The following is a 115,343-nucleotide window of genomic DNA, read 5'->3' as shown; positions in this document are numbered from 1 at the left end:
ACGGCATTGCCTCGTAGACGACTACGGGCCGGGGACGGCCCAAAGGCCCTCCCCGGCCCGAGCCGGTGCTGCGTTTTACGTCAGCGGACGTGGTCCACGTCGACGAGGTCGACACGGACGCCGCGGCCGCCGATGGCGCCCACGACGGTGCGCAGGGCACGCGCGGTGCGGCCGTTGCGGCCGATCACCTTACCGAGGTCGTCGGGGTGGACCCGGACCTCGAGAACGCGCCCGCGGCGCAGGTTGCGCGAGGCGACCTGCACATCGTCCGGGTTGTCGACGATGCCCTTCACGAGGTGCTCGAGAGCGTCCTCGAGCATGCTCAGGCCTCGGTCGACGCGGACTCGGCGGCAGCCTCGTCCTTCTTCTCAGCCTTCTTCTTCTGGGTGATGGCCTCACCCTTGCCCTCGTCGTCGCCGCCAAGGGCGTCGAACAGCGGGCGGGCGGCCTTCGGCTCGGCGACGAGCAGCGGAGCCGGGGCGGGAAGGCCCTTGAACTTCTGCCAGTCGCCGGTCAGCTTGAGGATGGCGAGCACGGGCTCGGTCGGCTGCGCGCCGACACCCAGCCAGTACTGCGCGCGGTCGGTGTCGACCTCGATGCGCGAGGGGTTCTGCACCGGGTGGTACAGGCCGATCTCCTCGATGGCCCGGCCGTCACGGCGGGTACGGGAGTCGGCGACGACGATGCGGTAGTGAGGCGAACGGATCTTGCCCAGACGCTTCAGCTTGATCTTGACTGCCACGGAAGTGGTGTCTCCTGGTCTTGACGTGGTTGGGCACGGCGAATTGCCGCGTGGGGTTGCGGTACCCGAGTGCCCGATGGACGCGTCAGCCGGAGGAGAGAGGGGTCCTGGTCGGCTGTCGAGTACAGCCGCCCATTCTGCCACACCCGGACGGGGGCCTCGAACCGGGCGGCCGGCACCCGCCACCGGCACGACCTGCCCGCCGGACGGGTGAAGCCGTCGGGGGGCGCCACCGCGCAACCCGGCACCCACGAGATGCCGCTGCGCTCCCTGGCACCACCCCGGCGGCCACGCGTGCCCGCCGCTGCGGCTGTCGCCTGCTCAGCCCGCTGCCGCGCCGACCACCTCCGGGATGCGGAACGGCTTCCCGCACCCTCCGCACACGATCGGCGCCTGGGCGAGGACCGAGGGGACGACGCGGACATTGCGCCCGCAGTCGCAGACGGCCTTCACCCGCACGCCCCCTCCGGAGGAGCCGTGCCTGGCCGCCGGGCCGCGGAAGCTGCGGCTCGTGTCCTCGGCGGTCGCGGCGGAGTGCGCCTTGAGGGCGCGCTGCAGCCGTTCGATCGTCGGGCGGTAGCGGCGCTTGGCCTCGGGATTGAGCGTGACCAGCGAGAAGCCGCTGCTGGGATGCGGCTCCTCGGGGTGGTCCAGGCCCAGCTCCTCGGCGATCGCCAGGAATCTGCGGTTGTGGTACCGGCCGGCGCGCGAGGTGTCGCGGACACCTCGGGCGGCGGCGATGCCGTGGACTGCCTCGTGAAGCAGTCGTTCGAAGGAGAGCTCGTGCCCGCAGGCGGACGACGACTCTCCGATCAGGGACTCTGGCGCGGCAAGATCGGGCAGCTCGGAGTGGTGCCGCTGAATGTCGGCCCACGCCCCTGCCAGCTCTGCGGCGAGAACAGGTGGTGTCGTGCTCACGTAATGACAACGAGCCTGGGTGCCTCTGTGTTCCTATTCCGGGGCATCCCAAATAATTTGCACGTACCCGTCAGTTGGCACTGATGCGTCCTGACGAGGGCGGGTGCGCTGATCTGCGGAGAAGCCTCACAGCTCCTACCAAGGCGGTACGTAGGGATACGTACGATCCGGCCCGTAGACGGTGTCCACCGTCCGGGGCACCTGGGGCCGCCGCGCGCGCAAGTGGTGTTTCGGTCCTTCTCGCCGCGGAATGCCCGGGCCCGGTGGGAGCGGGGCCACGACGGCGACGTTACCCGGTGCCCCGGCGGCCGCGGGCACCGACCCGCACTCCGCGACCGGACGCCTTCCATGTGCCGTGCGCGAGGCGGGCCCGGACGGCCCCGCGGACGGACCCGCCCCGGGGAGAGAAGCCGGAGAGCCGGGAGGGGCGGGAGAGCTGCGGGTGGGAAGCGGGCCGACGCCGTTCGCCGGGTAGGACGCACGGGCCGCGCGGCCCGGTTCCCCGCCGCCGCGGCGGCCGCCCGCGGGGCGTGCGACCTGGGCGGGGACACCCTCGCGCACGGGTACGGCAGCCGGCGCGGACCTTGGCCGGAACCACTCCCTCCTCCCGGCTGGCGCGGCCGGCGGCCCGTTCGCCCCCGGTCGCGTGCGCGGCGGCCACCGGCTGTCATCGCCGTACGGCGCGTTCAGGCCATCCGCCCGCACCGGCCCGCCCCCGCAAGCGGCCGCCCTCCGGCGTCTCCGGCGGCCGGCCGCCGCCGCGCGGGACGGCCGCGGGACCCGGCCGGGCCGCTGCTCGCGCGGGGCCCGCGGTCCAGGTCCCGGCACCGGCACGGGGGGTCGCGGGCCCGGCCGCGACCCCCCGGCGCCCTCCTCGTGACGCGGCGGTACGGCCCCAGGTTGCCGGGATGTGAAATCTCGCGGCGTACGCCCCTGGCGCGCAAGCCGGGCTCCGTAACCCCTGGACGTCACGACGAGCGCGGAGTTTCCTGGCATACGGGGGGAGTGCCGACGCACTGCACGGGGGCGGATGAACGGGGCACGGAGACAACTCTCGGCGGATTGGGGCGCTTTCGATGACACCTACGCTCGTGCGGCATCACCTACCTCACCCCGGGGCGGCGCCCCGGGTGGATCCGTGGGCACGCGCACGTGACTGGGCGGAAATCCAGGAGCGGATGCTCGTTCCGCTGTACGAAGCCGTCTACGAGCGGCTCGAAGTCGGCTCCTCGACCAGGCTGTTGGGGCTCGGCTGCGGATCGGGGCTCGCCCTGCTGATGGCGGCGTCACGGGGCGCCGAGGTCACGGGGGTCGAGTCCGCCGCGCGCGAGCGGCTGGCCCTGGCGCGCGAGCGGTTACTGCCCGAGGCGTGGGGCACGCGCCCGGGCGGCCGTGCCCGGCTGGTGGCCGGGGGCCCGGCGGACGTCACGGACCCGGGGAGGGCCCGCTACAACCTGGTGACCGCGTTCGAGCCGATCGGATGCGTGAGCGGGGACGCCGAGGCCCTCGACAGCTCGCTCGCGGCGGCGACCCGGCTCGTCGGGCACGGGGTTCCCGTGGTCCTCGCGGGCTGGGGACCCCCTGAGCGCTGCGCCACGTCGGCCGTGCTGCGGGCCGCGACGAAGCCGGACGACGAACCGCTGCGCGGGGAGTCCGGACCGCGCACCGCGCTGCGGGACGACCTGGAGGAGGCCGCGAGGCGAGCCGGTCTGCGGCCCGACGGATCGGGGCGCGTCGCGTGCCCCTTCGGGTACGCCGACATGGACAACGCCGTACGGGGACTGCTGTCGACCGGTCTCTTCGATCCGGCCGCAGCGGCGACGGACCCCGTCCAGGTCGACAAGGAACTGCGGGAGGCGCTGAATCCGTACGAGCGGCGCGACGGGACGGTCTGGATGCCGAACGTGTTCCGCTACCTGATCGCCCGTACGGCCTGAGGCACGGGCCGCTTCCAGGGCCCGTGCCCGCCCGCCCCTTCGACACGCCTCCGGGGCCGGACTCCGCCGTGCGGGAGTCCGGCCCCGGAGGGAGGAGAAGGTGAGCGGAGGAAGGCGCGTGCCGCGGTCCGGGGACCGTCAGCCCATGAACTTCTTGAACTCGTCCGGGAGTTCGAAGTCCTGCGGCTGCTGGCCGCCCGGCAGCCCGAAGGCGCCGCCGGCCTGGCCCGCCGCCTCGCGGCGCGCCGCGGCCTCCTCCTCCTGCTGCTTGCGCTTCATGGGGTTGCCGGAGCGCTGCTTGCCCTTGGCCTGCTTCGGCTGCTTCTTGGTCCGGCCGGGACCGCCGCCCATGCCCGGCATCCCGGGCATCCCCGGCATCCCGCCGCCCTGGGCCATGCGGGACATCATCTTGCGGGCCTCGAAGAAGCGCTCGACCAGGCCCTTGACCGCGCTGACCTCGACACCGGAGCCCTTGGCGATACGGGCGCGCCGCGAACCGTTGATGATCGTCGGGTCCTGGCGCTCGACCGGGGTCATCGACTTGATGATGGCGGCCGTGCGGTCGACGTCACGCTCGTCGAGGTTGTTGATCTGGTCCTTGATCTGGCCCATGCCCGGAAGCATGCCGAGCAGCTTGGAGATGGAGCCCATCTTCCTGACCTGCTCCATCTGGGCCAGGAAGTCGTCGAGCGTGAAGTCCTGGCCCTTCTTGGAGGCCAGCTTCTCGGCCATCTTCTCGGCCTCTTGCTGCGAGAAGGTCTGCTCGGCCTTCTCGATCAGCGTCAGCATGTCGCCCATGCCGAGGATGCGGGACGCCATGCGGTCCGGGTGGAACGCGTCGAAGTCGTCCAGCTTCTCGCCGTTGGAGGCGAACATGATCTGGCGGCCGGTCACGTGCGCGACGGACAGGGCCGCGCCGCCGCGGGCGTCGCCGTCGAGCTTGGACAGGACCACGCCGTCGAAGCCGACGCCGTCGCGGAACGCCTCGGCGGTGTTGACCGCGTCCTGGCCGACCATCGCGTCGACGACGAAGAGGATCTCGTCCGGCGAGACCGCGTCACGGATGTCGGCGGCCTGCTGCATCAGTTCCTGGTCGATACCGAGCCGGCCGGCGGTGTCGACGATGACGACGTCGTACTGCTTCTGCTTCGCGTACTCGATCGAGTCCTTGGCGACCTGGACCGGGTCCCCGACACCGTTGCCGGGCTGGGGGGCGTAGACGCCCACACCCGCGCGCTCGGCGACGACGCTCAGCTGGTTCACGGCGTTGGGCCGCTGGAGGTCGCAGGCGACCAGCAGCGGGGCGTGGCCCTGGCCCTGGAGCCACTTGCCGAGCTTTCCGGCGAGCGTGGTCTTACCGGCGCCCTGGAGACCCGCGAGCATGATCACCGTCGGCGGCTGCTTGGCGAAGCGCAGCCGGCGGGTCTCGCCGCCGAGGATGCCGACGAGCTCCTCGTTGACGATCTTGATGACCTGCTGGGCGGGGTTGAGCGCGTGCGACACCTCGGACCCGAGGGCCCGCTCCTTGACCTGCTTGATGAAGGCCCGAACCACCGGCAGCGCGACATCCGCTTCCAGCAGGGCGATACGGATCTCGCGCGCGGTGGCGTCGATGTCCGCCTCGGACAGGCGCCCCTTGCCGCGGAGGTTCTTGAATGTCGCTGCGAGGCGATCGGAGAGAGTGTCGAACACGGCGGTCGCGAATCCTCAAGTCGGGGGAAGGCGGGCAGGTCGCCCTCCAGGGTATCCGGCCGCGCCCGGAAGGGTATCCACCCTGTTCCCACAGAGCCGGACGACCGCTCCCTGCCGTCCCCTCCTCCCGCGGCCCGGAGCCGGACGCGGAGGGGCGGCGGGGGCCGCGGCCTGGAGCCGGCCGGGCTCCCGGAACGCGCCCGCGCGGACGCCGTGCGTTCACGCCGGTCCCGCCCGGGAACGCCCCCGCGCGGACGCCGCCCGGAACCCGGCACCTGCGGCGGAGGGCCGGGCCGGCGGTCGCGGGCCGCGCGCTCAGCGCCGCAGCGTCTCCTCCAGCGCGCGGGCCACGGAGACGGCCTGCTCCCCCGGCAGCGGCGCACCCTCGGGGTCCGTGACGTAGAACGCGTCGACCGCGTTGGCACCCAGCGTGGAGACGTGCGCGCTGCGCACCCGTACGCGCGCGTCCTCCAGCGCGCGCCCGATCCGGTGCAGCAGCCCGGGGGCGTCGTGGGCCCGCACCTCGATGACCGTGGCGAGCCTGGATCCGGCGGAGGCCACCGTCACCCGGGCCGGCGGCGCGACGATGCCCCGCCTGCGCGGATAGGCGGCGTCCCGTTCGGCGAGCCGGCCCGCGATGTCGAGGGAGCCGTCCAGCGCGCGTACGAGATCGGCGCGCAGCCGGGCGGCCTGGGGCAGCGACCCGTACTCCGCGGCCACCCGCCAGTCGAGCAGGAGGACCGGGCCGCGGACGGCGTCGGGCAGGCCGTCCAGGGCCCGCAGTTCCGCCGTGCGCACGGTGAGCCGGTGCATCGCGAGGACTCCCGCGACCGCGGGCAGGACCCCCTCCTGGTCCGGCACCGCGATGAGCAGTTCGACGCCGAGGGGCTCCGGGTCGCCGGACGGCTCCTCGTCGGAGGGCGGTTCGGTCTGGGCGCGCAGCGCGAGCACGGGACCGCCGGTGCGTACGGCCTCGATCGCGAGCCGTTCCTGCTCGGCGGTGGGCGCCGCGGCCTCGGGCTCCTCCGGCGCGTCCCCGGCGAGGACGGCGGAGACCCGCTTGACGAGGTCGGCTACGAGGGAGCCGCGCCACGAGGACCACGCGGCGGGGCCGGTGGCCAGCGCGTCCGCCTCGGTGAGCGCGTGCAGCAGTTCCAGCGTCCCCTGCGAGCCGACGGCCTCGGCGACCGAGCGCACGGTGGCCGGGTCCTCCAGATCGCGCCGGGTCGCCGTCTCGACGAGCAGCAGGTGATGGCGTACGAGCGTGGCGAGCACGGCCACGTCCGCGCGGTCGAAGCCGATCCGGGCCGCCACGTCCCGGGCGATGATCTCGCCGGCCACGGAGTGGTCGCCCGGCCAGCCCTTGCCGATGTCGTGCAGCAGGGCCGCGACCAGGAGGAGGTCGGGGCGGTGCACGCGGCGGGTGAAGTCGGAGGCGCGGACTGCCGTCTCGATGAGGTGGCGGTCGACGGTCCAGATGTGCACGGCGTTGCGCTGCGGGCGGCAGCGGACGCGCTCCCAGTCGGGCAGCAGCCGGGTGATCAGCCCCTCCGCCTCCAGCGCCTCCCAGACGTCGACGGTCGACGGGCCGGAACCGAGGAGGGTGACGAGCTGCTCGCGGGCCTCGGCCGGCCAGGGGGTGGGCAGCGGCCGGACCGCGGCCGCCATGCGGCGCACGGCGTGCAGCGACAGCGGCAGCCCCGCCTGGGCCGCCGCGGCGGCGGCGCGCAGCGGCAGTACGGGATCGCGCTCGGGGCGGGCCGCGCGGGCGAGCCCGACCTCGCCGTCCTGCTCGACGACGCCCTCGGCCAGCGGGGAGCGCTCGGCGGTCGGTTTGCCGCCGCCCAGCATGGCGCGCAGCCGCGGCCGTACGGCACGCGACCGCAGCACGCGGCCCACCTCGCGCCACGTGACATCACTGGCGTACGAGACGACGCGGGCCGACTCGTACACCTGGCGCAGCAGGGTGTCGGCGTCCAGCAGGCCGAGTTCGGCGGCGACCTGGTCCTGCTCCTGGAGGGAGAGGCGGTCGGTGGCGCGGCCGGTGGCGAGGTGCAGGGCGTCCCGGACGTCGAGGAGGCGTCTGCGCGCGTCGGCGAGGCCCTCGCGCGGGGCGTCGGCCAGCCAGGAGGCGGCGACGGCGCGCAGCGCGGTGGCGTCCCTGAGTCCGCCGCGCGCCTCCTTCAGGTCGGGTTCGAGGAGGTACTGGAGCTCGCCCTGCCGTTCGGCGCGCTCGGCGCACAGCTCCTGGAGTTCGGGGAGGCGCTTGGGCGCCTGGTTGCGCCAGTCCGCGAGGACGGCCGTACGCAGTCCCGCGGTGAGGCCGAGGTCGCCCGCGACATGGCGGGCGTCGAGCAGGCCGAGCTGGACCTTGAGGTCCTCGCCGGCCGTCCTGCGGGCCTCGGCGGGCGTGCGGACGGAGTGGTCGAGGGCCAGGCCGAGGTCCCAGACCGGGTACCAGACGCGGTCGGCGAGCGAGGCCACCGCGCCGGGGTCGGCGCTGCCGTCGTGCAGGAGCAGCAGGTCGAGGTCGCTGCGCGGGGAGAGTTCGCCGCGGCCGTAGCCGCCGACGGCGACGAGCGAGACGCCGCGCAGTGCCCCGGCGCCCGCGTCGAAGAGGCCGGACAGCCAGTCGTCGGTCAGTCCGGCGAGGGCGGCACGGCGCGGCGGCCCGGACCGCGCCCCCTCCTGGAGGAGGCGCAGCCGGGCCGCCGCGTAGCCGCTGGGTCCCGAGTCCTCTGCTTCGGCACGCACATCCGTACTCGTCACCCAGTGGCTCCTGTTCGGTTGCTGACTACAGCGCGTCGGGGCCGCGCTCGCCGGTCCGGACCCGGACCGCCGTCTCGACCGGGACGGACCAGACCTTGCCGTCCCCGATCTTGCCGGTCCGGGCGGCCTTCACGATCACGTCGAGCAGCTGCTCGGCGTCGTCGTCCTCGACCAGTACCTCTATGCGGATCTTCGGGACCAGGTCGACCGTGTACTCGGCGCCGCGGTAGACCTCGGTGTGTCCCCGCTGCCGACCGTAGCCGCTGGCCTCGGTCACCGTCAGACCGTGGACCCCGAAGGCCTGCAGGGCCTCCTTGATCTCGTCGAGCCGGTGGGGCTTCACGACGGCGGTGATGAGCTTCATGCGTCCACCTTCTTCGTCTTCGCGTCCACGACCGGGGCCGGAACGGTGGTCCGGGCCGCGCCGCCGCCGGCGCCGCTGAAGTCGTATGCGGTCTCGGCGTGCTCCGCCTGGTCGATGCCCGCGATCTCGTCGTCCTCGGAGACCCGCATGCCGATCGTCCTGTCGATCAGGAAGGCGAGGACCGCGGAGGCGACCAGGGAGTAGGCGAGGACGGCGAAGACGCCGGCGCACTGCTTCCAGAACTGGTCGAGGCCGCCGCCGTAGAAGAGGCCCGCCACGTCGGACTGGCCGCCGCCGGTGGCGAAGAAGCCGATGAGCAGGGAGCCCGCGACACCGCCGACCAGGTGGACGCCGACCACGTCGAGCGAGTCGTCGTAGCCGAACTTGTACTTCAGGCCCACGGCCATGGCGCACAGGAGGCCGGCGATGGCACCGACCGCGATCGCGCCGAGCGGGGACACGGCACCACCGGACGGGGTGATCGCGACCAGTCCGGCGACCGCGCCGGAGGCGGCGCCGAGGGTGGTGAACGCGCCGTGCCGGATCTTCTCGTAGGCGAGCCAGGCCAGCATGGCGGCGGCGGTGGCGACCTGCGTGTTGACGAACATCAGCGCGCCGACGCCGTCGTCGTTGCCGAGCCAGGAGCCGGCGTTGAACCCGAACCAGCCGAACCACAGCAGACCGGCGCCGAGCATGACCAGCGGCAGGCTGTGCGGGCGCATCGGGTCCTTCTTGAAGCCGACGCGCTTGCCGATCACGAGGATCACACCGAGCGCCGCAGCACCCGCGTTGATGTGGACCGCCGTACCGCCGGCGAAGTCGATGACTCCGAGCTCGAAGGCCCAGCCGCCGGCGCCCCACACCCAGTGCGCGACCGGGAAGTAGACGACCGTGGCCCACAGGGCGACGAACAGCGCCCAGGCCGAGAACTTGACGCGGTCCGCGACCGCGCCGCTGATCAGGGCCGGCGTGATGATCGCGAACATCAGCTGGAAGACGGCGAAGACGTAGACGGGGATGGTGTAGCCGTCCCACAGTTCCGTCAGGCCGATCCCGCTCAGGCCGACATAGTCCGAGGACCAGCCGATGACGCTGCCCGAGTCGGTGCCGAAGGCGAGCGAGAAGCCATAGAGCACCCAGAGGATGGTGACGATCCCCATGCTGATGAAGCTCATCATGAGCATGTTCAGGGTGCTCTTGACCCGGACCATGCCTCCGTAGAAGAAGGCGAGACCGGGGGTCATGATCAGCACCAGGGCGGAGCAGATGAGCATGAATCCGGTGTTGGCGGCAGACAGCGTGGGAGCGTCTGCGGCAAGCGTGATGGCTGGTGCCATCGGCGTCTCCTCGTCGTTGGTACGGCCCCGTGCGGGCGAAGCCATGAGCGGTTGTGAGGGGTGGGCCGGTTATGCGCCAGAGATTGGCGCAGCGCCGTTTCGACCGGCGCCCCTCGATGTTTCGCCGCAGTGACGAAGAGGCCTCGCGTGTTACGCCTCGATGAACTGCCGGATACCGGTTGCGGCGATCGGTGTCGTGCCGCAGCCTTCGGCGGTTTTCAGCGCGTCCATCATGGGGCGGACCACGACAAATCGCCGCCCGACGCGCTCATGTCCTGCCGGAACGGACACACGCGGGGCATGGAACCGGCCACGGCCGTCCGTCCGATGACCTGGCATGGGGGAGCCGAGTCGGGCTGTCGAGGACGGGGGCCGCGGCCGGGGTGAGGGGGTCAGACCGCCTCGGCGGTCTCCGGCAGGTCGACGGCGAGCTGCGCGGTGAGGTCGACGACGGCGGCGAGATCACCGAAATCGCGTACGGCCGTGTCGACGGTCTTTCGGATACGAGTGTTGACCCGTTCGGAGCGCACCTTCTTGGCGATCGTGAGGGCCTTGCGCACGAGGACCGCGCTCTGCTCCGGCTCCCGCCTCAGCAGGTGCACCGTGCCCATGCCGACGAGGTTGAGCGCGTACGACCGCTGGTGCTCCTTGTCCTTCTCGAAGAGGTCCACGGCCTGCTGCATCACCGGTTCGGCCAGCGAGGCGTACGTGGGGCTGCGGCCGGCGACATAGGCGAGGTCGCGGAAGGAGTGGGAGTTCTCGCCGTGCAGCTCGGCCTCGGAGAAGAAGCGGATCCAGTCGGGCTCGGGCTCGTCGAACTCGACGGCGTCCTCGAAGGTGTCCTCCGCCATCCGGACGGCCCGCTTGCACTTGCCCGGCTGCCCCATGTTCGCGTAGGCGCGGGCCTCCATCGCATACAGCATGGACTGGGTGCGCGGGCTCGCGCAGTCGCGGCTCCCGTACTGCGCGAGGTGGATGAGTTCGAGCGCGTCGTCCGGCCGTCCCAGATGGATCATCTGACGGCTCATGCTGGAGAGGATGTACGAGCCGAGCGGCTTGTCCGCGGCCTCCTTGGCGGCGTGGAGGGCGAGGACGAAGTACTTCTGGGCGGTGGGCTGGAGCCCGATGTCGTAGCTCATCCAGCCCGCCAGCTCGGCCAGTTCGGCGGCGACCTTGAACAGCCGCCTCGTGGTGGACTCCGACTGGGGCTCCTGGAGCAGGTCGGTGACCTCGTGCAGCTGGCCGACGACCGCCTTGCGGCGCAGGCCCCCGCCGCACTGGGCGTCCCACTGGCGGAACATGACGGTGGTGGACTCCAGCAGGTCCAGCTCCGGCTGCGAGAGCCGGCCGGGGCGGCGGGAGGCGGCCGCCGTCTCGGGCTCGTCCCTGGGCGCGGTGGGGCCCGGCACCAGCCAGCGCTGCATGGGCTCGATGAGCGTGGGCCCGGCGGAGAGCGCCAGCGACGTGCCGAGGAAGCCCCGCCGGGCCAGCATGAGGTCGCTGCGCGAGAACTCGCTGATCAGGGCGACGGTCTGCGGGCCGGTCCAGGGCAGGTCGACACCCGACACGGACGGTGACTGGTGCGCGGCCCGCAGCCCGAGGTCCTCGACGGCGACGACACAGCCGAAGCGCTCGGAGAACAGCTCGGACAGGATGCGCGGGATCGGCTCGCGCGGATTCTCCCCGTCCAGCCAGCGGCGCACACGCGAGGTGTCCGTCGAGATGTGGTTGGCACCCAACTGACGGGCCCTGCGGTTCACTTGCCGAGCCAGCTCGCCCTTGGACCAGCCACTGCGCACGAACCACGAGCCGAGCAGCTCATTGGGGCGCTTCTCAGCGTTCGTCCCGCCTCCGCCGTTGCCGCCCACTGGAACGCCCCCATCCCTGAACCCACTTGTGCGCTGTGTGCGCCAAGCCCTACCAGAATGCCCCTGCACGCGGCCGCCGTCCGCCTGTTCTCACCCATCGAACGAGAAGGCGGGTTGCCCCCGGCATACCCACGAGTGCATGCGTTCCCAGGACCTGTGCACACACGGTAATCCTACGATCACTGCTCCAGCCATGGCGATCCCGGAAACGCCACCATTCGCCACCCCTTCGAATGAACTCCCGTCGACCCGTTCGCGATTCACTTGACACATGACGGCCAGGGGCGGGCGGAGCGATGCACTTCGGGGCGCGCGAGGCCGGGCTCACCACCCGCGGCACAACCAGGCGCCGCACGGACCGCGGCACGCGGGGAACAGAGAGTCACGTTCTGATTCCGTTGCGTAACCACCGGGGCACCGGACCCGTTGGAGGGGGCATGGACTTCACCATCGGCGGCATCCGCGAAATCCGTTCCGGCTCGCGCCGCCGCGGCCGCTCCTCGGAGTGCACCGCCGTCGCCGAGTTCACCGGACTGTGGGGCTGGGACGTGGTGCCCGGCGCCCGGGCGGCCTCGGGGACCTGCTCCTGCGGCCGGAGCGACTGCCCCGCTCCCGGCGCGCACCCGCTGGACTTCGCCCCCGTCGTCCCGGCCGGCGCCACGCTCGACGAGGCGACCGGCGCGTGGAGCCGCTTCCCGGGCGCGGCGGTGATGCTCCCGGTGGGCGGCGCGTTCGACGTGATCGAGGTCGCCGAGTCCGCCGGACGCCGCGCCCTGGTCCGGCTGGAGCGCATGGGCCTGCCGCTGGGTCCCGTCTCCGTCACCCCCGACGGCCGCGCGCACTTCTTCGTCGCCCCCGGTGCCGCCTCGCAACTGCCCGAGCTGCTCTACCGCATGGGCTGGGACGACGCCTCGCTCGACCTGCGCGCGCTGGGCCCCGGAACCCACATCACGGCGCCGCCCTCCGACCGCGGCGGCCTCGGGCCGGTCCGCTGGCTCCGCTCCCCCGCGCTCGACTCGGCCACCAGGCCGCCCGCGGCACGACTGCTGCTGGGGACGCTGGCCTACGTGGCGCACCGCTCGCGCGTCTGAGCCGCGGGACAGCGGCGCGTCCGAGCCGCGGGACGGCGGTACCGCTCGCGCGTCCGAGCCGCCGCCGGACGGCCGCACGCGCAGAGGCGTCCGACGGCGCCCCGCAGGGAGGCCGGGACGCGCGCACCGGCCGGACGGCCCACGAAGAAGGGCCCCACACCGTATGCACCATGGTGTGGGGCCCTCCTCGCAGCCCTTGCGTCCTCGCGGGTGCGGGTGTCACTCGCCGATAAGGGCATCCACGAACGCTTCCGGCTCGAAGGGCGCCAGGTCGTCCGCGCCCTCGCCCAGGCCGACCAGCTTGACGGGTACGCCCAGCTCGCGCTGGACCGCGATGACGATGCCGCCCTTGGCCGTGCCGTCGAGCTTGGTCAGCACGATGCCGGTGATGTCGACGACCTCGGCGAACACGCGCGCCTGGACCAGGCCGTTCTGGCCGGTGGTGGCGTCCAGGACGAGCAGCACCTCGTCGAGCGGGGCGTGCTTCTCGACGACCCGCTTGACCTTGCCCAGTTCGTCCATGAGCCCGGTCTTGGTGTGCAGCCGGCCCGCGGTGTCGATCAGGACGACGTCGGCGCCCTCCTGGATGCCCTCCTTGACCGCGTCGAACGCGATCGAGGCGGGGTCGCCGCCCTCGGGGCCCCGTACGGTACGGGCGCCCACGCGCTCGCCCCAGGTCTGCAACTGGTCCGCGGCGGCGGCACGGAAGGTGTCGGCCGCGCCGAGCAGGACGTGCTTGCCGTCGGCGACCAGCACCCGGGCGAGCTTGCCGGTGGTGGTGGTCTTGCCGGTGCCGTTGACTCCGACGACCATCACGATGCCCGGGGTGTCCAGCGGGGACTCGGTGTGCACGGTGCGGTCGAAGTCGGGCACGAGCAGGGTGAGGAGTTCCTCGCGCAGCAGGGTGCGCAGCTCCTCCGGCGTGCGGGTGCCGAGCACCCGTACGCGCTCGCGCAGCCGTTCGACCAGTTCCTGGGTGGGCTGCACGCCGACGTCGGCGGTGAGGAGCGTGTCCTCGATCTCCTCCCAGGTGTCCTCGTCGAGGTGCTCGCGCGACAGGAGCGTGAGCAGCCCCTTGCCGAGCGCGTTCTGCGAGCGGGAGAGCCGGGTGCGCAGGCGTACCAGACGGCCGGCGGTCGGCTCCGGGATCTCGACCTCGGGTGCGGCCGGCGGCTCCTCGACGACGACCGGGGCGGTCGCCGAGGCGTCCGGGAGATCCACCTCCTCTATCGTGCGGCGCGTTTCGTCGCGCGGCGTCTCGGCCTCGTCGCCGACGTGCGGCTCGGCCGGCGGAGCCGTGATGTCGGGGGCGGCGGGGGGCGGCGGGGGCAGCTGCTTGCGCCTGCGGCTGCCGATGACGAGCCCGCCGAGCGCGCCGATGACGACCACGGCGATGACTACAGCAAGGATGACGATTTCCATAACGGCACCAGTATGCGCGACCTCCCACCCGGTCGTTCGTCGGCTGCGCGGGCCGTGCGGCGCGGCGCGTCCGGGGCCCCGGGTCGTACCCCGCCGCACCCTCCGGCCCCTGCGGCGACACGCGCGTGGGACGCCGCCGGCGACACCCGCTGGCCCGCGCGGCGGCACGGCGCGCCCCCGCGGACCACGCCGGTCCCCCCACTCCGGGGACCCGCGCCACTCCGGCGCACGGCCCCGTGCCCGGACCCGGCACCCGTCACCGCCGGGGTGCACCCGGGACTCCGGGCACGGCTCCCTGTCCGGACGCAGGACGCCACCCCCGCGGCCGAGGTGCGCCCGGGACTCCGCGCACGACCACTGCCCGGACCCGCAGGACCCGTCACCCCTCGCCGCCGGAGGGCACCCGGGACTCCGCGCACCGACCGGCGCGGGGACGGACCGGGACCCGGCACGCGAACCGGCGCCGGCGCCGCCCGCGCGCCCCGGCCGTCCGGCTCCCCGCGCCGGAGCCCCCGCCCGCCGCCCGGCCCCGCACCCGGAGCGCGCCGCCTCCCCGCCCACCGGGGTGTCCGGGACCCCGGGGCGGCCGGGGCGTCCACCGCTCTGGCCGTCTGACGATCCGTCAGCTACCGTCCCCCCTCACGGCACCCCGCCCGCCAGGTGAAGGGGGACTCTCCCATGCCCGTAACGGTCGTACGCTTCAATCTCGTCGAGCCCGACGCCACGCCCGCCTCGCTCAGCGCCCGCTACAAGGCGGCGCTGGAGATGGCCGCGTACGCGGACGACCGCGGGATGTCCACCGTGCAGACGGAGGAGCACCACGGCGTCGCCAACAACTGGCTGCCCTCGCCGTTCGCCTTCGCGGGCGCGGTCTTCGGCGCCACCCGTCGCATCGCGGTCACGGTCTCGGCGATCATCGGTCCGCTGCACGATCCGCTGCGGCTGGCCGAGGACGTGGCCGTACTCGACCTGCTCAGCGGCGGCCGGCTCGTCACCGTCGCCGGCATCGGCTACCGCCCCGAGGAGTACGCGCTCTTCGACGTGTCCTGGCAGCGCCGGGGCCGGCTGCAGGACGAACTCCTGGAGACCCTGCTGAAGGCGTGGACCGGCGAGGAGTTCGAGTACCGCGGGCGCACGGTCCGCGTCACCCCGCGGCCCTTCTCCGACCCGCACCCGCTGCTGCTCGTCGGCGGCTCCTCGAAGGCGGCGGCCAGGCGCGCGGCCCGGCTGGGCCTGCCGTTCTTCCCGAGCGCGCACCTGCCGGAGCTGGAGGCGTACTACAAGGAGCGGCTCGTCGAGTACGGCACGGAAGGCTGGACCATGATGCCCGCGGCGGTCACCCCGCTGCTGCACCTCGCCGAGGACCCGGACCGCGCCTGGGCCGAGCACGGGAGGCACTTCCTGCACGAGGCGCGGACGTACGCGTCCTGGCAGTCCTCCGACATCCGCTCGGCGGTGCGGTCGGCGGCCACGACGGTCGAGGAGCTGCGTGCCGAGGGCGTCTACCGCGTCGTCACCCCGGACGAGTGCCTGTCCCAGGGGCTCGACAACTACGTGCTGCATCCCCTGTCGGGCGGGATGCCGCTGGACGAGGGGTGGCGCAGCATGCACCTGTTCTGCGAGAACGTACTGCCCCGGCTCAAGAACCTGTAGGACCTGTGGGACCTGCGGGTCCGATCGGGACAGGCGCGAGGACCGCTGGGACCGGCAGGACCGTCGGGGGTCCGCACGGTCGCCGGGGCCGCGGGCCGGCCGGGGCAGTCGTCCCACGCGTACGGGGAGAAGGGCAGCGGGGACTTGGCCCTCCTCCCCGGGTCTCGGGGCGCCGTGGGGTTCGCGCGGCCCCCACGGCCCGACGGGCGGTCAGCCCATCTCCTCCAGCGTCTTGCCCTTGGTCTCCTTCACGAACTTCAGCACGAAGGGGATGGAGAGCGCGGCGAAGAACGTGTAGATCACGTAGGTCGCGGAGAGGTTCCAGTCGGCCAGCGAGGGGAAGCTCGCGGTGATGGCCCAGTTGGCGATCCACTGCGCGGAGGCGGCGACACCGAGCGCGGCGGCGCGGATCCGGTTCGGGAACATCTCACCGAGGAAGACCCAGACCACGACACCCCAGGACAGGGCGAAGAAGAGCACGAAGATGTGGGCGGCGACCAGGGCGACCCAGCCCTGAGTGGCCGGCAGCTTGCCGTCGACGAGGTCGAAGGAGAACGCCCAGGCCTCCAGGCCGAGACCGATGACCATGCCCACGGAGCCGATGAGGGCGAGGGGCTTACGGCCGACGCGGTCCACGAAGATCATGGCGATCACGGTGCCGACGATGTTGATGATCGACGTGGTGAACGAGTAGAAGAACGAGTCCGTCGGGTCGACGCCCACCGACTGCCACAGCGTCGAGGAGTAGTAGAACGCGACGTTGATGCCGACGAACTGCTGGAAGACCGAGAGGCCGATACCGATCCAGACGATCGGCTTGAAGAGGAAGCTGCCGCCGAGGAGGTCCTTGAACGTCGACTTGTGCTCGCGCTTCATCGCGTGCTCGATCTCGGCGACGCGGGCGTCGAGGTCGATCTTGTCGCCCTCGACCTCCTTGAGGACCTCACGCGCCCGGTCCCTGCGGCCGACCTCCAGCAGGAAGCGGGGCGACTCGGGGATGGCGAAGGAGAGCAGGCCGTACAGGACGGCCGGGATGACCATGACGCCGAGCATGACCTGCCAGGCCTCCAGGCCCATCACCTCGCCGCGCTGGTCGCCGTCCGCGGCGTTGAGGATGCCCCAGTTGACGAGCTGCGAGATGGCGATGCCGACGACGATCGCGGCCTGCTGGAAGGAGCCGAGCCGTCCGCGGTACGCGGCCGGGGAGACCTCGGCGATGTAGGCGGGGCCGATGACGGAGGCCATGCCGATGGCGAAGCCGCCGACGACCCGCCAGAAGGCCAGGTCGTACAGGGCGAACGGCAGCGCGGACCCGATGGCGCTGACGATGAACAGCACCGAGGAGATCTGCATGCAGCGGATGCGTCCGATGCGGTCGGCTATCCGGCCCGCGGTGGCCGCGCCGATCGCACAGCCGATCAGGGCGATCGCGATGACCTGCGCGAGGGCCGCCGAGCCGATGTCGTACCGGTCCCGGATGGCCTCGACGGCACCGTTGATGACGGCGCTGTCGTACCCGAACAGGAAGCCGCCCATCGCGGCCGCCGCCGCGATGAAGATGACATGCCCGAGATGCTCGGGATGAGCCCCGCGGGCTCCTGAGTTGGGGACCTGCGATGTGGTCACGTGTGAACTCCTCGGGCCACCGGCCTCGCTGCCGGGAGTGGGGGGGCGAGCCCTCCGGACGGTGTCTCCAGTGGCGCACACGATCACGCCACCCACCACCTGAAGGTAAATGGAACGTCGCAGAGGATATGTCTTCAACTATCGAAGTCAAAACCGCGTACCTGCCGCTTCTACCCCGAGAAGTAGCAAGTATGTGTTCAAGTTTTGAAGACTCTTGAAGAAGTGGAAACGGCTACCGCAGCCGCTGGCTGATGACCTTGGACACGCCGTCGCCCTGCATGGACACGCCGTACAGCGCGTCGGCGACCTCCATCGTGCGCTTCTGGTGCGTGATCACGATCAGCTGCGAGACCTCCTGCAGCTCCTGCATGATGCGGATCAGCCGCTGCAGGTTGGTGTCGTCGAGAGCCGCCTCGACCTCGTCCATGACGTAGAACGGGCTGGGCCGCGCCTTGAAGATCGACACCAGCATCGCGACGGCGGTCAGCGAGCGTTCGCCGCCCGACAGCAGGCTGAGCCGCTTGACCTTCTTGCCCGGCGGCCGGGCCTCCACGTCCACGCCGGTGGTCAGCATGTTGTCCGGGTCGGTCAGGATCAGCCGCCCCTCCCCACCCGGGAAGAGCCTGCTGAAGACGCCCTCGAACTCCCGGGCCGTGTCGCGGAACGCCTCCGTGAAGACCTGCTCCACCCGCACGTCGACCTCCTTCACGACCTGAAGGAGGTCGATCCGGGTCTTCTTCAGGTCCTCCAACTGCTCACTGAGGAACTTGTGGCGCTCCTCCAGCGCGGCGAACTCCTCCAGAGCGAGCGGATTCACCTTTCCGAGCTGCTGATACGCCCGTTCGGCGGACTTGAGACGCTTCTCCTGCTCGGCACGGTGGAAGCGCCGGGGCTGGTTGCGCGGGTGCTCCGGGTCGTCCGGCAGCTCCTCGCCCTCCGCCGGCAGCGAGGGCGGGACCGGCTGGTCGGGCCCGAAGTCCGCGACGAGCGCCGCCGGCTCCACGCCCAGCTCCTCCAGCGCCCTGGACTCCAGCTGCTCGATCCGCATCCGCTTCTCGGCACCCAGCACCTCGCCGCGGTGCACCGAGTCGGTCAGCTTGTCGAGCTCCCCCTTGAGGTCACGGCCCTCGTTGCGGGCGGTGACGAGATCCCGCTCCCGCAGCGCCTTGGCGTCGTCCGCGGCCGTGCGCTCCAGGTCGGCCCGCCCCAGCGACACCTCCACGTGCGCCAGCAGCTGCCGGGCGCCGGACGCGACGGCACCGGCGACGGCCGCCTCGTGCCGCAGCCGTGCCCTGCGGCGCTCGGCACGCTCGCGCGCCTCGCGTTCGGCCCGCGCCGCCCGGTCGAGCGAGTCGGCCCGGCCCGCCAGCCCCTTGACCCGCTCCTCGTGCGTACGCACCTGGAGCCTGGCCTCCATCTCGGTCTGCCGGGCGTTGGCACCGTCCGCCGCGAGCCGGTCCCGTACCGATGTGTCGGGCTCCTCCTCCACCGGCATCTCCTCGGCGACGGCGAGCCGCTCGGCCAGCTCCTCCGCCTCCTGCACGGCCCGGTCGAGGGCCTCCTGCGCACGGGTGGCCGCCGCGGTTCCGCGCTCGGCCTCCCCCGCGGCGCCCCGGGCCTGCCCGGCCAGCCGTCCGAGCTGCTGCGCCACCCCGGACCGCTCGCGATCGACGGCACGCCTGCGGTCCGCCAACTCCTCCACCTGGGCGGCGCGTTCGGCGCGCTGCCCCTCGGCGATGCGCTGCGCCTCGGCCAACTGCTCGCACAGTGTGTCGAGTTCCTCCAGCTGGGCCGCCGCCTCGTCCACGGACGCCTGCACTTCGAGCAGACTCGGCGCGCCCGCGGAACCGCCCTGCGCGAAGTGCGCGCCCAGCAGGTCCCCCTCGGCGGTCACGGCGGTCGACCCGGGCCGCGCGTACACGAGATCCTCGGCGTCCTCCAGGGTGCCGACCACGACGACACCGCGCAGCAGACGGCGTACCGCGGGCATCAGTTCCGCGGGCCCGCGGACCAGGTCGGCGGCGTACAGCGGGCCCCCGGTCCCCTCGGCCGCGGACGTGCCTCCGACCGGGTCCCCGGGGGCGTCCGGTTCCGCGGGACCGGCGAGCAGGAGTGCCGCGCGTCCGCCGTCCTGCTTGCGCAGCATGCGGATGGCCTCGGCCGCCGAGGCGGGCGTCGTGACCGCGACGGCGTCGGCCGCGGCGCCGAAGGCCGCCGCCACCGCCACCTCGTGGCCGGGCGAGACGGTGAGCAGCTCGGCCGCCGGGCCCAGCAGCCCGGTCAGCCGGTCCTTCGCCGCGAGCAGCACGCCCGTGCCGTCCTTGCGGCGCAACCCCATGGCCAGCGCCTCGTGGCGGGCCCGGGTGGCGGCGCGCCTGCGTTCGGCGGCGGTCGCCGCCTCCCTGGCTGCGGTGAGGGCGGCGTCCGCGTCGGCGAGGGCGCGCCGGGCCGCCTCGTGCCGCGAGGTCAGCTCCTCGTCGCCCGCGTCGAGGCCGTCGACCTCGGCCTTGAGCTGCTCGTACTCCTCCTGGGCCGCGACCGCGCGGTCCCGTGCGCCGTCGCGGGCGGCGGCCAGCCGGTCGATCTCCGCCTGGGCGGAGGCGGCACGCGAACGGGCCGCGTTGACCTGGCCGTTCAGTCGCGCGAGCCCTTCGCGCCGGTCGGCGATCGCACGGGCGACGTCCTTGAGGCGCCGCTCCTCCGTGGCCAGTTCGCGCTCCAGGTCGGCCCGGTGCTCGACCGTGTCCTCCAGGGCCCGCCGCGCGGCCTCCAGGGCGGCTTCGAGTTCGGCCTCCTGCTCACGGACACGGGCGGCCTCGCGCTCCATGTCCTCGGGGTCGCGTCCGCGCCGCTCCTCCGGGGGCTGCGCGGTGGCGCTCTTGACCCGGGCGTCCGCGAGGGACACCGTTCCGCGTACCCGCTCGGCCAGTTGGGACAGTTCGTACCAGCTCTGCCGGGCCTGCTGGAGGCGCGGGCTGAGGCGCCGCACCTCGTCCTCCAGGAGCGCCTCCCGCTGGAGCGCCTTGCGCAGCTCGGTCTCGGCGGCCTCCTTGCGCTCCTTGAGCGCGGCCTCGTCGGCGACCTCGGCCCGGAGCGCGCCCCGCAGCCGCACGAGGTCGTCGGCGAGCAGGCGCAGCCGGGCGTCCCGGAGGTCGGCCTGGATGACCGCGGCGCGCCGGGCCACGGCGGCCTGCCTGCCGAGGGGCTTCAACTGGCGCCGCAGTTCGTCGGTGAGGTCCTGCACGCGCGCGAGGTTGGCCTGCATCGCGTCGAGCTTCCGCAGCGCCTTCTCCTTGCGCTTGCGGTGCTTGAGGACGCCCGCCGCCTCCTCGATGAACGCGCGGCGGCCCATCGGATCGGCGTGCAGTACGGAGTCGAGCCGGCCCTGCCCGACGATGACGTGCATCTCGCGGCCGATGCCGGAGTCGGAGAGGAGGTCCTGGATGTCGAGCAGCCGGCAGGTGTCGCCGTTGATCTGGTACTCGCTGCCGCCGTTGCGGAACATGATCCGCGTGATGGTGACCTCGGCGTACTCGATGGGCAGCGCGCCGTCGGAGTTGTCGATGGTCAGGGACACCTCGGCGCGGCCGAGCGGGGGCCGCCCGGTGGTGCCGGCGAAGATGACGTCCTCCATCTTGCCGCCGCGCAGCGACTTGGCGCCCTGCTCGCCCATGACCCAGCTGAGCGCGTCCACGACGTTGGACTTGCCGGAGCCGTTCGGGCCCACGACGCACGTGATGCCGGGCTCGAACCGCAGCGTGGTCGCCGAGGCGAACGATTTGAACCCGCGCAGGGTCAGGGCCTTGAGGTGCACGCAGCCGGACTCTACCTTCCGGGTCGGTCTCACTCCATGAACGCGCGGTTTCGCACATGAACGTGCAGGGCACATCAGACGTTGAAGGCAGTGGAGGAGAAGGCGCCGGGGGGCAAGAAAGAAGGGACGCCGAAGCGTCCCCTGCAACTCTGGTTCAAGCGGTTGACACGGGCAGCCCGGTCACTGGCGGTGCAGTCGCGATGCAGTGATCAGGTGAGCGCAGGCTCCGCCTGGGGTACGTCGATGCTCTCGAGAAGCGAGTCGCGAGAAGCGGCAGCCGCGAGCGCGTCGTTCTCGGCCTGGATCCGTCCGAGCTCGGATTCCAGATCCTGGACGCGCTGCTGGAGCCGTCGCATCTCGGCGATGAGTCGCGGGTCGGAACCGCCGACGTAACCGAGAAGCGCCTTTGCCATGATGGATGGTCCTCCACACTGAGTGACCGACCGAAGCGGTGTGGGTCGTGAGGGAATCGCACCCGCGATGCTTGGCACTGTGCAGGTCTCGCTGCCGCTCTTGCATGCCAAACAGCTAAGGTGCGCGGGGCTTTCAGCGTCTCACCAAAAAGTTTGACGGTCAACACGATCACACCCCGTATTGGGGGCGACCCGGAGCGCGCGGCCTGAGAACGGGCGGCGCGGATTCTCTTTCGGGGCCCTGGGGGTGTGGAGATCATCCTTACTCGCCGGAGCCTGCCACGACAAGCGGTTATTGGCAACCACCAGGCACTTTCCCCCGGGGACAGGCGCGCGGCACGGGCCTCACGCCCCCGGTCGGGCACCCGGGCGCCGCTCCCGGCCATGACCCTCATCTGATCGCGAAGCCCTCGTAACCACCGCGGGGCGTGTCCCACATCTCAGTGACTCCGTCGACCCGGCCCGGCGTGTCGTCCCCCTGGAGCCAGTCGAGCAGAGCCCGGCAGCCGGCTCCGGGGCCCTCCGCGACCACCTGGACCCGTCCGTCCTCCAAATTGAGAGCAAAACCACTAAGGCCACCGATCTCCAGGGCCCTGGCCCGGGTGAACCAGCGGAAACCCACACCTTGGACGCGTCCACGCACCCAGACGACCAGGCGTACATCCTCGTTCATAGGGGAACGCTAAAGGGCCAATTGCTCCCGGGGCACTTCCTCCTCTTGCGTCATGGGGTACCGTCCCCACCCAATGAGCCTCACTCGTTCGGGTGAGGCACGTTGACCGCGAGGATGAGGAAGGCCGGGAGATGGGACGCCACCGACGCTCCGCCGCCGGACGCGCCGTCACAGGCCGCGCCACCGGGGTCACACAGACCTACGACGAGTACGACAGCACCGCGAACGGCTACGCGGCGCCCGACGCCCGTGGTTACGGGGACGACTACGCGACCGCCGGCGGCTACGCCACGGCCGGCCTCTACGACTCCCCTGGCGGGATCCACGAGAGGACGGGCGAGCTCTACTCGACGAGCGACGCCTATCTCTTCGCGTCTGACCCGGCCGCCCACGCCACCACGGGTTACGAGCCCGGCGGCGGCCCGCGCGGCCACCGTCGCCGCAAGAAGGGCGCGACCCCCGTACGCACCGGCCTGCTGGGAGTCTCGGCGGCCGTGGCGATGGGCGCGGTCGCGGTCGCCTCCGGCGTACTGCCGGGCAGCGACAGCTACTCCATCGGCGGCAACGGGGACAAGGTGCAGGCCGCCGACACCCCGAGCGACGTGGAGACCCAGGGCGGCACGACCGGCGCCGCCGAGGACCGCGCGGCCCCCGGGACCAGTCGCGACCTGGAGCGCGCGCCGTCGGCCTCGCCGTCGGCGTCGGCGCCCGCGAAGACGACTCCCGAGAAGACCGCCGAGAAGCCTTCGGCCAAGCCGTCGACCAAGGCTCCGACGCAGTCGCGGACGAAGGCTCCCAAGGCGCCCGCGACCAAGGCCCCCGAGACGACTCCGTCGAAGGAGGCGTCCACGGGGACGGGTTCCACGGCGGAGGCCGCGGTGCTGTCGCTGGTCAACGACGAGCGGGCCAAGGCCGGCTGCAGCCCGGTGACCGCGTCCAGCACGCTGGCCGCGCTGGCCCAGACCTTCAGCGAGGACATGGCCGCGCGGAGCTTCTTCGACCACACGGACCCGGACGGGGCCTCCCCGTGGGACCGCGCCGAGAAGGTCGGCATCGCCAACCTGGGCGGCGAGAACATCGCGCGCGGCCAGGCCGACGCCGCCGCCGTGATGGAGGCCTGGATGAACAGCCCCGGCCACCGCGCGAACATCCTGAACTGCGACTTCAAGACCCTGGGAGTCGGCGCGCACTTCGGTGCGGGCGGTCCCTGGTGGACGCAGGACTTCGGCTACTGAGCCGACCTCCGACCAGAGGGCCAGGTGCCCTCGCAGACCGTGTCCGGGCCGTCGTGCGTGGTGTCCTCATCCGTGAGGACGCCACCACGGCGGCCCGGCTCCGTCTCCCGGCCGGCCGCGGCCGGCGTGGGGCGGTCCGGGTGGCTCAGACCGCCACGGCGACGCGGCCCCGCAGGAAGACCCGGGTCGTCTCGGCGACGCGGCGCCCGAGGTGCTCGGCGGTCGCGATGTCGGCCTTGTGGACGCTCCCGGGACCCTCGTCCACGTTGGTCTGGGCGGCGGCGCCGGCGAAGACCCCGAGACGGTTGAGGTCGTTCTCCGAGCCGGCGCTGCTGTTCCAGCCCGGGTGCAGCCCGAGGTTGACCCAGTTCATCCCGTGCTGTCCGGCGAGGATCTGGAAGTACTGCAGCGTGTGCAGCTTGTCGCCGCTCTTGGAACCCGAGTTGGTGAACCCGGCGGCGATCTTGTCCTGCCAGTCCTGGCCGTACCAGCGCTTGGAGGACGCCTCGGCGAACACGTGGAAGGCGCCCGAGGCCGTCCCCATGTGGGTGGGCGAACCGAAGACGATGGCGTCCGAGGCGTCGAGCAGCGCCCACTGCTCCTCGGTGATCCCGTCGACCTTGATCAGGTGCACCTCGGCACCGGCCTCCAGCGCGCCGGTGCGCACGGCCTCGGCGACGACGGCGGTGTGGCCGTTGCCGGAGTGGTAGGCGATGGAGACAACAGGGGTCGTCACGATGAGTGGCTCCTCATGAGCGGAACGGAGTGGCGAGTGCACGCTACCGCCCGCCGACGGCCGCAACGGGTAAGCGCTGCGCTCCAGTTGGCGCAGCCCAGGAGAACGCGCACCCGCCGGCACAGCGCTGTGCGCGAGTACGCTCTGCGTATGGACCTCACGGATCAGCGGGACCTCGCGTACGACGTCTTCTCCAAGGCGTGTCCTTCCCGGGGCACGCTGGAGCACGTCACGGGACGCTGGGGCGCGCTCACCCTGGGGGCGCTCCACGAGGGCTCGCTGCGCTTCAACGAGCTGCGCCGGCGGGTCGACGGTGTGAGCGAGAAGATGCTGTCCCAGACGCTGCACGCGCTGGAGCGCGACGGCCTGGTGCTCCGGGAGGCGCAGCCGACGAACCCGCCGCGGGTGGACTACGAGCTGACGCCGCTGGGCCACCGGGTCGCGGAGCGGCTGCTCGCCCTCATCCACTGCCTGGAGGGCAGCATGGACGACGTGCTCCGGGCGCGCGAGCGCTACGACACGACGCGCGGCGGCCGCTGACAGCGCGGGCAGAAGTAGCTGGACCGGTTCATCCACGGCCTGCGGCGCATCGGGGTGCCGCACCGCCGGCAGGGCTCGCCCTCACGGCCGTACGCGTCGAGCGACCGGTCGAAGTATCCCGACTCGCCGTTCACGTTGACGTAGAGGCTGTCGAAGCTGGTGCCGCCGACGGCGAGGGCCGCGTTCATCACGTCCCGTACGTGGCCCAGGAGTTCGGCCGTGCGCGGGCGGGTGAAGCCGGTGGTGGGGCGCTCGTAGTGCAGCCGCGCGCGCCAGAGTGCCTCGTCCGCGTAGATGTTGCCGACCCCGCTGATCAACGACTGGTCGAGCAGGGCGCGTTTGACGGTCGTGCGCCGCCGCCGCAGCGCCTCGTGGAACGCGGCGTCGTCGAACAGGGGATCCAGGGGGTCCCGGGCGATGTGGGCGATGACGTCGGGCAGTCCGTCGGGCGTGGTGCCGTGCAGCGAGAGCCCTCCGAAGGTGCGCTGGTCGACGAAGCGCAGCTCGGTGCCGAGGTCGTCGTCGAACCCGATCCGGATGCGCAGGTGCTTCTCGTCGGGCGCGTCCTGCGGCTGGACCAGGAGCTGTCCGCTCATGCCCAGGTGGGCGAGGACTGCGCTGCGGTTGTCGGCGAGGGGCAGCCAGAGGTACTTGCCGCGACGCTGGACGAGTCCGATCCGGTGTTCCCTGAGACGGGCTCCGAAGTCCTCGGCGCCCGCGATGTGCCGCCGTACCGCGCGCGGATGCAGCACCTGGACGTCGGCGACGACGCGTCCGGCGACCCAGCGCTCCAGTCCCCGCCGTACGACCTCGACCTCGGGCAGTTCGGGCACGGTTCTCTCCTTCACCGGCACGGGGCCGGACACTCCCGCCGGCACGCGGCCGGCCACTCGCGCGCCCCCGGGGGCGCGCCCGCAGCGTATCCCCGGGGCGCGGCACACGTTCGCCCGCCCCCGGGGACCGGGGACGGGCGAACGGCTGCTGCGTCGTGACGGCCGGGGCCGTCGGCGGTGCGGTCAGGCGGAAGCCGCGTCGGGCGCCGGGGAAGGGGCCTCGACGGCCTCTTCCGGAGCGACCACCGGCACCTCTGCCTCGGCGGCCGCCTTCGCCGCCTCGGCACGCGCGTCGGCGTCGGCGCGGATGGCGAGCCACGCGGACTCCGCGGCCTGCTGCTCCGCCTCCTTCTTGCTGCGGCCGGTGCCGGTGCCGTACGAGACGCCTCCGACGCGGGCAGCAGCTGTGAAGGTCTTCTCGTGGTCCGGGCCGGTCTCGGTGACCAGGTACTCGGGAACTCCGAGCCCTTCGGTCGCCGTGAGCTCCTGAAGACTGGTCTTCCAGTCCAGGCCCGCACCGAGGTTGGATGACTTCTCGATCAGTGGGTCGAAGAGCCGGTGGACGAGTTCGCCCGCCGCGTCCAGACCCTGGTCGAGATAGACGGCGCCGATCACCGCTTCAAGGGTGTCGGCGAGGATGGACGCCTTGTCCCGGCCGCCCGTGCCCTCTTCGCCCCGGCCGAGCCGGATGAAGGAGCCGAGGTCGAGCCCGCGGCCCACCTCCGCCAGCGCACGAGAGTTGACCACCGCGGCCCGCAGTTTGGCCAGTTGGCCTTCCGGCAGGTCGGGGTGGGTGCGATACAGCGTGTCCGTGACCACGAGGCCGAGGACGGAGTCCCCGAGGAACTCCAGACGCTCGTTGGTCGGCAGACCGCCGTTCTCGTACGCGTACGAACGGTGGGTCAGCGCACGCACCAGAAGGGCGGACTCGAGCTTGTACCCGAGCCGCCCTTCCAGAAGCGTGTGGGACGAGGCTGTGCTGTCCGCCTTTTTCTTGGCGTTGACGTCCGCCTTGGCGTCGTCCGCCTTCTTGGGGCTAGACACAGTGCCTCTCACCAGCCGCTCAGACCTCGAGGACCTGGCGCTTGTTGTAGGTGCCGCAGGCCGGGCACGCGATGTGCTGCAGCTTGGGCTCGTGGCAGCGCTCGCACGCAACCAGGGTGGGGACCGCAGCCTTCCACTGCGACCGGCGGTGGCGCGTGTTGCTGCGCGACATCTTCCGCTTCGGAACAGCCACGGCTACTTCTCCTGCTTCTCGTCGGCGTGCGCTGATCGAAGCGCGCCGCCGCCCATATCGTCCTTCTCGCCATCTTCGAGTGAACCGGCGAGTCCCTGCAGTGCCGCCCAACGGATGTCGACGGCTTCGTGGTGGTGGTCCGGGTCGTCCGCGAGCCGGGCTCCGCATTCGGAGCACAGGCCGGGGCAGTCGTCCTGGCACACCGGCTGCATCGGAAGTGCGAGCACCACCGCATCACGCAGCACGGGTTCGAGGTCGAACAAGCCGTCCTCGATGAAGAGCCTGTCCTCGTCCTCTTCGGATCCCTCGGCGTCGTCGGCCGGCTCCGCTTTGACACGGCCCCGGTCGTCGGCCTCAGGGTACGAGAACATCTCCTGGAAGTCCGCGTCGAGCTCCTGCTCGAGCGGCTCCAGACACCTTACGCACTCCCCCTTGACCCGTGCACGGGCGGTGCCTGTGACAAGCACCCCTTCCATGACCGACTCCAGGCGGAGTTCGAGCACCACCGGATCGCCCTGCGGCACTCCGATGACCCCTTGGATACCGAGATCCTCGGGAGCGTCGATCTCACGGGTCAGGCGCTGCAGCGCACCAGGACGCCGTCCCAGCTCGTGTGTGTCGAACACGAGTGGGTCGCGGTGGTCGAGGCGGGCGTTCAGAGCCGTTCCTGCTTTCGTTCGTGAAGATTCGGGGGCCACTGCCCTCCGGTGTTTCCCGGGCAGCGGCGATCGCGGACGTACGCGCGACCGAAGAGCCAGGATACTGGACCTTTCGCTCTCGACCCAATCGGTGTGCGCCCGGGGCCCCGGGGACGGGCGCGCGCCCGGGTTCAGCGCCCGCCGTGCTCCTGCTCGTACTGCCTGAGCTGCTCCGCGCTGATCATGCTCGTGTCGAAGAGGCTGGTCTCGTCGAGGGAGTGCGCGCCCTGCTGCTGGGTGTAGCCCTGCTGGTCCTGAGCGGGCGCGTAGCCGGTCTGCTGAGCGTCCGCGTCGTAGCCCTGCTGCGGGTAGGCGGCGTACGGGTCGGCCTGCTGGGGATAGCCGTACGCGTCCTGCTGGGCGTACTGCTGCTGGTAGCCGTAGGGGTCGGGCTGCTGCTGGTACCCGTACGCGTCCTGCTGCGGGTACTGCTGCTGGGCGGGGATCACCGGGGCCGGGCGCCGCGCCGGCTGGGCGGGCTGGTCGGAGAGGTCGGCGAGGCCGTCCAGGTACTCCGCGTCGGTGGTGTGCGGCGCGACGGCGCCGTCCTCGCCGAACGTGAGGTCGCCGAGGTCGTCGCTGGCGATCCGCCCGTGCAGCTTCTGACGGCCGCGCCCGACGGCCTCCAGGGTCTTGGCGAGGACCGCCTCGAAGGCGCCGAGCTTGACGTCGACGTACTCGTCGGCGCTGCGGCGCAGGGTCTCCGGGTCGTGGCTGCGCTCGGGGGCGTCCTCGTCCTCGTACCCCTGCTCGTCGGTGCCGGGGCCGGTGCCGAGGAGCTTCTCGCGGCCGCGGCCGACGGAACCGAGGGTCTTGGTGAGGACGACCTCGAAGTTGGCGAGCTTGGAGTCGACGTAGTCGTCGGCCTCCGCGCGGACCTCCTCGGCCTCCTGGCGGGCCTCGGAGAGGATGCGCTCGGCCTCGTTCTGCGAGCGGCGGGCGACCTCGGTGTCGGAGATCAGCGAGCCGCGCTCGGCGTGCGCGGACTCGATGATCCGCTCGGCCTCAAGGCGGGCCTGCTCGACCATGTGCTCGCGGCCGCCGATGAGCTCCTGGGCCTGTGCGAGGGAGCCGGGCAGCGCCTGGCGGACCTCTTCGAGCAGGGAGAGGAGCTCGGCGCGGTTGACCACGCACGAGGCCGACATGGGCATGGAACGGGCGCTGCCGACCGCCGAGACGATCTCATCGAGCTTCTTCTGCACGTCCACCGTGTGCTCGCCACTCTCTACAGCTGTGTTGGAGACGGACGGGTCGACTGTACGACCACAGCCGCCCCGCCCGACACCTGGTGACGCACTGTCAGGCCCCGAGGGGTCCGTCAGTCCCGCCGGAGGCGCTCCCTGAGCGCCTCCAGGACCAACGGCGGAACCAGGTGGGAGACGTCTCCGCCCCAGGTCGCGACCTCCTTGACCAGCGAGGAGGACAGGAAGCTGTAGGTCGGGTTGGTCGGCACGAAGAGGGTCTCGACGCCGGACAGCCCGTTGTTCATCTGGGCCATCTGGAGCTCGTAGTCGAAGTCGCTGACAGCGCGCAGGCCCTTGACGATCGCGGGGATGTCGCGTTCCTTGCAGAAGTCGACGAGCAGGCCGTGGAAGGCCTCGACCTCGACGTTCCCGAACTCCGCGGTGACCTGGCGGATCAGGTCGATCCGCTCCTCGATCTCGAAGAGCCCCTTCTTGGACTGGTTGATCATCACGGCGACGTGCACGACGTCGTAGAGCTTGGAGGCTCGGGCGATGATGTCGAGATGTCCGTTGGTGATCGGGTCGAATGACCCGGGACAGACGGCGCGGCGCAACTGAGGTCCCTCGCTCTCCGGTCCGGTCATCGTGCGTCTTCGCACGTAGAGGCGGCGTGACCGTACCAAAACGTTCCCTCGCCGTAGCGACGGGAGCGCAGTGCCTCGAAGCCGTCGGGCCACCGGAATTCGCCACCTCTTGTACTGCGTTCAACGGTGACGAGTGCTCCGCCGGTGAGCCAGCCCCCCGCACGGAGTGTGAGGAGTATCTCGCGAAGATCGTCGTCCGTGACGGCGTACGGCGGGTCCAGGAAGGCGAGGTCGTACGGCTCGTCGGGGGTGCCCGCGCGGACGATCTGTTCCGCTTTGCCGGATCTGACCTCGGCGCCCGGCAGCCCCAGGGTCCGCACGTTGTCCCGGACGGTACGGGCCGCGCGGGCGTCCGCCTCGACCAGCAGGGTGTGGCCGGCGCCGCGGCTCAGCGCCTCCAGGCCCACGGCGCCCGACCCGGCGTACAGATCGAGGACGCGCTCCCCGTCCAGCGGGCCGCCGAGCAGGGACTGCCAGGTGGAGAAGAGCCCTTCGCGCGCCCGGTCGGAGGTGGGCCGGGTGCCGTTGCCCGGCGGGACGGCCAGGCGGCGTCCGCCGGCCCGGCCGGCGATCACGCGGGTCATCTCTGTCCTTGTCCGTGTACAGGTGGGTGTGACAGGTCCAGTCTGTCAGCCCTCTCCCGGTCGGCGCTCGTCGTGGCGGGGCTCACCCCTTGTCCAGGTACTGCTCGCGCTCCTCGTCCAGCAGGGCGTCCAGCGCCGTGCGCAGTCCGGGCAGCGAGGTGAGGCCGGGGTCGGCGGCGACGAGCGCGGTCGCCTCCTCGCGGGCCTCGGCGATGATCTCCTCGTCGTCGATGACGGCGAGCATCCGCAGCGAGGTGCGGGCCCCCGACTGGGCCTGGCCGAGGACGTCGCCCTCGCGCCGCTGTTCGAGGTCGATGCGGGAGAGCTCGAAGCCGTCGAGGGTCGAGGCCACCGCGGTCAGCCGCCCGCGGGCCGGGCTCGCCTCCGGCATGTCGCTGACCAGCAGGCACAGCCCGGCCGCCGAGCCCCGGCCGACCCGGCCGCGCAGCTGGTGGAGCTGGGAGACGCCGAACCGGTCGGCGTCCATGATCACCATGGCTGTGGCGTTGGGCACGTTCACCCCGACCTCGATGACCGTCGTCGCGACCAGGACGTCCGTCTCGCCCGCGGCGAAGCGCCGCATCACGGCGTCCTTGTCGTCGGGGGGCATGCGGCCGTGCAGGATCTCGATCCGGAGGCCCTGGAGCGGTCCCGCGGCGAGTTCGCCCGCGACGTCGAGGACCGCGAGGGGCGGGCGCCTGTCCGCCTCGTCCTCGGCCGCGGCCTTCTTCCTGGCCTTCCTGGGGTCGTCCTCCTCGTCGCCGATGCGGGGGCAGACGACGTACGCCTGGTGTCCCTTGGAGACCTCCTCGCGCACGCGCTCCCACGCGCGCGCCAGGAAGTGGGGCTTGTCGGCGGCCGGGACGACGTGGGTCGCGATGGGCGATCGGCCCGCGGGGAGCTGGTCCAGGACGGATGTCTCCAGGTCGCCGAAGACGGTCATCGCGACGGTGCGCGGGATCGGTGTGGCGGTCATCACCAGGAGGTGCGGGGGCTGCTTGCCCTTGCCGCGCAGGGCGTCGCGCTGTTCGACGCCGAAGCGGTGCTGCTCGTCGACGACGACCAGGCCCAGGTCGTGGAACTGCACCTTGTCCTCGATCAGCGCGTGCGTCCCGATGACGACGCCCGCCTCGCCGGTGACCAGGTCGAGCAGGGCACGACGGCGGCCGGCCGCCCCCATCGACCCGGTCAGCAGCACGACCTTGGTGGACTCCTCGGCCCCGCCGAGCATGCCGCCCTCGGCCAGCCCCCCCATCATCTCGGTGATGGACCGGTGGTGCTGCTGGGCGAGCACCTCGGTGGGCGCGAGCATGGCGGCCTGGCCGCCCGCGTCCACCACGGCGAGCATGGCGCGCAGCGCGACCATGGTCTTTCCCGAGCCGACCTCGCCCTGGAGCAGCCGGTGCATCGGATGGTCGGTGGCGAGGTCGCCGAAGATCTCTCCGGAGACCTTGAGCTGTCCGTCGGTGAGGGTGAAGGGGAGCTTGGCGTCGAAGGCGGTGAGCAGGCCGTCCGGCGAGGGCCGGCGGGGCACGGCCGGGAGCTGCGCGTCGGCGTGCCGGCGGCGGGCCAGCGCGACCTGGAGGACGAAGGCCTCGTCCCACTTGAGCCGGGAGCGGGCGTCCTCGATGTCCGCCTTGGTGTGCGGGCGGTGGATCTTGAGCAGGGCCTCGGGGAGGGTGACCAGGCCCCGGCCCGAGCGGAGGGAGTCGGGCAGCGGGTCGAGTGCGTCGTGCGCGCTGGGCAGCACGGTCTGCACCGCCTTGGCGATCTTCCAGGACTCCAGCTTGGCGGTGGCGGGGTAGAGCGGGATCAGGGCGCCCGCCCAGGTGTCCACCGTCTCGGTCGCGTCCTCGCCGCGCAGCAGCTCGTACGCCGGGTGCGCCAGTTGGAGGCGTCTGTTGAAGACGGAGACCTTGCCGGCGAACAAGGCGCGGGTGCCCGGCAGCAGCTCCTTGTGGGGCTTGTGCACTCCGTTGCCGAAGAAGACCAGCTTGAGTTGGCCGCTGCCGTCCGTGATCGTCACCTCGAGGCGCTGGCCCTTGCCCCGGGGTGCTTTGGACGAGGCGAAGGTGAGCAGGCGGGCGTCGGCCACCTGGGCGACCACCGTGGCGTGCTCGTCCATGGGCAGGTCGGCGAGATGGGTGAGCCGGCCCCGCTCCTCGTACCTGCGGGGATAGTGGTGCAGCAGGTCTCCGACGGTGTGCAGGCCGAGGTGCTCGGCCATCACCTTCGCGGTGGCTGGTCCGAGTACCGACTTCAGCGGTTGCTTCAGTGGTTGTTTCGGTGGTTCTTCGAGCGCGGGCACGGGATCCATTGCACACCACGGCGCTGACAATGCCGTATACGTCCGGGAAATCCGCTGGTCAGGCGGGTCGTTCGCGGCCTAGGATGGCGCGCCCGGCCCGCTTCGCGGTCACCCTTGTGCGGGACCGCCCTACCCCGCGCCGTCGCCCGTCCCCCCACCGGCGCTGCGACGATGGATTCCCAGACCTCACAGTCATCTCAGGCACCCCAGTCACCTCATACGTTCCAGGTCGACCTGCGCGGCCTCGTGGACCTGCTCTCCCACCACCTCTACTCCAGTCCCAAGGTCTATCTGCGCGAACTGCTGCAGAACGCGGTGGACGCCGTCACGGCCCTCCGCGCCGAGCAGCCCGAAGCACCCGCGCTGGTGCGGCTTTTCGCGCAGGACGGGACCCTGCGCGTGGAGGACTCCGGGATCGGGCTGACCGAGGCCGACGTGCACTCCCTCCTGGCCACCATCGGCCGCAGCTCCAAGCGGGGCGACGCGCTGGAGTCGGCGCGCTCCGACTTCCTCGGCCAGTTCGGCATCGGCCTGCTCGCCTGCTTCGTCGTCGCCGAGCGCATCCGGGTCGTCAGCCGCAGCGCCCGCACGCCCGACGCCCCGCCCGTGGAGTGGACGGCGACCGACGACGGCTCGTACACCGTCCGTACGCTGCCGCACGAGGCACGCGCCGAACCGGGCACCACCGTGCACCTGGTGGCCCGGCCCGGCGCCGCCGACTGGCTCGCGGAGGACCGGGTGCTCGCGCTGGCCCGCGAGTTCGGCTCACTGCTGCCCTACGACGTACGGGTGGGCGACGAGGCGGTCACGGACCTGCCGGCGCCCTGGAACCGGCCGTACCCGGGTCCCGCCGCCCGCAGGGTGGCCCTGGCCCGGCACTGCGCCGGGCTGTTCGGCTTCGAACCGCTGGACTCGATCGACCTGGACGTGCCGCTGGCGGGGATCCGCGGGGTGGCGTACGTGCTGCCCTCCGCGGTCAGCCCGGCGCAGCGCGCGGGCCACCGTGTGCACCTGAAGGGCATGCTGCTCACCGAGCGGGCCGACCAACTCCTGCCCGACTGGGCGTTCTTCGTCCGCTGCGTGCTGGACACGGACAGCCTGCGGCCCACCGCGTCCAGGGAGTCCCTGTACGAGGACGAGACCCTGGCCGCGGTACGGGAGGCGCTCGGCGAGCGGATCAGGTCCTGGCTGACCGGACTCGCGGCGGGCGACCCGGAGCGGCTCGCGGCGTTCCTCTCGGTGCACCACCTGGGCGTGAAGTCCCTGGCCCGGCACGACTCCGCGATGCTGCGCACGATGCTGCCGTGGCTGCCCTTCGAGACGACCGACGGACGGCTGTCCCTGGAGGAGTTCGCCCGGCGGCATCCCGTCGTGCACTTCACGCGGACCGTCGAGGAGTACCGCCAGGTCGCCCCGATCGCCTCCGCGCAGGGCGTCGGCGTCGTCAACGGCGGCTACACGTACGACAGCGAACTGGTCGAGGCACTGCCCTCGGTGCGTCCCGGGACGGTCGTCGCGGAGCTGGACGCCGACACCGTGACCGCGCACCTCGACGCGGTGGACCCGGCGCAGGAGCTGGCCCTGTCGGCGTTCCTGGGGGCCGCGCGGGCGAAACTCGACCCGCTGGGGTGCGACGTCGTGCTGCGCGCCTTCCACCCGCTCTCCGTGCCCGCGCTCCACCTGGACGACCGGGCGGCCCGCCACGAACAGGCGCGTGCCGAGGCCGAGGAGCAGGCCGACGACCTGTGGGCGGGCATCCTGGGCTCGCTGCGCGGCAGCGCCCCGCGCGCGCGTCTCGTGCTCAACCACCTCAACCCGCTGGTACGCCGCATCAGTTCGCTCGGCGACCCGGAGCTGATCGGGACGGCGACGGAGTCGCTCTACGGGCAGGCGCTGCTGATGGCGCAGCGCCCGTTGCGGCCCGCCGACTCGGCGCTCCTCAACCGGGCTTTCATCGGCCTCCTGGAATGGGCCACCCACAGCGACTCCCCGGAGGAGGGCCGCCGATGAGCGGGATCAAGGACTTCGACACCCTGCGCCGGGCGATGCAGGAGAACTACGAGCAGCCGGAGGGCCCCGCCCGCAACGCGCGGGCCGAGCACCTGCTCACCGAGGCCGAGGGGCTCAACATCCCGCTCGCCGTCATCGAGGCGCTCGGACACCAGCTGAAGGTCTACAACTACAGCTCCGAGAAGGACCGGATGTTCGTGCCCTTCGCGCGCCTGCTGCGCATGTGGGACGAACGGCCGTCGGACTTCGACGAGTACGAGATCCACTCCCTGCACTGGGTCTTCAAGTGGGTGTCCGCGGGGATGCTCGGCCAGCCGCACATACCGCTCGCCTCCATCGAGAAGTGGCTCGGCGAGATGGAGCACCGGTACCGGCTCGCCGGGCACTCCGAACGGGCCGTGCGCAGCGCCGAGTTCAGCGTGGCCCGGCATGTCGGTGACCTGCCGCGGGCCGAACGGGCGTACACCGCGTGGCTGGCCGCCGACCGGGACAGCATGGCCGACTGCCACGCCTGCGAACTGCACGACCACGGCTCGTGGCAGGCGGAGCGCGGCGAGGACGCCGAGGCCCTGGAGCTGTGGCGGCCCGTCCTGGAGGGCGAGCACGTGTGCGCCCACGAACCGCACGCGGTCCTCGCCTCCTCGCTGGTGCCCCTGCTGCGCCTCGGTCGTCCGGACGAGGCCCGGGCCCACCATCTGCGCGGCTTCCGGCTCGTGCGCCCCATGGAGAGCATGCGCGGGGCGTACGCGGACCACGTGGAGTTCTGCGCGCTCACCGGCAACGAGGCGCGCGCCCTGGAGCTGCTGGCGGAGCGGCCCGCGTACTTCACGGACACCGGTGAGCCGCGCAGCCGGATGGACTTCCTGGCCGTGGTCGCCCTCCTCATGGACCGGCTGGTCTCGCTGGGCCTCGGCCGGCAGACCGTGCCGGGACCGGCGGGACGCACCTGGACCGCCGGTGAGCTGGCCGTGCACGCGCGCGCGGAGGCACTCGCGGCGGCCGGGCGCTTCGACGAGCGCAACGGCACGGCACATGTGAGCGACCGGGTCCGGAGGCGCATGGACCGCTCCCCGCTGGTCGAGCGGCTGCCGCTGGGCGTCCGCTCGGCGGGCACCGCCGCCTCCCGGGCGCCCCGGACGCCCGTGCCGGACAGCGCGCCCGCCGACGGGCCCGGGCTGCCCGCGCTGCTCGCCGAGGCCCGCCGGTTGTCGGACACCCTGCACCCGGACTCGGTCGCCGCCTGGGCCGCGGTCGAGCGGGCGCTCGGGGACGAGGAGCCCTCCCCCCGCGACCACGCGGAGATGACCGACCACCGGGCGATGGGCCTCGGCCCCGAGGGCGTCGACCTCTTCGCCCGCGCCGGCCGGCTGTACGCGGAGGCCGGCGACCCGGGCGAGGCCCTGGCCGCACACGCGCGCGGCGCCTACGCGCAGGCGCTTGCGGGCCGCTCCGACGAGGCGCTGGCCGCGGTCGCGGAGCCGTACGAGCAGGTGCTCACGCTCTTCGCGGAGGACGGCACCGGTGTGCCGCAGGCGGCCTCCGTGCTGATGGCACGGGCGCGCATCCTGCTCCAGCGGGTGCACGAGGCCGCCGAGGAGGACGGCGGCCGGACCGCGGAAGAGGCGTACGGGGCTGCCGTCACGGCCGCGCACGAGCTGCTGGCCCTCGCGGGTCCGGAGGCCGGGAACGGCGTCCTGGCCGCCGCGCGCGCCGCGGAGGCGCAGGCGATGCTCGGGGAGCTGGCCGCGCACACCGGGGACGCGGAGAAGGCAGCCGAGCTGCTCGCGCGGGCCTCGGAGGCGTTCGTGGACGCCGGGCTGCCGTGGTTCGCCGTGGAGTACGAGGCGAGGCTGGCCGCGCTCGCGCGCCACCTCGACGACCCCGGGACCGCCGAGCGGGCCGCCCGTGCGGCGCTGGAGCACGGCGCCCCGTTCCTGGAGGCCGTCGGGCAGGCTCAGCTGCACCTCCAACTGGCCGAGGTACTGGGCGACTCCGGACGGTACGGTCCCGCCGCGGACCACGCCCTGGAGGCCGCGCACTGGGCCGACGAGGGCGGAGAGGGCTCCACGCTGGGCGCCTGGGCGCGGCACCAGCTCGGCGGGTTCCTGCTGAGGCAGGGCCGCTGGGCCGAGGCCGCGGAGATCCTGGAGTCGGCGCTGCCCGAACTGGACGCGGGCACGCACGGCGACGGCGCGATCGTGCAGACCCTGTGGTGGCTCGGCGACTGCCTCACCGAGCTGGGCGAGCACCGCGAGGCGGCCGAGCGCTGGCTCAAGGCCGCCGACACAGCACGGCACTGGCCCGAGCAGCGCGACCACGCGATGCTGGCGCACCTGGCCGCCGAGGCGCTCGGCCACGCGGGACTGCTCCCTCAGGCCGAGCAGGCCTACCGGCGCGCCGGTGACCTGTGGCGGACCCTCGGCAACGCGCACGGGCTGATCCGCGCCCTGCGGGCCGGCGCCTGGCTCGCCGTCCGCGACGAGGGGTCGGGGCTCGACAGGGCCCGGGCGCTCATGAACGAGGCGGTCGAGGCGTGCGGCGGGGCCGCGCCGGGGGACGGGGAGGGAAACGGGGAGGAGCGTGCGCGGCTGGCGCACGAACTCGCCCGGACGCACTGGCAGTTCGCCGACCTGCTCACCAGGTCCGCGCACGACACCGCCGAAGCCGCCTTGAGCCGCGCCCTGTTCGAGGAGGCGCTCACCCAAGTCGGCTCGGCCGTCGAGGGCTTCACCTCCCTGGGCGAGGAGGCGCTGCACAGCCGTACGGGGGCGCGACTCACCGCGGGGCTGCTGGAGGCCGACCTGGAGCGCCCCGCCCGGGCGGCGGAGCACGCGCGTGCCGTGCTGGACGCGTACGCCGGGGCGGACGGGAGCGACGAGACGGTCGCGGCCCGCCGCACCGAGGCCGAACGGCTGCTGCGGGCGACCGAGGGAGCGGCGGGCCGCGACTAGCCCCGCACGCGCCCCCGCACGGCGACCGGGCAGCCGACGGCGGGCAGCCCGACGGACCGGCGGAGGCCGAGGAACCGGCCGGCCCGGGCGGACCGGCGGAAGCCAAGGACCCGGCCGGCCCGGGCGGACCGGCGGAGGCCGGGACACCGGCGGGAGCCGGGAGGCACGGCCGCCGGGGAGTCGGCGGACCGACGGAGGCCGGAGAACCGGCCGGCCCGGGCGGACCGGCGGAAGCCAAGGACCCGGCCGGCCCGGGCGGACCGGCGGAAGCCGGGACACCGGCGGGAGCCGGGAGGCACGGCCGCCGGGGAGTCGGCGGACCGACGGAGGAATGGCCGGCGGGGGCGGGGGCAGGAGGCACGGCGGCCGGGGCCGTCGGGCCACGGCAGCCTCCCGGCTCCCGGCTCCCGGCTCCCGGCTCCCGGCTCCCGGCTCCCGGCTCCCGGGACAGCGAACGCCTCCGCCCGCACCGGGCGACGCTCCCCGCCCGGCCGGGGCGGCGGGTGCCGCGGGCCCCCGCTACTCGACGCCGATGAGGAGCAGGGCGCTCTGGCGCCCGCCCCGGTACACGACCGTGTCGACGGCGAGGTACGACTCCCGGACCCGCGCCTCCAGGTGGGCCGCGATCGTGGCGGGGGCCGCGTCCCCGAGCACGAGCGTGACCATCTCACCGCCCGCCGCGAGCATCCGGTTCAGGATCAGGTCGGCCGTGGCCGTGACGTCGTCGCCGATGACGGCCACGTCGCCGTCTATCAGCCCGAGGACGTCACCGGCCTGGCAGATGCCCGCCATGGTCCACGACTGCCGCTCCGCGACGACGACTTCGGCGTACCGCGTGGCTCCCGCGGCCGAGGTCATCGAGACGACGTCCTCGTCGAACCGCCGCCCTGGTTCGTGCACGGCGAGCGCGGCGATCCCCTGCACCGCGGAACGCGTCGGGATCAGCGCCACCCTGACGCCCTCGGTGCGGGCCTGCTCGGCCGCTGCCGCCGCCGTGTGCCGCAGATCCGCGTCGTTGGGCAGCAGCACGACCTCCCGGGCGTGCGCCCGCCTGACCGCCTCGACCAGCTCACCGCTCGCGGGCGGCTCGCCGGGGCGCGCGAGGACCGTGGTCGCCCCGGCCTCCGCGTAGAGCCCCGCCAGACCCTCGCCCGGCACGACGGCCACGATCGCGCGCTGGATCCGCTCCCGGACCGGCCGCCCCGCCGCGGCGGCCGTGTGCGCGTCGCCGAGTCCGAAGTGGGTGATCCGGATGCGGTGCGGGCGTCCCGCCTCGACACCGGCCTCGACGGCCGCGCCCGCGTCGTCGACGTGCACGTGGATGTTCCACAGGCCGTCGCCGCCGACCACGACGAGAGAGTCGCCGAGCGCGTCGAGGCGGGCCCGCAGCCGGTCCACGGCCGCGTCCTGCGCCTCCAGGAGGTAGATCACCTCGAAGGCGGGCCCCTCCGGCACGGGCGTCCCGTCGGAGCACTCCTCCACCGCGCCCGCGGGACCGGCCGGCTCCGGGGAGTCGTCGCGCGCGCCCGCGGGTGTCCCGACCCGGCCGGCGCGGACCTGCCGGGCGAGCACGGGTACGCCCGCCGAGGCCGGTGCCTCCCCGGTGAACGTCTCCACCAGCGCGGCCAGGACGGCCACGAGCCCCCGGCCGCCGGCGTCGACCACACCGGCCCGCTCCAGGACCGCGAGCTGCCCCGGGGTCGCCGCGAGGGCCGTACGGGCGCCCTCGTACGCGGCCCGTGCGACCGTCCCGCAGTCCCCGCCCGCGGCGGACGCCGCGTCGGCGGCCGCGGAGGCGACCGTGAGGACAGTGCCCTCCACGGGGTGCGCGACGGCCCGCCGGGCCGCGTCGGCGGCGTGGCGGAACGCGAGCCCGAGACCCGGTCCGTCGGTGTGCGCGGTGTCGCCGTCGGCCGCCAGGACCTGGGCCATGCCCCTCAGGAGCTGCGCGAGGATCGTGCCGGAGTTGCCGCGGGCCCCGATGAGCGCGCCGTGCGCCATGGCCCGCACGGCGTCGGCGAGCGTCGGCCGCCCTCCCGGGGCACCGGGCCCGCCGGGCTCCGGAGGCCCGGACGCAGCGGGTCCGCCCGGTACGGACGGCCCGCCGGGGAGCCGCGGGTCCCCCGCCACTGCCGCGTGCGCCGCGAAGACCGCCTCGACCGCGGCGGCCGCCGACTCGACGGTCAGGTAGAGGTTGGTGCCGGTGTCCCCGTCGGCCACGGGATAGACATTGATCGCGTCGATCTCCTCGCGGGCCCGGCCGAGGGCCTCCAGCGCGAGACCGCACCAGGCGCGTACCGCGGATGCGTCCAATGTCTGCGGCACCTGCGGCACCTGCGCCTCCTTGAGCAGCCGAACGTCCGACGCAGCGTAGACCCCGGGCGGGTGTCCGCAGGAGGAGGCCTCGGGGAGGCAACCGGTCGGAACATGGTAGTTTCGTTGCACGGACGCAGTCGTTGTATGCTGCTCCGGTTGCCCGATCCCATCGGGCCTTCCTCCTGGCACCGCCACTCAGATCCTAGATCCTGATCCCGGCATGCCGGGATCATCCGTAAGAGCATCTGAAGTCTTTGGAGTGACCCGTGGCTGCCAACTGCGACGTCTGCGGCAAGGGGCCGGGCTTCGGCAACAGCATCTCGCATTCCCACCGCCGTACGCCCCGTCGCTGGAACCCGAACATCCAGCGCGTCCGTACCGTGGTCGGCGGGACGCCGAAGCGCGTGAACGCTTGCACCTCGTGCATCAAGGCCGGCAAGGTCTCGCGCTGACGATCTGCCAGCGCGCGGCCACTGCTGGTTCGCTGCTTTGAGCCGGTCCACCTCGGTGGGCCGGCTTTCTGCTGTGCCCGGGACGCACCGGTCCGTCCGCGGACCCACGCGCACTCCCCCGTGCGCCCCCGGCACGCACCGGAGGCCGTGACCACCGCTCGGCTCCCGGGTTCGGAGCACCCGGCTCCGGGCGCCCGCCGCGTCCCGGGATTCGCCGCTCCCGGCGCTCAGGACCGGAAGCGCCACCCGTGGTCCACCGGTCCGATGCCGCCCCCGAGCGCGAACCCGGCGGCGATCGCCCCGGTGACGTACTCCTTCGCGGCCGCCGCCGCCTCCGGCACCGGGCGGCCCTTCGCCAGTTCCGACGCCAGCGCCGAGGCGAGGGTGCAGCCCGTGCCGTGCGTGTGCCGGTTGTCGTGGCGCGGCGACCTCAGCCAGAACTCCGCCGACCCGTCCGTCAGCAGGTCGACGGCGTCCCCCGCCAGATGGCCGCCCTTGATCAGCGCCCAGGCCGGCCCGTAGGACAGCACGGCCCCGGCCGCGCGCCGCATCCCGTCCTCCGACTCGACCCGTACGCCTGTGAGCTGCGCCACCTCGTCGAGGTTCGGCGTCGCCACCGTCGCGACGGGCAGCAGTCGCTTCCGTACGGAGTCCAGGGCGGAGGCGGCGAGCAGCGGGTCCCCGTGCTTGGAGACGCCGACCGGGTCGACCACGCAGGGCACGTCCGTGCCCGCGATCAGCTCGGCCACCGCCTCGACGAGTTCGGCGGAGGCGAGCATGCCGGTCTTGACCGCGTCGACACCGATGTCGTCGACGACGCTGCGGTACTGGGCGCGCACCGCGTCCACCGGCAGTTCCCAGGCCCCCTGCACACCCAGTGAGTTCTGCGCGGTGACGGCGGTGAGCACGCTCATGCCGTGCGCGCCGAGCGCGAGCATCGTCTTGAGGTCCGCCTGGACTCCGGCGCCGCCGCCGGAGTCGGAGCCCGCGACCGTCAGCACCCGGGGAGGCGCGGCGCTCATGACTCGATGTCCGCGAAGTGGTCCCAGCCGCCCTTGCTGGTCCACGGCGCCCCGTCCACGGTGACCTGCGGCAGCGCCGACGGGTTGAGCACCTCGCCGATCACCTTCCACCGGGCGGGCAGCTTCACGTCGGGCGGGAACGTCGCGACGATCGCGTGGTCCTCGCCGCCGGTCAGCACCCACTGGATGGGGTCGACTCCGACGGCCTGCCCGATGTCGTTCATCTGGGTGGGGATGTCGACGGCCCCGGAGCGCACGTCGATGCGCACCTTGCTGGCCTCGGCGATGTGCCCGAGGTCGGCGATCAGTCCGTCGCTGACGTCCGTCATCGAGGTCGCGCCGAGACCGGCCGCCGCGGGGCCCGCGTGGTACGGCGGCTCCGGGCGCCGGTGCGCCTCGACGAAGGCGCGCGGCGAGCGGAAGCCGCGGGAGAGCACCGCGTGCCCGGCGGCGGACCAGCCGAGCCAGCCCGTCACGGCCACCACGTCACCGGGGCGGGCCCCGGCCCGCGTCACCGGCTCGTGGTTGCGCAGGTCACCCAGCGCGGTGATCGCCACGGTGATCGTGTCGCCGCGTACGACGTCGCCGCCGACCACGGCCGCGCCGGCGACCTGGCACTCGTCGCGCAGGCCGTCCATCAGCTCGGAGGGCCAGGTGGCGGGCAGTTCGGCCGGGACGACCAGCCCGAGCAGCAGCGCCGTCGGCACGGCGCCCATCGCGGCGATGTCCGCGAGGTTCTGCGCGGCAGCCTTGCGCCCGACGTCGTACGCCGTGGACCAGTCGCGGCGGAAGTGCCGCCCCTCCAGGAGGATGTCGGTGCTCGCCACGACCCTGCGGTCGGGGGCGGCCACCACGGCGGCGTCGTCGCCCGGTCCGACGCGGACCGCCGGAGTGGTGGTGAGCCGCGAGGTGAGCTCCTTGATGAGCCCGAACTCCCCCAGCTCGCCCACGGTGCCCTTCATCGTCGTACGTCTCCTTCTGTTCCTGCGTCCGCCCGGTCGCGGGCCGCCTCCGACCTGGGTACGGTCGAGTCGACCGTCAACGTCTGCACTGCTTGCACCCCAACGCGCGAGCCGCAGCCCCCGTGGGTCTCCCCGCGGCGTGCGGCGACGCGATACCGTGGCGTTCCTTTTCCCCACATGATCCTCGTGGCCGCCCTGGAGGTTCCGTGGTACAGGCGTACATCCTGATCCAGACGGAGGTCGGCAAAGCGTCGACCGTCGCCGACACGATCAGCAAGATTGCGGGGGTGATCCAGGCCGAGGACGTGACAGGACCGTACGACGTGATCGTGCGGGCCCAAGCCGACACCGTCGACGAACTCGGACGCATGGTGGTCGCGAAAGTCCAGCAAGTGGACGGCATCACGCGAACGCTGACCTGCCCGGTCGTGCACCTGTAGCCCCCGTCTACCCTTTGCCGGTGGACTTCTTCCGTCACCGGCACATCTCTCGCCTCGGGCCGCCCGCCCTCGTTCTGCTGATCGCGGCCACTGGCTGCTCCTCAGCAGACGACAACTCCACCACCGCGGTTCCCAGCCCGGACACGAAGGTCTCGGAGCTGTGCCGGAACCTGGACAAGGAGCTGCCGCAGAAGGTGGACGGCCTGGGCCGGAAGGATCCCGAGCCCCGGTCCGCCCTGACCGCGGGCTGGGGAAGCCCGGCGATCATACTGCGCTGCGGTGTCGAGCGACCGCCCAAGATGGCCGATCCCGAGGTCGCCGAGGGCAACGACCCCGACGCGGTGCCGGGCGGCGTGAACGGCGTCGACTGGCTCATGGAGAAGCGGGACGCCGGGGCGTACCGCTTCACCAGCGCCAATCGCCGCGCGTACGTCGAGGTGACCGCGCCCGCGGGCAGGGACGCCTCGTCCCTGCTCGTCGATCTGGCCCCGGCCATGAAGAAGGCGATCCCCGAGGGGATCGCCGACTAGCACGCCCCTCGAAGGGGCGGAGCGGGCCGCCTCGTCCGGGCGGCCCCTCGCCTCGCGGAACCGGGCTAGCGCAGTCCCGTCGGCCGGCGCAGCGCCGCCTGGATGAGGCGGTCCACCAGCTCCTGGTAGCCCACGCCGGTCGCCTCCCACATCTTCGGGTACATGGAGATGGGCGTGAAGCCGGGCATCGTGTTGATCTCGTTGATCACGAACTCCCCGTCCTCGGTGAGGAAGAAGTCCGCGCGGACCAGGCCCTCGCAGGACGCGGCGTCGAAGGCGTCCACCGCGAGCCGCCTGACCTCGGCGGTCTGCTCGGGGGTCAGCGGGGCGGGCACGAGACCGGGGGTCGAGTCGATGTACTTCGCCTCGAAGTCGTAGTACGCGTGCGACTGCACCGGCGGGATCTCGGCCGGTACGGAGGCCCGCGGTCCGTCCTCGAACTCCAGGACGCCGCACTCGATCTCGCGGCCGCGCAGCAGCGCCTCGACGAGGATCTTCGGGTCGTGGTGCCGGGCCGCCTCGATCGCCTCGTCGAGGCCGCCCAGGTCGTCGACCTTGGTGATGCCGATCGACGAGCCCGCGCGCGCGGGCTTCACGAAGAGCGGCCAGCCGTGCTCCCCCGCGAAGTCGATGATCTTCTTGCGGGCGGCCGAGGGGTCCTGCTCCCACTCGCGGGGGCGGATGACCTCGTAGGGGCCGACCGGCAGGCCGAAGGAGGTGAAGACGCGCTTCATGTACTCCTTGTCCTGGCCGACGGCCGAGGCGAGCACACCCGCGCCGACGTACGGGACACCGGACAGCTCCAGCAGTCCCTGGAGGGTGCCGTCCTCGCCGTAGGGGCCGTGCAGCAGCGGGAAGACGACATCCACCTCGCCGAGCGCCTTCGGCACCGAACCGGGCTCGCTGTAGACGACCTCGCGGTTGGCGGGGTCGACGGGCAGGATCACTCCGCCCTCGTGCGACTCCGCGAGCTGCTCCACGTTCGGCTGGCGCCGGTCGACGATGGCCATCCGCTCGGGCTCGTCCGCGGTGAGCGCCCAGCGGCCGTCCTGTGTGATGCCGATCGGCAGGACGTCGTACTTCGTCCGGTCGATGGCACGCAGGACCGCGCCGGCGGTGACCACGGAGATCCCGTGTTCGGAGCTGCGGCCGCCGAACACGACGGCCACACGCGGCTTGCGGAGCTGCTGCTCGGTGCTCTGGGGGAGGTTCTCGGTGCTCATATCGCGTTGAGAGTACCCGGTGGCAGGCACCGAGTCAGCGTCCGCGGGCCCCGGTCGCCCGGCGTCGCGCGGACGGTCGCTCAGCGTCGTCCGGACGGTCGCTCAGCGTCGCTCGGGCTTGGCGCTGCGCGACATCAGCTCCTTCAGGGCGACCACCGGGGGCTTGCCCTCGTGGACGATGCCGACGACCGTCTCGGTGATGGGCATGTCGACTCCGTGCCTGCGCGCCAAGTCCAGTACGGACTCGCAGGACTTGACGCCCTCGGCGGTCTGCCGGGTGACCGCGATGGTCTCCTGGAGGGTCATGCCCCGGCCGAGGTTGGTGCCGAAGGTGTGGTTGCGCGAGAGCGGCGAGGAGCAGGTCGCCACCAGGTCGCCCAGCCCGGCGAGTCCGGAGAACGTCAGCGGGTCGGCGCCCATGGACAGGCCGAGCCGGGTGGTCTCCGCCAGCCCGCGGGTGATGAGCGACCCCTTGGCGTTGTCGCCGAGTCCCATGCCGTCAGCGATGCCGACGGCGAGGCCGATCACGTTCTTCACGGCGCCGCCGAGTTCGCAGCCCACCACGTCGGTGTTGGTGTACGGGCGGAAGTACGGGGTGTGGCAGGCCGCCTGCAGCCGCCGGGCGACCTCGCCGTCGTCGCAGGCGACCACCGCGGCGGCCGGCATGCGGGCGGCGATCTCGCGGGCCAGGTTGGGTCCGGTGACCACGGCGACCCGGTCGGCGCCGACCTTGGCGACGTCCTCGATCACCTCGCTCATCCGCATCGCCGAGCCGAGTTCGACGCCCTTCATGAGCGAGACCAGCACGGTGCCGGGAGCGAGCAGCGGCACCCACTCCGCGAGGTTCCCGCGCAGCGTCTGCGAGGGCACGGCGAGCACGGTGAAGTCGGCGTCGCGCGCGGCCTCCGCCGCGTCGGTGGTGGCCCGCAGGTTCTCCGGGAGCTCGATGCCCGGCAGGTAGTCGGGGTTGGTCCGCGAGGAGTTGACGGCGTCGGCGAGTTCGGCCCGCCGCGCCCACAGCGTCACGTCGCAGCCGGCATCGGCGAGAACCATGCCGAAGGCCGTGCCCCACGATCCGGTCCCGAAGACAGCCGCTTTGACGGGTCCACCGGATGTCGTCACTTGCCGCGCTCCTTCTCGTGCTCCGCGTCCGCCGTCAGCTCCCGTGCTTCCCGCTCGACCTGGGTCAGCGACCTGCGCCGCTGCTCGATGCGCACCTGGCGCGGGTCGAACGGTGTCGCGGGGGCCTTCTCTCCGCGGATCAGCTCCAGCTGGGCGGTGATCGCCGCCATGATGACCTCGGTGGCCTCCTTGAGGAGTTCGGGGGTCATCTCCTTGTCGTAGAACCGCGCCAGGTCCACGGGCGGGCCCGCGAGCACCTGGTGCGTCTTGCGCGGCAGGATGTCGGGCTTCTTCGCGTACGGCGGCAGCAGCAGGTTGGCGCCCCACTGGGCCACCGGGATCACCGGGCACCTGGTCTCCAGGGCCACGCGCGCGGCGCCCGTCTTGCCGGTCATCGGCCACATGTCGGGGTCGCGGGTGAGGGTCGCCTCGGGATAGAAGGCGACGCACTCGCCGCGCTCCACGGCGTCGATCGCGGCACGGTAGGCGCTGAGCGCGTCGCTGCTCTCGCGGTAGACCGGGATCTGGCCCGTCCCGCGCATGGCCGCCCCGACGAAGCCCTTCTTGAAAAGGCCGCTCTTGGCGAGGAAACGCGGCACCCGGCCGGTGTTGTACTGAAAGTGTCCGTACGCGAAGGGGTCCGCGTGGGAATTGTGGTTGACCGCGGTGATAAATCCACCCTCAGCCGGAATGTTCTCCATTCCGCGCCAGTCCCGCTTGATCAGAACCACCAGCGGCGGTTTAACGAGGACCGCTGCGAAGCGGTACCAGAAGCTGATTCTGCGGCGGGGCACGCGGGCACCTTCCTCTTGGGCCTGGGGGGCCGCACAAGTGTCGCTCCAGGCCGACTGTCTGTCGAGAACACCGTACGCCCGCCCGTCTCCGGCCACCGCCCTCCCTGACGCCGGACCTTCGGGGCCGCCACGTCACAATATGTGCGACAAGGGAGGGACGGAGCACTCGTGCGGTGGACCTTGGTCATACCTCTGAAGGCCCTGGCGCGGGCGAAGAGCAGGCTCTCGGACACGGCCTCGGACGGTCTGCGTCCCGGCCTCGCCCTCGCCTTCGCGCAGGACACCGTGGCCGCGGCGCTGGCCTGCCCGGCCGTCGGCGATGTGGCCGTAGTCACGGACGACCCGCTCGCCGGACGCGAGCTGACCGCCCTGGGTGCCCGGATCGTCCCGGACGAGCCGGGAGGCGGCCTGAACGCCGCCCTGCGGCACGGGTCCGCGGTCGTACGCTCCCGGGGGCCCCGGGGCCCGCTGGCGGCGCTGAACGCGGACCTGCCGGCACTGCGCCCACCGGAATTGGCGCGTGTCCTGGCCGCGGCGGCCGAATTCCCGCGCGCTTTCCTGCCGGACGCCGCCGGAATCGGAACAACTCTTCTGGCCGCCTCCGCCGGTCTGGAATTGCTCCCCGCATTCGGCGCGGACTCCCGGGCCCGCCACCGCGCCTCGGGCGCCGCGGAACTCCTGCTGGACGCCGTGGATTCCGTACGCCAGGACGTCGACACCGGCGAGGACCTGCGCGCCGCCCTGCTCCTGGGCGTGGGCCCGCACACGACCCAGGCGGTGAAACCCCTCAACGCCCTCTGACCACCCGCGCCACCAGCCCTTCAGGACCGCGAGGAACGGCGCGAGCACCCCCGCACCATCGAACCCGCCACCCCTCAGGGGCGCGGGGAACGGCGCGAACAACCCCCGCACACCCGCACAGCCCCGACAAGGGCCACCCACCCCCACCCCCCGAGCGGAGCGCATACGCTTTCGGCATGCAGGCGACCGCGTACACGTACGACCCCGAGACCCGCAGCGGACAGGTGCTGCTCGACGACGGCACCCCCGTGCCCTTCGACGGACCGGCGTTCGACAGGGGCGGCCTGCGGCTGCTCCGTCCGGGGCAACGGGTGAGGATCGAGACGGACGGCGAGGGCACGGCACTGCGGATCACCCTGGTGACGCTCCAGACGTTCTGAGGAACGCCGCGGGCCGGGCTCCCCAGAGGGAGCCCGGCCCGGCGCGTGAGTACCCCGACGGCCTCGGCCTACCGACGGGCGGTGGCCTTCTTGGCGGTGGTCTTGCGAGCGGCCGACTTCTTGGCCGGCGCCTTCTTGGCGGCGGCCTTCTGCGCCGGGGCCTTCTTGGCCGTCGTCTTCTTGGCCGTGGCCGTGGTCTTCTTCGCGGTGGCCGCGGTCTTCTTCGCCGTCGTCTTCTTGGCGGTGGCGGTGGTGCGCTTCGCCGTCGTCTTCTTGGCGGCGGCCGTGGTCTTCTTCGCGGCGGCCGTGGTGCGCTTCGCCGCCGCCTTCTTGGCGGTCGTGGCCTTCTTGGCCGCGGCCTTCTTGACCGTGGCGGAGGCGCCGCCGGAGAGGCTGCCCTTGGGCGCCTTCTTGACCGCGACGTCGTTCTTGGGGAGCTTCTTCGAGCCGCTCACCAGGTCCTTGAAGCCCTGGCCCGCGCGGAAGCGGGGCACGGAGGTCTTCTTGACCCGAACGCGCTCGCCGGTCTGCGGGTTGCGGGCGTAGCGGGCCGGACGGTCCACCTTCTCGAAGGAGCCGAAGCCGGTGACCGAGACCCGGTCACCGCCGACAACTGCACGGACGATCGCGTCCAGTACGGCGTCGACCGCGTCCGCGGCCTGCTGACGCCCGCCGACCTTGTCGGCAATCGCTTCTACGAGCTGCGCCTTGTTCACGTCTTCCCCTTCGGAGACATTGCCAGAACGAAAGTGTTCAAGCTTTTTCGCACGTTAGGCAGATATATACCGCAAATCAAACACGAAACGGGCTAATCACCCTTGTGCCGCAACGAACTCGGGCTGCGGGGAAGTCCCTCAGCGTTCCTCTTCGGGGAATCGGCCCTCGTCGAGGTCCGTCGTGAACCGCTCCAGCCGCCTTGTCGCGTCGGCGAGATCGTGTTTGGCCGCGGCCGTAATGACCAGCAGCTTCCGGGTCAGCGCCATCCGTACGCCCTCCGGGACTTGCAGTGCGCGCACTGTTGTGTGCGCTTCCTTGAGTTGGGACGCGACCGCCGCATAGAGCTCGAGTTGGCCGTCGTGTTCCATGCACAGATTGTGCCATCTGGGGCGAGTTGTCGCCTGCGCAGGGGGTAACTACCGCCTCCCCAGGGCCTCCTGCGCACCTGCCCGCCAGGCTCCGCCTCCGCTCGGCTACCCCACCAAGCACCGTTGAAACAAGGGCAGTTGAAGCCAAACAAAGGGGCCGGAACACCCCTTTCGGAGCCGGACACAGATGTACCCCCAACCGTCCACGATTGGGGGTACAGAGGCCTGTTGCGGCGGCTGGGATCAGCCGCGCGGAGGGCCGTTCCGGCCGGGACCGGCGCAGTCCGCGGTCGCCGGGGAGGTCAGACCTGGACGGTCCGCGGCTTGTGCGAGGGCCGCTTGGCCTCGTACGCGGTGATGTCCGCCTCGTTCTGCAGGGTGATGGAGATGTCGTCCAGCCCGTTCAGCAGCCGCCAGCGGGCGTTCTCGTCGAGCTCGAAGGCCGCCGTGATGCCCTCGGCGCGCACCTCGCGCGCCTCCAGGTCGACCGTGATCTCGGCCTGCGGATCCCGCTCCGCGAGTTCCTGCAGCGCGTCCACGATCTTCTGCTCCAGAACCACCGTGAGCAGGCCGTTCTTGAGCGAGTTGCCGCGGAAGATGTCGGCGAAGCGGGACGAGACGACGGCCTTGAAGCCGTAGTTCTGCAGCGCCCACACGGCGTGCTCGCGGGAGGAGCCCGTACCGAAGTCGGGGCCAGCCACCAGGACCGTGGCGCCCTCGCGCTCGGGCTGGTTGAGGATGAACGACGGGTCCTTGCGCCAGGCCTCGAACAGCCCGTCCTCGAAACCGTCCCTGGTCACCTTCTTGAGCCAGTGGGCGGGGATGATCTGGTCGGTGTCGACGTTGCTGCGGCGCAGCGGGACGGCCCGGCCGGTGTGCGTGGTGAATGCTTCCATGGCTCTCAGACTCCAGCGGGCGTACGGGCGGCGGGCGCGTCGGACAGGTCGGCCGGCGAGGCCAGATGGCCCAGTACGGCGGTCGCCGCCGCGACCTGCGGCGAGACGAGGTGCGTGCGGCCGCCCTTGCCCTGCCTGCCCTCGAAGTTGCGGTTCGAGGTGGACGCGGAGCGCTCACCGGGGGCCAGCTGGTCGGGGTTCATGCCCAGACACATCGAACAGCCCGCGTGCCGCCATTCGGCGCCCGCCTCCTTGAAGACCACGTCCAGGCCCTCGGAGACGGCCTGCAGACCGACCCGCGCGGAGCCGGGGACCACCAGCATCCTTACGCCGTCGGCGACTTTGCGGCCCTCGACGATCGACGCGGCGGCGCGCAGGTCCTCGATGCGGCCGTTGGTGCACGAACCTACGAAGACGGTGTCCACCTTGATGTCGCGCAGCGGCTGCCCGGCGTCCAACCCCATGTATTCCAGGGCCTTTTCGGCGGCGAGGCGCTCCGAAGCGTCCTCGTACGAAGCAGGATCGGGGACGGACGCCGAAAGCGGCAGGCCCTGCCCGGGGTTGGTGCCCCAGGTGACGAACGGCGAGAGCGCGGCGCCGTCGATGACGACCTCGGCGTCGAATTCCGCGTCCTGGTCCGTCCTCAGGGTCTTCCAGTACGCGACGGCCGCGTCCCAGTCCTCGCCCTCGGGCGCGTGGGCGCGGCCCTTGAGGTAGGCGAAGGTGGTCTCGTCCGGCGCGATCATGCCCGCGCGGGCCCCGGCCTCGATCGACATGTTGCAGATGGTCATCCGGGCCTCCATCGAGAGCTTCTCGATGGCCGGGCCGCGGTACTCCAGGATGTAGCCCTGGCCGCCGCCGGTACCGATCCTGGCGATGATCGCCAGGATCAGGTCCTTGGCGGTGACGCCGTCGGGCAGTTCGCCGTCGACCGTGATGGCCATGGTCTTCGGGCGGGCCAGCGGCAGCGTCTGGGTGGCCAGCACGTGCTCGACCTGGGAGGTGCCGATGCCGAACGCGAGCGCGCCGAAGGCGCCGTGCGTGGAGGTGTGGGAGTCGCCGCACACGACCGTCGTGCCGGGCTGGGTCAGGCCGAGTTGCGGCCCCACGACGTGCACGACGCCCTGCTCGACGTCGCCCAGCGAGTGCAGGCGCACGCCGAAGTCGGCGCAGTTCTTGCGCAGCGTCTCCAGTTGGGCCCGGGAGACCGGGTCCGCGATGGGCTTGTCGATGTCGAGGGTCGGGGTGTTGTGATCCTCGGTGGCGATGGTGAGGTCGAGGCGGCGCACCGGGCGCCCCGCCTGACGCAGACCGTCGAAGGCCTGCGGGCTGGTCACCTCGTGCAGCAGGTGCAGATCGATGAAGAGGAGGTCGGGCTCGCCCTCGGCGCGCCGGACGACGTGGTCGTCCCAGACCTTCTCCGCGAGTGTCCTACCCATCGCTTTCCCTCCGGCCGGCTTGTGTGGCGCCGGCCCAACTAGAGATTTACGGGGCGGTGGACGTCCGTTACCCCTCGTACCGGACGTCGTCCGCCGGGCCCGTTGGTCCGCGGGCCACTGTGTGTACAAGGGTGGCGCGTTCCACCGGAAATTGAACTTGCGTTTCACAGAGTGAGACGCGAGTATCGTTTCATGGACAACAGTAGCGGCGTCGGCGTTCTGGACAAGGCAGCCCTTGTCCTGAGCGCCCTGGAGTCCGGTCCGGCCACCCTCGCGGGACTGGTCGCGGCGACCGGACTGGCACGACCCACGGCACATCGCCTCGCCGTGGCACTTGAACACCACCGCATGGTGGCGCGCGACATGCAGGGCCGGTTCATCCTCGGCCCGCGGCTGGCCGAGCTGGCCGCGGCCGCCGGCGAGGACCGCCTCCTCGCGACGGCGGGCCCGGTGCTCACGCATCTGCGCGACGTCACGGGCGAGAGCGCGCAGCTCTACCGCCGCCAGGGCGACATGCGCATCTGCGTCGCCGCGGCGGAGCGCCTTTCGGGCCTCAGGGACACGGTCCCGGTCGGCTCGACGCTCACCATGAAGGCCGGCTCGTCGGCGCAGATCCTGATGGCCTGGGAGGAGCCGGAGCGCCTGCACCGCGGACTCCAGGGCGCCCGCTTCACGGCGACGGCCCTGTCGGGTGTCCGGCGCCGGGGCTGGGCCCAGTCGATCGGCGAGCGCGAGCCGGGCGTCGCGTCCGTCTCCGCGCCGGTGCGCGGACCCTCCAACCGCGTCGTGGCCGCCGTCTCCGTCTCCGGACCGATCGAGCGCCTGACGCGCCACCCGGGCCGTATGCACGCCCAGGCCGTCATCGACGCGGCCGGACGCCTCTCGGAGGCCCTGCGCCGTACGGGCTGACGTACCGCGCCGAACCGACCCGCACCCAACCGGCGATACCGGCCGGTCGCTCCAACGCCGCAGCGACCGGCCGCAGTTGCCGTCCCTCCCGCCGAGAACTCGGGACGAACACGGAAGAGGCCCTCCCCGAATGGGGAGGGCCTCTTCTCGTTGTACCCCCGACCGGATTCGAACCGGCGCTACCGCCTTGAGAGGGCGGCGTGCTAGGCCGCTACACAACGGGGGCCTGCATCATGCGTTTCCGCTGATGCGGAGCTGGGCTACCAGGACTCGAACCTAGAATGACGGTACCAGAAACCGTAGTGTTGCCAATTACACCATAGCCCATGGTGGTTTAGACCAGTACCCCCGACCGGATTCGAACCGGCGCTACCGCCTTGAGAGGGCGGCGTGCTAGGCCGCTACACAACGGGGGCCCTAGCGATCCTGCATGAGAGTCAGCGGGTGCGACCCGGACTGTCCCCCTGGGAAGGATCTGTACCCCCGACCGGATTCGAACCGGCGCTACTGCCTTGAGAGGGCAGCGTGCTAGGCCGCTACACAACGGGGGCTTTGCGGAGCTGGTCTCCGCGGTGCAGATGAGCTCTGCGAGCTGGCCTACCAGGACTCGAACCTAGACTAACGGAACCAGAAACCGTCGTGCTGCCAATTACACCATAGGCCACTGAAACGCCATCCCCGGAGGGGATCTTGTTTTAGCTTGCGCCTCCTGTTCCCGGCCTTTCGGCCCGCTGTCCGGCGGCGCAGGAAGAACATTACCCGAAGGTGGACGGCGCTCCAAAACGGGTATCGAGGCGGAGGATCGCGGGGAGTTCGGCCAGCGAGGCGATCCGGCGCGGGCCGGTGGGCCGCCCGGCCTCCGGCGCCTCCCCGGGGGCCGTGACCGCCCTCACTCCGGCGCGGTCGATCCAGACCGAGAACAGCCCCGCGTCGGCGGCGCCCCGTCCGTCGATCTCCGGGTGGTCGCCCACGTACGCGACCTCGCGCGGCGACAGTTCCAGGGCGTCGCAGGCCGCGTGGAAGGCCTCCGCCGCCGGCTTGTGGACGCCGAGTTCGGCCGCGCACAGGACGGACTCGAAGCGGTCCCGCACACCGAGGACGCGCAGCTTGTGCTCCTGGACGCGCAGGCTGGAGTTGGAGAGCACCGAGTGGCGGTGGCTGCCCGCCAGGGCGTCGAGGACGGGCAGCACGTCGGGGAACAGCGCCCAGGCGCCCTCGTAGTGCCGCAGGTACCGCTGGAACCAGTCCTCAGCCTCGGGGTCGGTCAGCGGACGGTCCACGAAGGCCCGCACGCGGTCCCGGCGGCTGGTCTCCCAGTCCACACCGCCCGCCGCGAAGCGCTCCCACTGCAGGTCGGTCAGCTCCCGCCAGCGGTCGAGGGCCTGCTCGACGGAGGGGAACGCGTCGAGCAGGCCCTCGGCGGCCAGGTGTCCGCGCATCCCGGCGCGGTCCGCCGCGGTGTAGTCGAAAATCGTGTCGTCCACGTCCCACACCACGGCTCTGATCGTCATGAATCGACGGTAACCCGGACCCTTCCGCCCTGTCCGGCGGTCCGCGGCCGCACCGCGCCGGCACGGGCCGGGACCCCCCGGGGCGGAGGCCACGTACTGAGGGAGGGGGCGGCGTCCGGACCGGACGCCGCCCCCTCCCTCAGTACGTGTGCCGTGCGGTCAGGCGGCCAGCCTGCCGAGCGCCGCGTCGATGCGGGCCAGCGTCCTCTCCCGGCCCAGCACCTCCAGGGACTCGAAGAGGGGCAGCCCGACCGTGCGGCCGGTGACGGCGACCCGGACCGGGGCCTGGGCCTTGCCGAGCTTGAGGCCGTGTGCCTCACCCGCGGCGAGGACCGCCTCCTTGAGGGACTCGGCGGAGTTCCAGTCGGCGGACTCCAGCTTCTCCCGGGCCGTGCGGAGCAGGGCGTCCGAGCCCTCCTTCATGGCCTTCGTCCAGGACGCCTCGTCGAAGACCGGCTCCGGCAGGAACAGGAAGTCGACGTTGTCGGTGATCTCGGAGAGCACCTTGAGACGGGTCTGGGCGTGCGGGGCGACGGCGTCCCACTTCGCCTGGTCGAAGTCCTCGGGCGCCCAGGGGGCGAACGGGGCCTTCAGCCAGGGGGCGCAGCGCGCCGCGAAGTCCTTCACGTCGAGCAGCCGGATGTGGTCGGCGTTGACGGCTTCGCACTTCTTGAGGTCGAAGCGGGCCGGGTTCGGGTTCACGTCCGTGACGTCGAACGCGGCGACCATCTCGTCGACGCCGAAGATGTCGCGGTCCGCCGAGAGCGACCAGCCGAGCAGGGAGAGGTAGTTCAGCAGTCCCTCGGGGAGGAATCCGCGCTCGCGGTAGAGGTTGAGCGAGGACTCCGGGTCGCGCTTGGAGAGCTTCTTGTTGCCCTCGCCCATCACGTACGGGAGGTGCCCGAAGGCCGGGGTCTCCTTGGCGACACCCAGCTCGATCAGCGCCTTGTAGAGCGCGATCTGCCGCGGGGTGGAGGAGAGCAGGTCCTCGCCGCGCAGGACGTGGGTGATCTCCATCAGGGCGTCGTCGACCGGGTTGACCAGGGTGTAGAGGGGCGCGCCGTTCGCCCGGACGATGCCGAAGTCCGGCACGTTCTCCGGGAGGTAGGTGATCTCGCCGCGGACCAGGTCCGTGAAGGTGATCGCCTCGTCGGGCATCCGGAAGCGGACGATCGGGGTGCGGCCCTCCGCCTCGTAGGCCGCCTTCTGCTCCGCGGTCAGCTCACGGCAGTGGCCGTCGTACCCGGAGGGCCTGCCGGCGGCGCGGGCGGCGTCGCGGCGCGCGTCCAGCTCCTCCGTCGAGCAGTAGCAGTGGTACGCGTGCCCGGCGTCGAGCAGCCTGCCGGCGATCTCGCGGTAGGTGTCCATGCGCTGGGACTGGCGGTACGGCGCGTGGGGCCCGCCGATCTCGGGGCCCTCGTCCCAGTCGAAGCCGAGCCAGCGCAGCGAGTCGAGGAGCTGCTGGTACGACTCCTCGGAGTCGCGGGCCGCGTCGGTGTCCTCGATGCGGAAGACGAACGTGCCGCCGGTGTGGCGGGCGTACGCCCAGTTGAACAGTGCCGTGCGGACCAGGCCCACGTGGGGGTTGCCGGTCGGGGACGGACAGAAACGTACGCGGACGGAGCCGTTAGCCACGCTTGATCACCTTGTTGGTGAGAGTGCCGATGCCTTCGATGGTGACGGCGACCTCGTCGCCGACGTTCAGTGGGCCGACCCCGGCGGGGGTGCCCGTGAGGATCACGTCGCCGGGAAGCAGCGTCATGGCCTCGGTGATGTTGACGATCAGGTCCTCGATGGAGTGGATCATCTCGCTGGTGCGCCCGAGCTGGCGCTGCTGCCCGTTGACCGTGCACTGGATGGTGAGGTCGCCGGGGTCGAGGTCCGTCTCCACCCAGGGGCCGAGCGGGCAGGCGGTGTCGAAGCCCTTCGCCCGGGCCCACTGCTTCTCGCGCCGCTGGACGTCCCGCGCCGTGACGTCGTTGGCGCAGGTGTAGCCGAGGATGACGTCCTTGACGCGTTCGCGGGGGACCTCACGGCACATGCGGCCGATGACCACGGCGAGTTCGGCCTCGTGGTGCAGCTCGCTGGAGAAGGAGGGGTACGCGATGGCGTCCCCCGGGCCGGTCACGGAGGTGGACGGCTTGAAGAAGGCGAACGGGGCGTCGGGGACCTCGTTGCCCAGTTCCCTGGCGTGCTCCGCGTAGTTGCGGCCGAAGGCCACGACCTTGTTGGGGAGGACGGGCGGCAGGAGGCGGACCTTGCTCAGCGGGACCTTCGTGCCGGAGAGCTCGAAGTCCGCGAACGGGATGCCCTTGATGATGTCGAGGACGAGTCCGTCCGTCGATCCAGGAGGGCTCTCGCCCTCGACCGCGCCGAACGCGACGTTGCCGTCGATGGAGAACCTGGCGATGCGCACGGGATCCTTGCGCCCCTCACTGAGCTGGCCGGAGTCTGACGCTCCAGGCTAACGCGGCAGGGGGCCGCCACCTCGCGACCGTGCGGCGGGGTGGCGGCGGGACACCTACTCCGCGACGCCGGCCGCGACCGGGACGTCCATCAGGATCGTGCGGCGGGGGTTCGCGGTCTGGGCGGGGAGCTCGACGGAGTGCTCCAGCAGTTCCTGCGTACGCAGCTCCTCGGCGTCCTCGAGGTGGGCCAGCGTGGTGCGTCGCGGATTGGCTATGTTGCGGAACATCATCGTCGTCTTCATCTGCGGTTTCGGACCCTGTCGGTACGGGCGCCGGGCGGGCTCGGAAACCGTCGCCTCGGCGCGGGTTGTCGGATTTGCCATCCCTGTAAAGCGTCAGGCTAAACATCCGATTCCCTGGGGATGACGTGAAGACGCGGTGATCGACGTGTGAGTTTGCTCACTCACTAGGGGTCAAAACGCCCAATCCGGGCCACCCACCCGATGCCCCGAAACGGACATTGCTCCACTGAAGCAGTCATTCCGCTCCTGATCATCGCGACTGGGACACCCCCTCCCCGCATGGGGTTCGCCGCTGTATGTCCGCTATGCAGGGGGTCACATTCCACATCCCGTAACCCCTCCCTCACAAGGCGTCACGTAGGTCACAGCATGGCTCATGGGCCTTGTTGGAGATCCTGCACTGTGCTGGAATTCCTCGGACCGCCGCGGGAACACCGGCGCGCAGGGGGCGCAACGCAGCGCCGCGTGGCGGCGGGAAGGGGGAACCTGCGCCGGTCACTCAAGACCACCATGGGTGTGCATTCAGGGCACGCCCAAGACGCCGACACCGTCTCAGCCGTTCACGCGGAGAGACGCCTGGTCCAGAGGTTGCGACGCTAGTGCAGGGACGTTTCAAGAGGGATGGCAGCGCTTCGGCGGAGCCGGAGCCGCATGGCGGGACCGACCGCGGTTCCTCGCCCCAGCACGCCCATAACCCGGGACCGGCACAAGCCGGCGACAGTGGCTCCGCGCGCTCCGGCACGCTCAAGGGCTTCCAGGGCAAGGGCGGTCAGAACGGGGGGAACGGTGCTCCGGGCACCTCACCCTCCATACCGCCGACACCGAGGACCCCACCCGGTCCGGGGTCGCGCGTAGCCCTGCGCAACTGGCGCATCTCCACGCGTCTGGTCTCGCTGCTCGCGCTCCCCGTGGTCGCGGCCACCTCGCTGGGCGCCCTGCGCATCAGCGACACCATGGACGAGATCCAGCAGCTCGAGAACATGAAGCTGCTGACCGACATGACCAAGCACGCGACCGAGCTGGCCGTCGCGCTCCAGGACGAGCGCGACAAGTCCGCCGGCCCGCTCTCGCACGGTGTCAAGGCGACCGACTTCGCGGTCAAGGGCCTGCGTGAGAAGACCGACCGCTCCGTGTCCGCCTTCATGGAGGGCACGCACGAGCTCGACGACACGACGGACACGGAGAGCCTCGACGGCGTCCGCGACAACGTCGTGGCCATCGCCACCCAGCTGGGCAAGCTCCGGGAGATCCGCAACAGCGCCTTCCAGGACGAGCAGAACTCCGCCCAGACGGTCGAGGCGTACCACCGGCTCATCGAGCAGCTGCTCGGCCTCTCGCAGGACATGGCCGAGGCGACCAGCAATCCCGAGATGATCCAGCGCACCCGCGCCCTGGCGGCCTTCTCGACCGCCAAGGAGTACGCGTCGGTGCAGCGCGCGGTCATCGCGGCGGCCCTGCCGACCACCGACGGCACCTACGGGGACCTCTCCGAGAACGACCGTCAGTACGCGCTCTCCGCCTTCAAGAACCAGGGCTTCGAACTCACGCAGTTCCGGAGCATCTACGAGGGCAACGAGGCCAGCCTCACCAAGCCGATCGACGACCCGAGCCCGATCATCGAGGGCGCCGACCGCTACGCGGAGAACGTCCTCGAGCGCGAGAACGGTCTGCGGCTCCAGGCGAAGCGCTCGTACCTGGACTGGGTGGACGCCGACTCGTCCAAGCTCCAGGAAATGAAGAAGATCGAGCTCACGCTGCTCAACGAGATGGAGCAGAAGGCCCGCGAGCTGCGCAACGAGTCCGAGCAGGAAGCCATCATCTCCGGTGCGCTCATCCTGATCGTCCTCGGCGTCTCGCTGGTCGGCGCCTTCGTGGTGGCCCGATCCATGATCCGCTCGCTGCGCCGGCTCCAGGACACCGCGACGAAGGTCGCCCAGGAACGCCTGCCCGAGCTGGTCAAGCAGCTCTCCGAGTCGGACCCGCAGGACGTCGACACCTCCGTCGAGTCCGTCGGTGTGCACTCCAAGGACGAGATCGGCCAGGTGGCCGCGGCCTTCGACGACGTGCACCGTGAGGCGGTCCGACTGGCCGCCGAGCAGGCCCTCCTCCGAGGCAACGTCAACGCGATGTTCACCAACCTCTCGCGCCGTTCCCAGGGCCTCATCCAGCGCCAGCTCTCGCTCATCTCCGAACTGGAGTCCCGCGAGGCCGACCCGGACCAGCTCTCCTCGCTCTTCAAGCTCGACCACCTCGCGACCCGCATGCGTCGTAACGGTGAGAACCTCCTCGTCCTCGCGGGTGAGGAGCCCGGCCGGCGCTGGACCCGTCCGGTCCCGCTGGTCGACGTGCTCCGCGCCGCCGCCTCCGAGGTGGAGCAGTACGAGCGCATCGAGCTCTCGTCGGTGCCCACCACCGAGGTGGCCGGCCGCGTGGTCAACGACCTCGTGCACCTCCTCGCCGAGCTGCTCGAGAACGCGACCTCCTTCTCCTCGCCGCAGACCAAGGTCAAGGTCACCGGTCACGCGCTGCCCGACGGGCGCGTACTGATCGAGATCCACGACACCGGAATCGGCCTGTCGCCCGAGGACCTCGCGGCGATCAACGAGCGGCTCGCGTCGCCGCCCACCGTGGACGTGTCGGTCTCCCGCCGCATGGGCCTCTTCGTGGTCGGTCGTCTGTCGCAGAGGCACGGCATCCGCATCCAGCTCCGCCCGTCCGACTCCGGCGGCACGACCGCGCTGGTCATGCTGCCCGTCGATGTCGCCCAGGGCGGCAAGAAGCTTCCGGGCAAGCCCGGCCAGGGCGCTCCCACCGGTGGCGGTCCGGCCGCGGCGCAGGCCGCAGCCGGTGTCGCGGCGGCGCGTCGGGGCGGTTCCGGCGGCCCCGCACTCGGCACGGGCCCCTCGGGCGGCAACAACACGGGCCGGCTCAACCCGGCGCCGCAGCGCGGCCAGGTGGGAGCGGGCTCGGGTCCCCGGGCCGCACTCCCCCGCCCCGAGACCAACGGCCGCCCCGGCGGCCAGGGCGGCGCACGCCCCCAGACCCCGCCGCCCCCGCAGGGCAGGCCGGCCCAGGCCGGTGCGGCCCAGGGCTACAACGACGGCGGACGGCAGGACGCGTTCGGCGGCAACCGCCAGGACACCATGGGCGGCGGCAACCGCGGCCAGGTGCCCTCGCAGCCCCAGCAGCGTCCGGTCAACGGCGACCAGGGCCGTCGCCCGCAGCAGTCACCGCCCCGCAACAGCGGTCCGCGTGCCGAGCTGCCGGGCGGCAACCAGCAGCGCCCGAGCTGGAGCGACGACAACGCCCAGCCGCCGGTGCCCCGTTCACCGATGGACGCCCCGCGCGGCCACGAGGAGCAGGACGCCACCTCGCAGCTGCCCAGGATCAACGACAACCACAGCACCGGATCGTTCGCCCGCCCGGACTCGTTCGGCGCGCAGAACTCCGGGGCCGGACAGAACGGCCAGTACAACCGGGGTCCGGCCTCCACCGGACAGTTCCCGATGCCCGGCTATGACGGTGGTTCCACCGGTCAGTACGCGGCGCCGGGCCGGGACGTTCAGCCGGACACCGGTCAGTTCCAGGGTTACGGTGCCGGGCAGGGCGGCGGCACCGGTCAGTACGAGCGGCCCGGGACCAACGGTTCCGGCTCGCAGCAGCGGCCCCAGCGTCCGCAGACGCGCAGGCGTCCCGCGCTCCCCCAGGAGCCCGAGGCCCTGCCGCCGGCGACGAGTCCCGGTGACGGGCGGACGCCGCTGTACGACACGCTTGAGACGAACTGGTTCAACCAGACTCAGGGCGGTCACGGCACTCAGGGCGAGCAGGTACCGCAGCAGCCTTCCCAGGCTCCCGCGGCCCCGCAGCGTCCGGCGCCCGCCGCAGCGTCCGCCTCCTGGCGGAGCACCCCCAATGACGAACTCGGCCGGCAGGCCGAGCGGGTACGCCAGCCCTCCGCGGGTGGCGTGACCGTCTCGGGTCTGCCGCGCCGGGTCCCCCGCGCGAACCTCGTGGCGGGGACGGCTCAGCAGCAACAGCACCAAAGCGGTCCGCAGGTTTCGCGTGCGCCCGATGACGTACGTGGCCGGCTGACCAATCTTCGTAGGGGCATTCAGCAGGGCCGGCAGGCCGGCAGCGGCCAGACCGGCAGCTTCCCCAGCCCCACTCACCAGCAGGAGCGTTAGTTGAGCCAGATGAGCCAGGCGGCACAGAACCTCAACTGGTTGATCACCAACTTCGTTGACAACACCCCCGGGGTGTCCCACACCGTCGTCGTGTCCGCAGACGGCCTTCTCCTGGCGATGTCCGAGGGCTTCCCGCGCGACCGCGCCGACCAGCTCGCGGCCGTCGCCTCCGGACTCACGTCCCTCACGGCCGGGGCGTCCCGGATCTTCGAGGGCGGCACGGTGGCCCAGACCGTCGTCGAGATGGAGCGGGGATTCCTCTTCCTCATGTCCGTCTCGGACGGGTCGTCCCTCGCGGTCCTCTCCCACCCGGACTGCGACATCGGCCTCGTCGGATACGAGATGGCTCTGCTCGTGGACCGTGCGGGCGCTGTGCTCACACCGGATCTGCGAGCGGAGCTCCAGGGCAGCCTGCTCCACTAGCAAGGATTCACCGAACGTACTCAAAACCGTCCGGCCGCCCTCCCCCCACCGGCCCCGTCAGACGGCACGACTGACCCACTTGCTGTCCCGCCCGGAGGATTCATGACCCCGCCCACCGCCTCTCACGATCCGTACGCCGAGCCGTACGGGGACGAGGGCGACCAGCCGCTGGTACGTCCGTACGCGATGACCGGCGGCCGGACCCGGCCGCGCTACCAGCTCGCCATCGAGGCACTGATCAGCACCACGGCCGACCCGGCAGCGCTGATGGGATTGCTCCCCGAGCACCAGCGGATCTGCCACCTGTGCCGTGAGGTCAAATCGGTGGCCGAGGTCTCGGCCCTCTTGTCCATGCCGCTGGGCGTGGCACGGATTCTCGTTGCGGACCTCGCGGAGGCCGGTCTCGTCGCAATCCACCAGCCCGGTGGCGACGAGGGCAATGGCGGCGCCCCGGACGTGACACTGCTCGAAAGGGTGCTCAGTGGACTTCGCAAGCTCTGACGGAGGGCGTGCCACCACCTCCGCAAAGATCGTGGTGGCAGGTGGCTTCGGCGTGGGCAAGACCACGTTCGTAGGTGCCGTCTCCGAGATCAACCCGCTGCGGACCGAGGCCGTCATGACCTCGGCGAGCGCGGGGATCGACGACCTGACCCACACCGGGGACAAGACCACCACCACGGTGGCCATGGACTTCGGCCGTATCACCCTGGACCAGGACCTGATCCTGTACCTCTTCGGTACGCCCGGTCAGGACCGCTTCTGGTTCATGTGGGACGACCTGGTGCGCGGCGCGATCGGCGCCGTCGTACTGGTGGACACCCGCAGGCTGGCCGACTGCTTCCCCGCGGTCGACTACTTCGAGAACAGCGGACTGCCGTTCGTCATCGCCCTCAACGGCTTCGACGGGCACCAGCCGTACACGCCGGACGAGGTCCGCGAGGCCCTGCAGATCGGCCCGGACGCCCCGATCATCACGACGGACGCCCGCCACCGCGCCGACGCCAAGTCCGCGCTCATCACCCTGGTCGAGCACGCCCTGATGGCACGCCTGCGCTAGGCAGTCCGCCAGGGGGCCCTCGGCCCGGCATTCAAATGGACAACGTCGTACGGCAGTTGTCGTAGTAGCACCGGAGCCGGCTGTGTCGTTTGACACGGTCGGCCTCGGTGTTCATAACGTTTCGACAGAGAAATCCAGGGGCACCGCCACGCGTCGCGGTCGGCTGGTGCCGCTGCGCTCACATCGGCCCCGCTTTTTGGCGGGGCTCGCTCTTTATGACCGTTTTATCTGGGGCCCACATCACACGGAATCTTCGCTTCCGAGTGTTTGGAACTGCAGACCCTGACGTGCTGAAATGCCAGAACTGCCCAGTAGCAAGGGCCGGAAGACACAGGCGGCACGACGAAGGTGCCGACGCCGAGAGGTTGTTGGTCGAGTGAGGCGAAGCAAGAACGGTCCCGAGCCGTCGGCACGGGGCAACTTCACCCCGCCGCCGCGCGGAGCGGCACCCGCGAACATGCCCGGCTCGGAGCCGACGGCCCCACCCGCTCCCAGCGGCAGCCGTTTCTCCCCGCGCAACTGGCGTGTGCCGACGCGGCTGAACGCGATCCTGCTCATACCCGTGATGGTCGGCCTGGTCATGGGCGGCTTCCAGGTGAAGGGCTCGATCGACACCTGGCAGGAGGCCGAGGACGCGGAGAACACCGCGCGTCTGGTCCGGGCCGCGCTGACCTACGGCGACAGGCTGTACGTGGAGCGCGACACCACGGCCGGCCCGCTGCTCCAGGGCAAGGGCCAGAACGACGCGACCGTCGTGAAGGCGCGCCGCGCCACGGACGCCGCCGCGGTCGAGTTCAACGAGGCCGCGAAGAACATGCCGGACAAGCCGGGCCTCGAGCGCCGCCTGTCCCTGTTCCGCAAGTCGGAGCCCAAGCTCGACACCCTGCGCAAGGTCGCGTACACCTCGAAGCTCACCGGTGTGCAGACCGAAGAGGGCTACGTCGAGATCCAGCACCCGCTGATGGAGTTCGCCAACGAACTCGGTCTGGGCACCGGCAACATCACCAGCTACGGCCGGACCGTCTACGCGATCGGCCTCTCCAAGGCCGCCCTCTCGCTGCAGCGGTCCATCGGCACCCACCTGCTCATCAAGCCCGGGCCGACCGACAAGAGCCTGGGCCAGCAGCGCGTGGCCCTCTCCTCCTACGCCTACCTCGAGGGCATCGCCATCGAGGAGTACATCGGCGGTGGCACCGACGCCGACGCGGCCAAGCTCGAACAGGCCAAGAGGCAGCTCGAGGCCGACGGCGTGAGCCAGGCCAAGGAGGCCGCCGCGGCCGCCGCGGCGAAGAACCAGGCCTACGTCCCGCCGCCCAAGGACCCGACCAAGATGGTCGCCGGCCTCGCGTCGATGCAGACCACCGACCCCTCCGCGCGCCTCGCGCTCGCCGAGGACGGCATCACGGTCCAGAACTGGTGGGCGGTCAACACCGGCAAGTACAACGCGTACCGCGCGATCGAGACCGACCTCGCCGACAAGGCGGTGAACGAGGCCTCGGGCATCGCCGACGACGCCCAGCGCGACGCCTTCATCACCGGTGCCGCGGTCGTCATCGCCCTGCTCGCCGCGTTCATCCTGGCCGGCATGGTGGCCCGCCAGATGAGCCGCTCGATGCGCCAGCTCCGCAACGCCGCCTTCGGCGTCGCCGAGCAGCGCCTGCCGATGCTGGTCGACCAGCTCTCCCGTACGGATCCGGGTCGCGTCGACACGCGTGTCACGCCCATCCCGATCACCACGACGGACGAGATCGGCGAAGTCGCCCGCGCCTTCGACCAGGTCCACCGCGAGGCCGTCCGACTGGCCGCCGAGCAGGCTCTGCTGCGAGGCAACATCAACGCGATCTTCACCAACCTGTCGCGCCGCAACCAGTCGCTGATCGAGGGCCAGCTGACCCTGATCACCGACCTGGAGAACAACGAGGCCGACCCGGACCAGCTGGAGAACCTCTTCCGCCTGGACCACCTCGCGACCCGTATGCGCCGCAACGGCGAGAACCTCCTGGTCCTCGCCGGCGAGGAGCCCGGCCGCCGCTGGGACCAGCCGGTCCCGCTGGTCGACGTGCTGCGCGCCGCCTCCTCCGAGGTGGAGCAGTACGAGCGCATCGAGCTCTCCGGTGTTCCGGAGGCCGAGATCCACGGCCGTGCCGTGACCGACCTCGTGCACCTGCTCGCCGAGCTCCTGGAGAACGCCACCACGTTCTCCTCCCCGCAGACCAAGGTCCGCGTCACCGCGACCCGTCTCCCCGACGGCCGTGTGATGGTCGAGATCCACGACAAGGGCATCGGCCTCACCGCCGAGGACTTCGCGGACATCAACCACAAGCTGGCCAACCCGCCGACCGTGGACGCCGCGATCTCGCAGCGCATGGGCCTGTTCGTGGTCGGCCGACTGTCCGACCGGCACGGCATCCGCGTCCAGCTCCGCCCCTCGGGCGAGCAGGCCGGCACGACCTCGCTCGTCATGCTCCCCGACGCCATCACCCACGGTGGCGGTGGCGACCACCAGATGCAGCGCGAGGACTTCACGGTCTCGCAGATCATCCCGGAGCAGCAGCAGGCGTTCCAGGGCGAGCAGTTCCAGATGGGCCAGGCGCCGATGCGCACGGCCGCGGAGCTGGGCTTCGACGACAGCCGCTACAGCACCGAGGTCCCGGACGACATCCGTGAGCTCGACCCGGTGGGCCGCTCGCTGGTCCGCGAGGAGCGCCGTGCGGCCCTGGAGGCCCAGACGCACGGTCCCGACGGCGAGGCTCCGGCCTTCGGCGACGAGTTCGACCAGCAGCAGGGCTACGAGAACGGCCAGCCGGCGTACGACGGCAACGCGTCCGCCTACACCGAGTCGCCCTCGTACGACCAGCAGACGTCGTACGAGGAGCCGCAGCAGGCGTCGTACGACGAGACGTACTTCCCGGCGAACGGCGGATACCCGGAGCAGGGCTATGCGGAGCCGGTCCAGGAGGACCAGCCGCAGGGCCACGCACCGGCCCAGGAGGGCTTCGCCGCCTTCGGCGAGCCGTCCTACCAGGACGACTGGCCGCAGCAGGACGGATACCAGAACGGCTATGGTTCCGACTACGGGCAGGAAGCGGAATCCTCGCAGGTCGCTGACGCGGCCGAGCAGGACCACGTAGGCTTCAACCGTCCGGGAGCGGCCTCGGCCGCTCGCACTGTCACCGACGCGGGTCTCCCCCGCCGCGGGGCCACCGACGCGGGGCTTCCCCGCCGCGGAGCCACCGCGGGCGGCGGTGCCCAGCAGTCCGCGGGACTGGGTTCGCCCGCCCGCCAGGACGGCGGCGACAGCAACGGAAGCGGCAACGCCGACTGGCAGTCGTCCAACGACCAGCGGTGGCAGCGTGCCGAACAGCTGAAGAAGCCCAAGGCGGGCGGGGTCACCTCCTCCGGCCTGCCGCGGCGGGTACCGAAGGCCAACCTGGTCGAGGGCACCGCCGAATCGACCCCCCAGGGCGGCCCCCAGGTCTCCCGCGCTCCCGAGGACGTACGGGGCAGGCTGAGCAACCTGCGCCGGGGTGTCGAGCGGGGACGCAACGCAGGCAGTGACTCGAACGGTCAGGGTTTCGGCTCTGACAGCACCTACAACCAGGAGCGTTAGTGTGAGCCCGATGAGCCAGGCGGCGCAGAACCTGAACTGGTTGATCACCAACTTCGTGGACAACACCCCCGGGGTGTCGCACACGGTGGTGGTCTCCGCCGACGGACTCCTTCTGGCGATGTCCGAAGGATTCCCGCGCGACCGCGCCGACCAGCTTGCGGCCGTCGCGTCGGGTCTCACCTCGCTGACCGCGGGTGCGTCGCGCATCTTCGAGGGCGGCAGCGTGAATCAGACGGTTGTGGAGATGGAGCGGGGATTCCTGTTCATCATGTCCGTTTCCGACGGTTCCTCGCTCGCGGTCCTCGCGCATCCCGAAGCGGACATCGGCCTCATCGGGTACGAGATGGCCCTTCTGGTGGACCGTGCCGGTACCGTTCTGACGCCGGATCTGCGTGCGGAGCTCCAGGGGAGCCTTCTCAACTAACAGACAAGCGATGCGTTTTGGCGTCCCGTGGCCGTAAGGTTTCGGGACGCGGCCCCACAGTGACGGGCCCGGCACAGTCGGAGGAGGAGAAAGTGGCAACACCCCCAGGCGGTTCGTCTTCGGGCAACTGGTCCTACGGCTCCGGCCAGGGCCAGGGCGGCGAAGGCGCGCCGAACCGGTACAACTTCCCCTCCGCACCCACCCCGCAGCACCAGCCCTACGCACCGGGCCCCGGGTCCTCGCCGTACGACCAGCCGTCCGCACCGCGCATCCAGCCGGTGCAGCCGCAGCGCCGCTCTCCGGACGCGGCGCCCGCCGGGGCTGCGCACAACCCCCTGGTCCGTCCGTACGCCATGACGGGTGGACGTACCAGGCCCCGCTACCAGCTCGCCATCGAGGCGCTGGTGCACACCACCGCTCAGCCGCACCAGATGCAGGGGCAGTTGCCCGAGCATCAGCGCATCTGCAACCTCTGCCGTGAGATCAAGTCGGTGGCCGAGATCTCGGCCCTTCTGACCATGCCTCTCGGCGTAGCCAGGATCCTCGTCGCCGACTTGGCGGAAGCGGGCCTGGTCGCCATTCATCAGCCCGGCGGCGACGAAAACGCCGGCGGCCTGCCTGCCGTGACTTTGCTCGAAAGGGTGCTCAGTGGACTTCGCAAGCTCTAGCGGAGGGCCTTCCCGCTCCACCACGTCCGCGAAGATCGTGGTGGCGGGCGGCTTCGGCGTGGGCAAGACCACGTTCGTCGGGGCCGTCTCGGAGATCAACCCGCTGCGTACCGAGGCCGTCATGACGTCCGCGTCCGCGGGCATCGACGACCTGACCCACACCGGGGACAAGACCACCACCACGGTGGCCATGGACTTCGGCCGTATCACCCTGGACCAGGACCTGATCCTGTACCTCTTCGGTACGCCCGGTCAGGACCGCTTCTGGTTCATGTGGGACGACCTGGTGCGCGGCGCGATCGGCGCGATCGTGCTCGTCGACACCCGCCGTCTCGCCGACTGCTTCCCCGCGGTCGACTACTTCGAGAACAGCGGACTGCCGTTCGTCATCGCCCTCAACGGCTTCGACGGCAACCAGCCGTACAACCCGGACGAGGTCCGCGAAGCCCTGCAGATCGGCCCGGACGCCCCGATCATCACGACGGACGCCCGCCACCGCGCCGACGCCAAGTCCGCGCTCATCACCCTGGTCGAGCACGCGCTCATGGCACGCCTGCGGTAGTACCGCGACCGCGCGAACGAAAGGGGCGCCCTCTCCGGGTCGGAGAGGGCGCCCCTTCGCCGTGTCCGGCCGGCCCGAACCCGTCGGCCGGACACGGCGAAGGCTCGCGCGTCCCCGGTGACCGCTGCCACGCGCCCGGGGTGACCGCCGTCACCGCGCAGAGGGCTCTGACGGGCCTGGCGGGCCGCCGGCGGGCCCGGCGGCGGAGGTCCGGACCTCTGGCGCCCCGGACGGCCCACAGCCCGCCACAGGGCCGTCACGGACGGTCGGCCTCTCGGGACCGCGCTGCCGGGCACCCCTGCCGGTCCGCCGCGGCGGACCGGCAGGGGTGCCCGGCAGCAGGCCCGTCCCTTCCCGAACGGATCCCGCTCCGCGCCGCCGTGCGCGTCGCTCCCCCGCCTGCACGGCGAAGGCCCGCCTCCCCCGTGGGGGAGGCGGGCCTTCTCGTACCGTGTCCGGGTGCTCAGCCGTGCCAGCTGTGCGGGGCGCGGAAGCCGGGCTCCCGCTCCAGCCGGCGCCAGCCGGCCTTCGCACGGCCTCGGTGGGCCGGGGCGGCGACGGGGGCGGAGGCCGCGCGGGCCAGGAGGATGGCCGTGATGGCGGCGACCTCCTCGGGCTCGGCGTGGCCCTTCTCGACGCGAATGTCAGGCATGTCCATGGGTGCGATTCTCCGTGGGAGAGAGGTCCGGGGGGTTGCCGCGGCGGGTCCGCCGGGTTACTACTGCGGCGGGTTCCCGTGCTTGCGGGAGGGCAGGTCCGCGTGCTTGGTGCGGAGCATCGCGAGGGACCGGGCGAGGATCTCGCGGGTCTCCGAGGGGTCGACGACGTCGTCGACCAGACCGCGCTCGGCCGCGTAGTACGGGTGCATCAGCTCGGCCTTGTACTCCTTGACCATGCGCACGCGCATCGCCTCGGGGTCCTCGGCCTCCGCGATCTGGCGGCGGAAGATGACGTTGGCCGCGCCCTCCGCGCCCATCACCGCGATCTCGTTCGTCGGCCACGCGTACGTCAGGTCGGCGCCGATGGACTGGCTGTCCATCACGATGTACGCGCCTCCGTACGCCTTGCGCAGGATGAGCGAGATCCGCGGCACGGTCGCGTTGCAGTACGCGTACAGCAGCTTGGCGCCGTGCCGGATGATCCCGCCGTGCTCCTGGTCGACACCCGGCAGGAAGCCGGGGACGTCCAGCAGGGTGATGATGGGGATGTTGAAAGCGTCGCACATCTGGACGAAGCGCGCAGCCTTCTCCGACGCCTCGATGTCCAGGACGCCGGCCAGGCTCTGCGGCTGGTTGGCGACGATGCCCACGACCTGGCCGTCGAGCCGGGCCAGGGCGCAGATGATGTTCCGGGCCCAGCGCTCGTGGACCTCCAGGTAGTCGCCGTCGTCGACGAGTTCCTCGATGACCTTGGTCATGTCGTAGGGGCGGTTGCCGTCGGCCGGGACCAGGTCGAGCAGCACCTCGGAGCGGCGGTCCGCCGGGTCCTCGGAGGGGACGACCGGCGGGTTCTCGCGGTTGTTGGAGGGCAGCATCGACAGGAGGTAGCGGACCTCCGCGATGCACGTCTCCTCGTCGTCGTAGGCGAAGTGCGCCACGCCGGAGGTCTCGGCGTGCACGTCGGCGCCGCCCAGGCCGTTCTGGGTGATCTCCTCGCCCGTGACCGCCTTGACGACGTCGGGGCCGGTGATGAACATCTGCGAGGTCTCGCGGACCATGAACACGAAGTCCGTCAGCGCCGGGCTGTAGGCGGCACCGCCCGCGCACGGGCCGAGCATCACCGAGATCTGCGGGATGACACCCGAGGCGCGGGTGTTGCGCTGGAAGATGCCGCCGTAGCCGGCGAGCGCGGACACGCCCTCCTGGATACGGGCACCGGCGCCGTCGTTCAGCGAGACCAGCGGCGCGCCCGCCGCGATGGCCATGTCCATGATCTTGTGGATCTTCGTGGCGTGGGCCTCGCCCAGCGCGCCGCCGAAGATGCGGAAGTCGTGGGCGTACACGAACACCGTGCGGCCGTCGACCGTGCCCCAGCCGGTGATCACACCGTCGGTGTACGGCTTCTTCGCCTCCAGGCCGAACCCGGTGGCCCGGTGCCGGCGCAGCTGCTCGACCTCGTTGAACGAGCCGGCGTCCAGCAGCAGCTCGATGCGCTCCCGGGCCGTCAGCTTGCCCTTGGCGTGCTGCGCCTCGGTCGCCTTCTCGCTCGGTCCGCGCAGGGCCTCCGCACGGATCGCGTGCAGTTCGGCCACGCGACCGCGGGAGTCCGCGGGTTCGCCGGCCGAGGATCCGGTCTCGTCCAAAACGGTCATGTAGCGACCATACGAAGCCCGGCAAGGAAAGGGGGCCGTCGACTCCGTACAGTCTCCGGCCCGTTTTACTGGTGCCACTGAACAGAACCACAGCCACATGCAGGCGATCCGACTGCTCAGGGGGCTCGTGCTTTGTAGGAGTGACACAAAGCCGTCACCCGAGAGCCACCTCACACACGAGGGTGGCACATGCCTCCCCCGGAGTGACGCGCAGCCTCAGCCGGGGCCCGGTGGCGAGCACCTCGACCCCCGGACCGGCACGCGGCACCTCGCGCACGGGGTGGTCCCAGACCACCTCCACGGGCTCCCCGGTGCGCGTCGGCCCGCTCACGCACAGGACGGCCGAGCGCCCCCTGCGGCGGACCAGCGCGCTCGCGGGCGCCGACACGGTCAGCGCGCCCGCCGTGCCGGCCGTCCAGAAGTTGGCGGCGGTGAGCCCCAGGGACGGCACGGACAGGGCCTGCCGGGCGGAATCATTGGCGAGGACGGACCACCGGTGGCGTTCGGCGGCCCGGGCGGCGACCGTGCGGCGCGAGGCGCCCGGCATGAGGACGTACGCGTAGGAGGCGTCCCGCGGGTCCGTGCCGTGGTCGATCCAGAGGGTCTGCCAGCGACGGGTCCGGCGCTCCGCGGTGCTGCCGGTGTTGATGTCGGACCACGCTCCGGCGCGGTCCTCGCGCAGGGTGCGCAGGGCGGCCCCGTCCAGCACGATCCAGCCGCCGTGCCCTTCGAGGTGGGCCCAGCGCGGACCCCGTACGAAGGCCTGTGTGCCGCCCTCCCCCAGGTTGCGGTTGTCCACGACCGTCTCGACGGGGACGCCGTCCGCCGCCGTGATCCCGGCTCCGAGGCAGACGATCGCGCCCCCGAGGCAGAACCAGGACTTGCGCGCCTCCAGCGTCGAGCCGAGCCCCTTCAGGTGCTGCCCGACCGCCGCGAACTCCCCGTCGGTCGCACCGCCGACCCAGCGGACGTCGGGCCTGGGCTCGCCCCACTCCCCGCCGGCCCGGTCGGCGAGCCGCCGGGTCGACACGGTCGTGCCGGGCAGCCGGTACCAGTCGACGGTCGGCCAGTACCAGTCGGTGTACTGGCCGGCGGCACCGCCGGTTGAGCCTTCGGCCGGGTCGTCGGCCCACCAGTAGAGCATTCCCGCGCCCGTGTGCCAGCCGCGCGGGTTCTCGCCGTTGCCGCACTCGTAGTGGGCGATCCGGTCACTGGCCATGGCGATGTTCGCGGTGAAGCCGCGGCCGCGGTGGACGGCCCGGTCCATGGCGGCGAAGAGGCGGTGCCCCGCCGGTTCGGGCGTCGGCGCCACCGCCGAGCGGTCCACCTCGTGGAGTCTCGCCAGGTCCGCCACGCCGAACTGAGGAGCCGTCAGAATGGGCTCCACGGTGCTCCGTTGGATCCAGCCCTTGATCCGTCCGTGCCAGCGTGTCCGCTCGGCCGCACTCGCCCCCCGGGCGAGCAGGGCGATCGCCGCGATCGTCGCCTGCCCGTGGAAGTGGTCGCTGCGCATGATGTTCCGGTCGTCGGCGAGGAGGTGACCCCGGCTGATCGCACGGCCGTTGACGCTGTCCATCATCAACCCGTCGTGGATCAGGGGGGCGTGGGCCCGCTCGACGCTGTCCAGGACGATCTGCCTGCCGGGGTCGGTGACCTCCCAGGGCGATCCCGCGAGCAGCGCGAACAGCCGGCCGAGCCCGTCGAGCAGCACCTGCCCGTACGTCCCCGTATAGGCCACCCGGGTGTGCTGGACGAACGACCCGTCGGCGTGGAGCCCGTCCCCGCGGGTGACGTGGGGGAAGACCGGCGACAGGGCGTCACGGGCGAGCGCGATCTTCTCCGGGGCCTTCCCCAGGACGCCGCGCAGGGCCACGGAACGGCACAGGTCGACCCGGTTGGCCCCGGTCGAGGTGCCCGTGTAGTCGCGCAGCGCGGCGTCCGGCACGAAGTGGTCGACGGCGGCGCAGGCCGCGGCCACCCGCGCGGGCGTGAGCCGGTCGTGGAGCGCCGCGACGATGTCCATGAGCAGCCGCGGGGCACCGATCTGCCACTCCCACCAGTTGCCGTAGCGCGTCGTGGAGGGGTTGTAGACGCCCTCGGAGAGGTGGTCCAGGCCGCGCAGGACGTCGGCGAGGAGGCCCTCGTCGCCCGTCGAGCCGGTGCCCTCCTGGACGTAGGCCTGCGCCATCGTCCAGAGCCTGCCGTAGCTCTGGGTGATGCCCGCCGGCGGGTCGTACGGGTGACCGGGCCAGAGCGAACCCGCGGCCGGGGCCATCGACCGCCGGAGGGCGCGCGCCAGGCCCCCGGTCCCGGCGAGGCGGGCGGCGTAGGGCTCGGCCGCCGGGTCGTAGCCGCTGCCGAGGGCGATCTCCAACCAGCGCAGGCGCAGGGTGTCGTAGGCGTCGCCGCCGGAGCCCGCGGAACCAGCGGGATCAGCGGGATCAGCGGGATCAGCGGCCGCGTCGCCGGGCCGGGCCGCGCCCGCCGCCCGCGCGCCGCCGGTGAGGGCGTGCGCGCGGGCGGCGGGCGTGAGCACGGGGCCCGCGGTGACCGCGGCGGCGAGCAGGAACGTGCGGCGGCTGGGAGTCATCTCCTAGCAGCCGCCGCAGTTGTAGTAGAGGACGTCCCAGTGGTTGCCCTCGTCCGCGTAGATGTTGCCGGAGCCCGACCGGTACTGGAGGGCCCCGTCGCCGCGCGGGCCGATGTAGGTGAAGGTGTTCTTGATGTAGTTCGTGACGCAGGTGTTCTTGCCGTAGTCGAGCTTGTAGCCGTTCCAGTGCGAGTAGGTGCCGCTCGCGTGGCCCGTCTCGGTGCCGCCGGTGATGTTGAGGGCGCAGCCGGTGGCCCGTTTGAGCGTCTGGGCGCCCTGGGCGGTCGCGAGGTTGAGCTGTTCGAAGGACGTGCAGGTGGGGGTGTTGCGGTCGGAGCAACCGCCGGACGAGGACCAGGTGACACCCACCTCGCGGAACTTCGCCGTCGCGGTGGCGTGACTGATCTTGGTGGCGGCCGCGGCCGCGGCCTCGGGAGCGGCGGCGGCACCCGACGCGCCGCCGAGGACGGCGACGGCCGGAGCGGCGACGAGCGCGAGGGCGGTGAGGGCCGAGCGGATTTTCATGGGGGCCTTCCTGCTGGTGACCGTGCGTGGCTTGGGGGCGGCTGTGCAGGGTGGGGCGAGAGGATGGTGCCCGAGGTCGACGCGTGCCCACCAGAGGGCGGGCGGATGATCTTAGGTTTAGACCAATGGCAACCGACCGTAATCGGACCGACACTCCGGAGGTTCTGTTGAAACTTGAACGGAATAGGTTTATGGTCGGTGTCGTTGAAGGTTCAACAGCTTCGGCGCAAGGCCGGGGCTCGTCCCCCAAGGAGCTAGTCATGGGTCTCTTCGGCCGCAAGGAATCGACCGACACCCCCACCGCGACGCCCGCCGCCGTGAACCCCGACCTCGCCGCCCTCACCGGCGACTACACGATCGACCCGGCCCACAGCACGATCGGCTTCGTGGCCCGGCACGCCATGGTGACGAACGTCAAGGGCGGCTTCCTCGACTTCACCGGCAGCCTGCACCTCGACGGTTCCGACCCGTCGCAGTCCACCGCGACCCTCGACGTCACGATGGACAGCATCGACACCGGTTCCGCCGACCGCGACGGCCACCTCAAGAGCGCGGACTTCTTCAAGACCGACGAGTTCCCGACGATGACGTTCCGTTCCAAGAAGGCGGAGGCCCTGGGCGGCGACGACTACCGGATCACCGGCGAGCTGACCATCCTCGGCACGACCAAGGAACTCGCCATCGACCTGGAGTTCAACGGCGCCGCGAAGGACCCGTTCGGCAACGAGCGCGTCGGCTTCGAGGGCAAGGCCGACATCCTGCGCTCGGAGTGGGGCCTCACCTGGAACGCGGCCCTGGAGACCGGTGGCGTCCTGGTGTCCGACAAGATCAAGCTGAGGTTCGACATCTCGGCGATCAAGAACGCCGCCTGACTCGGCCGACCCGGCCGACCGTGCCGATCCGCTCGGCCCCGCCGGTCCGGCCGGTCCGAACGGTGGATCCACCGGGCCCGTCCGGTTGATCCGGCCGACCGGCCGATCCGGTTGATGAGGCCGGTCCGGCCACTCAGGTCGACCGCCCGATCCGGTTGATCAGGCCCGTCCGGTTGATCAGGCCGATCCGGTTGGTTCGGCCCGTCCGGTTGATCCGGCCGATCCGTCGCGGACCATGCCCAGTACCGGGTACGTCCCGAACCCGAGCGCGCCCGCCCTCCGATCCCCCGTGGACGGACGGCGGGCGCTCCGGCGTCCGGGGGCCCGTGCCGGCCGGTTGCCGCGTCTCGCACCTGGCGTGCCTGGCCGGCCCGCTGCGCCCGCCGTGCCGTGCCGTGGACCGACGGCGCTCCGGCGTCCGAGCGCCCGCCGACCGACTGTCGCGTCTGACACCTGGCGTGCCCGCTCGGCCCGCTGCGCCTGAGCCGGCCGGTTGCCGCGTCTCGCACCTGGCGGGCCCCCTGGCCCGGCGTGCCTGCCGTGCCAGGCCCCGCCCGGCATCCTCGGCGGTCACGGATGCCGGGCTCCGAGGGTGTCTCCGGCGCCCGGGCCGGGCCCGCCCGCACCGGCCCGTTCCGGCGCCCGGCGGGCGCGGTCACCTCACGCGGCGCCCCTCCGCGAGCGCGGCCACCGCCTTCTCCAGCCGGGCCGCCCTGACCTCCGGGGTCCTCGCCTTCAGCAGCCCGAGCACCACGAGGTAGCGGTCCGTCCTGCCCAGCCCCTCGAAGAACTCCTTCGCGCGGGGAGTGCGGTCCAGCGCGGCGACCAGGTCGTCCGGGACCGTGGCCGTGCGCTGCGACTCGTACGCCGCGTCCCACCGGCCGTCCGCCCGGGCGGCCGCGACCTCCGCGAGGCCGCCGGGGCGCATCCGGCCCGCCTCGGTGAGCGCCTCGACCTTGCGCACGTTGACCATCGACCAGAGGCTTCCCGACCTGCGCGGCGTGTACTTCTGGAGGTAGTACGACGCGTCCAGTCCGCGTCGCTGCCCGTCGATCCAGCCGTGGCACAGGGCCACGTCGAGTGCCTGCGCGACGGTGACCGAGGTGAGGCCGGACCCCTTCTTGGCGATCCTCAGCCAGACGCCGCCGCGCGGTCCGGGCTGTGCGCTCATCCACGCGTCCAGCCCCGCCGCGTCCGCGAATGCCTTGATCTCCAGGCCGTCGAGAGTGCCGAGTGTCTCGTCCATGGGTCCACGGTAGGACGCAACCAGGACAGTTCTTGTCCTATATGAACTACCGTGGCCCGTTCCCTCGTTCTGCCGGTTGCTCGCTCGTTCCCCCGGGCCCGCGCCCGGATCTGCGGGACGCGATCTGGAGGCGCGGAGGCGGCCGGCGCTAGGGTGCGCCGGTGTCCGCATTCATCGAGCAACTCCCCACACTGCTGGGCGTGGCCGTCGGTGCCCTCGGTTCGTACCTCGCCATCGTGCGCGGGGACCGGGCCCGGTTCCGGCGCGAGCGGACGGCCCGCTGGGAGGAGCGGCGCCTGTCCCTGTACGCGGACTACGCCCGGGCGCTGAAGAGGACGGTGTCCCTGACCTACCGGGTCGCCTCCCACCTGGGCAACGACCCGCATCCGCACCCCCTGTCGCCCGAGGAGGCGGCACCGCACATGGCCGAGGCGCTCGACGCCCGCGACCCGGTCGGCGAGGCGCTGCTGATGCTCGGCTCGCCCGACGTGGTCGACCGGGCGCGCCAGTGGGTCGTCGCCGTGATGGAGATGGAGCGCTTCCTGGAGACGCGGGTGCGGGACCCCGACGCATGGGCGGACCTGCTGAACCGCCAGCGGGCCGCCCGCGAGCGGTACTACGTGGCGGTACGCGGCGACCTCGCGCTCCCGCCGGGCCACTCCGGCCGGTGGATCCTCGAACCCCCTCCCCCCGGCCCGTGAACCGCCGGGCGCGGCCTCGCCGCCGCCCGGGCAGGATGCAACTCGCCTCCGGCGAAGCGGCGTTGCCCGGGCCCGGCGGCGGTGGATATCCCGGTGCGGTCCGGCGGCCGGCCGGTTAGCCTCCCGGGATGACCTGGCTTCCTCCCGACTTCGTCCATCCGCTGCGCGTCGACGTGCCCGGCGGACACCATCTGCGCCCGATCAGCGGGGCCGACGCGGCGATCGACTACCCGGCGGTGATGGGCTCGCGCGAGCGGCTGTGGTCCATCTACGGGGAGGCCTGGGGATGGCCCGCCGCCACGATGACGTACGAGGCGAACCGGCTCGACCTGGAGCGGCACGCGGCCGAGATCACCGCCCACGAGTCCTTCAACTACGTCCTGTTCGACGAGGCGGAGACCACCGAGTACGGCTGCGTCTACATCGACCCTCCGGAGAAGGCGGGCGCCGACGCCGAGATCTCCTGGTGGGTCGTCGACGACAGCGTGGGGACCGCCCTGGAACGGGACCTGGACGCGCTCGTGCCGCGCTGGATCGGTGAGGCGTGGCCCTTCGAGCGGCCGAGGTTCGTCGGCCGGGACCTGTCGTGGAAGGAATGGCTGGCCCTGCCGGAGTGAGGCGGCCCGCGCCGCGGGGACCCGTGCGCGCCACGCCGCATGCAGAACCGGCGCCGTGCAGAACCGGCGCCGTGCAGAACCGGCGCCGTGCAGAACCCTGAGGAGACGCGGGGAGCCCGGGGCCGTGGAGAGCCGGGCGGGGCGCGCGCCGGGACTGGGCGGGAGCGCCGGGCCGGATGGGGGTGGCGTGTTTTCGCCCCTTGTGGCGGCGGTCACGGCGTTCCCATAATCCATCGACAGAATTGACCGGCTCATGCCATGAACAACGCGGCTTCCTGTCGTGTGAATTGGCATGAACCTGCAAATTCTGCGCCGGTCCGCCGGCCCGTATGTCAACCCCCCACGGAAGGCATCACGTTGAAGAACCTCATCAAGGCGCTCAAGAGATGCGCCGTCGCCGGCGCCGCGGCGCTCGCGGTCATCAGCCTCCAGCCGCTCTCCACCGCGCAGGCCGCCCCGGCCCCCGTGGTCGGCGGCACCCGCGCCGCGCAGGGCGAGTTCCCGTTCATGGTCCGGCTCTCCATGGGCTGCGGCGGGGCGCTCTACACCCAGCAGATCGTGCTCACCGCCGCGCACTGCGTGGGCTCCACCGGCAACAACACCGGCATCACCGCCACGGCCGGAGTCGTGGACCTCCAGTCGACCAGCGGCCGGGTCCAGGTCCGCTCGACCAAGGTCTACCGGGCCCCCGGCTACAACGGCACCGGCAAGGACTGGGCGCTCATCAAGCTCGCGCAGCCCATCAACCTGCCGACCCTGAAGATCGCCACGACGACGCAGTACAACTCCGGCACCTTCACCGTCGCGGGCTGGGGAGCCGCCCGTGAGGGCGGGGCGCAGCAGCGCTACATGCTGAAGGCGACCGTCCCGTTCGTCAGCGACTCGGTGTGCCGGTCGTACGACCAGTACGAGGGACTCGTCCCCGCCGAGGAGATCTGCGCGGGCTACGCCGCGGGCGGCGTCGACACCTGTCAGGGCGACTCCGGCGGCCCGATGTTCCGCAGGGACGGCGCCGGCGCCTGGATCCAGGTCGGCATCGTGAGCTGGGGCATCGGCTGCGCCCAGCCCGAGGCGCCCGGCGTCTACAGCGAGGTCTCGACCTTCGCGTCGGCCATAGCCTCGGCGGCCGCGACCCTCTGAGAGCGCGACCGGTACCGACCGTACGACCGGCACCACCGCCGCGACCCACCCGCCTCCACACACGGCACACGCCACACGGCCGTCCGCACGGGGGCACGGGTGACGCGGCCAGGGGCCCGGCGCCATCAGGCGCCGGGCCCCTGCTGCGTCACCACGCGTCCGGCGCCCCAGGCATGCGGCCGACACGTACCCGGGTATCGAGTGTCCCCGCGTCTTTCCTACAGGTCAGAAGCCGCCGCCGAAGTCGCCGCCACCGCCCCCGAAGTCACCGCCGCCGCCGAAGCCGCCTCCGAAGTCACCCGAGTCGAAGTCGCCGCCGGAGACGTCCCCGCCCTCGTACCCTCCGGCGCCGAAGTCCCCCTGGCCCGATCCGTAGTCGGCCGCGTACGACGGGGTGGCCATGATCGAGCCGAGCAGTGTGCCGACGAGCAGGCCGGGGAGGATGCCTCCGCCGAAGTAGCCGCCGGCCCAGGGGCCGTACGCCGGTCCCGCCTCCCAGTAGGGGCGGCGGCCCGAGTCCGTGTCGACCTCCCGGACGGCCGGTTCCCCGCCCTCCGCGAGGCGTGCCCGGTCGGCGGCGCACACCGGCACCTCACGGGTCGCCCCGCCCGGGGGTGTCCACTGCGCGTCGGCCACCGAGGGGCCGTGCCGGGGGTCGAAGAAGCAGGGGGCCCGGCGCTCGGGCACGGGCCGGCCCTCGCGGCGCGCCGCGAGCACGGCGAGCGCGAAGCGCCCGTCCTCCAGCGACTGGGTGACGGCCCGCACGTCCTCGGGACGGCCGGCCGAGGCCATGAACGACTTCGCCTTGTCGTACGAGTCGAGGGCGCGCTCGTAGTCGGCGCGCATGGCGTCGTCCGCGCCCTTCTCCGACGGGTGGAAGTCGAGGCGGTCGAGCTCCTCGCCGAAGGCCGTGATGTCCTCGTCCACGACGACGCGCAGCTTCTCCAGCGCCGCGCGCTGCTCGGCCTCCTTGCGGCGGCGGTTGCGGCGGACGAGCGCGTACGCGGTCGCGCCGCCCGCGGCGAGTACGGCGCCGGCCCCGACCAGAGCGCCGGCGTCGACGCCCTCGTCACCGCCGCCGCCCCAGCTCGCGGGGGCGCGGCCGCCGATGTTGGCGAGGGCCCGGTCGGTGAACTCGTCGAGCTGGGCGGCGGTGTCCTCGCCCTGGACGCTGGTCACGAGATTGCGCACGCCGTCGCGCGACATGACCGAGGAGTCCGCCCGGGCGTCGAACTGGTCGCCGAGCCTGACCGCGTACAGCCCGGTGACGCCGGTCGCGGTACGCAGGTTCTGGAAGAGGTCGCCCTTGGGGAAGTCGGCCGGGAGCACGGCGAGGAAGACCGGCTTGTCCGCCTTCTCGATCTTCTCGGCCAGGGCGTCGGCCTCGGTGGGCGACAGCTGGTCCGACACGGCGGGGTCGACGTACACAGGGCTCTCCCGCAGGGCGTCGGCCACCTTCGAGACGTCCGTGGCGGCATGCGCCCCGGTGGTCCCGACGGACAGCACCGCCAGGGCCGCGAACGCGATCAGGAGGAGGGTGAGTCCACGGTGCAGTGCGGCCTTCATACCTTCGAAGCTACTCCTGGGCGCGCGAAAGCGAATCTCGTGCCCGGCGGGCGGGAGGTGCCCCGCGTCGGCGAAGGGACTCGCGAGCCGCCGCGATCCCGCCCGCGGTCCGTTCCCTGACGAGCGGCCGTGCGCGGCTGCCGCGCACGGCGGCCGGGCCGCGGGCCCGGTCTCGCCCGGCCGCGGGCGACCGGGAGCGGCGGCCGCGGCAGGTGTGCGGGGCTCCGGGGGCCGGACCTCCGGCCCAGTGGCCCGGAGCCCCCCGCGTCGGGCTACTGGGCCGGCTCGACCCCGGCCCGCAGCAACCCGTAGGTGCAGGCGTCCTCCAGTGCCTGCCAGGAGGCGGCGATCACGTTCTCGCCCACACCGACCGTGGACCACTCGGCGGCGCCGTCGGAGGTGGAGATGAGGACCCGGGTCGTGGACTGGGTACCGTGCTTGCCCTCCAGGATGCGGACCTTGTAGTCCACCAGCTCCAGCTTGGCGAGCTGGGGGTAGATCGTCTCCAGGGCGACCCGCAGGGCGCGGTCGAGCGCGTTGACGGGGCCGTTGCCCTCGGCCGTGGCCACGATGCGCTCGCCCTTGGCGAAGAGCTTGACCGTGGCCTCGTTGGCGTGGCTGCCGTCGGGGCGGTCCTCGACGATGGCGCGCCAGGACTCGACCTGGAAGTAGCTGCGGGCCCTGCCCTCGGCCTCCTCGCGCAGCAGCAGCTCGAAGGACGCGTCCGCCGCCTCGTAGGTGTAGCCCTGGAGTTCGCGCTCCTTGACGCGCTCGACGACCCGGGCGACCAGGTCCCGGTCGTCGCCGAGGTCGACGCCCAGCTCCTTGCCCTTGAGCTCGATGGAGGCGCGGCCCGCCATGTCGGAGACCAGCATGCGCATGGTGTTGCCGACCCGCTCGGGATCGATGTGCTGGTACAGGTCGGGGTCGACCTTGATGGCCGACGCGTGCAGCCCCGCCTTGTGGGCGAACGCCGAGACTCCCACGTACGGCTGGTGCGTCGACGGCGTCAGGTTGACGACCTCGGCGATCGCGTGCGAGATGCGGGTCATCTCGGACAGCGCGCCCGGGGGGAGGACCTGCTTGCCGTACTTCAGCTCCAGGGCGGCGACGACCGGGAAGAGGTTGGAGTTGCCGACGCGCTCGCCGTAGCCGTTGGCCGTGCACTGCACGTGGGTCGCGCCGGCGTCGACGGCGGCCAGCGTGTTGGCGACCGCGCATCCGGTGTCGTCCTGGGCGTGGATGCCCAGGCGCGCGCCGGTGTCGGCGAGGACGGTGGCGACGACGGCCTGGACCTGCGCCGGCAGCATCCCGCCGTTGGTGTCGCACAGCACGACGACGTCGGCGCCGGCCTCGGAGGCCGCCCGGACGACCGCCTTCGCGTACGTGGGGTTCGCGCGGTAGCCGTCGAAGAAGTGCTCGCAGTCGACGAACACCCGGCGGCCCTCGGAACGCAGGTGGGAGACCGTGTCGCGGACCATCTCCAGGTTCTCGTCGAGGGTCGTGCGCAGGGCCAGCTCGACATGCCGGTCATGGGACTTGGCGACGAGGGTCACGACCGGGGCGCCCGAGTCGAGCAGCGCCTTGACCTGCGGGTCCTCGCTCGCTCTGCCGCCCGCCCGGCGGGTGGCGCCGAAGGCGACGAGCTGGGCGTGCTTGAAGTCGATCTCCCGCCGGGCGCGGGCGAAGAACTCGGTGTCGCGCGGGTTCGCCCCGGGCCAGCCGCCCTCGATGAAGCCCACCCCGAAGTCGTCCAGGTGCCGTGCGATGGCCAGTTTGTCAGCGACGGTGAGGTTGATGCCCTCCCGCTGCGCGCCGTCGCGCAGCGTGGTGTCGAAGACGTGGAACGAGTCGTCGAGCTCGCTGGTTTCCGTCATGGTCTCAAGGCTCCTGAGGATTCGGATCTCGGTCTGTACCGGAATGACCGGTTCCACCGTTCCCCAATGATCCCGCGCGCCACGCTCCCGGCTGAAGGTGGGCCAGAAATGCGAAAAACCCCTCGCGGGTGCGAGAGGTCTGCGCGCGGGTCGAGGACGACGATGGCCGCCCGTACCTGTTCGTACGTGGCGGTCACTGCGGACCGGCGCGCCTGCTGCCAATAATCGTGGCGAACGAGAGCACGGCAGCAGTCTGGCACAGCAGTGCCCGGGCACCACGGGGCGTCTCAGTATGCGAACTCGCTGTCACGCGGCGCGCACGGGCGGCGGGCCCGGGCCCGCCGCCCCTCAGTCGGCCCGCGGGGCGAGGGAGTCGTCCAGGAACTCCCTCACGTGGGCCAGGATCCGGTCGCGGTCCGTGCCCCGCAGGCCGATCGCGACGTGGATGGAGAAGCCGTCGAGCAGGGCCCGCAGACGGGCGGCGAAGCGGTCCGGGTCCACGGCGCGGAACTCACCCTGCGAGACGCCCTCCGCCAGCAGGGCCACGAGGTCGCGGTGCCAGGCGCCCTCGATGGCGGCCTGGCGGGCGCGGGCGTCGTCGTCGGCGTTCTTCGAGCTGTTCCAGACCTCCATCCAGAGCGTCCAGTGCGGGTCCCGGTGCCCGTCGGGCACGTAGAGGTCGACGTACGCGTCCAGGCGGGCGCGTGCCGGGTCCGTGCGGGTGAGCAGCCGGGCGCGTTCGGCGCCGAGGCGCCCCTCGCTCCACTCCAGCGTGCGCAGCAGCAGCTCGTCCTTGGAGTGGAAGTAGTAGAGGAGGTGGCCGCTGCTCATGCCGACCGCGCGGCCGAGGGCCGCCATGGTGAGCTTCTCCAGGCCGCGTTCGGCGATCATGTCCATGGCCGCCGCGAGGACGTCCTCGCGGGGCGGGGCGGTGTTGCGCCGGCGGGTCGTCACGCGGCGTCCCCCGCCCGGACCGCGTCGGCCGGACGCGGGACGCGGGCGCCCCGTCGGCGCGCGGCGACGGGAAGGCCCCGGCCGCCGGACCTCCGCGTCGCGCCGCAGACGAACCGGCCGTGCGTGTCGTCGCCGGCCGCGCGGCCCGCGTCGCCCGCGTGGCCGTCGCCGCTCAGGGAGCCGTGGTGGCACTCGTGGCCCTCGTGGCCCCGGCGCGGCCCGGACCGTGCTCCGGAGTGCTCGGGGGCCGCCGGGCGCGGGCCGCGGGGGCGGCCGCCGGCAGCCGGTGGGCCGTCCCGGTCCGGCCGGGCGGGCGTCTCGTCGAGCCGCCGGACGGGCGCGGTCGGCCGGAGGCCGCAGGCGGTGCGGGACAGTACGTTCACCCGTATGTTCTACCTGACCGGCGCCGCGCTCAGGCCTTCGGCTGCTGCTGCGTGATGCAGTGGATGCCGCCGCCGCCCGCGAAGAGGGTCCGGGCGTCCACCTGCGTCACGGTCCGTCCGGGGAACAGCCGCCGGAAGATGCCGGCCGCGACCTCGTCGCGGGGGTCGTCGAACCCGCAGAGCACGACTCCCCCGTCGCAGAGGTAGTGGTTGATGTACGAGTAGTCGGCCCAGTGGCCGTCGGCCTCCAGCACGGTCGGGGCCGGAACCTCGACGACCTCCAGACGGCGGCCCCGGGCGTCGGTCTGCGCGCCGAGGAGGCCGGTGATCTCCTTGCAGACCTCGTGGTCGGGGTGGGCCGGGTCGGGCTGGGTGTGCGCGACGACGACTCCGGGCCGGGCGAAGGCCGCGACGATGTCGACGTGGCCGAGCGTGCCGAAGGCGCCGGGGGCCGCGCCGTGACCCTCGGGCGCCGGGGGCGGGTAGTCGCCGGTCAGCCCGCGCGGCAGCCAGACGGCCTTGCGGGTGCCGAGCATGCCGTGGATCTCGGCCTCGACCTCCTCCCGGGTCCAGCCGGGGTTGCGCTCGGGTCCGAGCTGAACGGTCTCGGTGAGCAGCACCGTGCCCTCGCCGTCGACGTGGATCGCACCGCCCTCGTTGACCAGCCGTGAGGCGTACGTGGCCGCCCCCGCGAGGTCGGCGACCTCGGCGCCGATCCTCGCGTCGTGCTCCCACCGGGCCCAGCTCTGCGCGCCCCAGCCGTTGAACGTCCAGTCCACGGCGGCGAGTCCGCCCTTGCCGTCGACCAGGAAGGTGGGCCCGATGTCCCGCATCCACGCGTCGTCGAGCGGGCGCTCGACGAGGTCGATGCCGGGGCCGAGCAGGGTCCTGGCCCCGGCGGTGCCTCCGGGGCCGCACACGACCGTGACGGGTTCGAAACGGCGGACCGCACGCGCCACCGCCGCCCACGCGGCCCGGGCCGCGGCGAGGCCGTCCGGGTCGTCGAAGGTGGCGTTCGGGCCGGGCCACGCCATCCAGGTGCGCTCGTGCGGGGCCCACTCGGCGGGCATGCGGAAACCGTCGGCTGCAGCGGTCATGGGTGGTCCTTAGAGGAAGTACAGACGGTTGAGGGAGACCGAGTCGGCGGGCTCGGAGCGCAGGGGCTCGCCGTCGAGGGTGACCAGGCCGGTGCGCTGGTCGACGTCGACGGCGCCCGTACGGGAGTTGAGGCGCAGGTCGGCGGGCCCGATGCCGCGGGTGCCGCGCACGGCCACGCGCCGGCGGCGCGTCGGCATGGTGTCGTGGCCCTGGTCCAGCGCCGCACGCGCCACGAACGCCACCGAGATCTCGGCGGGCGTCGCTCCGTGCGCCCCGAACTGCGGCCCGAGGACGAGGGGTTCGCAGGTGTCGGTGGCCGCGTTGGGGTCGCCGACGACTCCGTACGCCGGGAAGCCGGACTTGAGGACGAGTTGCGGCTTGGCGCCGAAGAACTCGGGCCGCCACAGCACGATGTCGGCCAGCTTGCCGGTCTCGATGGAGCCGACCTCGTGCGAAAGGCCGTGGGCGATGGCCGGGTTGATGGTCAGCTTCGCCATGTACCGCAGGACGCGCTCGTTGTCGTGGTCCTCGGGCGCGCCGAACTGGGCCTTCATCTTGCCGGCCATGGCGAAGGTGCGGCGCACGGTCTCACCGGCGCGCCCCATGCCCTGGGCGTCCGAGGAGGTGATCCCGATGGCACCCAGGTCGTGCAGCACGTCCTCGGCGCCCATGGTCCCGGCGCGGATGCGGTCGCGGGCCATCGCCGCGTCGCCCGGCAGGTCGGTCTTGAGGTCGTGGACGGAGACGATCATCCCGTAGTGCTCGGCGACCGCGTCCCGGCCGAAGGGCAGGGTCGGGTTGGTGGAGGACCCGATGACGTTCGGAACGCCCGCCATCTTCAGCACGTTGGGGACGTGGCCGCCGCCGCAGCCCTCGATGTGGAAGGCGTGGATGGTGCGGCCCGCCAGCACGCTCAGGGTGTCCTCCACGGAGAGGCACTCGTTCAACCCGTCGCTGTGCAGAGCCACTTGGACGTCGTGCTCCTCGGCGACGCGCAGTGCGGTGTCGAGCGCGCGGGTGTGGGCGCCCATGTCCTCGTGGACCTTGAAGCCGCAGGCACCGCCCTCCGCGAGCGCCTCGGTCAGCGGAGCCCCGTGCGAGGACGAACCCCGGCCCAGGAAGCCGATGTTGACGGGCCAGGCATCGAAGGCGCCGAAGGCGTGGCGCAGCGCCCAGGGCGAGTTGACGCCCACACCCCACACGGGCCCGAACTCCTGGCCGATGATCGTGGTCACCCCTGAGGCCAGCGAGGCCTCCATGATGCGCGGCGACAGCAGGTGCACATGGGTGTCGACGGCTCCGGCGGTGGCGATCAGCCCTTCGCCGGAGACGATGGACGTGCCGGTGCCCACGACGACGTCGACCCCGTCGAGGGTGTCCGGGTTGCCGGCGCGGCCGATCGAGGCGATCCGGCCCTCCCGGATGCCGATGGACACCTTGCGGATGCCCTGCACCGCGTCGATCACCACGACGTTGCTGATGACGACGTCGCAGGTGTCGCGGACGGCGGCGGCCTTGAGGTGCAGTCCGTCGCGGGCGGTCTTGCCGAACCCGGCGAGGAACTCGTCCCCGTACCGCTGGGAGTCCGATTCGACCCTGACGGTCAGGCCGGAGTCGCCCAGGTGGACGCGGTCGCCGGCGCGGGGGCCGTGGGTGGCTGCGTACTCATGGGGGTTCATCGCGGTCCGGCTCCGAGGTATCCGCAGGCGGCGGCCCTGCGCAGGGCCTCTTCCTTCGCTCCGGGTGCGTCCAGGGGCCCGTCGACGAGCCCCGCGAACCCGATCGCGATCCGCTCGCCCCCGAGGGGCAGCAGTCCGACCTCCTGCCGTTCGCCGGGCCCGAAGCGGACGGACGATCCGGCGGGCACCGCGAGCCGCATCCCGTAGGCCGCCTCACGGTCGAAGTCGAGCCGCGGGTTGGCCTCGAAGAAGTGGAAGTGCGACGTGACGGAGACGGGCACGGCGGCCGTGTTCGTGACGGACAGCAGGACCACCGCCGCGGGCTCGGCGTGCTCGGGGCCCGGGAGCAGCGCGCCGGGTGCCCGGTGCCCCGGGCCGTCGGGTTCCCGCCGCCCGCCCCGGCCCCCGAAGGGGTCGGTGACGACCGCGAGACGCGAGCCGTCCTCGAACACGGCTTCCACGTGCACCTCGGTGACGATGTCGGCGACCCCGGGCAGCACGTCGTCGGGGCCGAGCACGGAGCGCGCCGCCTCGATCGCCCCGGCGAGCCGCAGTCCGTCGCGGGCCGCCTCGCAGACGGTGTCCGCGATGAGCGCGGTCGCCTCGGGAACGTTCAGCCGGAGGCCGCGGTCGCGGCGGGCGCGGGCCAGACCGGCGGCCCCGAAGAGCAGCAGCCGGTCACGTTCCGTGGGGGTCAGTCTCACGCCGCGACACCTCCATGCATGACGGGATTTAGAGCATCACTCTAACCATCGGTCGCCCTGAAGGAAAGCATTGACGGGAGGACGCGCAGCGGTCACATTGAGCGTCACTCTAAAAGTGCGGATCACACGTGGGCCGATCGAAGGAGACCTGGCATGCCGGTGGAACAGCGCGGAGTCGACACCGTCCCGGAGGAGGAACGGACCAGCGGTCCCCGTGACCTGGTCTCGATCCTCCTCGGGTCCAACCTCTGCCTGGGTGTGATCATCTTCGGCTGGCTGCCGCCGTCGTTCGGCCTGGACTGGTGGTCGTCGGTCACGTCGATCGTCGTGGGCACGCTCGTCGGCACGGCGCTCACCGCCCCGCTGGCGCTGGTCTCCCTGCGCACGGCGACGAACCTCTCGACCTCGTCCGGCGCCCAGTTCGGTGTGCGGGGCCGGCTGGTCGGCTCGGTCGTCGGCCTGCTGCTGGCGCTCGGCTACACCGCGCTGACGGTGTGGATCGGCGGCGACGTCATGGTGGGCACGCTCCACCGGCTGATCGGGCTGCCCGCCTCGGACCTGTCGTACGCGGTGGTCTACGCGCTGCTCTCGGCCGCCACCGTGGCGGGCGCCGTCTACGGCTACCGGGTGCTGCTCCGCATGTCCCGGGTGCTGGCCGTGGGGATGACGGCCCTGCTCGCCCTCGGCGTCGTCGCGTACGCCCCGCACTTCACGACCGCCGCCCTCCCGGAGGCGGGCGGCCAGTTGCTCGGCTCCTTCTGGCCGACCTGGCTGCTGGCCGCGGTGGCCGCGGGACTGTCGGGCCCGGTCGCGTTCATCACCCTGCTCGGCGACTACACCCGGTACATCTCCCCGGCCCGCCACTCCTCGCGGTCGGTGCTGCGCGCGACCTGGCTCGGCCTGACCCTCGGCCTGCTGGTGCCCCAGCTCTTCGGCACCTTCACGGCGTTCGCCGCGCGCGCCGCCCTCGACTACGCGGGCCCGCTCGTGTCCGCCGCCCCCGGCTGGTACCTGCTGCCGCTGCTGGTCGCCGCGTCCGCCGGATCGGTCGGCAACGCGGGCCTGATGCTGTACTCCATGGGCCTCGACCTCGACGCGATCCTCCCCCGCGCCTCGCGCACCCGCGCCACCTGCACGGTCGCCGTCGTCGCCACGGCCTGCGTGTTCGTCGGCCACTACGCGTCGAGCACGCAGGACGCGATGACGTCCTTCGTGCTCCTGCTCACGGCGATCGGCACACCGTGGGCGGTCATCACCCTCATCGGCTTCGTCCGCTGCCGGGGCGTGTACGACCCGGACGCCCTCCAGGTCTTCAACCGCCGCTCCCGGGGCGGCGCGTACTGGTACACGTCCGGCTGGAACGTCCCCGCCACCGTGTCGTGGGCGCTCGGCGCGCTCGTCGGCGTGCTCGCCGTCTCCCTGCCCTCGTACGAGGGGCCGCTGCTGTCTTTGACGGGCGGGGTGGACTGCAGCTTCCTGCTCTCCGGGGCCGTCGGGGGCCTCGCCCACCTGGCGCTCTCCCCGCGCGGCGCGCGGGCGCCACTCGACACGGGCCCGGACGCCGACGCGAAGCAGGCGGTTCCCGCCCTCCGCGCGGGGAGGACGGGAACCGGGGTGCCCGGGCCGACCGGGCGCAGCGACTGAGCCGCGGGCGCGGCCGGGCGGACCGGGCCGCGCGGGACCGGCTCCGACGAGGGTCGGCGCCGGGGCCGGGGCGGGGTCAGCCCAGGCTGTGCATCCAGCCGTGCCGGTCCTCGGTGACACCGCGCTGGATGTCCAGGAGGGCCCGGCGCAGCCTCAGCGTGACCTCGCCGGGCTCGCCGCCGCTCTGCTTCCACTCGGCGGAGCTGCGCTTGACGGTGCCGACCGGGGTGATGACGGCGGCGGTGCCGCAGGCGAAGACCTCGGTCAGGCTGCCGTCCTCGGCGTCGCGCTGCCACTGGTCGATCGAGACCCGGGCCTCCACGGACTCCAGGCCGAGGTCACGGGCGACCGCGAGGAGCGAGTCGCGGGTGACGCCCTCCAGGATGGAGCCCGAGAGAGTGGGCGTGACGATCTTGTCCCCGTACACGAAGTACAGGTTCATGCCGCCCAGCTCCTCGACCCACTTGTGCTCGACGGCGTCGAGGTAGCAGACCTGGTCGCAGCCCTTGGCGGCGGCCTCGGCCTGGGCGAGCAGGGACGCGGCGTAGTTGCCGCCGGTCTTGGCGTCGCCCATGCCGCCGGGGACGGCGCGCACGCGGTCCTCGGAGAGCCAGATGGAGACGGGCTTCACGCCGCCCGGGAAGTACGCGCCGGCGGGCGAGGCGATGACCAGGAAGAGGTACTCGTTCGCGGGCTTCACCCCGAGGCCGACCTCGGTCGCGATCATGAACGGGCGCAGGTAGAGCGACTCCTCGCCGCCGTGCGCCGGCACCCAGGCCCTGTCCTGCTGGACCAGCGCGTCGCACGCCTCGAGGAACGTCTCGACCGGCAGCTCGGGCATCGCCAGCCGGCGGGCGGAGCGCTGGAAGCGCAGGGCGTTCTGGTCCGGGCGGAAGATCGCGACCGTGTCGTCGGGCTGCCGGTAGGCCTTGAGCCCCTCGAAGATCTCCTGCGCGTAGTGCAGGACGTTGGTCGCCGGGTCGAGGGAGAGCGGGCCGTAGGGAACGAGCTGGCCGTCGTGCCAGCCGCGGCCCTCGGTCCACCTGATCGTCACCATGTGGTCGGTGAAGTGGCGGCCGAACCCGGGGTTGACCATCCTCGCCGCGCGCTCCGCGTCGGACAGCGGGGTCGAGGAGGGCTTGAGCTCGATCGTGGGCGTCGTCATGAGTGGTTGTCCTTCACCGGTTGTGTGTGACGGGCCGCGCTCACGCCTGTACTGCCAGTGGCCAGTGCTAGGACGTCCGAGCATTCCCTCATTCCGCGGCTCCACGTCCGATTATCGCGCGAGGGGAGCCGACGAGGACCCCCGACCGAGCCTAACCGAGAGCATGGCGGGAGAAATAGGGGTGAATGCGGCCCGGGGATGGATGCCGGCACCCGGTGAGGCACACGAAAAGCCGCCGGGTGCGGGGGCGACCCGGCGGCTTGGGTGATCCGGCGGGTCAGCCGGATACTCGAGCGGCGAGCGTGTCGCCGATCTCTTCTGTCGTACGGGTCGTGGTGCCGCGCTCCGCGAGGTCGGCGGAGACGGCGTCCTCGATGCGGGTGGCCTCGTCCTCGAAGCCGAGGTGGCGCAGCAGGAGGGCGACGGACAGCACGGTGGCGCTGGGGTCGGCCTTGCCCTGGCCCGCGATGTCCGGGGCCGAGCCGTGCACCGGCTCGAACATCGACGGGAACTCGCCGCCCGGGTTGATGTTGCCGGAGGCGGCGACGCCGATGCCGCCGGAGACGGCCGCGGCGAGGTCGGTGATGATGTCGCCGAACAGGTTGTCGGTGACGATCACGTCGAAGCGGGCGGGGTCCGTGACGAGGTAGATCGTCGCGGCGTCCACGTGGATGTAGTCCGTGGTGACCTCGGGGAACTCCTCCGCCACGGTGTTGAAGACGTTCGTCCAGAGGTGGCCGGCGAACGTCAGCACGTTGTTCTTGTGGACCAGCGTGAGCTTCTTGCGGGGGCGGGCCTGGGCGCGGGCGAAGGCGTCGCGGACCACGCGCTCGACACCGAAGGCCGTGTTCACGGAGACCTCGGTGGCGACCTCGTGCGGAGTGCCCTTGCGGATGGTGCCGCCGTTGCCCGTGTACGGGCCCTCGGTGCCCTCGCGGACCACGACGAAGTCGATCTCCGGCTGGCCGGCGAGCGGGGTGGCCACACCCGGCAGGAGCTTCGACGGACGCAGATTGACGTGGTGGTCGAAGGCGAAGCGGAGCTTCAGCAGGAAGCCGCGCTCCAGGACACCGGAAGGCACACTCGGGTCGCCGATGGCGCCGAGCAGGATCGCGTCGTGCTGCTTCAGGGCGTCCAGGTCGGCGTCGGTGAGGGTCTCACCCGTCGCGTGGTAGCGCTTGGCGCCGAAGTCGAACTCCCTGGTCTCCAGCTTCACATCCTGCGGGAGGACGGCCGAGAGGACCTTCAGGCCTTGGGCCACGACTTCCTGGCCGATGCCGTCACCGGGGATCACTGCGAGATTGATGCTGCGAGACATGTGGGAACCCTACTCCTCGTCCCACGGGATGACATGCTCTGTCCGCGATACGGACATGGCGCGTCAAGTCGTCACCGGGCGTTCACCGCCGCGTTTGGCGGCCGCAGGGGTGTGCTGGGAAATTCACCGGCATGGACACTCCCGACGTCGGCATCCCGCCCCGGCTCGCACGCCGGATGAGCATGGCGGAGCAGTACGACTACCTGCGGACGCGGCCGACCCGCCGGCGGGCCCTGGTCACCGCGGGCGCCGTGGCCGGCGGCCTGCTGACCGGCTGCTCGGGCCCGGACGGCGGGGGCAGGGGTCCCGCGGCCGGTCCGACGGCGGCTGCCACCGCCACGGCGACCGGGCGCGCGCACGGCTCGGTCGTGACGCCCTTCGGCCGCCATCTCGCCTTCGGCGCCGACCCGAAGACGCAGATGCGGATCTCCTGGCAGGTGCCGCTCGCCGTCAGGAGGCCGTACGTGCGGGTGGGACTCGAGCCCTGGGACCTGGGGCGCAGGATCGAGGCCGAGGTCAGGGACCTGCACACGCCGGGAGAGGACGGCCGCAGGTTCGCGCTGGACCAGTTCTACCTGCACGCCGCGCTGGACGGCCTGCGGCCGGACACGACGTACTACTACGGCGTCGGCCACGAGGGGTTCGACCCGGCGTCCCGGGAGCGGCACTCGACGGTCGCCTCGTTCCGCACGGCGCCGGCCCGCCCCGGGACGTTCGTGTTCACCGCGTTCGGCGACCAGGGCGTCACGCCCGAGGCGCTGGCCAACGACCGTCTGATCCTGGGCCGTGAGCCGTCCTTCCACCTGCACGCGGGCGACATCTGCTACGCGGACGACACCGGGCACGGCGAGAAGTCGGACTACTACCATCCCGCCACCTGGGACGCGTTCCTCCGGCAGACCGAGCCCGTGGCGAAGTCCGTGCCCTGGATGGTGACGACGGGCAACCACGACATGGAGGCCTGGTACTCGCCCAACGGCTACGGGGGGCAGTCGGCGCGCTGGGCACTCCCGGAGAACGGCTTCGACCCCCGGGAGGCCCCGGGCGTCTACTCCTTCACGTACGGCAACGTCGGGATCGTGGCGCTGGACGCGAACGACGTCTCGTACGAGATCCCCGCCAACAGGGGGTACACGGACGGCAGGCAGACGGCCTGGCTCGACCGGCGGCTCGGGGAGCTGCGGCGGACGGTCGACTTCGTCGTCGTCTTCTTCCACCACTGCGCCTACTCGACCTCGACGCACGCCTCGGACGGCGGCGTGCGCGACGCCTGGCTGCCGCTGTTCGCCAAGCACCAGGTGGACCTGGTGATCAACGGGCACAACCACGTGTACGAGCGGACCGACGCCATCAGGGGCGGCAGGGTGGGCAGGCGGGTGCCGGTCGGCGCGACGACGGACCCCACCGAGGACGGCATCGTGTACGTCACGGCCGGCGGCGCCGGCAAGAGCCTGTACGGGTTCCCGCCCGGTGTGCGGGACAGCTACGAGGGGCGGGTCGCCGACCGCGAGTCCGTGCGCACCTTCCACTGGACGAAGGCTCGCGACAAGCGGCGGGACACCGTGGAGTGGTCGCGCGTGCGCTACACCGGGTACTCGTTCCTCTCGGTGGAGGCGCAGGCGGGACCGGCTCCCCGGTTGAGGGTGGAGGCCATCGCCCAGAACGGCGAGCGCATCGACCACTTCGACGTGCGGCGCGGTACCTAGCAGGGACGTCCGGCAGCGGGCGCGGACGGGGCGGTGGGCCCGGGCGGGAAGCGCGCGTGCCCGGCCCCCGACACGGCCCGGGGATGCGGCGCGGGGCACACGGCCCCGCGCCGCATCCCGTACGGGCGCGGCTCCCGGCTGGTGGTGCCGCGTCGGCGCGGTGTCGCGTCGGCGCGGCGGTGGAGGGAGGTGGCGGGCGCGGGCTCAGTGCCCGGTCGAGCCGCCGTTGTCCCTGCGGTCGAGGGCGCGCTGGAGTGCGGCTGCGGCGTTCTTGCGCTCGGACTCGCTCGTACGGGAGACGTGACGGACTCGGCGGGCGGTCGTCTCGGACATGGGAAATCGACTCCTTTGCCTCCGGCAGCGGCCGCCGGAAGTGCGGTGAGGGATGACGAGACGCCGGAAGGGGCGGGGAGCGGTGCCGCAGGGGTTGCCTGCCAGGGGCTCCGGCTCACGACCGCCATTCGCTTGGTCGAGCGAGACGTTCGGCTCCTTCAAAGCTAGGCGAGGACCGGGCATCTGTCTCCACCATTACTCGGACTTCCTACTATCTGAGACGGTGGACTGGATCACACCGCGCTGACCTGCGCTTTCCTCTCCCCGGGGGTGCAGCGGCGGTTCGCCCGCCGAGTGCGCGGACGGCTCCGGACATGGCGCCGCCCCCGGTCCGGAGGGGGGAGTCCGGGCCGGGGGCGGTGTTCGGTGGGGCGTCAGCCCATGTGCGGGTACGTGTAGTCGGTCGGCGCGACCAGCGTCTCCTTGATGGCGCGGGTCAGCGTCCAGCGCATCAGGTTCTGCGGGGCGCCGGCCTTGTCGTTGGTGCCGGAGGCACGGCCGCCGCCGAAGGGCTGCTGGCCGACCACGGCACCGGTCGACTTGTCGTTGATGTAGAAGTTGCCCGCGGCGTAGCGGAGCTTCTCCATCGTGTACGCGGCGGCCGCCCGGTCGCCGGAGATGACCGCGCCGGTGAGCGCGTAGTCGGAGGCCGACTCCATCTGGGTCAGCATCTCGTCGTACTTCTCGGCCGAGCTGTCGTCGTACACGTGCACGGCGAGGAAGGGGCCGAAGTACTCGGTCGTGAAGACCTCGTTCTCCGGGTCCGAGCACTCGACGACGGTCGGGCGCACGAAGTAGCCGACGGAGTCGTCGTAGGTGCCGCCCGCGACGACCGTGCAGGTCGGGTCCGCCTTCGCGCGGTCGATGGCCGCCTTGTTCTTGGCGAAGGCCCGCTCGTCGATGACCGCGCCGATGAAGTTCGACAGGTCGGTGACGTCACCCATGGTCAGCCCGTCGACCTCGGCCGCGAACTCCTCCTTGAAACCGGAGTTCCAGATGGAGGCGGGGATGTAGGCGCGGGAGCTCGCCGAGCACTTCTGGCCCTGGTACTCGAAGGAACCGCGGGTCAGGGCGGTCTTGAGGACGGCGCGGTCGGCCGACGGGTGCGCGACGACGAAGTCCTTGCCGCCGGTCTCGCCGACGAGACGCGGGTACGCGCGGTACTTCTCGATGTTGTTGCCGACCGTCTTCCACAGGTACTGGAAGGTCTTCGTCGAACCGGTGAAGTGGACGCCGGCGAGGTCGCGGTGCTCCAGGGCGACCTTGGAGACCTCGATGCCGTCACCGGTGACGAGGTTGATGACGCCCTTGGGCAGGCCGGCCTCCTCCAGGAGCTGCATCAGCAGGACGGCGGCGTGGGTCTGCGTCGGGGACGGCTTCCACACGACGACGTTGCCCATGAGCGCCGGAGCGGTCGGCAGGTTGCCCGCGATCGCCGTGAAGTTGAAGGGCGTGATCGCGTAGACGAAGCCCTCCAGCGGGCGGTGGTCCATGCGGTTCCACACGCCCGGGGAGTTCGCCGGGGGCTGCTCGGCGAGGATCTGGCGGGCGTAGTGGACGTTGAAGCGCCAGAAGTCGACGAGCTCGCAGGGGGTGTCGATCTCGGCCTGCTGGGCGGTCTTCGACTGGCCGAGCATGGTGGAGGCGGCCAGGGTCTCGCGCCACGGGCCGGACAGCAGCTCGGCGGCGCGCAGGATGATCGCCGCGCGGTCGTCGAAGGACATCGCGCGCCAGGCGGGCGCGGCGGCGAGGGCCGCGTCGACGGCGTCCTGGGCGTCCTGCCGAGTGGCCTGGGCACCGGTGCCGATGACGGCCTTGTGGTTGTGCGGCTGCACGACCTCGAAGCGCTCACCGCCGCCGAGCCGCTTCTCGCCGCCGATGGTCATCGACAGCTCGATCGGGTTCTCGGCCAGCTCCTTGAGCTTGGCCTCCAGGCGGGCGCGCTCGGGCGAGCCGGGGGCGTAGCCGTGCACCGGCTCGTTGACGGGGGTGGGGACCTGGGTCACAGCGTCCATGTTTTCCGTAACTCCTAGAGTCGAGCGGGTGTTCGGTCTCAGCCCTTGGTGAGGATCGAGCGGGCGAAGAAGAGCAGGTTGGCCGGCTTCTCCGCGAGGCGCCGCATGAAGTACCCGTACCAGTCGGTGCCGTACGCGGTGTAGACGCGCATGCGGTGGCCCTCGGCGGCGAGCCGCACGTGCTCGTCGCCGCGGATGCCGTAGAGCATCTGGAACTCGTACTCGTCCAGTTTGCGCCCGGCCGTCCGCGCGAGCTCCTGCGCGATCGAGATGAGGCGGGGGTCGTGGGACCCGATCATCGGGTAGCCCTCGCCCTCCATCAGGATCCTCAGGATGCGGACGTACGCCTTGTCGGTCTCGGCCTTCTGCTGGTACGCGACCTCGGCGGGCTCCTTGTAGGCGCCCTTCACCAGCCTGACGCGGCTGCCGCTCTCGGCGAGGCGGCGGGCGTCGGCCTCCGTGCGGAACAGGTACGCCTGGATGACGCAGCCGGTCTGCGGGAAGTCCTTCCGCAGCTCCTCGTGGATCGCGAACATCGAGTCGAGGGTGGTGTGGTCCTCGGCGTCGAGCGTGACGGTCGTCCCGATGGCGGCCGCGGCCTCGACGACCGGCCGGACGTTGGCGAGGGCCAGCTCGTGGCCGCCCTCCAGGGCCTGTCCGAACATCGAGAGCTTGACGGACATCTCGGCGCGGGTGCCGAGGTCCAGCTCCCTCATGCGCTCGATGAGCTCCAGGTACGCGTCACGGGCGGCGTACGACTGCTCGGGCGTCGTGATGTCCTCGCCGACGACGTCCATGGTCACCTCGAGGCCCTTGCCCGTGAGGTCCCGGATGATCGGCACGACCTGGTCGACGGTCTCGCCCGGGATGAAGCGGTCGACGACCGGCTTGGTCACCGGGGCGGCCGAGATCAGCCGACGCATCCGGTCGCTGCGCGAGGCGGCGAGAATCACGGGACCCAGCACGGGGCACCTCCATCAGGGGCGAGCAGGAGGCCGAATCCCGACAGTCGGGTACGGCACGGAGAACCACCGTGAAATCTAGGGATCCCCCCGATCGTGGGCCATCGACAGCTGTCACGCATCCGTGCCCCGGATCTCAGACAGATGTATGAAGGCCCCCGCGAAGTGCGCGAGAATGCAGGCGTGACCTCGGACCCCAAGGGTGACTACCAGGAGCTGGTGGACGAGATCTCCGAGCTGCTCGGCGTCCCCGCGACGCTGGAGAACCGGGATTTCGAGCTGATCGCCTTCGGCGCCTACGACAGCGAGGACGAGCTCGACGCGTCCGCCCTGGACCCCGTGCGCGCCCGCTCGATCCTCACCCGGCGCTCCACCGAGGCGGTCCGCACCTGGTTCGAGGGCTTCGGCATCGCCCGCGCCACGGGCCCCGTGCGCATCCCGCCCACCCCGGAGGCGGGGGTCCACCGGGGCCGCGTCTGCCTGCCGGTACGCCATCGGGGGGTGGCGTACGGCTATGTGTGGCTGCTGGCCGACGACCCCGGTCCGACCGACGACCAGCTGGCCGCGGCCATGCGGGTGACACCGCGCATCGGGGCCCTGCTGGCCGACGAGGCCCAGGCGGGAGCCGACCTCACCCGGGAGCTGCGTGCCGTCCTCACCGCGGGCGGCGGCTGGCAGCGGGACATGGCGGTGGCCGAGCTGCGCACGGCTCTCGGGCCCCGCGCCGACACGCTGCACGCGCTCGTCTGCGTGGCGCCCTGGCCCTCGCCCGACCCCGACGACGCCCCGTCGGTGCGCACCCTGCCCGCCGCCACCGCCCTGTGCACCCTCCCCTGGGGTGCGCGGGACCACGGCCTGGCACTGCTGGTGCGCCTGCGCTCCCCCGAGGTCCTCACCCCCGCGACGGCGGCTGCCGCACGCCTGCTGGAACGGGCCGACCGGCTACGGGGAGCCGGGGGCCCGCGACCGGACCCGGCCCCCGGCACCGAGGACGCCGTGGAGCGGACGGCACCGGCCGCGGGCGTCGCCGTGCCGCGCTCCGGGCTCGCCGACCTGGCCGCCGCCTGGCACGAGGCCTCGGGCGCGGCCCGCGCCGCGCTGGCCGAACCCCGGCTCGGACCGGTCGCGCACTGGACCTCGATCGGCGCGTTCCGGCTGCTGACGGCGCTGCCCGCGGGGGCGGTCCACGACCCCTCCGTGCGCCCGCTGCTGGAACCCGCGCAGCGTGAACTGGCCCGCACCGCCGAGGTGTTCCTCGACTGCGCGGGCCAGGCCGGGCGCACCGCCGCCGAACTGGGCGTCCACCGCCAGACGCTCTACTACCGGCTGTCCCGCGTCGAGCAGCTCACCGGTCTCGACCTGGACGACGGCGAGGACCGCCTGCTGCTGCACATGGCGCTCAAGGCCCGGCGCCTCTGAGCCCTCGGCGGACCCCCGTCCCCCGTCCCCCGCGCCCCCGTCCCCGGGCTCCCGTCCCCGGGCGGGGACGCCCCGGTGGGCGGTGCCGCCCGTCCGGCCCCGTACGGCAGAACGCCGGGCGGACCGGGTCTCCCCGGCCCGCCCGGCGTTCCGGGACGGGTCCGCCGTCGTCACGGCGGGTTCCGGGGCGGGGCCCCGGTGCCGGACACCTCAGACGAGGTTGACCGACCGGGCCTGCGTGGCCCCGATCTCGTCCGCCAGCTCGGTGAGCACGGTCTGCGGGACCGTGTCGTCCACGGTCAGCACGGCCAGCGCCGCGCCGCCGACGTCGGCGCGGGCGACCTGCATGCCGGCGATGTTGATGCCGGCCTCGCCCAGGATCCGGCCGAGGGTGCCGACCACACCGGGACGGTCCGTGTAGTTGAGGACGACCATGTGGTCGGCGAGCGCCAGGTCCACGTCGTACTCGCCGACCGCGACGATCTTCTGGTGGTGCTTGGGCCCGGCGAGCGTGCCGGAGACCGAGACCTCCTGGCCGTCGCCGAGGGTGCCGCGCACGGTCACCACGTTGCGGTGGTCCGAGGACTCCGAGCTGGTGGTCAGCCGTACCTCGACACCGCGCTCCTGCGCGAACAGCGGGGCGTTCACGTACGACACCGTCTCGTCGACGACGTCCTCGAACACGCCCTTGAGCGCGGAGAGTTCCAGCACCTTGACGTCGTGCTGGGTGATCTCGCCGTACACCTCGACGTCGAGCCGGACCGCCACCTCGCCCGCGAGGGCGGTGAAGATACGGCCGAGCTTCTCCGCGAGCGGCAGACCCGGCTTGACGTCCTCGGCGATGACGCCGCCCTGGACGTTCACCGCGTCCGGGACCAGCTCACCGGCGAGGGCGAGCCGCACGGAGCGGGCGACGGCGATGCCGGCCTTCTCCTGGGCCTCGTCCGTGGAGGCGCCGAGGTGCGGGGTGCAGACGACCTGGTCGAGTTCGAAGAGCGGGGAGTCCGTGCAGGGCTCCTTCGCGTACACGTCCAGACCGGCGCCGGCGACCCGGCCCTCCTTGAGCGCCGAGTACAGCGCGGCCTCGTCGACGATGCCGCCGCGCGCGGCGTTGACGATCCGCACCGACGGCTTCACCTTGTTCAGCGCGTCGTCGCCGATGAGTCCGAGCGTCTCCGGCGTCTTCGGCAGGTGGACGGTGATGAAGTCGGAGACCTCAAGCAGCTCGTCCAGCGAGAGGACCTTGACGCCCATCTGCGCGGCCCGCGCAGGCTGGACGTACGGGTCGTACGCGACGACCTTCATGCCGAACGCCGACATGCGCTGGGCGACGAGCGCGCCGATGCGGCCGAGGCCCACGACGCCGAGGGTCTTCTCGGCCAGCTCGACGCCGGTGTACTTGGAGCGCTTCCACTCGCCGTTCTTGAGGGCCGTGTTGGCCTGCGGAATGTGGCGGGCGGTGGCCAGCAGGAGGCCGCAGGCCAGCTCCGCGGCCGTCACGATGTTCGAGGTGGGGGCGTTGACGACCATCACGCCGGCCTTGGTGGCGGCGGACACGTCGACGTTGTCCAGCCCGACGCCGGCGCGCGCGACGACCTTCAGCCTGCCCGCGGCGGCGATGGCCTCGGCGTCGACCTTCGTCGCGGAACGGATCAGGATCGCGTCGACGTCGGCGATGGCGGGCAGCAGCTCGGCGCGGTCCGCGCCGTTGCAGTGCCGGATGTCGAAGTCCGGGCCCAGGGCGTCGACTGTGGCGGGCGACAGCTCTTCAGCGATGAGTACGACAGGTTTCGAGCTCACGTGGGTCCTCACAAGTCCATTGCGGACGGCCGTCCCGACGGCCGCAGGCGGTGGAGGGTTGTAAGCGGCGCCTGGGGAGCGAGGGGCCGTACCCGCGTCGTTCGGCGCGTGTTCCCGGTGTTCGGGGCAAGGACCGTCGTAGCCGGGCTACCAGGGTCGTCGTCCGTTGCGGCGGGAGTGCGTGCCGGGCGGCGTGGGGGCGTACCTTCACTTCCTCGGTGTCGCTGAGCCGCGTGGAAGACGCACGACGCTGTGGGCCTGACGCGTATTAGTGCAGCAGTCTAGTGCCGCGACGGGGGGCGTCCTGCGCCTCCACGGAAGGATCACTCATCCGTGGCTGTACGCCATGGACAAGCGGGTTGCCGGAGGTTCCGAAAGCGGGGCCGCGGCGATGCGCCGCGGCCCCGCTCCGGTCGGACTACGCCTCGTCGTCGTTGACCCACGACATGAGCTTGCGCAGCTCCTTGCCCGTGGTCTCCAGCAGGCTCTTCTCGTCCTGGCTCTTGTACTCGTTGTACTTCTTCAGACCGCCGTGGTACTCGTCCATCCACTGGCGGGCGAACGTGCCGTCCTGGATCTCGGCGAGCACCTTCTTCATCTCGGCCTTGGTGGCGTCCGTGATGATCCGCGGTCCGGTGACGTAGTCGCCCCACTCGGCGGTCTCGGAGACCGACCAGCGCATCTTCTCCAGGCCGCCCTCGTACATGAGGTCCACGATCAGCTTCAGCTCGTGGAGGCACTCGAAGTACGCGATCTCCGGCTGGTAGCCCGCCTCGGTCAGCGTCTCGAAGCCGGCCTTGACCAGCGCGGCCGTACCACCGCAGAGGACGGCCTGCTCGCCGAACAGGTCGGTCTCGGTCTCCTCGGTGAAGGTCGTCTTGATGACGCCGGCGCGGGTGCCGCCGATGCCCTTCGCGTACGACAGCGTGAGCGCGAAGGCGTTGCCCGTCGCGTCCTGCTCGACGGCCGCGATGCAGGGAACGCCGCGGCCCTCCTCGTACTGGCGGCGCACGAGGTGGCCCGGACCCTTGGGGGCGACCATGCAGACGTCGATGCCGGCCGGGGGCTTGATGAAGCCGAAGCGGATGTTCAGGCCGTGGCCGAAGAACAGCGCGTCGCCGTCGCTCAGGTTGGGCGCGATGTGCTCCTCGTAGACCTGGGCCTGGATCGGGTCCGGGACGAGGATCATGATGACGTCGGCCTCGGCGGCGGCCTCCGCCGGGCTCACGACGCGCAGACCCTGCTCCTCGGCCTTGGCCTTGGACTTGGAGCCCTCGTGCAGACCGACCCGGACGTCGACACCCGAGTCACGGAGCGACAGCGCGTGGGCGTGGCCCTGGCTGCCGTATCCGATGACCGCGACCTTGCGGCCCTGGATGATGGACAGGTCGGCGTCGTCGTCGTAGAACAGCTCGGCCACTGGGTCTCTCCTATGTGTGCTGGGTGTTGCGTCCCACCGTACGGCGGGCGGGGGAAAGGACGGTTCGGGGTCTCGGAATACGGGCGGCCGGCGGCTCTCCCACCGCCCGTTTCCGTCGTACGTGAGTGCGTCGCGCGCGTGCGTGCGCCGGGCGGCCTACGCGGACCGGTCGAGCGCGCGCAGCGAGCGGTCGGTGATGGAGCGGGCGCCGCGGCCGATGGCGATCGTGCCGGACTGCACCAGCTCCTTGATGCCGAAGGGCTCCAGCATCTTGAGCATGGCCTCCAGCTTGTCGCTGCCGCCCGTGGCCTCGATGGTGACGGCCTCGGGTGCGACGTCCACCGTCTTGGCGCGGAACAGCTGGACGATCTCGACGATCTGGGAGCGCGTCTCGTTGTCGGCGCGCACCTTCACCAGAACGAGTTCGCGCTGGACGGCGGAGGACGGCTCCAGCTCGACGATCTTCAGCACGTTGACGAGCTTGTTGAGCTGCTTGGTCACCTGTTCGAGGGGCAGTTCCTCGATCACGTTCACGACGATGGTGATGCGGGAGATGTCGGGGTGCTCGGTGACACCGACCGCGAGCGAGTCGATGTTGAAGCCGCGGCGGGAGAACAGGGCGGCGATCCGGGCGAGGATGCCGGGCTTGTTCTCCACCAGGACGGAGAGCGTGTGCTTGGACATGGGTCTGCTTCCTTTACCTACGGCTCTCAGTCGTCTTCGTTGTCGCCGAAGTCGGGGCGGACGTCGCGGGCGAACATGACCTCGTCGTTGGAGGTGCCGGCGGCGACCATCGGCCACACCATCGCGTCCTCGTGGACGATGAAGTCGATGACCACCGGGCGGTCGTTGATCGAGTTCGCCTCCTCGATGACCTTGTCCAGGTCGTCGGGGGACTCGCAGCGGATCGCGTAGCAGCCCATCGCCTCGGACAGCTTCACGAAGTCCGGGACGCGGGTGCCGGCACTGGGCTCCTTGCCGGTCGCCTCCGGGCCGGAGTGCAGCACGGTGTTGGAGTAGCGCTGGTTGTAGAAGAGGGTCTGCCACTGGCGGACCATCCCGAGGGCGCCGTTGTTGATGATGGCGACCTTGATCGGGATGTTGTTCAGGGCGCAGGTGGTGAGTTCCTGATTGGTCATCTGGAAGCAGCCGTCGCCGTCGATCGCCCAGACCGCCCGGTCCGGCGCGCCGGCCTTGGCGCCCATCGCGGCGGGCACCGCGTACCCCATCGTTCCGGCGCCGCCCGAGTTCAGCCAGGTCGAGGGCTGCTCGTACTGGATGTAGTGCGCGGCCCACATCTGGTGCTGGCCGACGCCCGCCGCGAAGATGGTTCCCTCCGGGGCGAGTTGGCCGATGCGCTGGATGACCTGCTGGGGCGAGAGCGAGCCGTTGTCGGGCTGCTCGTAGCCGAGCGGGTACGTGTCGCGCCAGCGGTTGAGGTCCTTCCACCAGCCGCTGTAGTCGCCCTGGTGGCCGTCGCTGTGCTCCTTCTGGACGGCCTGGATCAGGTCGGCGATGACCTCGCGGGCGTCACCGACGATCGGCACGTCGGCGGCGCGGTTCTTGCCGATCTCCGCCGGGTCGATGTCGGCGTGGACGATCTTGGCGTACGGGGCGAAGCTGTCCAGCTTGCCGGTGACGCGGTCGTCGAAGCGGGCTCCGAGGGCGACGATCAGGTCGGCCTTCTGCAGCGCGGTGACGGCGGTGACCGAACCGTGCATGCCCGGCATTCCCACGTGCAGCGGGTGGCTGTCGGGAAATGCGCCGAGCGCCATCAGTGTGGTGGTGACGGGCGCTCCGGTGAGTTCGGCGAGGACCTTCAGCTCGGCGGTGGCGCCGGCCTTCAGGACACCGCCGCCGACGTACAGCACGGGCCGCCTGGCCTGGGTGATCAGCCGGGCGGCCTCGCGGATCTGCTTGGCGTGCGGCTTGGTCACCGGGCGGTAGCCGGGCAGGTCCTGGGCGGGCGGCCACTGGAAGGTGGTCCGCGCCTGGAGGGCGTCCTTGGCGATGTCGACGAGGACCGGGCCGGGCCGGCCGGTCGAGGCGATGTGGAACGCCTCGGCGATCGTCCGGGGGATGTCCTCGGCCTTGGTGACAAGGAAGTTGTGCTTGGTGATCGGCATCGTGATGCCGACGATGTCCGCCTCCTGGAAGGCGTCGGTGCCGATCGCCTTGGACGCGACCTGCCCGGTGATCGCGACCAGCGGCACCGAGTCCATGTGGGCGTCGGCGATCGGGGTGACCAGGTTGGTCGCACCGGGTCCCGAGGTCGCCATGCAGACACCGACCCTGCCGGTGGCCTGCGCGTAACCGGTGGCCGCGTGGCCCGCGCCCTGCTCGTGGCGGACGAGCACGTGGCGCACCCGCTTGGAGTCCATCAGGGGGTCGTACGCGGGAAGGATCGCACCGCCGGGAATGCCGAATACCGTCTCGGCCCCGACCTCCTCGAGAGAACGGATGAGGGACTGCGCTCCCGTCACCTGCTCGGGGGCGGACTGATGTCCTCCGGAACGGGGCCGCGGCTGCGGGTGGTGGGCCCCGGTGGCCTGCTCGGTCATCGGCATTCTCTTCTCGATGCTGAGGGTTTTTGCGAGGTTTGTGCGATGTGCGGTTGTTGGTCCGCGGGTGCCTGTGCAACAAAAAACCCCTCGTGCCGTGAGGCAGGCGAGGGGAGCGCGTCGGGTGCGGTCACTGGACCACCGGTTCTTCGATCCGGTGCGTTCCAGTTCAGCCGACGCGCTTTCCAAGTACGAGAATTCGGGTGCGCATGGCACTGACCCTCCCCCCGGCACGCGGTTGGTGTCAAGTGGGTGGGACGGGAGTCTCATTATGTGAACGCAGGGCCGTACCGGTCCCGTAGCCTCCCGACGACGCCCCCGCCGCGTACACACTGGCGCCCCCACCTGCGAAGACACCGCCGCTGCCGCCGCTTCCCGCGAAGACGGGCTCGACCGGTCCGTGCGGCACGGGGTAGGCGCCGGCCGCCAGAGCGCGGCGCATTCGGTACTCGTCCAGGGGACCCGAGAACGCCATGCCCTGTCCGTGTGTACACCCCATCGAGCGTAGGGCGATGACCTGTTCGGGCAGGTCGACCCCCTCGGCCACGGACTGGAGCCCGAGGTCCCCCGCGATCCTCAGCAGCCCGCTGGTGATCTTGTGCAGCCGGGCGGACTCGACGACGCCCTCGACCAGACCGCGGTCCAGCTTCAGTACGTCGACGGGGAGGCGGCGCAGCACGGTGATCGCGGCGTACCCGCTGCCGAATCCGTCCAGGGCGATCCGGACGCCCAGCCGTCTGAGCGCGTTCAGCCGGCGCTCCAGCTCGTCCAGGGAGACCTTGGGGTCGGTTTCGGCCAGTTCGACGATCAGCGCGCCCGAGGGGAGGCCGTGCCGGGTCAGCAGGGCCTCGACCGAACCCAGGGGCATGGACCGGTCGAGGAGCCTGCGGGCGGTCATCCGTACCGCGACGGGCACGGCGAGCCCCGTGGCGCTGCGCTCGGCGGCCTGCTCGACCGCCTCCTCCAGCATCCAGCGGCCCAGCTCGGCGGTGCGCTCGCTGTCCTCGGCGACCCTCAGGAACTCGGCGGGCGTGAAGAGGACGCCCTGGGCGGAGCGCCAGCGCGCCTGGGCGGTGACCGAGGTGATCCGGCCGGTGGCGAGGGAGACCACGGGCTGGTGCAGCAGCGCGAACTCGCCGTCGTGCAGGGCGGCCCGCAGCCGGGTGGCCAGCTCCGCCTTGCGTACGACGTCCTGCTGCATCTGCGGCGCGTACAGCTCGACGCGGCCCTTGCCCGCGGCCTTCGCGCGGTACATCGCCAGGTCCGCGTTGCGCAGCAGCTCGCCCGCCCCCAGCCCGGGCTCGGAGAAGGCCACCCCGATGGAGGCCGCCACCCGGACATCGTTGCCGTCGATGCTGTACGGCTGGGAGAGGGTGACGCGGAGCCGGTCGGCGAGTTCGACGATGTGGTGTTCGCGTGCGGTGCGGTCCCGGGTGCCGTCGCCGACGATCAGGGCCGCGAACTCGTCGCCGCCGAGCCGTGAGGCGGTGTCCCCGTGGCGGACCGCGTCCTGGAGCCTGCGGGCGGCCTGCACGAGGAGCTCGTCCCCGGCCTGGTGCCCGATCGTGTCGTTGACCGCCTTGAAGCCGTCCAGGTCGATGAAGAGGACGGCGGTGCCGCGGTCGGAGGAGCGGCGGCCGGAGAGCGCCTGCCCGACGCGCTTGGTGAACAGGGCGCGGTTGGGCAGGTCGGTCAGCGGGTCGTGCTCCGCGTTGTGCTGCAACTGCGCCTGGAGGCGGACCCGTTCGGTCACGTCGCGGCTGTTGAAGATGAGTCCGCCGTGATGGCGGTTGACGGTCGACTCGACGTTGAGCCAGCCGTCGTCGCCCGACTTGAAGCGGCACTCGATACGTGTGGTGGGTTCCTCGGAGGGGCTGGCGGCGAGGAAGCGGCGCACCTCGTGCACCACGCAGCCCAGGTCCTCCGGGTGGATCAGCGAGGCGAGTTCGGACCCCACCAGCTCCTCGGCGGTCCGTCCGTAGACTCCGGCCGCGGCGGGGCTGACGTACCGCAGGATGCCGTTCGGGGCGGCGATCATGATGACGTCGCTGGAGCCCTGCACCAGGGAGCGGAAGTGGTTCTCCTTCTGCGCCAGTTCCTGGGTGAGGGTGATGTTGTCGATGAGCATGATGCCCTGGCGCACGACGAGGGCGAGCACGACCGTGCCGCCGGTGACCAGCACCACGCGGTCGACGCTGCGGCCGTTGAGCACGTTGTAGAGGATGCCCAGCGTGCAGACGGCGGCGGCCAGGTACGGGGTGAGCGCCGCCAGCGAACTCGTGATGGGGCGGCTGGCCTGGTACCGGCTGCGCCCGCCGTCCTGTCCGGGCGCGGGTGCGGGCTGCCCCTGCCGGTGGCCCGGTACGTGCCCATGGACCACACGCGTGCGCCCCTGGTCCTCCGCGGGCCCCTGGCGCTGCCCCACCCAGGGGGCGTAGGCGAGCAGCAGGGAGCCCGCGAACCAGCCGGCGTCGAGCAACTGCCCCGAGCGGTAGCCGTTGTGCAGCAGGGGGGAGGTGAACAGGGCGTCGCACATCACCGTCAGGGCGAGGGCACCGATCGCGGTGTTCACCGCGGAGCGGTTCACCGCCGACCGCCTGAAGTGCAGCGCGAGCACCATGCTCACCAGGGCGATGTCGAGCAGGGGGTACGCCAGCGACAGCGCGGTGTGCGCGACGCTCGGCCCCTCCTCCTTCGCCGCCTGCGCGAGCGCGAGACTCCAGGAGAGCGTGAGCAGGGAGCCGCCGATGAGCCAGGCGTCGAGCGACAGGCAGACCCAACCCGCCCTGCTCACTGGGCGTTTGGCGAGGACGAGCAGGCCCACGATGGCCGGCGGCGCGAAGCACAGGAAGAACAGGTCGGCGTAACTCGGGCTCGGCACAGGGCTGTCCAGGACGACCTCGTACCAGCCCCAGACGAAGTTGCCGGCGGCGGCCATCGCGGACGAGAGCGAGAAGAGCAGCCACGCGGGTCGAAAGCGGCTGCGGCGGGTGCGGGCGCAGAAGAAGCAGGAGACGGCCGCGGTGGCGGCGGCCGCGCTCAGGCCGAAGTCGCCCATGATGAGGGCCAGTCGGGGCGATCCCCAGCCGAGGGCCGAGCCCACGGCGTACACCGCGCAGACCAGGGCGAGGACGAGTTGCGGGACCACGCCCGTGCCGTCGTCGCGGAACGGGCGGCGGGTCAGCACGGCACCCGGCGAGCTCACCGCGTCACTCCGGTCCGTGCCGCCCCCGCGTCCCTCTGGTCCCGGCCTGCGGGCTGCGCGTGCCGCCGGCGGCCGGCGGGCCGCCGGTGCCTGCCTCCGGGGCCGCGACCGCGCGTCGGTGCGCTCCAGGGTCGCCGTCGGCGACCCCGCCGCGTCGGATCGTTGGTCCATAGGCCATGCATCGCCCGTCGCCCCCCTCGCAGTTGCTGTCTCCGTCCCCGCGCCGCACGCTGCCCGGCGCATCCCCTGTCGGGACGATACACCAGGATCGTCACTCAGGGACATAGTTCCTCTACGCTCCGTAACTACCAGCACGGATGCGGGCACGGCCCGCATTCGGAGGACTGCGGAGGGTGCTCGGCGCGGGGCCCGCCTCTCCCCGGTGCGGACGGAGAGAGGGAGGGCTTGGAACGCCGAGGGCTACGCGCCCGTCGTAATGACCACGTTCCGCAGTGGTTCCCGGTTCACGAACCGGTTCAACTGATCCACCAGCAGCCGCTTCGCGCGCGGGAAGAACGCGGACGTCGGACCGCCCACGTGGGGGCTGATGAGCACACCCGGCGCGTGCCACAACGGGTGCCCCGGGGGCAGCGGTTCGGGATCGGTGACGTCGAGCGCCGCCCGCAGCCGTCCGCTCTCCAGCTCGCCCAGCAGCACCTTGGTGTCGACCACCGCGCCGCGGGCGGCGTTCACGAGGAGCGCGCCGTCCTTCATACGGCCGAGGAACTCCGCTCCGGCCAGTCCCCTCGTCTGCTCGGTGAGCGGCGTGATGAGCACCACCACGTCAGCCTCCGGCAGGAGTTCGGGCAGGGCGGTGACCGGGTGCACGGGGCCGCGCGACGTATCGCGTGCGGAGCGCGCGACGCGCGCCACCCGCGCGAGCTCGAAGGGCGCGAGCCGGTCCTCGACGGCCGCGCCGACGGCCCCGTACCCGACGATCAGGACGGACTTGTCGGCGAGCGCGGGCCGGAACCCGCCGCCCCACTCGCCGCGGTCCTGCGCGCGGACGAAGTCGGGAATGCCGCGCAGCGAGGAGAGGATCAGCGTCAGCACGAGTTCGGCGGTGCTGGCGTCGTGCACACCGCGCGCGTTGCACAACTGGACGCCGTCGGGCAGGAGTCCGAGTCCGGGCTCCACGTGGTCGATGCCCGCGGACAGCGTCTGCACGACCCGTACGGACCGCAGGTCCGCCATGGGCCGCACCGCGACGTCGCCCCCCTTCATGTAGGGCACGACATAGAACGCGCACTCCCCGGGGTCCCCCGGAAAGTCCTGGTCACCGTCCCAGAAGCGGTAGTTGAGCCCTTCGGGGAGGCCTTCGAGGTCGTCGGTCCGAAACGGGAGCCACACTTCGTACGTCATGGTCAGGAGGCTATGCGAAGCACCCCGGGACCCAGCGGCTAGTTTGGGGTGCCGGAAGAGGGAGGGTGCGGCCACGTGGAGCGCAGGACGATCGGGGCGGCGGCGCTGGAAGTGGGGGCCGTCGGCCTCGGGTGCATGCCGATGAGCTGGGCGTACTCGGGTTCCCAGCAGCGGGGCGCCGAATCGCTGCGGACCGTGCACACCGCGCTCGACCACGGGACGACACTGCTGGACACCGCCGACATGTACGGGCCCTTCACCAACGAACTGCTCGTGGGGCGCGCCCTGCGGGAACGGCGCTCCGAGGCCTTCCTGTCGACCAAGGTGGGCCTGCTCGTGGGTGAGCAGCACATCGTCGCCAACGGCCGTCCCGGATACGTGAAGCGAGCCTGCGACGCCTCGCTGCGCCGCCTCCAGACGGACGTCATCGACCTCTACCAGCTGCACCGCGCGGACCCCGAGGTGCCGGTAGAGGAGACATGGGGCGCCATGGCCGAGCTGGTCTCGGCGGGCAAGGTGCGGGCGCTCGGCCTGTGCGCGGTCGGGGCGCACTCCCGCCGCGGGTCGGGCACGGGGCTCCACGACGGAACGATCCGGCAGCTCGAACGGGTTCAGCAGGTCTTCCCGGTGAGCACGGTGGAGGCCGAGCTGTCGGTGTGGTCGGCGGAGGCCCTGGACGCGCTGCTGCCGTGGTGCGAGGCGCGCGGCGTCGGCTTCCTGGCGGCGATGCCGCTCGGCAACGGCTTCCTGACCGGGACCCTCACCCCGGGCGGGGGATTCGAACGCGACGACGTGCGGGCCAGGCACCCCCGCTTCACCGCCGAGATGATGGCCGCGAACCAGCGCGTGGTCGCCGGACTGCGGCGGGTGGCCGCGCGGCACGGGGACGGGACCACACCCGCGCAGGTCGCCCTCGCCTGGGTGCTCTCGCGGGGCCGGCACGTGGTGCCCGTACCGGGCACGAAGCGCGAGCGCTGGGCGGCCGAGAACGCGCGGGCGACGGGCCTGCGCCTGACCGCGGAGGACCTGGCGGAGGTGACGGGGCTGCCCGCGGCGCTGGGTTCCTGGGACTGAGGGGGCACCGGTCAGCCGTCCCGGGCGACGCGGACCGCGGGGTGCGCGGCCGGGAGGGCCGCGGGCCGCGGGCCGCCAGGGCGGCGGGCCGCCACGGCGGCGGGGCAGTGCGGGCGGACCGTGCCGGGCTGCGGGACTGCCGCGATGCCGGGGCGGCGGGCGGCAGGCGGCAGGCGGCGGGCGGCGGGCGGCGGGCGGCGGGATCACCCGATTCGGGCGTGGTCCGGGGATTCGGTGTGCGGTGATCGGGAACTCGTGAGGCCCGAGCGGTGTATGAAAAGTAGAACCTGCCGCGTCGAAGGGATCCTGATCGTGCAACGACGAGCTGTGACGGCCGTGTTGGCCACAGCCGCGCTCCTTCTGACGGCCGGGTGCTCCTCCGGCGGCGGGGCGGAGCCGGAATCGGGCGGGACCTCGTCAGCGGGAAGCTCGGAACCCGGCTCCTCGGCGCCGGGGCGGGCCGCCGAGGAGACACCGCCGGCGAAGGGCTCCGTGAAGGTCGTGCGGACCGTCGCCGAGGACCTCAGAACACCCTGGGGGCTCGCGCCGCTGCCCGACGGCGACCTGCTGGTGTCCTCGCGGGACGAGGGGACGATCACGCGGATCGACGGGAGGACCGGCAGGAAGACCGAGGTGGGATCGGTCCCCGGAGTCGCCCCGGCGGGCGAGGGCGGCCTGATGGGCCTGGCGCTCTCCCCGTCGTACGCGTCGGACCACATGGTCTACGCGTACTTCACGACGGACTCGGACAACCGCATCGCCCGCATGCTGTACGACGAGAAGAGGCCGGCGGGCGAACAGCTGGGCGCCCCGGACACCGTCTTCAAGGGCATCCCCAAGGGCACCAACCACAACGGCGGCCGGATCGCCTTCGGCCCGGACAAGATGCTGTACGTGGGCACGGGCGAGACCTACGCCACCGAGCTGGCCCAGGACAAGAAGTCCACGGGCGGCAAGATCCTCCGGCTGACACCGGAGGGCGAGCCCGCCCCGGGCAACCCGTTCGGCTCCCCCGTCCACACCTACGGCCACCGCAATGTGCAGGGCCTGGCGTGGGACTCCCGGCAGCGCCTGTTCGCCTCGGAGTTCGGGCAGGACACCTGGGACGAGCTGAACCACATCAAGCCGGGCGACAACTACGGCTGGCCGGACGCCGAGGGCACGTCGGACGACGCGAAGTACCACGACCCGATCACGCAGTGGCACACCGACGAGGCCTCGCCGAGCGGCATCGCCTACGCCGAGGGCTCGATCTGGATGGCGGGCCTGAGGGGCCAGAGACTGTGGCGCGTCCCGCTGCGCGGCACGGAGGCGTCCGCCGAGCCCCAGGCCTTCCTGAAGGGCGAGTACGGCCGGCTGCGGACGGTGGTCTCCGCGGGCGGGGACAAGCTGTGGCTGGTGACGAGCGAGACGGACGGACGGGGATCGCCCGGGGACGGGGACGACCGGATTCTGGAGCTGAAGGTGAGCTAGCGGCGCCCGCTGCGGAACTCACAGGGCGGCACCCGGACAGGGCTTCCGCCTCAGGCCGGGGCGCCCGGCTCCTCAGCTTCGGCTCCGGGCTCGGCTTCGGGCTCGGCTTCGGGCTGCGTCGGGACCCGAACGACGACCTTGCCGGAGGCGAGGTCTATCGGGCCCCGGCCGGGGTCGCCGTCGTTCAGGTCCACGCGGGTCAGTTCCAGCCGCTTGCGTTCCTCGTCGGTGTGTTTGCGGCCCGGTGCGAAGAGCTCCTCGATCAGGTTGAACACGGTGCCTCCCTCGGCCCGGAGTCCCCTCCAGCGTATGCCTCACCCCGCGGTGCTCGGCCGGCCGTGCTCCTCAGCCGGTGCTCAGCCGGCCGTCCGGGCGGGGTCGGCCTCGGGCGGGAACAGCCTCATCCGGTGCGCCAGCGCGGCCGCCTCGCCACGCCCCGAGACGCTGAGCTTGGCGAGGATGTTGGACACGTGGACGCTGGCCGTCTTCGGGGAGATGAACAGTTCCTCGGCGATCTGGCGGTTGCTGCGGCCCGCGGCGACCAGCCGCAGGACGTCCCGTTCCCTGCTCGTCAGGCCCAGCGCCTCGACCGGGTCGGCGGGCGCGAGGACCATGCGCTCGGGGGCGGCGGCGAGCGTGAGGCGGGCGCGCTGCGCGAGCAGCGCGACGGACTCGGCGAGCGGGCGGGCCCTCAGGTGCTCCGCCACGGCCCGGGCCGGCCTGAGCAGTTCGGTGGCGCGGTGCCGTGCCTCCTCGCCGCCGCCCGAGAGCAGCAGGGACTCGGCGTGCCGGTGGCGGACCCGGGCGAGGTCGTACGGGCGCTCCAGCGGCTCGAACGCGGTGACCGTGTCGGACCAGTCGTCGGGGGTGTCCCTGCCCTCGGCGCGCAGCAGCTCGGCCCGAACCCACAGTTCGTGGGCCTGCCAGACGGGCACGTTCGCGGCGAGCGCCTTGGCGGTCGTGCGCAGACGCCCCAGGGCCTCGGCACGGCCCGGTTCGGCGGCGGGCAGTGCGCGGGCGTCGGCCTCGGCGATGGCGGAGGCGAGCAGCAGCCGCCAGCCGTAGCGGTGGGTGCCGGGCGGGAAGCCGTGGCGCACGGCCGCGACCAGTTCGGTCCGCGCGTCGAGGAGGCGGCCCTCCCCCGCCGCGACGCCGATCGCCAGGGTACTGAGCGGCAGCATGTGCTGGGGCACGCAGTCGTGCGAGCCGAAGTGCCGCCGTGCGGCGGCCAGTTGACGTCCGGCCTCGGCCAGCTCGCCGCGGGCCAGCGCGAGGACGGCGTGCACGGTGGCGTGGAAGCCCCGGGGCTTGGCGCTCTGGCCGACGCGTTCCGAGTTGACCGCCGCCTCGCTGGCCTCGTCCCAGCGGCCCAGGGAGTGGAGGGACTCGGCGAGGTTTCCCCACACCCAGGCCTCGGTGTCCAGCAGGCCCAGTCCCCGGGCGAGTTCGACCCCTTCGCGGAGGATCGCGACGGCGTCCCGGGAGCGTCCGATGCCCTCCAGGTGGGACGGCAGGTTCACATGGGCGCGGCCCACGACGTAGGCGGCGCCCAGTTCCCGGGCACGCTCCTTGACGTCGTGCGCCTCGGCGAGCCCGGCCTCGATGTCCCCGGACTCGACGAGGAGTCCGGCCAGGGTGAGCCGGGCGTTCAGCTCGATGTCGCGGGCGCCCACCATCCGGGCGTACTCCACGGCCCGTTCGGCGGCGAGGAGTGCCTCCGGGCCGGGCCGGTGGACCATCGACCAGTTGGCGACGTTGGAGAGGACGTCGGCGTGCACCTCGGAGGGCGGCAGCCCTCGTACGAGTTCCTGGGCGGTGGCCAGTTCGTGCCAGCCGTCGCCGCGGCCCTGGGCCTCCACGAGGCGGGAGCGCTGGGTCCAGAACCAGGCGGCGCGCAGGGGGTCTCCGTCGTCCTCCAGGAGGTGCAGCGCCCGCTTGGTGATCTTCAGGGCGCGTTCGCGCTCCCCGCAGAAGCGGCCCGCGACGGCCGCCTCGGCCATCAGGTCGAGATAGCGCAGCGGAGTGGCCGCCGGGTCGCAGCCGCAGGGCGGGTAGACCTCGGTGTAGTCGACCGGCCGCAGGGCCGCCCTGACCTCCTCGGGTGCCGACTCCCACAGCTCCATCGCCCGCTCCAGGAGCCGCAGTTGCTCCGAGTAGGCGTGCCTGCGCCGGGCCGCCACGGAGGCGTCGAGGACGGCCGGCAGGGCCTTGGCGGCATCGTGCGCGTGGTACCAGTGGCTGGCCAGCCGTGCCGCGCGCTCGTCGGCCGGAACGAGGGCGGGGTCGTCCTCCAGCGCCTGCGCGTAGCGGCGGTTGAGGCGGGAGCGTTCGCCGGGCAGCAGATCGTCGCCGACGGCCTCGCGGACCAGGGAGTGCCGGAAGCGGTAGCCGTCCCCGTCGGTCGTCGCGAGCAGGATGTTGGCCCCCACGGCGGCCCTGAGCGCTTCGATGAGGTCGTCCTCGCTGAGCCGCGCCACGGCCGCGAGCAGCCGGTACTCCACGGTGGAGCCGCCCTCGGCGACGATCCGGGCCACCGCCTGGGCTGCTTCGGGCAGGCTCTCGACGCGGACCAGGAGCAGGTCGCGCAGCGAGTCGGTGAGCCCGGCGCGGCAGCCCTCGGTGGAGGCGACCGCGAGTTCCTCGACGAAGAAGGCGTTTCCGTCGGAGCGCGCGAAGATCTCGTCGACCTGGGACGGTTCGGGTTCGGTGGCCAGGATTCCGGCGATCTGACGGCCGACCTCGGCACGGCTGAAGCGGCCGAGTTCGATACGGCGGACCGTGCGCAGCCGGTCGAGTTCGGCGAGCAGCGGGCGCAGCGGGTGGCGGCGGTGGATGTCGTCGGCGCGGTAGGTGGCGACGACCAGAAGGCGGCCGCTGCGCAGTGTGCGGAAGAGGTAGGCGAGGAGGTGCCGGGTCGAGGCGTCGGCCCAGTGCAGGTCCTCCAGGAGGACGACGACGGTACGTTCGGCGGCGATGCGCTCCAGGAGGCGGACGGTGAGTTCGAAGAGGCGGGCCATGCCGTCCTCGTCGTGCCGCCCGCGCGAGGTGTCACCCAACTCGGGCAGCAGACGGGCGAGTTCCTCCTCCTGGCCGGCGGCGGCAGCGGCGAGTTCGTCGGGCAGCAGGCGGCGCAGGGCGCGCAGGGCGGTGGAGAAGGGCGCGAACGGCAGTCCGTCGCCGCCGATCTCGACGCAGCCGCCGATCGCGACGACGGCGCCCTCGCGGCAGGACGCGGCCGCGAACTCCTCGATGAGACGGGTCTTGCCGACCCCGGCCTCCCCGCCGAGGAGCAGTGCCTGCGGCTCACCCGCGCCGGCACGGGCGAGCGCGTCGTTCAGGGCTTCCAGTTCGTCGGCCCGGCCGACGAAGACGGGACTGACGGACCTGGTCTCCACAGCGCCGAGCATCGCACAGAGGTACGACACGGCGGCACTGGTTATCGCGGGCAGGCCCGCGTCCGGCTCCCCGGTCGCGGACCGGCTCGCCGCCGGGAGGACGGAGCCGGAGCCTCCGGCGACCGGCCGCCCGTACGCGGGACCACCCGACGCCCCGGAAGCGGACGCAGCCCCGCCCCCTGCCGGGAACCGGGAACCGGAGCCTCCGGTGAGCGCCTTTCCGGAGGCGGGACCGGCCCCCGCCCGGGAGGCCGGTGTTGTCCTACCCCGGCAGGGAAACCGGAAGCAGGTCCACCCACGGCCGGGCGGGCGGCACCGACCCCGCCGACGACGGGCTGCCCGGACGCCGGACCACCCGACGCCCCGGAAGCGGACGCAGCCCCGCCGCCTGCCGGGAACCCGGAAGCGGACCCAGTCGGCACCCGAGAATCGGTCCCGGACCCACTCGACCCCCGAGAACCCGTCCCGGACTCCCCCGCCGGCGGGGAGACGGGCCCGGCTCCCCCCACGGCCCGCCCCGCGATCCCGGCACCGGTCGCCGCCCCGGAAGCACGTACGGACCCACTCCCGGCCGAAAGGCTGGACGCCGGACCACCCGCCGCCGACGAGGCGGACCCGGCCCCGGCGACCGGCCCTCCGGGCGCCGGACCACCCGGCGCCGGAGAAACGGACGCAGGCCCGCCACCGGCCGGGAAGCCGGAAGCGGACCTGCTCGTCAGCGGGGAAGCGGTCGCCGGGCCGATCGTCAGCGGGGAAGCGGTCGTCGGGCCGGTAGCCGTCGGGGTGGGGCCGGTCGGGGCCGGGAGGGGGGTCGCCGCTCCCCCGTGTCCTGCGCGGAGGCCGCCCTCCCGGCCGGTCGTGTTCACGCGGTGCGTGCGGACCGGTGCCGCCGGCGGAGGTGGGTATGCACCCGCCCCTCGCTGTCGTGGCGTGCGGACCGCGCCGCCTCGCGCCGGGCGGCGCGGCCCTCGCGGACGGCCTCGCGGGCCCGGCGGTAGTCGTCCGCCTCGCGGATCATTTCCGCGGAACGGATCTCGTGCAGCTCGTACTCGAACATCGTGTGCCCCTTGTGGAGTGGGTTTCGCCTCGCTCTTCTGCGATGACTCAACCTTCGTCTCCCAGGGGGGTCCGCCACATCGGGAGAGTGCCGCATCTTGGACGCGCGAAGGGCCTTAGTCCCGCCGTACGTGCCGTACGGCGGGACTAAGGCCCCTCAGGACGTGCGGTTCCTCAGCTCGCGGACGGCATGGACAGGAGGACGTCCGAGTACTTGAGGGCGGCCAGCAGCAGCCCGATGAAGCCGATCGAGACACCGGCCCAGGCGACGGACTTGACCCACGGCGCCTGCACCCGGTCCGGGTTCCCGAACGCGGGCCGCACCAGAACCGCGACGCCCACGATCAGCGCGGCGAGCGCGAAGAACCCGGCGACCAGGGCGTTGGCGCTCCAGGAGTCGGCGTACACCTGCTTGATCTGCGTGGCGACGGTCGAGCTCTGCGCGGTCTCCAGCTGGCCGAAGAGCGACTCGCGGGCCTGGGCGACCGTGCCGACCCAGCTCCCGGTCAGCGAGACGATGCCGAGTCCGGCGGAGACGATGGCGGCGGCACCCGAGGCCACCCCGGAACCCCCGTCGACGGTGCCGTCCGCGCGCTCGTCCTCGTCCGTGCTCCCGGCGACGGCCGGGCCCTCACCGGCCGCGGTGTCCTCGGTGGAGCCGGTGTCCCCGGCGGCCGCGGACTCCTTGCCGAGGTCCACCGCCGCCTCGTCGCGCTGTTCCTTGGCGCCGGTCTCGACCCCGGCCTCGTCTTCAGTCTTGATTCCCATGCTCCGCACGGTACGGACGCTGTCTGAGAATTTCTTTAAGATCCCGGGGTTCTCACACACGGGGCACCGGTTCAGCGCTCCGCGTTCGCGCGCGCGGCCCTCCACTCGTCCACGAGAACCGCCCAGATCTCCGTGTCCTGCCGGACACCCCGGTAGGGGTGGCTGGACCGCATGACGCCCTCACGGGTCATCCCGAGCCGGCGCGCCACGTTCAGGCTCGGTTCGTTGCCGGAGGCCGCGTGCCACTCGACGCGGTGCATCCCGCGCCCGTCGAACGCCCAGTCGATGAGGACGCGCGCGGCGCGGGTGACCAGCCCCCGGCCGGTCGCGGCGGGCTCCAGCCAGCAGCCGATCTCACAGCTGCCGGAATCGGCGTCGAAGATCCGGAAGAGCACCCCGCCGACGAGTTTCCCGTCCTGCCACAGCCCGTGCAGGCTGCCCGTGTCGGCGGCCCTCTTGTCCGCGTACGCCTGGAGGATCTCCCGCGCGGAGGCGACGTCGGTGGCCTTCGCGCCGAAGGGGATGAACTGCTGGACGAAGTCGCGCCCGCGGTCGAGGTGGGCGAGGAACTCCTCGTCGTGCCACGGCTCCAGGGGCCGGAGTTCGACGCCGTCGTCACCCAGGGATATCGCGTACATCCTGCTGCCGCTCCTTCACGAGTACCTGCGGGAGCGCTTCCGCGCGCGCCCCGGGAATCGTCGCACGGAGGGCGGGCACCGGAGCCGTGTCCTCGGGACTCAGGTCCGGGGCCTCGATGCTGATCCGGGGCAGCCTGCGGTCGAGCCAGCCGGGCAGCCACCAGTTGGCGCCGCCCAGCAGGTGCATGAGCGCAGGGACCAGCAGGGTGCGCAGGACGAACGCGTCGAGGGCCACGGCGGCCGCCAGTGCGATGCCGAACATCGCGATGACCCGGTCGCCGCTGAGCACGAAGGCCAGGAAGACGGAGATCATGATCACCGCGGCGGAGTTGATCACGCGACTGGTCTCCGCGAGTCCCACGCGCACGGCCCGCCGGTTGTCGCCGGTCTCCAGCCACTCCTCGTACATCCTGCTGACCAGGAACACCTGGTAGTCCATGGAGAGCCCGAAGAGCACGGACACCAGGATCACGGGGAGGAAGGGCTCGATGGGCCCCGCGCGGCCGAGGCCGAGCAGTTCGCTGCCCCAGCCCCATTGGAAGACCGCGACGACGACTCCGAAGGCTCCGGAGACCGCGGCGATGTTCATGACGGCGGCCTTGAGCGGGATGCCGATGGAGCGGAAGGCGAGCAGCAGCAGTGCGCAGCCGAGGCCGATGACGACGCCGACGAAGAGGGGCAGTTTGCCGACGATCACGTCGGCGAAGTCGTCGTATCCGGCGGTCAGGCCGCCGACCTGAACGTCGAGGGTGGTGCCGGTCTCGGCGCGCGGCAGCACGTCGGAGCGCAGCCGGTCGACGAGGTCGCTGGTCTTCTGGGACTGCGGCGAGGAGTCCGGGACGACGCTCAGATAGGCGGTGTCCCCTGCGGGGTTGTACGTCACCGGGGTCACCGCGCGTACGCCCTCGGTCTGCCTGAGGGTGGCGTCCAGGCCGTCGAGCGCGAGCCGGTCCTGGCCCCCGTCGAC

Annotated in this window: 95 protein-coding genes and 5 tRNA genes (1 of these 100 only partly in view); 30 read left to right on the top strand and 70 right to left on the bottom strand. The window is 72.1% G+C overall.

The features are described 5' to 3' along the window. Positions 1 to 80 precede the first annotated feature (80 nt). The 3 genes from IE265_RS22320 to IE265_RS22310 all read right to left on the bottom strand — a co-directional run bounded on the left by IE265_RS22320 (position 81) and on the right by IE265_RS22310 (position 1,660). On the bottom strand, positions 81 to 320 hold the full coding sequence (locus IE265_RS22320; RefSeq protein WP_190037427.1) for an RNA-binding protein: 240 nt from the start codon (positions 318 to 320) through the stop codon (positions 81 to 83). 2 nt (positions 321 to 322) lie between these two features. After that, entirely contained in the window at positions 323 to 742 is a 420-nt protein-coding gene (gene rpsP / locus IE265_RS22315) for a 30S ribosomal protein S16 (RefSeq protein WP_190037426.1), read from the bottom strand. Between the two features lie 321 nt (positions 743 to 1,063). Beyond that, complete coding sequence (locus tag IE265_RS22310) at positions 1,064 to 1,660, bottom strand: hypothetical protein (protein ID WP_190037425.1); 597 nt, start codon at positions 1,658 to 1,660, stop codon at positions 1,064 to 1,066. A 1,076-nt stretch (positions 1,661 to 2,736) separates the two neighbouring features. Here IE265_RS22310 and IE265_RS22305 point away from each other — a divergent pair. Beyond that, positions 2,737 to 3,597, top strand: a complete 861-nt coding sequence (locus IE265_RS22305; RefSeq protein WP_190037424.1) for an SAM-dependent methyltransferase — start codon at positions 2,737 to 2,739, stop codon at positions 3,595 to 3,597. Between the two features lie 138 nt (positions 3,598 to 3,735). Here IE265_RS22305 and ffh read toward each other — a convergent pair whose 3' ends face one another. From ffh to nsdA, 5 genes are all read right to left on the bottom strand, one after another. Continuing rightward, on the bottom strand, positions 3,736 to 5,289 hold the full coding sequence (gene ffh, locus IE265_RS22300) for a signal recognition particle protein (protein ID WP_190037423.1): 1,554 nt from the start codon (positions 5,287 to 5,289) through the stop codon (positions 3,736 to 3,738). 315 nt (positions 5,290 to 5,604) lie between these two features. Next, positions 5,605 to 8,058: a [protein-PII] uridylyltransferase gene (locus IE265_RS22295; RefSeq protein ID WP_190037422.1), complete on the bottom strand. Its 2,454-nt coding sequence runs from the start codon at positions 8,056 to 8,058 to the stop codon at positions 5,605 to 5,607. 25 nt (positions 8,059 to 8,083) lie between these two features. Beyond that, positions 8,084 to 8,422, bottom strand: a complete 339-nt coding sequence (locus IE265_RS22290) for a P-II family nitrogen regulator (protein ID WP_055510557.1) — start codon at positions 8,420 to 8,422, stop codon at positions 8,084 to 8,086. After that, positions 8,419 to 9,759 (bottom strand): ammonium transporter, encoded by a 1,341-nt coding sequence (locus tag IE265_RS22285; RefSeq protein WP_190037421.1) that lies wholly within the window; start codon positions 9,757 to 9,759, stop codon positions 8,419 to 8,421. The genes IE265_RS22290 and IE265_RS22285 overlap by 4 nt, the downstream gene beginning before the upstream one ends. A gap of 392 nt (positions 9,760 to 10,151) precedes the next feature. Continuing rightward, on the bottom strand, positions 10,152 to 11,627 hold the full coding sequence (gene nsdA / locus IE265_RS22280) for a transcriptional repressor NsdA (RefSeq protein ID WP_190037420.1): 1,476 nt from the start codon (positions 11,625 to 11,627) through the stop codon (positions 10,152 to 10,154). 437 nt (positions 11,628 to 12,064) lie between these two features. Between nsdA and IE265_RS22275 the strand changes: the two genes are divergently transcribed. Continuing rightward, positions 12,065 to 12,718, top strand: a complete 654-nt coding sequence (locus IE265_RS22275; protein WP_190037419.1) for a bifunctional DNA primase/polymerase — start codon at positions 12,065 to 12,067, stop codon at positions 12,716 to 12,718. Positions 12,719 to 12,937: 219 nt separating this feature from the next. Here the strand turns inward: IE265_RS22275 and ftsY are convergent, their stop codons facing one another. Next, positions 12,938 to 14,140 (bottom strand): signal recognition particle-docking protein FtsY, encoded by a 1,203-nt coding sequence (ftsY, locus tag IE265_RS22270; protein WP_190037418.1) that lies wholly within the window; start codon positions 14,138 to 14,140, stop codon positions 12,938 to 12,940. A gap of 678 nt (positions 14,141 to 14,818) precedes the next feature. Here ftsY and IE265_RS22265 point away from each other — a divergent pair. Next, positions 14,819 to 15,793 (top strand): LLM class flavin-dependent oxidoreductase, encoded by a 975-nt coding sequence (locus IE265_RS22265; protein WP_190037417.1) that lies wholly within the window; start codon positions 14,819 to 14,821, stop codon positions 15,791 to 15,793. A gap of 210 nt (positions 15,794 to 16,003) precedes the next feature. Here IE265_RS22265 and IE265_RS22260 read toward each other — a convergent pair whose 3' ends face one another. The 4 genes from IE265_RS22260 to IE265_RS22245 all read right to left on the bottom strand — a co-directional run bounded on the left by IE265_RS22260 (position 16,004) and on the right by IE265_RS22245 (position 22,319). Continuing rightward, the gene (locus IE265_RS22260; protein ID WP_190037416.1) at positions 16,004 to 17,419 is read right to left on the bottom strand and encodes a sugar porter family MFS transporter; all 1,416 of its coding nucleotides are present in this window, start codon (positions 17,417 to 17,419) and stop codon (positions 16,004 to 16,006) included. Between the two features lie 232 nt (positions 17,420 to 17,651). Next, a complete protein-coding gene (gene smc / locus IE265_RS22255) occupies positions 17,652 to 21,233 on the bottom strand; it encodes a chromosome segregation protein SMC (protein ID WP_190037415.1) in 3,582 nt (1,193 codons plus the stop codon). Positions 21,234 to 21,442: 209 nt separating this feature from the next. Next, positions 21,443 to 21,646 carry a hypothetical protein gene (locus IE265_RS22250; RefSeq protein ID WP_190037414.1) on the bottom strand — a complete coding sequence of 68 codons (204 nt, stop codon included), beginning with the start codon at positions 21,644 to 21,646 and terminating at the stop codon, positions 21,443 to 21,445. 391 nt (positions 21,647 to 22,037) lie between these two features. Next, positions 22,038 to 22,319 carry an acylphosphatase gene (locus IE265_RS22245; protein ID WP_190037413.1) on the bottom strand — a complete coding sequence of 94 codons (282 nt, stop codon included), beginning with the start codon at positions 22,317 to 22,319 and terminating at the stop codon, positions 22,038 to 22,040. A 131-nt stretch (positions 22,320 to 22,450) separates the two neighbouring features. Between IE265_RS22245 and IE265_RS22240 the strand changes: the two genes are divergently transcribed. After that, positions 22,451 to 23,554, top strand: a complete 1,104-nt coding sequence (locus IE265_RS22240; protein WP_190037412.1) for a CAP domain-containing protein — start codon at positions 22,451 to 22,453, stop codon at positions 23,552 to 23,554. Positions 23,555 to 23,699: 145 nt separating this feature from the next. Here the strand turns inward: IE265_RS22240 and IE265_RS22235 are convergent, their stop codons facing one another. Beyond that, on the bottom strand, positions 23,700 to 24,290 hold the full coding sequence (locus IE265_RS22235; protein ID WP_190037411.1) for a flavodoxin family protein: 591 nt from the start codon (positions 24,288 to 24,290) through the stop codon (positions 23,700 to 23,702). A 150-nt stretch (positions 24,291 to 24,440) separates the two neighbouring features. Between IE265_RS22235 and IE265_RS22230 the strand changes: the two genes are divergently transcribed. Beyond that, the gene (locus tag IE265_RS22230) at positions 24,441 to 24,830 is read left to right on the top strand and encodes a winged helix-turn-helix transcriptional regulator (protein WP_190037410.1); all 390 of its coding nucleotides are present in this window, start codon (positions 24,441 to 24,443) and stop codon (positions 24,828 to 24,830) included. Here IE265_RS22230 and mutM read toward each other — a convergent pair. The 8 genes from mutM to recG form a co-directional block, all read right to left on the bottom strand. Then, a complete protein-coding gene (mutM, locus tag IE265_RS22225; protein ID WP_190037409.1) occupies positions 24,803 to 25,663 on the bottom strand; it encodes a bifunctional DNA-formamidopyrimidine glycosylase/DNA-(apurinic or apyrimidinic site) lyase in 861 nt (286 codons plus the stop codon). The two genes, IE265_RS22230 and mutM, sit on opposite strands and share 28 nt — an antisense overlap. A 183-nt stretch (positions 25,664 to 25,846) precedes the next feature. After that, positions 25,847 to 26,719, bottom strand: coding sequence for a ribonuclease III (gene rnc, locus IE265_RS22220; protein WP_190037408.1), 873 nt, complete (start codon positions 26,717 to 26,719; stop codon positions 25,847 to 25,849). A gap of 7 nt (positions 26,720 to 26,726) precedes the next feature. Further along, on the bottom strand, positions 26,727 to 26,900 hold the full coding sequence (gene rpmF, locus IE265_RS22215) for a 50S ribosomal protein L32 (protein ID WP_006139588.1): 174 nt from the start codon (positions 26,898 to 26,900) through the stop codon (positions 26,727 to 26,729). Positions 26,901 to 26,902: 2 nt separating this feature from the next. Next, positions 26,903 to 27,598, bottom strand: coding sequence for a YceD family protein (locus IE265_RS22210; protein WP_373302996.1), 696 nt, complete (start codon positions 27,596 to 27,598; stop codon positions 26,903 to 26,905). A 131-nt stretch (positions 27,599 to 27,729) separates the two neighbouring features. After that, positions 27,730 to 28,806: an ATP synthase subunit B family protein gene (locus IE265_RS22205; RefSeq protein ID WP_190037407.1), complete on the bottom strand. Its 1,077-nt coding sequence runs from the start codon at positions 28,804 to 28,806 to the stop codon at positions 27,730 to 27,732. A gap of 110 nt (positions 28,807 to 28,916) precedes the next feature. Continuing rightward, entirely contained in the window at positions 28,917 to 29,396 is a 480-nt protein-coding gene (gene coaD, locus IE265_RS22200) for a pantetheine-phosphate adenylyltransferase (RefSeq protein ID WP_190037439.1), read from the bottom strand. Between the two features lie 26 nt (positions 29,397 to 29,422). Next, complete coding sequence (rsmD, locus tag IE265_RS22195; RefSeq protein WP_190037406.1) at positions 29,423 to 30,010, bottom strand: 16S rRNA (guanine(966)-N(2))-methyltransferase RsmD; 588 nt, start codon at positions 30,008 to 30,010, stop codon at positions 29,423 to 29,425. An 82-nt stretch (positions 30,011 to 30,092) separates the two neighbouring features. Further along, positions 30,093 to 32,327: an ATP-dependent DNA helicase RecG gene (gene recG / locus IE265_RS22190; protein WP_190037405.1), complete on the bottom strand. Its 2,235-nt coding sequence runs from the start codon at positions 32,325 to 32,327 to the stop codon at positions 30,093 to 30,095. Positions 32,328 to 32,489: 162 nt separating this feature from the next. Here recG and IE265_RS22185 point away from each other — a divergent pair, with 162 nt between their 5' ends. Next, a complete protein-coding gene (locus tag IE265_RS22185; RefSeq protein WP_190037404.1) occupies positions 32,490 to 34,328 on the top strand; it encodes an HSP90 family protein in 1,839 nt (612 codons plus the stop codon). Continuing rightward, positions 34,325 to 37,279 carry a tetratricopeptide repeat protein gene (locus IE265_RS22180; RefSeq protein ID WP_190037403.1) on the top strand — a complete coding sequence of 985 codons (2,955 nt, stop codon included), beginning with the start codon at positions 34,325 to 34,327 and terminating at the stop codon, positions 37,277 to 37,279. Before IE265_RS22185 ends, IE265_RS22180 begins: the two co-directional genes overlap by 4 nt. Before the next feature lie 519 nt (positions 37,280 to 37,798). Here IE265_RS22180 and IE265_RS22175 read toward each other — a convergent pair. Further along, a complete protein-coding gene (locus tag IE265_RS22175) occupies positions 37,799 to 39,613 on the bottom strand; it encodes a DAK2 domain-containing protein (protein ID WP_190037402.1) in 1,815 nt (604 codons plus the stop codon). 248 nt (positions 39,614 to 39,861) lie between these two features. Between IE265_RS22175 and rpmB the strand changes: the two genes are divergently transcribed. After that, complete coding sequence (rpmB, locus tag IE265_RS22170) at positions 39,862 to 40,047, top strand: 50S ribosomal protein L28 (RefSeq protein ID WP_073491182.1); 186 nt, start codon at positions 39,862 to 39,864, stop codon at positions 40,045 to 40,047. A 227-nt stretch (positions 40,048 to 40,274) separates the two neighbouring features. On the opposite strand, the gene thiD is transcribed toward rpmB, so the two are convergent. Then, positions 40,275 to 41,069 (bottom strand): bifunctional hydroxymethylpyrimidine kinase/phosphomethylpyrimidine kinase, encoded by a 795-nt coding sequence (gene thiD, locus IE265_RS22165; RefSeq protein ID WP_190037401.1) that lies wholly within the window; start codon positions 41,067 to 41,069, stop codon positions 40,275 to 40,277. Continuing rightward, on the bottom strand, positions 41,066 to 42,031 hold the full coding sequence (locus tag IE265_RS22160) for a thiamine-phosphate kinase (protein ID WP_190037400.1): 966 nt from the start codon (positions 42,029 to 42,031) through the stop codon (positions 41,066 to 41,068). The genes thiD and IE265_RS22160 overlap by 4 nt, the downstream gene beginning before the upstream one ends. A gap of 206 nt (positions 42,032 to 42,237) precedes the next feature. Here IE265_RS22160 and IE265_RS22155 point away from each other — a divergent pair, with 206 nt between their 5' ends. Next, a complete protein-coding gene (locus IE265_RS22155) occupies positions 42,238 to 42,471 on the top strand; it encodes an Lrp/AsnC ligand binding domain-containing protein (protein ID WP_173263517.1) in 234 nt (77 codons plus the stop codon). A gap of 20 nt (positions 42,472 to 42,491) precedes the next feature. Next, positions 42,492 to 43,001 (top strand): DUF3515 domain-containing protein, encoded by a 510-nt coding sequence (locus IE265_RS22150; RefSeq protein ID WP_190037399.1) that lies wholly within the window; start codon positions 42,492 to 42,494, stop codon positions 42,999 to 43,001. A gap of 65 nt (positions 43,002 to 43,066) precedes the next feature. Here the strand turns inward: IE265_RS22150 and IE265_RS22145 are convergent, their stop codons facing one another. From IE265_RS22145 to IE265_RS22135, 3 genes are all read right to left on the bottom strand, one after another. Beyond that, the gene (locus tag IE265_RS22145) at positions 43,067 to 44,224 is read right to left on the bottom strand and encodes a D-alanine--D-alanine ligase family protein (RefSeq protein ID WP_190037398.1); all 1,158 of its coding nucleotides are present in this window, start codon (positions 44,222 to 44,224) and stop codon (positions 43,067 to 43,069) included. Positions 44,225 to 44,326: 102 nt separating this feature from the next. After that, positions 44,327 to 45,346: an NAD(P)H-dependent glycerol-3-phosphate dehydrogenase gene (locus IE265_RS22140; RefSeq protein WP_190037397.1), complete on the bottom strand. Its 1,020-nt coding sequence runs from the start codon at positions 45,344 to 45,346 to the stop codon at positions 44,327 to 44,329. Beyond that, entirely contained in the window at positions 45,343 to 46,140 is a 798-nt protein-coding gene (locus tag IE265_RS22135) for a lysophospholipid acyltransferase family protein (protein WP_190037396.1), read from the bottom strand. The genes IE265_RS22140 and IE265_RS22135 overlap by 4 nt, the downstream gene beginning before the upstream one ends. 168 nt (positions 46,141 to 46,308) lie before the next feature. Between IE265_RS22135 and cofC the strand changes: the two genes are divergently transcribed. Next, the gene (cofC, locus tag IE265_RS22130) at positions 46,309 to 46,941 is read left to right on the top strand and encodes a 2-phospho-L-lactate guanylyltransferase (protein ID WP_190037395.1); all 633 of its coding nucleotides are present in this window, start codon (positions 46,309 to 46,311) and stop codon (positions 46,939 to 46,941) included. Positions 46,942 to 47,117: 176 nt separating this feature from the next. Continuing rightward, positions 47,118 to 47,321, top strand: coding sequence for a hypothetical protein (locus IE265_RS22125; RefSeq protein WP_190037394.1), 204 nt, complete (start codon positions 47,118 to 47,120; stop codon positions 47,319 to 47,321). Between the two features lie 68 nt (positions 47,322 to 47,389). Here the strand turns inward: IE265_RS22125 and IE265_RS22120 are convergent, their stop codons facing one another. From IE265_RS22120 to leuC, 4 genes are all read right to left on the bottom strand, one after another. Then, a complete protein-coding gene (locus IE265_RS22120; protein ID WP_190037393.1) occupies positions 47,390 to 48,037 on the bottom strand; it encodes an HU family DNA-binding protein in 648 nt (215 codons plus the stop codon). 138 nt (positions 48,038 to 48,175) lie between these two features. Continuing rightward, complete coding sequence (locus IE265_RS22115) at positions 48,176 to 48,406, bottom strand: SCO5555 family protein (RefSeq protein ID WP_190037392.1); 231 nt, start codon at positions 48,404 to 48,406, stop codon at positions 48,176 to 48,178. 302 nt (positions 48,407 to 48,708) lie between these two features. Beyond that, positions 48,709 to 49,302: a 3-isopropylmalate dehydratase small subunit gene (leuD, locus tag IE265_RS22110; RefSeq protein ID WP_190037391.1), complete on the bottom strand. Its 594-nt coding sequence runs from the start codon at positions 49,300 to 49,302 to the stop codon at positions 48,709 to 48,711. Between the two features lie 5 nt (positions 49,303 to 49,307). Then, positions 49,308 to 50,741: a 3-isopropylmalate dehydratase large subunit gene (gene leuC, locus IE265_RS22105; RefSeq protein WP_190037390.1), complete on the bottom strand. Its 1,434-nt coding sequence runs from the start codon at positions 50,739 to 50,741 to the stop codon at positions 49,308 to 49,310. 192 nt (positions 50,742 to 50,933) lie between these two features. Here leuC and ndgR point away from each other — a divergent pair, with 192 nt between their 5' ends. Beyond that, on the top strand, positions 50,934 to 51,650 hold the full coding sequence (gene ndgR, locus IE265_RS22100; RefSeq protein ID WP_010984119.1) for an IclR family transcriptional regulator NdgR: 717 nt from the start codon (positions 50,934 to 50,936) through the stop codon (positions 51,648 to 51,650). Positions 51,651 to 51,803: 153 nt separating this feature from the next. Here the strand turns inward: ndgR and IE265_RS22095 are convergent. The 9 genes from IE265_RS22095 to IE265_RS22055 all read right to left on the bottom strand — a co-directional run bounded on the left by IE265_RS22095 (position 51,804) and on the right by IE265_RS22055 (position 55,871). Then, positions 51,804 to 51,876 (bottom strand) — tRNA-Glu (locus tag IE265_RS22095). Positions 51,877 to 51,905: 29 nt separating this feature from the next. Next, positions 51,906 to 51,977: transfer RNA gene (locus IE265_RS22090), tRNA-Gln, on the bottom strand. Between the two features lie 16 nt (positions 51,978 to 51,993). Further along, positions 51,994 to 52,066 (bottom strand) — tRNA-Glu (locus IE265_RS22085). 62 nt (positions 52,067 to 52,128) lie between these two features. After that, positions 52,129 to 52,201 (bottom strand) — tRNA-Glu (locus tag IE265_RS22080). 41 nt (positions 52,202 to 52,242) lie between these two features. Further along, positions 52,243 to 52,314 (bottom strand) — tRNA-Gln (locus tag IE265_RS22075). A gap of 91 nt (positions 52,315 to 52,405) precedes the next feature. Continuing rightward, a complete protein-coding gene (locus tag IE265_RS22070; RefSeq protein ID WP_190037389.1) occupies positions 52,406 to 53,161 on the bottom strand; it encodes an HAD family hydrolase in 756 nt (251 codons plus the stop codon). 159 nt (positions 53,162 to 53,320) lie between these two features. Continuing rightward, positions 53,321 to 54,796, bottom strand: coding sequence for a glutamate--tRNA ligase (gene gltX, locus IE265_RS22065; protein ID WP_190037388.1), 1,476 nt, complete (start codon positions 54,794 to 54,796; stop codon positions 53,321 to 53,323). Further along, the gene (locus IE265_RS22060) at positions 54,789 to 55,577 is read right to left on the bottom strand and encodes a fumarylacetoacetate hydrolase family protein (protein WP_190037387.1); all 789 of its coding nucleotides are present in this window, start codon (positions 55,575 to 55,577) and stop codon (positions 54,789 to 54,791) included. Before IE265_RS22060 ends, gltX begins: the two co-directional genes overlap by 8 nt. Before the next feature lie 105 nt (positions 55,578 to 55,682). Next, entirely contained in the window at positions 55,683 to 55,871 is a 189-nt protein-coding gene (locus tag IE265_RS22055; protein ID WP_190037386.1) for a hypothetical protein, read from the bottom strand. 599 nt (positions 55,872 to 56,470) lie between these two features. On the opposite strand from IE265_RS22055, the gene IE265_RS22050 reads away from it, so the two are divergent. The 8 genes from IE265_RS22050 to IE265_RS22015 all read left to right on the top strand — a co-directional run bounded on the left by IE265_RS22050 (position 56,471) and on the right by IE265_RS22015 (position 66,799). Continuing rightward, positions 56,471 to 60,055: a nitrate- and nitrite sensing domain-containing protein gene (locus tag IE265_RS22050; RefSeq protein ID WP_190037385.1), complete on the top strand. Its 3,585-nt coding sequence runs from the start codon at positions 56,471 to 56,473 to the stop codon at positions 60,053 to 60,055. Positions 60,056 to 60,064: 9 nt separating this feature from the next. Continuing rightward, positions 60,065 to 60,478: a roadblock/LC7 domain-containing protein gene (locus tag IE265_RS22045; protein WP_044471908.1), complete on the top strand. Its 414-nt coding sequence runs from the start codon at positions 60,065 to 60,067 to the stop codon at positions 60,476 to 60,478. A 102-nt stretch (positions 60,479 to 60,580) separates the two neighbouring features. Then, positions 60,581 to 60,979, top strand: coding sequence for a DUF742 domain-containing protein (locus IE265_RS22040; protein WP_190037384.1), 399 nt, complete (start codon positions 60,581 to 60,583; stop codon positions 60,977 to 60,979). Then, positions 60,960 to 61,535, top strand: a complete 576-nt coding sequence (locus IE265_RS22035) for a GTP-binding protein (RefSeq protein ID WP_055614002.1) — start codon at positions 60,960 to 60,962, stop codon at positions 61,533 to 61,535. Before IE265_RS22040 ends, IE265_RS22035 begins: the two co-directional genes overlap by 20 nt. A gap of 376 nt (positions 61,536 to 61,911) precedes the next feature. Then, complete coding sequence (locus tag IE265_RS22030) at positions 61,912 to 65,145, top strand: nitrate- and nitrite sensing domain-containing protein (RefSeq protein ID WP_190037383.1); 3,234 nt, start codon at positions 61,912 to 61,914, stop codon at positions 65,143 to 65,145. A gap of 10 nt (positions 65,146 to 65,155) precedes the next feature. Next, positions 65,156 to 65,569, top strand: a complete 414-nt coding sequence (locus IE265_RS22025; RefSeq protein WP_005479603.1) for a roadblock/LC7 domain-containing protein — start codon at positions 65,156 to 65,158, stop codon at positions 65,567 to 65,569. Between the two features lie 92 nt (positions 65,570 to 65,661). After that, complete coding sequence (locus IE265_RS22020) at positions 65,662 to 66,237, top strand: DUF742 domain-containing protein (protein WP_190037382.1); 576 nt, start codon at positions 65,662 to 65,664, stop codon at positions 66,235 to 66,237. Beyond that, positions 66,218 to 66,799: a GTP-binding protein gene (locus IE265_RS22015; RefSeq protein WP_030793786.1), complete on the top strand. Its 582-nt coding sequence runs from the start codon at positions 66,218 to 66,220 to the stop codon at positions 66,797 to 66,799. The genes IE265_RS22020 and IE265_RS22015 overlap by 20 nt, the downstream gene beginning before the upstream one ends. Before the next feature lie 463 nt (positions 66,800 to 67,262). Here IE265_RS22015 and IE265_RS22010 read toward each other — a convergent pair whose 3' ends face one another. The 4 genes from IE265_RS22010 to IE265_RS21995 all read right to left on the bottom strand — a co-directional run bounded on the left by IE265_RS22010 (position 67,263) and on the right by IE265_RS21995 (position 72,225). Further along, a complete protein-coding gene (locus IE265_RS22010) occupies positions 67,263 to 67,457 on the bottom strand; it encodes an acyl-CoA carboxylase subunit epsilon (RefSeq protein ID WP_190037381.1) in 195 nt (64 codons plus the stop codon). A 60-nt stretch (positions 67,458 to 67,517) separates the two neighbouring features. Continuing rightward, positions 67,518 to 69,110 carry an acyl-CoA carboxylase subunit beta gene (locus IE265_RS22005; protein WP_190037380.1) on the bottom strand — a complete coding sequence of 531 codons (1,593 nt, stop codon included), beginning with the start codon at positions 69,108 to 69,110 and terminating at the stop codon, positions 67,518 to 67,520. Between the two features lie 154 nt (positions 69,111 to 69,264). Further along, positions 69,265 to 71,700 (bottom strand): polysaccharide lyase 8 family protein, encoded by a 2,436-nt coding sequence (locus tag IE265_RS22000; protein ID WP_190037379.1) that lies wholly within the window; start codon positions 71,698 to 71,700, stop codon positions 69,265 to 69,267. Between the two features lie 3 nt (positions 71,701 to 71,703). Then, positions 71,704 to 72,225: a hypothetical protein gene (locus tag IE265_RS21995; protein ID WP_190037378.1), complete on the bottom strand. Its 522-nt coding sequence runs from the start codon at positions 72,223 to 72,225 to the stop codon at positions 71,704 to 71,706. 260 nt (positions 72,226 to 72,485) lie between these two features. Here IE265_RS21995 and IE265_RS21990 point away from each other — a divergent pair, with 260 nt between their 5' ends. Continuing rightward, complete coding sequence (locus IE265_RS21990; protein WP_190037377.1) at positions 72,486 to 73,097, top strand: YceI family protein; 612 nt, start codon at positions 72,486 to 72,488, stop codon at positions 73,095 to 73,097. 655 nt (positions 73,098 to 73,752) lie between these two features. Here the strand turns inward: IE265_RS21990 and IE265_RS21985 are convergent. Beyond that, complete coding sequence (locus IE265_RS21985; protein ID WP_190037376.1) at positions 73,753 to 74,343, bottom strand: YdeI/OmpD-associated family protein; 591 nt, start codon at positions 74,341 to 74,343, stop codon at positions 73,753 to 73,755. A gap of 161 nt (positions 74,344 to 74,504) precedes the next feature. On the opposite strand from IE265_RS21985, the gene IE265_RS21980 reads away from it, so the two are divergent. From IE265_RS21980 to IE265_RS21970, 3 genes are all read left to right on the top strand, one after another. Continuing rightward, positions 74,505 to 75,044, top strand: coding sequence for a hypothetical protein (locus IE265_RS21980; protein WP_190037375.1), 540 nt, complete (start codon positions 74,505 to 74,507; stop codon positions 75,042 to 75,044). Between the two features lie 128 nt (positions 75,045 to 75,172). Next, on the top strand, positions 75,173 to 75,661 hold the full coding sequence (locus tag IE265_RS21975) for an N-acetyltransferase (protein ID WP_190037374.1): 489 nt from the start codon (positions 75,173 to 75,175) through the stop codon (positions 75,659 to 75,661). A 357-nt stretch (positions 75,662 to 76,018) separates the two neighbouring features. Next, positions 76,019 to 76,801, top strand: coding sequence for a S1 family peptidase (locus IE265_RS21970; RefSeq protein ID WP_190037373.1), 783 nt, complete (start codon positions 76,019 to 76,021; stop codon positions 76,799 to 76,801). 225 nt (positions 76,802 to 77,026) lie between these two features. Here the strand turns inward: IE265_RS21970 and IE265_RS21965 are convergent, their stop codons facing one another. The 7 genes from IE265_RS21965 to ureA all read right to left on the bottom strand — a co-directional run bounded on the left by IE265_RS21965 (position 77,027) and on the right by ureA (position 85,062). Further along, on the bottom strand, positions 77,027 to 78,367 hold the full coding sequence (locus IE265_RS21965) for a hypothetical protein (protein ID WP_190037372.1): 1,341 nt from the start codon (positions 78,365 to 78,367) through the stop codon (positions 77,027 to 77,029). A 272-nt stretch (positions 78,368 to 78,639) separates the two neighbouring features. Then, a complete protein-coding gene (cimA, locus tag IE265_RS21960) occupies positions 78,640 to 80,244 on the bottom strand; it encodes a citramalate synthase (protein ID WP_190037371.1) in 1,605 nt (534 codons plus the stop codon). A 348-nt stretch (positions 80,245 to 80,592) separates the two neighbouring features. Next, positions 80,593 to 81,198: a TetR/AcrR family transcriptional regulator gene (locus IE265_RS21955; RefSeq protein WP_190037370.1), complete on the bottom strand. Its 606-nt coding sequence runs from the start codon at positions 81,196 to 81,198 to the stop codon at positions 80,593 to 80,595. Beyond that, complete coding sequence (locus IE265_RS21950; RefSeq protein ID WP_190037369.1) at positions 81,195 to 81,581, bottom strand: hypothetical protein; 387 nt, start codon at positions 81,579 to 81,581, stop codon at positions 81,195 to 81,197. Before IE265_RS21950 ends, IE265_RS21955 begins: the two co-directional genes overlap by 4 nt. Positions 81,582 to 81,610: 29 nt before the next feature. Beyond that, a complete protein-coding gene (locus IE265_RS21945; protein WP_190037368.1) occupies positions 81,611 to 82,678 on the bottom strand; it encodes an agmatine deiminase family protein in 1,068 nt (355 codons plus the stop codon). A 9-nt stretch (positions 82,679 to 82,687) separates the two neighbouring features. Beyond that, positions 82,688 to 84,358, bottom strand: a complete 1,671-nt coding sequence (locus tag IE265_RS21940) for an urease subunit alpha (protein WP_190037367.1) — start codon at positions 84,356 to 84,358, stop codon at positions 82,688 to 82,690. After that, positions 84,355 to 85,062: an urease subunit gamma gene (gene ureA / locus IE265_RS21935; RefSeq protein ID WP_190037366.1), complete on the bottom strand. Its 708-nt coding sequence runs from the start codon at positions 85,060 to 85,062 to the stop codon at positions 84,355 to 84,357. The genes IE265_RS21940 and ureA overlap by 4 nt, the downstream gene beginning before the upstream one ends. A 153-nt stretch (positions 85,063 to 85,215) precedes the next feature. Between ureA and IE265_RS21930 the strand changes: the two genes are divergently transcribed. Further along, positions 85,216 to 86,706 (top strand): cytosine permease, encoded by a 1,491-nt coding sequence (locus tag IE265_RS21930; RefSeq protein WP_190037365.1) that lies wholly within the window; start codon positions 85,216 to 85,218, stop codon positions 86,704 to 86,706. 76 nt (positions 86,707 to 86,782) lie between these two features. Here IE265_RS21930 and IE265_RS21925 read toward each other — a convergent pair whose 3' ends face one another. Beyond that, entirely contained in the window at positions 86,783 to 87,871 is a 1,089-nt protein-coding gene (locus IE265_RS21925) for a branched-chain amino acid aminotransferase (RefSeq protein ID WP_190037364.1), read from the bottom strand. A gap of 277 nt (positions 87,872 to 88,148) precedes the next feature. Next, a complete protein-coding gene (locus IE265_RS21920) occupies positions 88,149 to 89,189 on the bottom strand; it encodes a 3-isopropylmalate dehydrogenase (protein ID WP_190037363.1) in 1,041 nt (346 codons plus the stop codon). 131 nt (positions 89,190 to 89,320) lie between these two features. On the opposite strand from IE265_RS21920, the gene IE265_RS21915 reads away from it, so the two are divergent. Further along, the gene (locus IE265_RS21915) at positions 89,321 to 90,895 is read left to right on the top strand and encodes a purple acid phosphatase family protein (protein WP_190037362.1); all 1,575 of its coding nucleotides are present in this window, start codon (positions 89,321 to 89,323) and stop codon (positions 90,893 to 90,895) included. A 204-nt stretch (positions 90,896 to 91,099) separates the two neighbouring features. On the opposite strand, the gene IE265_RS38985 is transcribed toward IE265_RS21915, so the two are convergent. The 3 genes from IE265_RS38985 to IE265_RS21905 form a co-directional block, all read right to left on the bottom strand. Next, positions 91,100 to 91,228: a hypothetical protein gene (locus IE265_RS38985; RefSeq protein ID WP_268255807.1), complete on the bottom strand. Its 129-nt coding sequence runs from the start codon at positions 91,226 to 91,228 to the stop codon at positions 91,100 to 91,102. 374 nt (positions 91,229 to 91,602) lie between these two features. Then, positions 91,603 to 93,243 carry an L-glutamate gamma-semialdehyde dehydrogenase gene (gene pruA / locus IE265_RS21910; RefSeq protein WP_190037361.1) on the bottom strand — a complete coding sequence of 547 codons (1,641 nt, stop codon included), beginning with the start codon at positions 93,241 to 93,243 and terminating at the stop codon, positions 91,603 to 91,605. Positions 93,244 to 93,281: 38 nt separating this feature from the next. Then, a complete protein-coding gene (locus IE265_RS21905) occupies positions 93,282 to 94,208 on the bottom strand; it encodes a proline dehydrogenase family protein (RefSeq protein WP_190037360.1) in 927 nt (308 codons plus the stop codon). A 141-nt stretch (positions 94,209 to 94,349) separates the two neighbouring features. Between IE265_RS21905 and IE265_RS21900 the strand changes: the two genes are divergently transcribed. Beyond that, positions 94,350 to 95,624, top strand: a complete 1,275-nt coding sequence (locus IE265_RS21900) for a PucR family transcriptional regulator (RefSeq protein ID WP_190037359.1) — start codon at positions 94,350 to 94,352, stop codon at positions 95,622 to 95,624. Between the two features lie 210 nt (positions 95,625 to 95,834). On the opposite strand, the gene serA is transcribed toward IE265_RS21900, so the two are convergent. The 6 genes from serA to IE265_RS21870 form a co-directional block, all read right to left on the bottom strand. After that, on the bottom strand, positions 95,835 to 97,424 hold the full coding sequence (gene serA / locus IE265_RS21895) for a phosphoglycerate dehydrogenase (RefSeq protein WP_190037358.1): 1,590 nt from the start codon (positions 97,422 to 97,424) through the stop codon (positions 95,835 to 95,837). A 418-nt stretch (positions 97,425 to 97,842) separates the two neighbouring features. Further along, on the bottom strand, positions 97,843 to 98,844 hold the full coding sequence (gene ilvC, locus IE265_RS21890; protein WP_190037357.1) for a ketol-acid reductoisomerase: 1,002 nt from the start codon (positions 98,842 to 98,844) through the stop codon (positions 97,843 to 97,845). Positions 98,845 to 99,000: 156 nt separating this feature from the next. Continuing rightward, the gene (ilvN, locus tag IE265_RS21885) at positions 99,001 to 99,528 is read right to left on the bottom strand and encodes an acetolactate synthase small subunit (RefSeq protein WP_190037356.1); all 528 of its coding nucleotides are present in this window, start codon (positions 99,526 to 99,528) and stop codon (positions 99,001 to 99,003) included. Positions 99,529 to 99,554: 26 nt separating this feature from the next. Next, positions 99,555 to 101,411: an acetolactate synthase large subunit gene (locus IE265_RS21880; protein ID WP_190037355.1), complete on the bottom strand. Its 1,857-nt coding sequence runs from the start codon at positions 101,409 to 101,411 to the stop codon at positions 99,555 to 99,557. A 238-nt stretch (positions 101,412 to 101,649) separates the two neighbouring features. Beyond that, positions 101,650 to 104,781 carry a putative bifunctional diguanylate cyclase/phosphodiesterase gene (locus IE265_RS21875; protein ID WP_373302995.1) on the bottom strand — a complete coding sequence of 1,044 codons (3,132 nt, stop codon included), beginning with the start codon at positions 104,779 to 104,781 and terminating at the stop codon, positions 101,650 to 101,652. Between the two features lie 249 nt (positions 104,782 to 105,030). Next, positions 105,031 to 105,972: a 2-hydroxyacid dehydrogenase gene (locus IE265_RS21870; RefSeq protein WP_190037353.1), complete on the bottom strand. Its 942-nt coding sequence runs from the start codon at positions 105,970 to 105,972 to the stop codon at positions 105,031 to 105,033. A gap of 75 nt (positions 105,973 to 106,047) precedes the next feature. Here IE265_RS21870 and IE265_RS21865 point away from each other — a divergent pair, with 75 nt between their 5' ends. Next, positions 106,048 to 107,046 carry an aldo/keto reductase gene (locus tag IE265_RS21865; protein WP_190037352.1) on the top strand — a complete coding sequence of 333 codons (999 nt, stop codon included), beginning with the start codon at positions 106,048 to 106,050 and terminating at the stop codon, positions 107,044 to 107,046. Between the two features lie 273 nt (positions 107,047 to 107,319). Next, positions 107,320 to 108,519: a PQQ-dependent sugar dehydrogenase gene (locus tag IE265_RS21860; protein ID WP_190037351.1), complete on the top strand. Its 1,200-nt coding sequence runs from the start codon at positions 107,320 to 107,322 to the stop codon at positions 108,517 to 108,519. A gap of 50 nt (positions 108,520 to 108,569) precedes the next feature. Here IE265_RS21860 and IE265_RS21855 read toward each other — a convergent pair whose 3' ends face one another. The 6 genes from IE265_RS21855 to IE265_RS21830 all read right to left on the bottom strand — a co-directional run. Next, entirely contained in the window at positions 108,570 to 108,794 is a 225-nt protein-coding gene (locus IE265_RS21855) for a DUF6191 domain-containing protein (RefSeq protein WP_190037350.1), read from the bottom strand. An 81-nt stretch (positions 108,795 to 108,875) separates the two neighbouring features. After that, the gene (locus IE265_RS21850) at positions 108,876 to 111,926 is read right to left on the bottom strand and encodes a helix-turn-helix transcriptional regulator (protein WP_190037438.1); all 3,051 of its coding nucleotides are present in this window, start codon (positions 111,924 to 111,926) and stop codon (positions 108,876 to 108,878) included. Between the two features lie 850 nt (positions 111,927 to 112,776). After that, positions 112,777 to 112,971, bottom strand: a complete 195-nt coding sequence (locus IE265_RS21845; RefSeq protein ID WP_190037349.1) for a hypothetical protein — start codon at positions 112,969 to 112,971, stop codon at positions 112,777 to 112,779. A 173-nt stretch (positions 112,972 to 113,144) separates the two neighbouring features. Further along, positions 113,145 to 113,738, bottom strand: coding sequence for a hypothetical protein (locus IE265_RS21840; RefSeq protein WP_190037348.1), 594 nt, complete (start codon positions 113,736 to 113,738; stop codon positions 113,145 to 113,147). Between the two features lie 71 nt (positions 113,739 to 113,809). Next, positions 113,810 to 114,376 carry a GNAT family N-acetyltransferase gene (locus IE265_RS21835; protein WP_190037347.1) on the bottom strand — a complete coding sequence of 189 codons (567 nt, stop codon included), beginning with the start codon at positions 114,374 to 114,376 and terminating at the stop codon, positions 113,810 to 113,812. After that, positions 114,354 to 115,343, bottom strand: the 3' portion of a protein-coding gene (locus IE265_RS21830; protein ID WP_190037346.1) for an MMPL family transporter. The gene runs 1,278 nt beyond the window's last position; only the last 990 of its 2,268 coding nucleotides appear in the window; its start codon lies beyond the right edge, outside the window — the gene reads right to left on this strand; the stop codon is at positions 114,354 to 114,356. The genes IE265_RS21835 and IE265_RS21830 overlap by 23 nt, the downstream gene beginning before the upstream one ends.

This window comes from Streptomyces fructofermentans (assembly GCF_014651055.1).
In the GTDB taxonomy this organism is placed as follows: domain Bacteria; phylum Actinomycetota; class Actinomycetes; order Streptomycetales; family Streptomycetaceae; genus Streptomyces; species Streptomyces fructofermentans.
This window is presented reverse-complemented; position numbering and strand designations above follow the sequence as displayed.

Bases quoted from the DNA above. Each gene is read 5' to 3' on its own strand.
- IE265_RS21835 (WP_190037347.1), bottom strand. From the start codon at position 114,376: ATGTACGCGATATCCCTGGGTGACGACGGCGTCGAACTCCGGCCCCTG.
- IE265_RS21845 (WP_190037349.1), bottom strand. From the start codon at position 112,971: ATGTTCGAGTACGAGCTGCACGAGATCCGTTCCGCGGAAATGATCCGC.
- IE265_RS22180 (WP_190037403.1), top strand. From the start codon at position 34,325: ATGAGCGGGATCAAGGACTTCGACACCCTGCGCCGGGCGATGCAGGAG.
- recG (WP_190037405.1), bottom strand. From the start codon at position 32,327: ATGGATCCCGTGCCCGCGCTCGAAGAACCACCGAAACAACCACTGAAG.
- IE265_RS21920 (WP_190037363.1), bottom strand. From the start codon at position 89,189: ATGTCTCGCAGCATCAATCTCGCAGTGATCCCCGGTGACGGCATCGGC.
- IE265_RS22070 (WP_190037389.1), bottom strand. From the start codon at position 53,161: ATGACGATCAGAGCCGTGGTGTGGGACGTGGACGACACGATTTTCGAC.
- pruA (WP_190037361.1), bottom strand. From the start codon at position 93,243: ATGGACGCTGTGACCCAGGTCCCCACCCCCGTCAACGAGCCGGTGCAC.
- IE265_RS22125 (WP_190037394.1), top strand. From the start codon at position 47,118: ATGCAGGCGACCGCGTACACGTACGACCCCGAGACCCGCAGCGGACAG.
- IE265_RS22160 (WP_190037400.1), bottom strand. From the start codon at position 42,031: ATGAAGGGCACCGTGGGCGAGCTGGGGGAGTTCGGGCTCATCAAGGAG.
- IE265_RS22305 (WP_190037424.1), top strand. From the start codon at position 2,737: ATGACACCTACGCTCGTGCGGCATCACCTACCTCACCCCGGGGCGGCG.
- IE265_RS21900 (WP_190037359.1), top strand. From the start codon at position 94,350: ATGTATGAAGGCCCCCGCGAAGTGCGCGAGAATGCAGGCGTGACCTCG.
- thiD (WP_190037401.1), bottom strand. From the start codon at position 41,069: ATGAGCGCCGCGCCTCCCCGGGTGCTGACGGTCGCGGGCTCCGACTCC.
- IE265_RS22145 (WP_190037398.1), bottom strand. From the start codon at position 44,224: ATGAGCACCGAGAACCTCCCCCAGAGCACCGAGCAGCAGCTCCGCAAG.
- cimA (WP_190037371.1), bottom strand. From the start codon at position 80,244: ATGACGGAAACCAGCGAGCTCGACGACTCGTTCCACGTCTTCGACACC.
- IE265_RS21930 (WP_190037365.1), top strand. From the start codon at position 85,216: ATGCCGGTGGAACAGCGCGGAGTCGACACCGTCCCGGAGGAGGAACGG.
- IE265_RS22185 (WP_190037404.1), top strand. From the start codon at position 32,490: ATGGATTCCCAGACCTCACAGTCATCTCAGGCACCCCAGTCACCTCAT.
- IE265_RS21870 (WP_190037353.1), bottom strand. From the start codon at position 105,972: ATGACGTACGAAGTGTGGCTCCCGTTTCGGACCGACGACCTCGAAGGC.
- IE265_RS21915 (WP_190037362.1), top strand. From the start codon at position 89,321: ATGGACACTCCCGACGTCGGCATCCCGCCCCGGCTCGCACGCCGGATG.
- IE265_RS22285 (WP_190037421.1), bottom strand. From the start codon at position 9,759: ATGGCACCAGCCATCACGCTTGCCGCAGACGCTCCCACGCTGTCTGCC.
- IE265_RS22115 (WP_190037392.1), bottom strand. From the start codon at position 48,406: ATGGAACACGACGGCCAACTCGAGCTCTATGCGGCGGTCGCGTCCCAA.
- IE265_RS21990 (WP_190037377.1), top strand. From the start codon at position 72,486: ATGGGTCTCTTCGGCCGCAAGGAATCGACCGACACCCCCACCGCGACG.
- IE265_RS21945 (WP_190037368.1), bottom strand. From the start codon at position 82,678: ATGACCGCTGCAGCCGACGGTTTCCGCATGCCCGCCGAGTGGGCCCCG.
- leuD (WP_190037391.1), bottom strand. From the start codon at position 49,302: ATGGAAGCATTCACCACGCACACCGGCCGGGCCGTCCCGCTGCGCCGC.
- IE265_RS22275 (WP_190037419.1), top strand. From the start codon at position 12,065: ATGGACTTCACCATCGGCGGCATCCGCGAAATCCGTTCCGGCTCGCGC.
- IE265_RS21880 (WP_190037355.1), bottom strand. From the start codon at position 101,411: ATGCCGATGACCGAGCAGGCCACCGGGGCCCACCACCCGCAGCCGCGG.
- IE265_RS22010 (WP_190037381.1), bottom strand. From the start codon at position 67,457: ATGGACATGCCTGACATTCGCGTCGAGAAGGGCCACGCCGAGCCCGAG.
- ftsY (WP_190037418.1), bottom strand. From the start codon at position 14,140: ATGGAAATCGTCATCCTTGCTGTAGTCATCGCCGTGGTCGTCATCGGC.
- IE265_RS22230 (WP_190037410.1), top strand. From the start codon at position 24,441: ATGGACCTCACGGATCAGCGGGACCTCGCGTACGACGTCTTCTCCAAG.
- IE265_RS21995 (WP_190037378.1), bottom strand. From the start codon at position 72,225: ATGAAAATCCGCTCGGCCCTCACCGCCCTCGCGCTCGTCGCCGCTCCG.
- ndgR (WP_010984119.1), top strand. From the start codon at position 50,934: ATGGACAACAGTAGCGGCGTCGGCGTTCTGGACAAGGCAGCCCTTGTC.
- IE265_RS22000 (WP_190037379.1), bottom strand. From the start codon at position 71,700: ATGACTCCCAGCCGCCGCACGTTCCTGCTCGCCGCCGCGGTCACCGCG.
- IE265_RS22040 (WP_190037384.1), top strand. From the start codon at position 60,581: ATGACCCCGCCCACCGCCTCTCACGATCCGTACGCCGAGCCGTACGGG.
- IE265_RS21940 (WP_190037367.1), bottom strand. From the start codon at position 84,358: ATGAACCCCCATGAGTACGCAGCCACCCACGGCCCCCGCGCCGGCGAC.
- IE265_RS22240 (WP_190037412.1), top strand. From the start codon at position 22,451: ATGGGACGCCACCGACGCTCCGCCGCCGGACGCGCCGTCACAGGCCGC.
- ilvN (WP_190037356.1), bottom strand. From the start codon at position 99,528: ATGTCCAAGCACACGCTCTCCGTCCTGGTGGAGAACAAGCCCGGCATC.
- IE265_RS22320 (WP_190037427.1), bottom strand. From the start codon at position 320: ATGCTCGAGGACGCTCTCGAGCACCTCGTGAAGGGCATCGTCGACAAC.
- leuC (WP_190037390.1), bottom strand. From the start codon at position 50,741: ATGGGTAGGACACTCGCGGAGAAGGTCTGGGACGACCACGTCGTCCGG.
- IE265_RS22250 (WP_190037414.1), bottom strand. From the start codon at position 21,646: ATGGCAAAGGCGCTTCTCGGTTACGTCGGCGGTTCCGACCCGCGACTC.
- IE265_RS22045 (WP_044471908.1), top strand. From the start codon at position 60,065: ATGAGCCAGGCGGCACAGAACCTCAACTGGTTGATCACCAACTTCGTT.
- IE265_RS22265 (WP_190037417.1), top strand. From the start codon at position 14,819: ATGCCCGTAACGGTCGTACGCTTCAATCTCGTCGAGCCCGACGCCACG.
- IE265_RS21840 (WP_190037348.1), bottom strand. From the start codon at position 113,738: ATGGGAATCAAGACTGAAGACGAGGCCGGGGTCGAGACCGGCGCCAAG.
- IE265_RS21965 (WP_190037372.1), bottom strand. From the start codon at position 78,367: ATGAAGGCCGCACTGCACCGTGGACTCACCCTCCTCCTGATCGCGTTC.
- IE265_RS21860 (WP_190037351.1), top strand. From the start codon at position 107,320: ATGAAAAGTAGAACCTGCCGCGTCGAAGGGATCCTGATCGTGCAACGA.
- IE265_RS22005 (WP_190037380.1), bottom strand. From the start codon at position 69,110: ATGACCGTTTTGGACGAGACCGGATCCTCGGCCGGCGAACCCGCGGAC.
- IE265_RS21985 (WP_190037376.1), bottom strand. From the start codon at position 74,343: ATGGACGAGACACTCGGCACTCTCGACGGCCTGGAGATCAAGGCATTC.
- IE265_RS21875 (WP_373302995.1), bottom strand. From the start codon at position 104,781: ATGGACCAACGATCCGACGCGGCGGGGTCGCCGACGGCGACCCTGGAG.
- IE265_RS22055 (WP_190037386.1), bottom strand. From the start codon at position 55,871: ATGAAGACGACGATGATGTTCCGCAACATAGCCAATCCGCGACGCACC.
- rsmD (WP_190037406.1), bottom strand. From the start codon at position 30,010: ATGACCCGCGTGATCGCCGGCCGGGCCGGCGGACGCCGCCTGGCCGTC.
- IE265_RS38985 (WP_268255807.1), bottom strand. From the start codon at position 91,228: ATGTCCGAGACGACCGCCCGCCGAGTCCGTCACGTCTCCCGTACGAGC.
- IE265_RS21850 (WP_190037438.1), bottom strand. From the start codon at position 111,926: ATGCTCGGCGCTGTGGAGACCAGGTCCGTCAGTCCCGTCTTCGTCGGC.
- IE265_RS22025 (WP_005479603.1), top strand. From the start codon at position 65,156: ATGAGCCAGGCGGCGCAGAACCTGAACTGGTTGATCACCAACTTCGTG.
- IE265_RS22290 (WP_055510557.1), bottom strand. From the start codon at position 8,422: ATGAAGCTCATCACCGCCGTCGTGAAGCCCCACCGGCTCGACGAGATC.
- IE265_RS21975 (WP_190037374.1), top strand. From the start codon at position 75,173: ATGACCTGGCTTCCTCCCGACTTCGTCCATCCGCTGCGCGTCGACGTG.
- IE265_RS21925 (WP_190037364.1), bottom strand. From the start codon at position 87,871: ATGACGACGCCCACGATCGAGCTCAAGCCCTCCTCGACCCCGCTGTCC.
- IE265_RS22245 (WP_190037413.1), bottom strand. From the start codon at position 22,319: ATGAACGAGGATGTACGCCTGGTCGTCTGGGTGCGTGGACGCGTCCAA.